Source organism: Streptomyces sp. NPDC093544, assembly GCF_040683495.1.
Taxonomy (GTDB): domain Bacteria; phylum Actinomycetota; class Actinomycetes; order Streptomycetales; family Streptomycetaceae; genus Streptomyces.
Window position 1 is genome coordinate 57,672 of the sequence record NZ_JBFBEA010000016.1, and the last position, 101,677, is coordinate 159,348.

Sequence of the window (101,677 nt, forward strand, 5' to 3'; positions counted from 1 at the left end):
CGGTCGGCGTCGAAGCGAGCTGATCCGCACCCTCCCCGCACGGGGGCGGGCCCTGCCCAGATGTGGGCAGGGCCCGCCCCCGTACAGGATTTGGAGTCAGCGGGTGGTGAGCATTCCTTCCCGCAGACGCGCCAGGGTGCGCGTCAGAAGGCGGGAGACGTGCATCTGGGAGACGCCGAGGCGTTCGCCGATCTGTGACTGGGTGAGCTCGTCGACGAAGCGCAGCTGGAGGATGTGCCGGTCGCGGTCGTCGAGTTCGGCGATGAGCGGCGCGAGGGCGTGGAAGTCCTCCACCAGCTCCATCGCGGGGTCTTCCTCGCCGATGAAGCTGGCCAGGGCGGTCTCACCGTCGTCGCCGTCGCCGTGGATGGCGGCGTCGAGGGAGGTGGAGTTGTAGCCGTTGGAGGCCATGCGGGCTTCGATGACCTCGTCCTCGGTGAGGTCCATCAGAACGGCCAGTTCGCTGACCTTGGGAGCACGCCCCAGCCGGGTGCTGAGTTCTTCGGTGGCCTTGGCGAGTTCGACGCGGGCCTCCTGGAGCCGGCGCGGAACGTGGACAGCCCAGGACGTGTCACGGAAAAAACGCTTGATCTCGCCGACTACGTAGGGCACGGCGAACGTGGCGAACTGGGTCTCGCGGGTGAGTTCGAAGCGGTCGATGGCCTTGATGAGGCCGATCATGCCGACCTGGACGATGTCCTCCATGTCGTCGCCGCGGTGGCGGAAACGGCCCGCCGCGTAGCGGACCAGCGACATGTTCATCTCGATGAGGGTGTTGCGCGCGTACTGGTACTCGGGTGTCCCCTCCTCCAGTACGGCGAGTTGAGCGAAGAAACGCGTCGACAGGTCGCGGGCGTCCTTCGGCGCGACCGTCTGCGGGTCGACGATCTCCGGCAGCCCCGCGAAACCGGCGTCCGTGTGTGTCCGGACTGCCGTCGTCATGGTCGCCATCGTCGTCATCGTTGCCCTCCCTGGTCCGTCGGCCCTCTGCCATCCCCAACAGAAGCGTGTCCGGCGTCTACCCGCGCATCGCCACCTCACTCCCCTCGGCACGTATAAATATGTGAAGCCCTCCCCATGGCCGGTCCTGCGTGACAAGCGGCGACTCAAGGTCTGCTCGGGAGGGCGTTACAGCGCGCGCTTCAGGGGCAGGCGTTCATCCTGAACGGAAGCCACCCCGTACGAGGAGGGCTTATGCGAACGCGACACCCGCGAGCGCACAACAGGCCTTGGGACCACGCGGTATTCGACGCCCGGCCCGAGGCCATCGCGGACGCGCGGGACCTCGCCCACGCCTTCATGAACAGCCTCACGCCGGCGGTGGACGAACTGGCCGCGTCCAGCGTCACCCTCGTGGTGTCCGAACTCGTCACCAACGTCGTACGGCACGCACAGGGCACCTCCTGCTCCCTGCGCCTGTGGGCGCGCCCCGGCACCATCACCGTCGCCGTCACCGACGCGGATCCACGACCCCCGCGGGAACGCGCCCCTGACCTCACAGGCGGAACAGGCGGGTTCGGCTGGCCGATGGTCCAGAGCCTGTCCAGGTCGGTCACCGTGAGCACGGGGCCGGGCGGCAAGACCATACGGGCGGAGCTTCCTCGGTAGGCCGGGCATCGCCCACTCACCCGTAGAAGGGGCGGAAGCCCAGGCGGACGCCGCCCGACTACCGTTGCTCCCCATGACAGCCACCGAGACGGACATCACGGAGGACTTGATCCGGGATCTGCTGTGCGAGCAGCACCCCGATCTCGCGGATCGGCCCTTGAAGCTCGGAGCGTGTGGCTGGGACAACCAGGTGTGGCGGCTCGGCGACGACCTCGCCGTCCGGTTGCCCTGGGCGACGCAGTCCGCGGACGCGCTGCTGCGCAAGGAACACGCCTGGCTGCCCATCCTCGCCCCGCGCCTTCCTCTGCAGATTCCCGTCCCACAGCGCCTTGGTGAGCCCTCCGAACGGTTTCCGCGCCCCTGGCTCGTCACCACCTGGGTACCGGGCGATCCCGCCGACCGCGCCCCCGTTACGCGCGCCGCGGAGGCGGCCGTCACCTTGGCCGGCTTCCTGACCGCCCTCCACCGCCCAGCCCCCGACGGGGCGCCCGCAGGCCGGGACCGCGGTGGCCCGCTGGCCGACACCGCCGAAAACTTCGCCCAAGGGCTCGCCTCGGCCACCGAACTGGGGTTGATCCGCGACCCGGACGCCGTCCGCGCGGTCTGGGAAGACGCCGCCGCCGCACCCGAATGGGCAGGCCCAAGACTCTGGCTCCACGGCGACCTGCACCCAGCCAACATCCTGACCACGAACGGCACCTTCTGCGGCGTGATCGACTTCGGCGACCTCTTCGCCGGCGACCCGGCCTGCGACCTCGCCGCCGCCTGGACCCTGCTGCCGGACGGCGCCGCCGACCTCTTCCACGAGACCTACCGGCCAAGCCCGGACGCCGCGACCCGCCGCCGCGCACGCGGCTGGGCGGTGCTGCGCGCCCTCGCCTGCCTCCACATCGGAGACGCCGGCGTCCACGGCCGCCCCGGCGGCAAGCCCACCTGGGGCCCACCCGCCCAGGCCGCACTGCAACGCCTCACCGCATCGGTCCACCAGTAGCAGACCGCATCCAGTTGTTCACCAACCCGCCGGCGAAGATCGTAATTCTCTCGTCTCGCCTCCGGGCCAGGAACTACCGTCGCGAGCATGGTCGAACACGATGCCCTCAGTGCCACCCGCGAGGGTTACGACGCTGCTGCCACCACCTATGCGGAGCTGTTCCGCGACACGTTGCGAGACAGTCCCCTGGACCGCGCGATCCTGGGTGCCTTCGCCGAGGTCGTACGTGCGGGTGGGGACGGTCAGATCGCGGACCTGGGGTGTGGGCCTGGCCATATCACCGCTCATCTGGACGAGCTGGGGCTGACGGTGTTCGGTGTCGACGCCTCTCCCGCGATGATCGAGTTGGCTCGGCAGGCCTATCCGGGCCTGCGGTTCGACGTGGGCTCGATGGCCGCGCTGAACATCGCTGACGGTGTGCTGGGCGGCGTACTCGCGCGTTGGTCCATCATCCACACGCCACCGCAGGAACTCCTCGTCATCCTGGCGGAGTTCCATCGCGTGCTGGCACCTGGCGGCCACCTTCTCATCTGCTTCTCGGCAAGCGATGGTCCCTCTCACCCGACGCAGGTCTTCGATCACGCGGTTGCGCCGGCCTATCGGTGGTGGCCTGATCACCTCGCCGCGCTGTTGCGCGAGTCCGGGTTGGCCGAGGTGGCCCGGATGGTTCGCGAACCGCAGCCCACCGACCGGCGGCAGTTCCAGGCGGTTCAGCTGTTGGCCCACAAGGCCTAGGCAAGGAGCCGGCCTTCGCGTTCGGCCTCGGCGATGTGGGCGATCAGGCACCCGTTCGGGTGCGTGTGCCCCGTGCTCCTGCGGGCAGCGGAGCGGGATGAGTTACGCCCCCGTAGTACGCCACGTAGGACGAGTAGGACACGTAGGGCGGGCCCGGGCGGTAGCCGCCCGCGTCAGCGCGGCTACCCAGGAGCCTCCCAGGCTGTGCCGGTACGGTCCGAGCCGGGCGGCGCGGCATCCCTGTGAGAGCCGGGGCACCCCTGTGAGAGCCGGCGCGCGATCCCGCCGAGCTGCCGTTCACGCGCCGGGGCGCGGTGCGGGCGAGCCGGATCCGCCGTGCGCCGCGCCGGTATCTCTCGATCATTCGGACGATGGCTCGCCCACGGGCCGGACAGGCGGAATGGACACGTGATACAGGCCGGAAGCGTCGCCGCCGAGCACCGGCGGCAGCAACACCAGCCCCTCGAACACGACCCGCCTCCGTCGGCACGGGAGAAGTCGCCGTCCGCTGCCGGGGGCGCACAACGCAAACCACGGCTGTACGTGATCGACGCACTCCGGCTGGTGGCCGCTCTGATGGTGGCGCTGCACCACTACATCGGCACCTATCGGGCCAACCAGCCGGACAACCAGATCTGGGACCGTCCGGTCTCGGAGATCTTCCCCAGTCTCTTCCCGGTCGCCACCTACGGCTGGATCGGCGTCGAGTTCTTCTTCGTCATCAGCGGCTTCGTCATCTGTATGTCCAGCTGGGGCCGGCGGGCCAGGGACTTCTTCGTCTCGCGGGTCATCCGCCTCTACCCGGCCTACTGGTTCGCGGTGCTGTTCACCACGGCGGTACTCACGCTGTGGCCTGCGGAGTTCACCGCCATCCCCTCCTCGAAGGTCATCCTCAATCTCTCCATGCTCCAGCAGGGCGAGGGAGCGCCGGCGGTGGACGGCGTGTACTGGACGCTCTGGTCCGAACTGCGCTTCTACGTCATCTTCATGCTGGTGGTGGCGACCGGACTGACGTACCGCAAGGTCGTGATGTTCTGCTGCGTCTGGGGCGCGCTCGCGGCGGTCGCGCACAACTCCGGGATTCCGCTGCTGGTGACGGTCGCCAACCCCGATGCCGCGTGGTTCTTCATCGCCGGCCTCGCCCTGTACCTCATGCACCGCTTCGGCCAGGACCTGCTGCTGTGGGGCATCCTGGGCCTGGCCTGGGTGATGTCCCAGAACCAGTTGCTGACCCGGATCAGTGTGGAAAAGGTGTCGAGCTGGTCCGGGTCGCTGATCCTCTACACGCTTTTCCTGCTCCTCATGGTGGGCATCGCACTGGGCCTGACCGACCGGATCCAGTGGAAGTGGCTGGCCACCGCGGGATCGCTCACCTATCCCTTCTACCTCCTGCACTACGGCGTCGGCACCACGCTGATCCACCATCTGCACGACCACATCGACGCCCGACTGCTGGTCCCGGCGGTCATCGTCGCGATGCTCGCCCTGAGTTGGCTCGTCCACCGCTTCGTCGAGGCACCGCTGGCACGGAAGCTCAAGCAGGGCCTGACCAGCGCGTTCAGCAGGCTCGACGCCAAGCACTGAGCCGCGTCTTCCGGCATGATCCGCCGGACAGGCCCTAAGGGTTCCCGGATGGGATCCAGTCCTCGTTGTGCCGATGGCGGCCGAGTCCCACTGCCTGGAATTCGTCCTCGACCGCACCGGCCACCGCGCCGAGCCGGCGAAGAGCCTGGGAGATCGGGCTCCCGGCGGTGGGAAACGGCTGGCCCTCCGAGGTGTGCAGCGGCCCGAGCACCACGGCACCATCGGCCCAGACGACGGCGCGCTGTTCGCCTACGCCGCCGAAGTACTCGGCTTCCGTATAGGCGACGGGTCCGGCCAAGGACCACTGCGTGAGCAGTCCGTCGAAGCCGCCCGGCAGCCGCCAGAAACCCAGCGGCCCGACCGTATTGCCGTCCGTAACGTCTGTAACGTCCGTGACGTCCGTGACGTCCGTGACATCCGCGACGTCCGCGACGTCCGCGACGGCATCGAAGAGCTGGTCCGTCATCGGCATCAGCGACAGGCCCTGCCCAAGAGGCGCCACAGTGGCGCCGGCGAGATCCTGTGAGACAGCTCGCAGCAACTCTTCTCCGGCGATCACCGCCTGGAGTTCATAACCCACTTGTGGCCTCCTGCACCGACTGGAGACCTCATCCTGCCCCACCGGCCCGGGCAGAACCGCACGCCATCCCTCGCTGAACTGCCCCGCGCCTGCCTCCTGGTTGACCTGGTCAAGCCGGCCAACCCGGCCAAGGAGTCATGCAGAGGGCGTGTTGAAGTAGTGACCCTTGTCGAGGTCCTCCAGGAGCCCGGGTTGGGTCGGCTGCCAGCCGAGCAACTCGCGGGTCAGCTCGCTGGATGCCGGACTGTCGGCCCCCAGGAAGCCGGCCAGCCAGCCGAAGTGCTCGCTCGCGTCCTCAGGGGAGACGGAGGCCACCGGGATGTCGAGATGACGTCCGATCACTTCGGCGATGGTGCGGATCGGCACGCCCTCCTCGGCGACGGCGTGCAGCGTCGAGCCCGCCGGGGCCTTCTCCAGTGCCAGGCCGATGAGGCGCGCGGTATCGAGCCGGTGCACGGCGGGCCAGCGGTTGGACCCGTCACCGATGTAGCCGGAGACACCCTTGCCGCGGGCGATGCCGACGATGGCCGTCATGAAACCGTTGTCTCCTTCGCCGTGATTGGTCGGCGAGAGCCGCACAACGGACGAGCGGACGCCGCGGGACGCGAGGGAGAGCACGAACTCGGCGGTGGCCAACCGGGTCCGCGGGCCTTCGCCCCAAGCGGCGTGAGCCGGGTCGGGAACATGCCCGTCCTCCTCGGTCGCCACACGCCCGGGGGCGAGCCCGATCGTCCCGGAAGCGATGAGCAATGGCCGGTCCGAACCCGCGAGCGCCTCGCCGAATGTCTCGACGGCACGGCGATCCGCATCGGCGGCGCCCTGGAAGCCCCCCGAGAAGGCGAGGTCGTGCTTGAACGCGAGGTGGATCACACCGTCCGACGCGGCGGCCGCCTCTCGCAGACCGTCGAGGTCGTCGAGCGTGCCGCGATGCACCTCCACTCCGGCCGCGGTGAGGGCGGCGGCCGAGGCGTCCGAGCGGGCGAGCCCGGTGACCTGGTGGCCCGCGCCGATGAGTTCGGGGACGACGGCGGATCCGATCCAGCCGGACGCACCCGTCATGAAAACGCGCATGGGAAACCTCCTGAGTAGTTTCGACCGCTCGCATTACGGCGAGCGGTCGATGTCAGCGACTGTCATCAACCTACACCTGATGCCAGTCACTGTCATCACATAGAATCTGGGCATGGGTCGATGGGAACCGAACGCGCGCGGCCGGCTGGAACGCGCCGCACTGGAGCTCTACAGCGAACACGGGTTCGAACAGACCACCGTGACCGAGATCGCCAAGCGGGCGGGACTCACGGAGCGAACGTTCTTCCGGCACTACGCCGACAAGCGCGAAGTCCTGTTCGGGAACGCGACCTCACTGGAGGAGCTCCTCGTGGGCGCCCTCAACGGCGCGCCCGAGTCCGCGGCCCCGATCGACGCGGTGGCCGTGGCCCTCGACGCCGCCGCGGCGGTCTTCGAGGATCGCCGCGAACACTCCCAGAAGCGCCAGAAGGTCATTGTCGCGAACGCGGAACTGCGAGAGCGCGAGCTGATCAAGCTCGCGTCACTGTCCGCGGCACTCGCCGACGCGTTGCGCGGACGCGGTGTCGCCGACCCGGCCGCGAGCCTGGCCGCCGAGGCGGGGATCGCCGTCTTCAAGATCGCGTTCGAACGCTGGGGCGGCGAAACCAACCAGCGACCGATCGCACAGCTCATGAGAGAGTCACTCGACGAGCTCAAGGCTGTGACCGCGGGCAAGTAGTCAGCGTTCTTCCCTATCGGTCCGATAGGGAAGAACGGGACGTGACGCTCAGGGCAGAACCTGAGCGCGCACGTACTGCGGAATGAGGACGCTTCACAGACGGAACCCGGCCCTCCGCCGGAGGCTCTCACCTCCCCGGCTACCTCAGCGGGCCCGGTCCGGCTCATCCCCGGGGTGTATCACCCTCCGCTCGCAGGCATATCTGCGGCTACGCCCGGTCGCCGAACCCTCCTCCGGACAGCACCGGTGACCTGCGGTTTCCGTGAAGGGCCTACCGCCCGCCGAGCCTTGTGACCGTCTCGTCGCACACGCTGCCGCAACCGCCGTACGCAGCCCAGTGTCCCTCTGCACGCCGGCCGCCCACTAGGTCGCGGCCGACGATTTCCAGGGGGAGAACACCATGCACAACATCACGCGCGACACCAAGGGCAGCGCATCCACGGCCGGTTCAGGCCACCGCCGCCTCACCGCACTCGGACTCGCGGTGCTGTTCGCCGCGGCCGCCGTCGCCACCACCGGGTGCGGCGGGAACTCCGATGCGGCCGCCCGTACGACCACCGCCAAGCCGGCGTCTCCGACTGCCACCGGGCTGGGCGCGGTGGAGGGCAAGGCCTACGGATACACCCCGTACGTCTGGGCCACCCGCGCGCCGAGCACGATCGGCGTCTACGGGCTCGTCCTGCGCGGCCAGAGCTTCACCGTGGGCGGCCAGGTGAAGATGGCCCTCTTCAAGGACGGCGGCGTGCCGGGCGTTCCCAGCTGGTACAAGACCACCACCGCGCGCTCCGTCTCCGGGCGCCACGGCGGGGCCTTCGACTTCACGACCGGTCTGCTGGACTGCACGGCCTACGGCTACGCGAAGAACTCGACCCTGATGGCCCTCGACGTGACGACCAACACCTGGTCCACCAAAGCCCGCGTCTCCACGGGCTGCGGCAACGACTGAGCACAGTGCCGGTGACGTCAGGGGTTCGGCCGACCCGGCGTGGGTGAGCCGGCGTAGGTGAGCCGGCGTAGGTGAGCCGGATCGGCCGCCAGGACCTGTCCGGCGCATGGCCGCCTTTGCCGCCGCACCGGCCGGCGACCAGGCCGCCACGCCGGACGTCGGTGTGGATTCCCTCCACGAACTCGTACGGAATGGTCTGTGCGGTGGCGATGGCCTCAGCCTTCACCGGTGGGCCGTCGTCCTGCCGGACCGTCGGCTCCAGCAGCGCCCGTACCGTGTAATCCGCCCGCGCCGGGATCCTCATACGACCATTGTGGGACGAATCGCTGTGGACAATGGCCGCACCCGAGCCGCCGCTGTCCAGGGGAGAACCGCATGGTGTTGAGCAGACGTACCTTCAGCGCACTCGCCACAACCACCGCCCTCGGCCTCTCCCTGAGCGGCAGTGGGAGCGGCAGCGCGTACGCCGTCGGTACCGCGCCCACCGGACCCGCGCCCGGGCCGCCGGGTGCCGACGGCGACCGGCACACCGTCGGCTTCGACAGGTACTCGATGCTGATCGACGGCAGGCGCGTCGTCCTGTGGTCCGGCGAGGTCCACCCCTTCCGCCTGCCGAGCCCGTCCCTGTGGCTGGACGTCCTGCAGAAGCTGCGCGCCCACGGCTACAACGCGATCAGCATCTACGTCTCCTGGAACTACCACTCCCCCGCGCCCGGGACGTACGACTTCACCGGCGTCCGCGACCTCGACCTGTTCCTGCGGATGGCCACCGAGACCGGTCTGTACGTGATCCTGCGGCCGGGTCCGTACATCAACGCCGAGGTCGACGCGGGCGGTTTCCCGGGCTGGCTGACCGCCACCGAGGGCACGGCGAGGACCTCGGACCCGACCTATCTGAAGCACGTCGACGAGTGGCTGACCGTCGTCGACCGGATCGTCGCCCGGCACCTCTACACCGACGGCGGCGGCACGGTCGTCCTCTACCAGCTGGAGAACGAGTACGCGGACCACGTCACCAGCCCCCTCGGCCGCGACTACATGGCCCACCTGTACGCCAAGGTCCGCGACGACGGCATCGACGTACCGTTGTTCCACAACGACAAGGGCAGGAACGGGGATTGGGCACCCGGCACCTTCGACACGGGCGGGGAGAGCGGGCGTTACCTGTATGGCTTCGACGGGTATCCCACGCCCTTCAAACCCCCGCCGGACTGGGGCTACTTCGGTATCGGCGGTACGAAGGGGGGCTCGACGGCGAGTCCTCGAACCCCGGGATTCATGCCCGAGTTCGGGGGCGGCTGGTTCGATCCGTGGGGTGGCGTCGAGTTCGACGGCAAGGGGTACGCGGAGTCGGCCAGGACGCGTGACGCGGCGTACGAGCGGCGCTTCTACCTCACCAACCTCGCCAACGGCATCAAGGTCCACAACGTCTACATGACCTTCGGCGGCACCTCCTGGGGCTGGCTGCCCGCGCCGATCGTCTATACGTCGTACGACTACGGTGCCGCCCTGGACGAGGCACGGCAGCCGACCCCCAAGCTGGTCCCGATGCACCAGATCGGGCAGTTGCTGCACTCCGTGCCCGACCTGGCCAAGCTGGACCGCGCGGAGCCGGTCGCCGGGACGGACCCGCAGGTCAAGGTGTATCCGCTGGTCAACCCGGACACCGGCGCGCACTTCTACGTCGTACGCAACGACACCGCGGCGGAGGTGACGACGGCGCTTCCCTTCGCGGACCTTCCGCTCACCGTGCCCGCCCTCGACGCCCGGCTGCTGGCCACCGGGATCGCCCTGGGGCGAAGGAAGTTGGCGTACTCGACCGCGCAGCCGATGCTGTGGCTCGCGGCCGGTCGGCAGGACATCGCCGTGCTCACCGGCCGCTCAGGAGAGACGACCGAGACCGCGCTGGAGTGCGCGAGTGAGCCGACGGTGACCGTGCTGGCGGGGGCCGCGGCATATGAGTACGAGAGTGGTGTGCTCCGGGTCTGGGCTCAACTCGGCGGACTTACGCGAGTGTTGGTGGAGGGCGGCGGTGCCTCGGCGCCGCTTCTGCTGCTTCTCGCGGACGACGAGACCTCCGGGCGGCTGTGGCGGTACGACACCCCGTCGGGACCGGTGCTGGTACGCGGCCCCGCACTCCTGCGCACCGCCGCCCTGCGCGGCTCGACCGTCCATCTCACCGGGGACACGGTGGAGGCGGCCGATCTTGAGGTGTGGGGGCCGCGCGGGGTGAGTGAAGTCGTCTGGAACCAGGGGGCGTTGAGGACGCACGCCACTCCCTCCGGGAGCCTGCGGGCCGAGCAGCGGCTGCCCGGCGTACCGGGTGTCCTGCTCCCCGTGCTGACCGACTGGCGGCGGTCCGACGAAAACCCGGAGTCCGCCGCGGACTTCGACGACTCGGGGTGGACGGTCGCGGACAGGACGTCCTCGTACAGCACCACCCCCGTACCGGCCGGGCGGCCCGTGCTGTTCGCCGACGACTACGGCTTCCATTACGGAGACGTCTGGTACCGGGGGCACTTCGAGGGTGCCACGGAGTCCGTGTCCCTCGACTTCACCACGGGAACGCAGGGTGTGCTGATGGCGTGGCTGGACGGGGAGCCGCTGGGGACGCATCGGATGCCGGTGCCGGACAAGAAGACGGTCAGGCAGGGGACTTGGGCCGACACGGCGGTCTTCCCCCTCTCCTTCGGCGAGGGGCCGCACGTCCTCTCCGTCCTCGTCCGCCGTATGCAGCACGACCAGGACGGGAAGGCGGACGACACCCACAAGGCGGCCCGCGGGCTGACTGCGGTGACCTTCAACGGGGCTTCCCCCGCCGTCACTTGGCGGATCCAGGGTGAGGCGGCCGCCGACCCGGTACGCGGACCGCTCAACCACGGCGGGCTGTACGGGGAACGCGAAGGCTGGCATCTGCCCGGGTTCGCGGACGACGGCTGGAAAGCGGCCGACTTCCCGCGGGCCGAGCGGCGGCAGGGCGTCGTCTGGTACCGCACCGGGTTCCGGCTCTCCATCGACACCGGCGTCGACGCCTCGGTCGGGCTCACGCTCACCGACGACCCGGCCCGCGCCTACCGCGTCCAGATCTTCCTGAACGGCTGGAACATGGGCCAGTACATCAACGACGTAGGCCCCCAGCACACCTTCGTCCTGCCGAACGGGGTGCTGCGCACGCGTGGCGCGAACACACTGGCCCTGGCTGTACTGTCCGACGGGACCACACCCTCGGGTCCGGGCGAGGTGAAGCTGACGCTGCTGGGCAGCGCGGCCGGAGGGGTACCGGTGACGGTGGTGGACTCTCCCGGCCACGCTCGCACGAGCTAGGACGTGTCCGGCCGGATCACGTTCCGCGTCAGCAAGGGGCTCTCTTCGGTCGCGGCTAACCCGCGAACGCCGGCTGCGGGAGCCCCTTCCCGGCGCCCGGCACCACCAGCACCGAGCCCGACAGCGGATGCGGCGCCTCCAGGCCCGTACGAGCTGTGGTGATGTACAGGTCGGTGAGGTCGGCGCCGCCGAACGCGCAGGCGGTGGGGCGGAGTACGGGCAGTTCGAGCACGCGGTCGAGGTTCCCGTCCGGGGTGTAGCGGTGGACCACGCCGCCGTCCCAGAGGGCCACCCAGACGCAGCCGTCGGCGTCGACGGTGAGACCGTCGGGGAAACCCTCGTCCACCGCCGCCAACTGCCGCCTGTTGAGCGGCAGTTGGTCATCGCCGATGTCGAACACGTCGATGCTTCGGGTCGGCGAGTCGATGTAGTACATCAGCCGGCCGTCGGGGCTCCAGCCGATGCCGTTGCTGACGGCGACGGAGTCGAGGATGGTCCGCACGGTGCCGTCGGGGGCGAGCCGGGACAGGGTGCCGCCGCCCGGTGCCTCGTCGTAGCGCATGGTGCCGAACCAGAGGGAGCCGTCGGGTGCGACCGCCGCGTCGTTGCCACGGCGGGCGGGGACGAACTCCCGGTGCAGCCACCGGAAGCCGTCGATGCCGTCGTAAATCGCCACGCCGTCACGGAGGTTGGCCACCAGGCCGCCGCCCGTGCGCGGCTTCGCGGCGCCCACGTGCTGCTCGGTGACCATGACCGTGCGGCGGCCGGTGCCGGGGTCGTACGTGTGGACCCGCGAGCCGAGGATGTCGACCCAGATCAGCCGCTGCTCCCGGGAGTCCCACGTGGGCCCCTCCCCCAGAGTCGCGTGCTCGTGTACGGCGACCTCGATCGCCGTCATCCCACGCTCCGGTGGCCGAGCCGCTCGGACAGCTCGACGGCACCCTTCGCGGCGAGCTGCTCCAGTTCGGCGCGGCGCTCGTCGCTCCAGCGGATCATCGGTACGGAGATGGAGAGGGCGGCGACGACCTGGCCCGTGCGGTCGCGCACCGGGGCGGCGACGCAGCTGACATCCGGATTGGACTCGCGGCTCTCCACGGCGATGCCCCGGCTGCGGATCTCGGCGAGGGCCTCTCGCAGCGCGGCCGGCTCGGTGATGCTGTTGGGCGTCATCGCGACCAGCTCGGCGTCGTCCGGGACGCGGGACGTCAGCTCCTGATCGGGGAGCGAGGCGAGCAGCATCTTGCCGACGGAGGTGCAGTGGGCCGGCAGCCTGCGGCCCGCGGCGGACACCATGCGCACGGCGTGCGTGGAGTCGACCTTCGCGATGTAGATGACGTCGGTGCCCTCCAGGATCGCGACGTGCACCGTCTCGTCGCAGGTCTCGGCGACCGAGCGGGCGACCTGCTGGCCCTCGGCGGCGAGGTCCAGCTGCTCCGCGTACCGGCTGCCCAGCTGGTAGGGCCGCACACCGAGCCGGTAGCGTCCCGGCTGGCTGGGCACCCCCACGATGTACGAGCGGGCGGCGAGCGTGGTGACCAACTCGTGCACGGTCGTGCGGGGCAGCTGGAGCCTGCGCACGATGTCGGGGGCGGAGAGCGTGCCGTCCCCGTCGAGGAAGAGCTCGAGTATGTCCAGAGCTCGGGTCACGGCAGGTACAAGGCGTCCCACAACCGGCCCCCTCCCTTGTGTTCGAAATGCCAACAGCCGATCGGCATGGCGAACATAGGTTACTCATAGTGGTCTTGGGTGGGCAATGGGTGTGCGCTGTGCGTGACCGCAGGGGCATGTGGGGCAGGTGACTACCGCCGGGCTCTCGGATCGCCCAGTTCCCCGCGCAGGCGTTGCGCCCTGAGCACCAGCTCCAGTTCGAAGCGGCGGTCCGGGTCGTCGACCTCGTCGCCCCACAGTTCCCTTATCTGGCGCAGGCGGTAGCGGACGGTCTGCGGGTGAACGCCTAAGCGGGCCGCGACCTCGGGGGCGCCACCGCGTGTTTCCAGCCAGGCGAGCAGGGTCTCGGCGAGGCGGCGGCCGTGGGTGGGGCCGCAGTGGGCGAGGGGCGCGAGGCAGCGCAGGGCGAGGTCGTCGATGAGCTCCTCGGGCTGGAGGAGGACCAGCGCCTCGGTGTGTTCCGTGCAGTGCAGGACCTCACCGGACGGGAGCAGGCGCCGCTCCATGAGGCGTACGGCGGCCTCCGCCCAGCGCAGCGACTTCGCGGCGTCGGCGAGCGGCACCGGGGGGCCGATGGCGCCGGACCAGCCGGTCAGCGCGCGGTGCAGCAGCTCGGGGCGGCCCGCGGCGTCCGGTTCGGGGACGACCATGCGGGGCTGCTCGTACTCCATGTCGAGCAGTACGCCCTGGCTCACGGCGGGCGCGACGGCCTCGCGGGCGGGGCGCAGCAGTACCCCGACGGCGACCTTGTCGGGCAGCTGCCAGCCGATGCGGGCGGCGCGTTCGACGAGCGCCTCGGCCGGGTCGCCCCGGTGGTGGTGCTCGGAGAGCAGGAGCTCCATCAGGCGGCGCTGGAGGCGCAGGCGCTCCCCGGCCTGCCGGGCGGCGGCCTCCGCGTAACCGCGTACGGACTGGTCCACCAGACCGTCCAGGTATTCGTAACCGGCGTCGACGAGTTCGTACATGGCCGGTGGCGGGATCTCGACCCGCTGCCCGATCTCGGCGAACCGGCGCCAGGCCAGCCGGACCCCGAGCCGGTAGATCGCCTGGAGCGAGTCGAGGCTGCGGCCGTTGAGGCCCTCGCCGCGGCCGAACTCCTGGAAGACCTCCGGGTGGACGCGGGGCCGGCCCTCGGCGGTCTCCAGGTGCTGCACGAACACCTCGATGGCGCGGCGAATGCCGATCAGCGCCATGGGCTCGCCGGAGTCGTCGAGGAAGACGGGCAGCGTCGGGTACTCGTGGCGGATCTCCTGGAGGATCTCCTCGGCGAGCACCGGCGCCTCGGCCATCGCGAGCGCCGCGAACTGACGTACCTGGAGGCGGGGCACGTCGCGCCAGGCCGAGCGCGTCGTGACGGTTGCCGGGCGCGGGGTCGCCGTCGGCGCTCCGGTGAGTGACGGGCCGGGAGTGGTCACCGTCGGGGTTCCCGCGCGCGACGGGCGGGGCGGCATGTCAGCGCTCCTGACCGGCGTTCTCGTACGTGATGAGCGGGGTGTTCGGCTGGTCGGGGGTCGCGTCGAGCAGGGCGACGATGCCGAGGGCGGCACCGACCGCGAGTGCGGTGGCGCCAAGGACGGTCAGTGCGGCGGCGAGCAGTCTGGACATCGCGGGTCAGCCTCTCTGTCGGAGGTCGTCCCCACCCCGGCCGCTTCGTCCGCGACCGTGGTCATCCCATGGTCGTGCGGTCGGCGACCCCTGCCCGTTCCCCGTGGTGCGTTCCCGATGTTCGCCGGTCCCGGCCGGCAAGTCCACAGTCTCGACAATGCATTGACACTCCGTCAAGGGTGCGCCTACGGTTCCCGGCCCATACCGCAGGTGCACTTTCCCCACGGTGTCGACCCGCCCGCACGACCCGCGTGTCGAGCCGTCTCACGCCCTCTGGAGTGCCCGGATGCACCGGAAAGCCTCGCCCGTCTCCCTCATCCTTCTGGGCCTCGGGACCTTTCTCCTCGTGCTGGCCCCGCTGCTCGCTTGGTACGTGAAACCACATGCCGCCGTGAATCCGATCGACATCGACCAGACCGCCGTCTACACGGGCACAGGCAGCGTCTTCGACGTCGACAAGGTCGAGACCGTGCCCGACCAGAAGATCACCGTCACGCAGAAGGTACGCGGTGACGTCGCCGCCAGCGAGACCAGCGGAAACGGGGTCTGGGACGTGACGACCACGGTCGACACCGACAAGTCGCTGCCCGCGGCGGACCCGCACGACGCGCTGGAGTTCACCCCGCACCGGTGGGTCATGGACCGGACGACCAACGAGCCGGTGCACTGCTGCCAGGAGAAGCCGTACATCCAGGGCGAGGCGTACCTGAAGTTCCCCTTCGACGTGCAGAAACGCGCGTACCGCTGGTGGGACAACTCCCTTGGGGCAACGGTGACTTTGAGCTACCGGGGTACCAAGAAGATTCAGGGGTACGAGGGTTATCGCTTCACCGGCACGGTCCCGGCGACCAAGACCGGGACGCGGCTCGTACCGGGCGCGATCGTCGGCGAGCCCGAGCGCAGCCAGGTGCTCGCCGAGGAGTGGTACGCCAACCACCTCGTCGAACTCGTCGTCGACCAGCGCACGGGCCGTGTGCTGTACGCGCAGGTCGGACCCCGTAGGACGCTGCGGGCGCCGGGCGGGACGAAGGACGCCGCGGTGCTGCTGGACGCCGAGAAGCTCGCCTTCACCACCGACACCCAGAAGTTCGCGGTGGACCGGGCCAAGGAGGAGAGCGGCCAACTGCGCGCGGTGGGACAGACGTTGCCGATCGGGGCGGGTGCGCTGGGACTGGTACTCGCCGCGGTGGGAGTCGTTTTGGTGGTACGCGGCCGTCCGCATCCCGATACGCCCGAGTCCTCCCAGCCTGCGTCCACGATGTGATGAGGCGTCAGCTCACAAAGCTGAAAAATTGTCACCTAGGTGAGTAGCAGCATCGAACCGCTGGGCGAAAACTGTCCACCCCCACCCGAGCACAGTCCGTTCACACCACCGATACAGCCAACGCCCACAAACCCCACAGACCGGCACATCCGCAGGACCCACCGGACCCCCACATCCGCAGGACCGACCGCCAGTTCCACACCCTGCACCCTGCTAGATGAACCACCGTCCGACCCCCCACGCTGAGTTCCGCACCCTGAGACGAGTTGGAGCACCAATGCCCCAGCACGTGCCGTCCCCGCTGCGCCCCGCGTTCCCGCGCTCCGCGCAGCACCTTCCGGCGCTTCCCCAGCCGCCGCGCCGAATCGTCTTCCTTGCCCGCCGTGATCTCGACAACCCGGCGGCCGGCGGCTCCGAGCTCCTGGTCGACCGCCTCGCCGAGGGGCTGACCCAGCTCGGCCACCAGGTCACCCTGCTGTGCGGTGGGCCGGCGGCCTACCGCGACTACCGGGTCGTCTCGGCGGGCGGCGACCTGGGCCACTATCTGCGCGCCCGCCCCACGTTCCACCGGCAGGTCGGTGACTGCGACCTGCTCGTCGAGGTGTCCAACGGCATGCCGTATCTGGCGCCGCTGTGGCACCACGGCCCCACACTCTGCCTGGTCAACCATGTCCACACCGACCTGTGGCGGATGCGGTTCGGCGGGCCGCTGGCGCCCGCCGCCCGGATCGGCCGAAGACTCGAACACTGGGCGCTGGCGGGCGTCGCACAGCGCCGCAACCTGCTGGTCGCCGTCTCCCCGTCGACGGCACACGCGCTGCACGCGATCGGCGTCGAGCGGGACCGTATCCGGGTCGTGCACAACGGGGTCGAGGAGCCGGGCCTCCAGGGCTCGCGCTCGCCGGAGCCGCTGTTCGTGGCGATGGGGCGGCTCGTCGAGTACAAGCGGATCGATCTGCTGCTGCGGCTCTGGGAGCGGGTACGCCCGGTCACGGGCGGCCGTCTGGTGATCGTCGGGGACGGCCCCGAACGGGAGCGCCTGGAGCAACTCGCGGGCCCCGGCGTGGAGTTCGCCGGCCATGTCTCCGAGGCCGAGAAACACCGGCTGCTGTGCGCCGCGTGGCTGCTGCTGCACCCCTCGGCGGTCGAGGGCTGGGGCCTGGTGGTCACGGAGGCGGCGGTCCGCGAGACCCCGGCGGTCGCCTTCGACGTACCCGGTCTGCGCGACTCGGTGGTGGACGGCGAGACGGGTGTCCTGGCCCGCGGCGAGTCCTCCTTCGCCGCGGCCTGGTGCACCCTCGCCCTGTCCGCCCACCGCCGCACCCTCATGGGCAGGACGGCCCGCGACCGCGCCGCGCAGTACCGCTGGAACCACACGGTCCGCCGGTTCAGAGCGGTGGCCGCGGAGGCGGTGAGGGGCTGGGCACCATGAGTGGCCGCGGAGGCGACGAAAGGGTGGGCGCCAAGAGCGGCCGCGGAGGCGACAAGGGGCTGGGCGCCAAGAGCGGCCGCGGAGGCGACAAGGGGCTGGGCACCGCGAGCGCCCCCACCGCCCGTATGAAGGATCCCTCCATACGCCGGTCCGTCACCCTCTTCCGGGCTTTCCTGCACGAGCAGGACGACCCGGAGGCCTGTTACTCACTCCTTGCCCGTGACGCCGCCGACCAGGTCGAGGCGTACGACGGCGCCGTCGCGGGCCGTACCGTCGTGGACGTCGGCGGGGGCAGCGGGTACTTCACCGAGGAGTTCCGGCGGCGCGGGGCGCACGCGTACCTCTTCGAGCCGGACATGGCGGAGCTGGGGCCGAAGCCGCCCGGCTCGGCGGTCGTGGCGGACGGCTATCTGCTGCCGCTGGCCGACGGGGTCGCGGACGTCTGTTTCTCGTCCAACGTCCTTGAGCACGTGGCCGATCCGCAGACGTTCATCAGCGAGATGGTGCGGGTGACCCGGCCCGACGGGCTGATCTACGTGTCGTTCACCAACTGGCTGTCCCCGTGGGGCGGTCACGAGTGGGCGCCCTGGCACTACTTCGGCGCCGAGCGGGCGCGGGCCCGCTACCTCCGCCGTACCGGAAAACCGGCCAAGCACACGCTCGGCGAGAACCTCTTCGCCGTGCACATCGGAACCACCCTGCGGCAGGTGCGCGCCCGCGACGACGTCCACGTCGTCTCGGCGCGCTCCCGCTACTGGCCGTTCCTCGCGGGAGCCGTCGCGAAGGCGCCGGGGCTGCGCGAGTTCGCCACCTGGAATCTCCTTCTCATCCTCCGGCGGTCCTCACCATGACGAGCACGGTCCAGGCTCCACCTCCGGCAGCCGTCCGCCCCACCGCGGTCACCTCGGGCCCCCCGGAGGGGCCCCGGTCGCGGCGGTGGCTGCTGGGGTTCTGGGCCGTGCTGTTCGTGCTGTTCCTGGTCGTGCACCCGGGGCGCATGACCTTCGACACCAAGCTCGGTGTCGCGCTCGATCCCTGGCAGTTCCTCTCCGATCTGGGCCAGTTGTGGCACGACCGGGGCGGCTTCGGCGGCATCCAGGACCAGTACGTCGGTTACGTCTGGCCGATGCTGCCGTTCTACGGCCTGTGCAAGCTGATCAGCCTGCCGGTGTGGCTGGCGGAGCGGCTGTGGATGTCGCTCATCGTGTCCGTCGCGTTCTGGGGCGCGCTGCGGCTGGCCGAGCGGCTGCGCATCGGCACACCCGCGTCCCGGCTGCTCGCCGCCGCCGCGTACGCGCTGTGGCCGGTGTTCACGATCGTCGTCGGTTCGACCTCGGCGGCCGCGCTCCCCGGCGCGTTCCTGCCCTGGGTCCTGCTCCCGCTCACCAACGAGCGTTACAGCGCCCGCGTCGCGGCCCTCCGCTCGGCGCTGGTCATCCCCTTCATGGGCGGCGTGAACGCGGCCTCGACCCTCGCCGCGCTGCTCCCCGTGGGCCTGTATCTCCTCTCCCGCCCGCGCGGCCCACGGCAGCGCAAGCTGATCGCCTGGTGGGTGCCGGGCGTGATCCTGGCGACCGCCTGGTGGGTGATCCCGCTGCTGATGCTGGGCATTTACGGCGAGAACTTCCTTCCGTACGTGGAGACTTCGCAGACCACGACGGCCACCATGTCGGCGACGGAGACCCTGCGCGGCGCGGGCAACTGGGTCGCGTATCTGCACTTCGGCGAGGCCTGGCTGCCGGCCGGCTGGACGGTCGTGTCCTCGGTGATCGTGGTCGTCTGCTCGGCGCTCGCGGCGGGCCTCGGTCTTGCCGGGCTCGCGCGCCGTGACCTGCCCGAGCGGCGCTGGCTGGTGCTCACCGTGCTGTCGGTCGCGCTCATCACCATGGCCGGGTACGGCGGTTCGTTCGGCGCCCCCTTCCACGGTGTGGTCCAGGACTGGCTGAACGGCGGGCTCGTCCCCTTCCGCAACATCTACAAGTTCCAGGCTGGGCTGGCGCTGGCCCTCGTGTTCGGGCTGGCCCATCTGGTCGGGATCGCCTCGGAGCAGCGGGGGGCCAGACGGGTCCGCGGGCGCCGTTACGCTCCGCTGATCGCGGCGATCCTGGTCCTCCCCGGCCTCGCCTGGCCGTATCTCAACGGCTCGATCCTGAACCCGGGCTCCTTCCAGGAACTCCCCAAGTACTGGCAGACGACGGCCGACTGGCTGGAGAAGTACTCCCCCGACTCCCGCGCCCTCGTCGTCCCCGCCACCGCGCACGGCATCTACACCTGGGGCTCCACCATCGACCAGCCCCTCGATGTCCTCGCCGAATCCCGCTGGGCGCAGCGCGATTACGTCCCGTTCGGCACCGCGGGCAACCGGCGCGCCATGGACGCGGTCGAGCAGTCACTGATGACGGGCTCTGAAGTCCCGGGCCTGGCCGACTACTTGAGCCGGGCCGGCCTCTACTACGTCGTCGTACGCAACGACCTGGACCCCGATCAGTTGGGTTATGTCCCGACCGCGACCGTGAAGCGGACCCTGGAACAGTCGGGGTACCAGCGTGTGACGGGCTTCGGCCCCGAAATGACCGGTGGCCGGATCGCCGAGGACACCCCCTTGCAGGTCGAAGGCCTGTATCCGCGCCAGCGGGCTGTCGAGATCTACGAGCCGGCGAGCGAGGACGTGGCACGGCCGGGGCAGGCCGGGCTCAAGCCGATCGCCGACACCGCCGTCGTCTCCGGCGGCCCCGAGGCGCTCCTGCCGCTCTCCGCCGACCCCTCGATGCGGGACCGCGCCGCCGTGCTCACCGGCGACAACCATCCCGGGCTCGGCACCCCGGCCGTCCAGGTGCTGGGCGACGGGCTGCGGCGCGCCGACACCCGCTTCGGGCTGGTCAACGCCAACACCTCGTACACGTACACGGCCGACCAGCGCAACGACAGCGACAGCGCGCAGGATCCGGGCGAGAAACCGCACCAGATCGTGCCGACGGAGGGCATCGAGCACCAGACGGTCGCCGAACTCCGCGGCGCCCGCTCGGTGACGGCCTCCTCGACCGGCAACTGGCTGTTCTACCTCCCGCAGTACGACCCCGTGAACGCCTTCGACGGCAACCCGGACACCGCTTGGGCGGAGGGCGCGGCCGGCTCGGCGGACGGACAGTGGCTGCGGATCGGCTTCACCGGGTCCGTGGACATGGCCTCGTCGTTCAAGGTGACACCGCTGCCGCAGGACGGCGTACGGTCGGCGGCGACGCGGGTCCGGGTGGAGACGGAGAAGGGCTCCGCCACGAGCTATCTCCAGCCGAACGGCATGACCCAGAGCATCAAGTCACCGTCCGGCTCGACGAGTTGGCTGAAGATCACGATCGTCGACTCCACGGAGCAGCACACCGGCCTCACCGGCGCCGGCTTCTCCGAGATCGACATCCCGGACGTCCAGGTGACCCGCCTCCTGAAGCTCCCGACGGACGCCGCCGACTCGGACGCCACCGCCGAGATCGTCTCCCTGCACCGCTCGGCCGACCCCACCGGGCTGTCCCCGACGGGCACGGAGGCGGGCCTGCACCGCACCTTCTCGACGTCGACGGCGGGGACGTACGAGATCAAGGCGAGCGCGGTCCCGGTCCCGGGCGAGGAACTCGACAAGCTGCTGTATGAGGTGGCGCCCGAGCAGCAGAGCCGGATCGTCGCGACGGCCGACTCGACGGCGCAACTCGGCGCGGGTCTCTCGGCGCGCAATCTCACCGACGGCGACCTGACGACGGCATGGATCGCGGGCGACAACCCGACGATCCATCTGAGCTGGCCGGACAAGCAGCCGGTCTCCTCGATCGTGCTGGCGCCCGCGGGCGGTCTCTCGACCCGCCCGACCAAGATCGCCATCAGCTCCCCGGACGGGGCGGCGATCGTCGGCGTCGACGAGAACGGCTGGGCCCGCTTCGAGCCCATCACCACCGACCGCCTCGACATCACCGTCACCGAGACCGCGCCGCTGACCGTCCACAACCCCGTCGCGGACGCCGACCTGCAACTGCCGGTCGGTCTGACGGAGGCGTACATCCCGGCCCTCGACCAGTACCGCACCAAGCAGCCGTCGGGCACCCGGGAGTTCTCGCTCCCCTGCGGCAAGGGTCCGGCGGTCGCGGTCGACGGGAAGCTGTACGAGACGAGCGCGACCGGGACGGTGGCGGATCTGGTCGAACGCCGGGCCATCGACCTGACGCTCTGCCAGGAAGGCAGCGAAAACGCCGAGTTGGACCTCGGTACCGGCTCGCACCGGGTCGAGGCCGGAAACGCCGGACCACTCACCGTCACCGACGTGACGCTGACCCGCGGGACGGTCACGGAGGCGGCCACCGCCGGACGTGATCTGGGGATACGCGACTGGCTGGGCGACCGCCGCGAGGTGACGGTCGGCTCGGGCGCGGCCTCGTACCTGACGACGTACGAGAACTTCAACGACGGCTGGAAGGCGACGCTCGACGGCAAGGAACTCACGCCGGTACGGCTCGACGGCTGGCAGCAGGGCTGGCAGATCCCGTCCGGCGCGGGCGGCACGGTCAAGCTGTCGTACGAGCCCTCGACGACGTACGAGGCCGGGCTGATCGGTGGCGGGGTCGGCGTGGCCGCTCTCGTGGGCCTCGTCCTGTGGCGCCGCCGCGAGCCCAACGCGGACGAGCCGCAGCCGGTGTCGCCGGGGCCCGGGGTGTGGCTGGGCCTGGTCGCGCTCACGCTGGTCGCGATCGTGATCGCCGGGTTCTTCGCGCTGCTGGTCCCGGCGCTGGCCCTGCTCGCGTGGAAACGGCACGCGCTCCTCGTACCGATCGCGTTCCTCGCGCTCGCCGGGGCGGGGATCGCTGCCGCGACGGGGGCCGGGGAGGCGGTGTCCGCGGATGAGGGGGCGTTCTCCGCGGTGGCTCAACTGCTTGCGTTGATCGGGTTGTTCGCGGCGCTGGTGACTGTCCGGGAAGCTGCTCCCGGCGGTCCGCCGCCGTGGCAGTGGTCGTCGTCACCAGGCTCACCCGGTTCGGAGGCGCCGACGGCGCCGTTGCCGCAGCGGGTGCGGGGGGAGAACCCCGGGCCGGGTGTCGATCCCCGTGCGGGAGCCAAGCCTGCCGGGGAGAAGCCCGGCGCTGAAGCCGAGTCGGCCGGGGAGAAGCCCGGCGCCCGTCCCGAGGCGACGGATCCGCGGTCCGGGTCCGGGCCTGGGACCGACGTTGATTCGCCCCCTCCGCCCCTACCCGTCCCTTCCCGGGGCTCCGCCCCGGACCCCGCTCCTCAAACGCCGGAGGGGCTGAATCCTCCCGAACCTGCGAGCGCCGAGACTCGGCCCGAGTCCGGACCGACGATCTCCGCTCGCGGTCCCGGCTCCGCCCACGCGGGGAGGGACAAGGCCATATGACCGCGGTCGAGCACCCGGCACGGAGCGGCGCGGGCGGGCCGGTCAGGCCCCCCGCGCGTGTCCCCTTTCCCGTCGTCGACGAAGTCGCCCGGCACTGTCTCCAGGAGGCGGAGCCGGAGACGGTCCACATCGAGGTGCACGTGCCCGGCCGGCTGGACCCCGGACGTATGCGGTCGGCCTTCAACGAGGCGCTGCGCCGGCACCCCCGCATCCTGATGCGGGAGGCGTCGGGGCCCTGGTACCGCCTGCGGTACGAGTGGGAGCTCACCGACAGCCCGGACGTGGAGGTCGTGACGTTCCCGCCGTCGGACCGGGACGCCCTCAAGCACGCCCGGGACCGGGCACTGGACGACGCCCCGCCGCTGTCGGCCGCACCGCCGGTGCGCCTGGAAGTCGTCGACGAGGACGGCGCGGCCGACGGCACCGTCCTCTTCCTCACCGTGAACCACACGGCACTCGACGGCCCCGCCTGCCTCCGCATCCTGGCCACGGCGGCGGAACTGTACGGCGGGCGCGACAACTCCCCCACCGCGCCCCCCGTACGCACGCCCGGCGCCGCCGAGGCCGAGCGGGTGGACACCCCCTCCACCTGGGCTCCGCCCGCCCGCGTGGCCCACGGCACCCCCGAACCCTCCCCGGGCAACGGCCTGCTCGTCACCGAGCTCAACGTGCCGCGCCGCCCCAAGGGCTCCCCCTACACGGTGAACGACCAGCTGATGGTCACGACCGCCCTGATGCTCGCCCACTGGAACAGGGAACACGGCGCCCGCAGGCGCCCCCTGCGGATCACCATGCCGGTCGACGACCGGCCCAGGGACATGGGCATGCCCATCGGGAACGGCACGAGACTCGTGGAAGTCACCTTCGCCCCACAGGAGTTGGACGTGGCGAGGATGGGCGAGCTGCTGCGCCGCACCGCGCTCCGCACCCAGGCCCTGAAGTCCCTCGACCGCCCCCAACTCGGCCACGTCGCGGCTCTCCTGACCGCTCCGGTGGTCCCGGTGACCTGGCGCGCCGCCGTCACCCGGGGCCTGCGCCGGGCCGCCGCGCCCTGGACCTCGACCACCCTGCTGAGCAACATCGGCCGGATCCCGTACCCGCTGGACTTCGGCGAGGCGGCGGGCCGCGCCACCGCGGTCTGGTTCTCCGCGCCCGCCCGTATGCCGCGCGGCCTGACCGTCACCACCGCCTCCACCGCGGGCCGCCTGCACGTCGCCCTGCGCTGGTCGCGCAGCCTGCTCAGCCACGGCGACGGCGCCCACCTCCGCGACCTCTTCGAGCACTATCTGCACGCGACGGAGGAGAACGGCCCATGACGTCAAAGGCTCCCGCGGCCGCCGGGACAACAGGCGTCGTACGCCGGGGACTTCGCGACTTCTACGAGGATCCGGCCGTCCCCGTCGCGTCGGGCAGCGCCCGCAGCCTGCGCCAGGCCCGGATGCTGGCCGCCGCGCTCGGCCCGGCCACGGCCGGCGCGAAGACCGTCCTGGACATCGGCTGCGGTGACGGCTCCGCCGCCGCGACCGCGGCGCCCCTCCTCGCCGGGCACCGCCTGGTCGGCGTCGACTGGTCGCAGGACGCCCTGCGACGGGCCCACGCCCGTGTGCCGTACGCGATCCGCGGTGAACTCAGCGACGGCGGGCTGCCGTTCGCGGCGGGAGCGGCAGACGCGGTGCTGTTCAGCGAGGTGATCGAGCACCTCGTCGACCCGGACGCCGCGCTCGACGAGATCCGCCGGGTCCTGCGCCCCGGAGGCCACTTGATGCTCTCCACCCCGAACCTCGCCGCCTGGTACAACCGCGCCCTGCTGCTGGCCGGCGTGCAGCCGGTGTTCTCGGAGGTCAGTCTGCGCGCGATCCACGGCCGCCCCGGCAAGGAGGTGGTGGGCCATCTGCGGCTCTACACGGCTCGTGCGCTACGGGAGTTCGTGGCCGCGTCCGGGTTCGAGGTCGTCCGCCTGAAGGGGGCGCCCTTCCACGGCGTACCGCGTCCCCTGCGTCCGTTGGACCGGCTGGCCTGCGCGGTCCCGTCGGCGTCCTCCATCCTGCTCCTGCACGCCCGAAGGACGTAGACCATGTGGTGGGGGGTGGCTGCGGCCCTGCTGGCGAACGTCCTGTACAGCACCGGATTCGTGCTGGAGAAACGCGCGTTGGCGGCCATGCCGGAGGTCGACATCCGCCGCCCCGCCCGGCTGTTGCGGCTGGTCCTCGGCAGCCCCCTGTGGATCGGCGGCTCGCTGTCCCTGGCCGCCGGGTTCGGCGCCCAGCTCGCCGTCTACCGCACCCTTCCCATCGCCGCCGCCCAGGGCATCTTCGTCTCCGGGCTCGTCATCCTCGTACTGCTCTCCTCGCGGCTGCTCGGCGAGGAGACGACGGGCCGCGAGCGCTACGCGCTCGGCGCGATCCTCGCCGCCCTGCTGATGGTGGTGCTCTCGCTGAGCGAGGACTCGGACACGGTCAGCCGCAGCGCTCCGGCACCGCTGATCCTCACCGTCTGCCTGCCGTCCCTCGCACTGGGCATCTGGCTGTACGGGGCCGCCGAGCGCCGCTCCCGGCACCGGCACCGGATGCCGTCCACCGGCGTCGAATACGGCGTGGCGGTGGGCCTGTTGTACGGGGTGAGCTCGCTCGCCATCAAGGGTGTGTCCAGCTATCTGACGACAAGTGGACTCGGCGGCGCGGTGGTTGACCTGCTGCGCTCCCCGTACCCCTATCTCCTGCTCTTCACCGGCGCGTTCGGCCTGGTCATGTCGCAGGCGGCGTTGCAGCGCTGCCGGGCCTCGCTGATCGTGCCGGTCTGCACGACGGTGACGAGTCTGTTCACAGCGGTGCTCGGCACGCTCGCGTTCGGCGAGGCGCTGCCGCACGACCCGGTGCGGCTCGCGCTGCGCCTGGCGGGCACCGCCCTCGCGGTATCCGTCCTGCTCGTCATGCCCAAACACGACACGGCACCCCAACCCCCCGTTGCCACCAAGGAGTTGACTCCCCCGTGAACCCCGACGACCCGTTGCTGAAGATCCTGGCCTGCCCGCTGGACAAGGGCCCGCTCCATCTGCTCGTACCCGATGAGTCCGTGGGGTCGGAAGCGGCGCTGTACAACCCACGCCTGCAACGCCGTTACCCGATCACGGACGGCATTCCGCAACTGCTGCCGTCCTCGGGAGAGCAGGTCGACGCGGACGAACACGAGGAACTCCTCAAGCGGATGGCCCCATGAGCAGCCCGCCGCCGATGACTCTGACCGCCCGCCTGGCCCGCTTCCTCCCGACGCGCCTGGTCGCCGCGACCGCCCGCCTTGTCTATCCGCGCTTCGAACCCGAACTGGCCCGGCTGTCCGACCTCTGCCCGCCCGGCTGCGGCACGGCGGTGGACGTGGGCGGCTGGTACGGCCCCTGGACGCGCCGCCTCGCCACCCGGGCCGACCGCGTGGTGACCGTCGAGCCGGTCCCGCACCTGGCCCGGCTCCTCTCCTCCGTGACCCCCGCGAACGTCCGCGTGATCCACGCCGCCGCCTCCGACCACCAGGGCACGGCCCACCTGTGGCTCCCCCCGGACGACGCCGGCGACCGAGGCGTGTCCTCCCTCGTGCGCAGGGACATCCACGCCCGCGCCCTGGACGTGCGGTGCCTGACCCTGGACAGCCTGGATCTCCACGACGTCGACTTCATCAAGATCGACGTGGACGGCAACGAACTGGCGGTCCTGCGTGGCGCGAGCGCCCTCATCGCCCGCGACCGTCCGGCCCTCTTCATCGAACTGGAGTCCCGTATCCAGCCCGTCGCTCCCGTCGTCGCGCACCTCGCCCAGCAGGGTTACCAGGGCTGGGTGCTGCCCGGCGACACCTGGCTGCCCCTCGCGTCCTTCCCTCTGGAAGCCCACCAGGCCCGTACGTCACACGTCGTCTCGCAGGGACTGCTGCGCAGGGTGCTTCCCCCGCGAGGCCCCCGCTATGTGAACTCCGTCCTCTTCCTCCCGGACGGCGGTCGTCCGGGCGACGCGCGCATACGCGACGATGGGTCCCATGCCGCCAGCAAAACGCCCCACGACCCCTTTCACGCCTCTCGACTTCCAGCTGGTCCTGCTGCGCCGCATGGCGGACCACAACCCTGACCTCGTCGAGGACGCCCGCCACGAGCTGGGCGTCTCCATCGCCGACATGCGCGAGGCCAACCGCCGCTGGCAGGCGATGCGGCACGCCCCGCGCTCCCGGGCGGCCATCTCCCGCTACCGCTCGATCCTCGGCGCCCCGGAGTCCGTCGTCCCCCGCCAGATCGGCGACCTGGCCTGCGAGGCCCTGCTCTGGCCCGTCCCCCTCTGGCCCGACCTCCGCTTCGAGGTCCTGGTCGCCCCGAACGGCATCGCCTGGAACGAGTGGCTGGTCCGCGCCCCAGGAGCCCCGGGCCCGGTCCTCGATACCCTCGACGACCTCACCCCCTGGTCCTGCACGGTCGACGAGGCGGCCCGCGCCTTCGCCCCCGCCCGGCCGCTGGAGGGCACGGCGCCGACCCGCTGGGGTCTGGCGTTCACGGCCCCGGACGCGGCAGGCGTACGACACGACTGCGCGGCGGAGTTCACCTGGGGGCTGTTGCAACGGGTGGGCGTCAAGGGGCAGCCGTAGTGTTTGTTGCAGCGGGTGGGCGTCAAGGGCCAGCCGTAACCGCTACTGGAGCGAGCGGCGTCAAAGGGCAGCCGTGATGATCGCCTCCGCGACCGCGGGCACCGACTCCGGGTGCAGCCAGAGGAAGAGATTGGGCTCGATCAGCTCCAGCTCCATGACGCACGGCTCCCCGTCATCGCCGTCCACCAGGTCCACGCGGGCGTAGAGCACCTCACCCGCATCCGGTACGGCGGCCAACGCGCGCTCCGCGACTGAGAGTTCGGCCGGAGTCGGCTCCCAGGGCTCCAGCTGGGGATGCGCGATCTTGTCCACGTCGTACGACGTCCCGGGCTCAAGGACGGCGCCCTTCCGGCTGGCATGCAGCAGCCGCCCGCCGAAGAACTGGAGCGCTCGCTCTCCACCGGCGTCGATGTTCTTCACATACGGCTGCACCATCGCGGTGAGCCCTTCCGCGTGCATCCGCGCGAGATGCCGTACGGCCGTCTCCCGCTCCTCGGGGGCGTACCGGGCGGCGTACCGCGCGCCCGCGCCGGCCGTGGGCTTCACGACGAACTCGCGGTCCTCGGGAAGGTCGACGGGATCCCCCGGCGCGACATACCGGGTCGGTACCACCGGAACCCTCGCCTGCGCCAGGTCCCCGACATACCTCTTGTCGGCGTTCCACCGCACCACACCCACCGGGTTGACCAACCGCGTCGCCCGCCCGCAGCGCTCCGCCCACGCCACGAACTCCGCGACCCGCCAGCTGTAGTCCCAGGTGGACCGGATCACCACAAGATCGAACCCGGCCCAGTCGACCTCCGGGTCGTCCCAGTACGCGACACCGACCTCGGCACCCGCCCCCTCCAGCGCCGCCGCAAGGACGGGCAGGTCCCGGTCCTTGCTGGGCCCCGCGCCCGGGTCGTAGGTGGCGAGCGCGATACGGGCACGTGCGGCACTGCGGGCCACGGTGGACTCCATCCTCGTACGGCAGACAACTCCTGGTGATCTTGCCGCAGGCTAACAACCGTTCCTAAGGACTGAGTGGGAGTGAGTCCTGTTGCCAGGTCTCACGCTCAGCCGCGTGTCCCGAACGGTGTTGGGCACGCTGGTCTCCCGCGTTCGCTCCGCGTCCGGGCGGCACGCATCGTGTGCGTGGTCCGGGAATGCGGGGGCGGGGTCCCTCACGCCCAAGGACATCCGGTGGGGCCTGGACGGTCCGATGCCCACGACGATCACTCCGGTCGTCGCGGGGCGGTGCCGTCCGTCGCCGGATCGGATATCCCTGAGCGCGCCTGCCGATCGCGATGCTCGCGGCGTCGTGTCGGCTGGTCCTGCGGGTGGTGCTGCTGGTCGGGCGCTGCCAGTGCTCGGCGCCCCACTTGGATGTGTAAGCGGGATCGACAGCGATGACCGTGATACCGGTCGCATCCGCCATCGACGTGAGGCGGGCGCGGAGTCGGCCGGTGGGCATGCCGGAGATCAGCTGCCTAAACCGCTTCTTGCGGCCGTGTTTCTCGCGGGTCTTCTCGGCGGTGAAGTCGAGGTCCTCGACGGCTATGGCTTTGACGCCGCAGGTTTTCGCCCAGTTCAGCAGGCGGGTCAGGGCGTGGCGGATCTGGGCGTCGCGGTGGGTAGCGGTGCCGGTCAGGTCGTAGAAGAAGCGGCGCGACTGGCCGGTGGGGTTGCCGTGATGGTCGAGGCGCCAGGCGGCAAGGTGGTCGGCATTGGTGTCCACCCCGATCACCCCGTGCGCAAGGGCCGCAGCCAGCGGAATAGCAGGGGTGGGCGCGTACTGCCAGGAAGCAGTCAGGTACCAGCGAGCACGCGTCACGTCGTAGTGGATGCGGTAGGCGACGGCCCGGTCGGCTTCCACGCGGTCGGCCCACTCGGGGCCCCGGTCCGGGAAGGTGACCCGGGCGGCGAGTACATACCGGCCGTGCGGGGCGTTTGCCAGGGCGGCCAGCGGGGCGGGGAGCTTGATCGAGACTTGGCCGTCGGGGGTGACGCGGATGGTCTCGTTCCCGTACCGCTTCCCGGACTCGCCGTCCGCGGCGAGGAACCAGCGCTCCGCCTCCCAACGCTCCCGCCACTGCACCTCGGTGAGGTCGGCCTCGGTGAGATGGTGCCGGGTGTTCGCCAGCCGCTTCCCGCCGCGTACGACGCGCACACGTCCGGCCTGCCAGTCCTCCACAGCCGCCGCAAGCCGCACCTCCAACGCGGCCAGCCGACGGGACTTGGCATGCCACTCCCGCACCGACCGGTAACCACCCGGCACCCGTTTCGAGCCGCGCTCCCCGACGGGCAGCGACAGACGGTGCCGGATCGCCCGGATCCCGGCCTCCAGACTGTGGATGTGCGCCGCCAGGCAACGCCGCGACAACGCCCACTGATCATGCGACGCCTTGGTGACCGCCCCGGCCCAGCGGGACGACGACAACGGCGTCAACTCCCGCTTCCGCGCCGCCCATGCGTTCGCGGAATGCTCCAGCCCGTCAGCACAGCGTGCCTTGAGATCCCGCGGCGAGCGCGCCCAGGTGCCCGCCGACCAGCCGCAGCACCCGCTCGTCCTCGACGGTGAGGTGCTTGAGCCGGTCCCGCACCGCCACACCCGACGGTCCCACAGCGACAAACGGCGAGACTGGCACGCGCAGACCCGAAACCGACCGCTCCCCATCCCCACGCACCACACCCACCCCCGACCCGCCATCTGATCCGCTTGTCGCACAGATCAACGAACCACCCCGGGAAAGTCACACATTCCCACCCCGAACATCCAGTCAAGCCGTCTACCGCAACCGAACAGAGCGGGACACGCACACTCATACACGTTTCTATGCAGTAACACATAGACAAACAGCCGCAGTTGAGTACCCCTCGCGAAGCCGGGCCAGGCGTTTTCACCTGAAAGGGCCGCAGGGAGAGGACTCACCTGAGAGGGACGGCGGCCTTCCACTCCTCGGCCGTGAGTGGCGGGCCGGTGAGCTGCGGCTTGAGCGGGCCGGCCACGGCGGCGAGGAGCACGCTTGGGGCGAGCAGGACGTGCGCGCCGCGCTCCAGGGACGACACGTCGGTGAAGCGGCGGGCTATACGGCCGTTGCCGGTGGCGGTGAGCAGGAGGCGGTCGACGTACGCGGCCAGGATCCTGTCCCTGAGCGTGGGGCCGTTCTCCGTCGCGCCCGGGTAGAAAACGTCCTGGCCGGTGGCGAGGTCCCACGCCGCGTTGACCGGCCGAGCCACCGCCTTCTGGAGGGCGCGGGCCAGCCCCGGGGTGCCCCAGCCCCGGCTCCGGATCGTGTCGCGCAGCGCCACGGCACTCTGCGCCGCGACCGACATACCGTGCCCGTAGATCGGGTTGTACGCGGCGAGCGCGTCGCCGATCACCGTGAAACCGTCGGGCCAGGAACGTGAACGCTCGTAGTAGTAGCGGCGGTTCGCGGTGGACCGGGTGAAGGCGACACCGGACAGCGGCTCGGCGCCCGCGATGAACTCACCGATGACGGGGTGCCGCAGCTCCTCGGTGGCGAAGCGTTCGAAGTCGCTCTCGTCGGGGGTGGGTTCGCCGCCGCGGGTGCCGGTGAGCGTGACCAGCCAGCGCCCCTCCTCGATGGGCACCAGTACGCCCGACCTGCCGGGACCCCCGCCGCGCGGGGCAGCCTGCACATTGAGGACGGGGAAGCCGCGCCGCGCCGCCTCCGGGGCACGGTAGAGGCGACTGGCGTACGCGAGGCCCGAGTTGACCTGCCGCTGCTCCGGTGCGGGAAGGCCGAGGGCCGCGAGCCACTCCGACGCGCGGGAGGCTCGTCCGGTGGCGTCGACGACCAGGTCGGCGGGGAGCGTGCGCTGTGCGCCGTCGTGGCCACGGACGCGGACTCCGGTGACGGCGGTGCCTTCGAGGCCTTCGGTGCCTTCGAGGCCGAGCACCTCGGTGCGTTCGACGAGCTTGATCCGTTCGTCGTCGAGGACCCGCGCACGGAGGGTCGCGTCGAGAAGGTCGCGGCTGCTGAGAATCACGTGGTGGGACTCGCTCCAGCGGCGGTACCAGCCCCGGGGCGACAGCGCGACCATGTCCGTGGTCAACGGAAGGCGGTTCGCGCCGGCGTCCCTGAGCAGTGCGGTGATGCCGGGGACGAGCTCCTCCATCGCCAAGGCGCCGCCGGACCAGAGCAGATGGACGTGCTGGGCCTGGGGCAGGTTCTTGCGGCGCTCGGGCCCCGCGGGCAGGACGTCCCGCTCGACGACCGTGACGATGTCCGCGAACTCGGCCAGGGCGCGCGCCGCGAGCATTCCGGCCAGGCTGCCGCCGAGGACGACGGCGGATCTCATGGGCCGTGCGCTGGAAGGTCGTTCGCTCCGGGGACGGGCACTCCGGGAACTGGCACTCATGCGGCGGGCACACTCTCTGCTGCTGCGGCCGCGAGCTCGCGGACCGCCCTGATGTCGTCCGTGTGGCGGAGGGCTCGGGACACGGCCTCGATCTCCTCCAGCAGGTTCTCGATGTCCGGGCTGTTGAGGGGTGCTGTGGCGCCGTCCTTCCGGGCTCGTCCCTTGGTCTCGATGGCGTCCTGGATCGTCACGACATGGGCGATCGACTTGGCCCGGTCGGCCTCGTGTCCCAGACCGACCGCGGTGTCGTACGCCCGTCGGCTCAGGTCCTCGTCGATGAATCGCGCGAGGTGGAGCAGTTCGTCCCGGATGAACGTCTCGCGGCGTGTCAGGCGCAGTTCGGGCGTGGCCCTCAGCTCGAAGGGGACGCGGTCGCCGCCGACGGCCCGCGTCAGCAGGTACAGGGACCGCAGGCGCCAGTGGCTGAGCCGGGTGCGGGCACGGCGGCGCAGGTACTGGCCGCCGTGGGGAAGGATGAAGCCCACCGCGATCAGGATGGCGGAGAGACAGGCGACGGGTGGCGCGAGATTGGTGCTCAGCCAGTCGAGGTCGTGGCCGGTCCACCGGGCGACGACGGCCGTGAGCTTCGCGGCGTCGAAGACCAGGTTCATCGCGTATCCGACGCCCAGGCACTTCAGGCCGCCGCGCAGCCATACGTCGAGACCGTCGGTGCGGACCCAGTTCCAGATCAGCTTGGCGGTGATCAGACACGCCACGGTGTGCGCGAGCAGATAGAGCAGGATCTCCTCGCGTATGAAGGCGGTGGTGGCGTAGTACGTGTCGAGGTCCTGCCGCCGCTCTTCGTGGACGTCGGCGAGCGCGAACAGCACCCAGAGCGCGATGATCACGCCCGAGTAGACGATGACAACCCACCGGGTGACGCGGCGGGTTGCCGCGGACCGGTCGGAGATGCCGTTTCGCCAGGCGGCGATCAACAGCAGGCAGGATCCGCAGAACGCGGTGAGGAGGCTGTAGACCAAGGGGGCCGAGATGTTCGGTACGCCGGTGACCCGGTTGGTCCAGGCGATGGTCGGCGGCGCCGCGAAGACGAAGACGCCACAGGCAAGGACGAGCAGACCACCGACGGCTCTGAGCAGCGGGTCCTTCCAGAGCTTCACGATGCTGGGCAGTTTGATCGCAAGGGCGACGGTCAGGACCGCGGCCGGTATCCAGAAGGAGATGTAGAGGTCGTTGAGCAAGCCGGAAGGACTCATCGCCGATCAGTCCTGCGGTCCGCGATAGCCAAGTGACGCCTGGATGGCCCGTTCAACCGGGTCGACCGGCCCCCGTCTCGTACCGGAACCGGTCACCCAGGAGCGGAAGACACTGGCCAGCCGCAGCCCGAAATCCTCGGCCTCGGCCTCGTCGGCCGCATGGGACCCGTGGCGGGCGGCGACAGTGAGGGCGATCTCCTGCCAGCCGGTGCCGTCCGACAGGGTGCGTGCCGCGGCGGCCGCTCCGTCGACATGATGGTTGTGGTGTCCCTGCCTCATGTGCCACAACTCGTGGCCGAGTATGACGAGTTGCTGCACGGCCTCGGCGCGCTCCTCAATGACGACGAGGTCGAAGTCGTGGAACTCCAGCCACAGGCCGGTGACCTCGAACTCGTCGGGGAAGCGCTCGAAGCGGAGCCGTACGGGCCGGCCTTCTCGGCGCCCGCTCATCTCCTCGCACAGGGCACGGGCCAACTCCCGTACGTCGACGGGGGTGTCGATGCGCTTGCGCAGCGCGCGGCCGAACTCCACCGCGAGTCGCCGCATCTCGGAATCGGCTCTGGTCGGCCGCAGCCCCGCCACGAGCTCGCGCGCTCTACGGGCAAGCCTCATCGCCGCTCCCCGTGGGGGAACTCGGCGGGCGGCTTCCCGCTCGCCCCGAGATACGCCACGGGCAGCGCCCGTACGCCGAGCACTTCGCCTCGGTCCAGGCTCTTCTCGGCGATCCGCACATCGAGACGCACGAGTGTCTCGACAAGAGTCGGGGACTCACTCACCCAGGGGCTCCCGGCAGTTGACGCATCAAGTTCTGACCTTGCCGCCGAGACTACGGGGCCGGGTCGGGCCGCGCCATGGCTTTCGAGTTCGCCCGAAGCTAACTCCTGTTCAGCGTCCGCGTCACGCCCGCGAGCACGGCCGTGGTGAGTATCCAGCCCGCGGCGACCAGCGCGTACGCAAGCCACTGCGAGCCGCCGTCCGCCCAGTACCAGTTCGTACGCTGGCCCAGACCGCCGATGGGAATCAGCAGGTCGAGGGTGTAGACGAAGGGCTGGAACGGGGCTCCTTCGCCCTCCTTGACCGGGGTCGGGTCATGAGCCGTGAAGACCAGCGTGCCGAGCAGGATCAGCGCGAGGAGCCAGACGCCGGCCAGCCACGGCCGGTATCCGTATCCGACGGTGGCGTCCAGCACGTGTCCCCACGCGCGTCCGGCCGGGCCCTGCGTGCGGCGTCGATGCCGCTGCTTCGCCAGCAGCACCCGGCGGGCGTCGTCGTCGTGGCCCACCTTTCGGTAGCAGCTCGCCAGTTGCTCGTACGGCTGAGGGCTGTAGTCAGGGCTTCGCCGAATCCATCCCACACGGCGAACCACGCCTTCCCGCCGGCCCACCGCCTCGCGCCGCCGTCCCGCTGCGACCATCTGGATGGATCCATAGACGAATCCATCCAGTTCCACCACGCCCGGCCAACTGTGCTCGCCCTCATTGAGGAACGAGACCTGAGCGCCGCGCAGGTCGACGGCCCCGTTGGGCGTCTCGGCAACGGTGAAGTCGAAGTCGGTGGCCTGCATGTGGAGGCAGACCACGGCGGGACCCTCTCCGTCCCGCGCGCCCTTCAGGGTCGCTCCCTCGAAGGTCAGGTTGTCCGAGATCCGGGCGCCCCGCAGTCGCACGGTCCCCTCCGCGTCAAATCCCCCTGACAGGTCGAGCCTCGTGGTGGTCACGTTGTCCGCCGCCAGTGCCACACCATCGGCACTGCTGAGTCGCGCCCCCTGCATGAACAGACCACCGGGCAACTGCGCGCCCAGCAGCCGTACTCCACCCCGCGTGGTGAGGTTCTTGCAGAAGAGACCGCCTTCCAAGACCAGGCCGCCCGCGAACACGGCCCACTCCCCGGAGGCGAATATCCGAGCCCCGTTCAGGTTCAACTCCCCGGCCACATGGGCGTTGACGAGCGAAAGACGTTCCCCTTCCATCACCGAACGCTTCAGGTCGAGACGCCCTTGGATCCGAGCCTGCCCGGCCTCCACCCCGGGCACCCGGCTGTCCATGATGCGGACCGTCCGCGTGGACGCCCCGTAGAGACTCACCGCCTCCTCCAGCCAACAGTGCTCAAGCGAGAGCACATGGCCGATATCCGCACCGTCGAGGTCGAGCCGCCCGGTGATCCGCGCCCCGACGAGGCGCAGCGAGGCGACAACACCGGACGCCTCGCTGTTACCGCCCAACAGCAACGCGACCAGTACGGCCGCCCGAACCGTACGATCCGGCCCCCACTCCCCAGCCCGCCCCGGATCATCGGCCGCAGCCTCACCACTCCGCAGATCCACCCGCCGCCCTTCGGGAAAGGCGTCCCATACCCGGCGCTCCGGCGGCGTCAACTCGATGTCAGGCAGCACACCGGCACAGTAACGATCAAATTCGCGGGGCGGTGAACTCGTAAGCCAGCTCATGCAGATGACCGCCTCCGGCCAGTACCGAGGCTTCGACGGACCGGCCGTCATCAGCCGGTCTGAGTACCCGTACTCAATCCGTCCCGGGTCGGATCGCTCAGGTGCACCAGCTCCGCCGAAACCACACTGAGGGCCCTGACCCCAAGTCGAAGAGGTGTTCTGTGGCTCCTGCCCTGCAGTTGCGACGTGCGATCCCTGACGATCTCGACTGGATCCACGAACTGCGCCACCGGGTGTACTCGAAGGAGTTGGGGCAGCACGCACCGGATCCCACCGGGCGGCTGCGTGACGCACTGGACGGCGACAACGTCTACCTGGTCGTGGCGCGCGGCGCGGACAGGCTGGGCTTCGTCAGCATCACGCCGCCCTGGGCGGGCCGGTACGGACTCGAGCGCTATCTGACGCGCGACGAACTGCCGTTGCTGACCGAGGACGCCCTGTTCGAGGTGCGCATCCTCACGGTCGAGCCGCGCTGGCGGTCCACCATGGCGGCTCCGCTGCTGATGTTCGCCGCACTGCGCTGGATCGCCTCCCGGGGCGGCCGCCGGGTGGTGGTGATGGGCCGCACCGAACTGCTCGACATGTACCGGGCCGTCGGGCTGCGGCCGACCGGTCACTCCGTTCACTCCGGCGCGCTGTCGTTCGAGGTGCTCACCGGCGCCGTCATCGAGCTGATGAAGACGGCTATGGGCCAGTACGCCGGCGCGGTGGAACGTCTGCGAGCCGGTCTTGACTGGCAGTTGGACATGCCGTTCCTCCCGCGAGCGGACGGCTGCGAGCATGGCGGTGCTTCGTTCGCCGCCATCGGTACGGACTTCCGCAGCCTGCACCGGCGCCGTCAGGTGGTCGCGGCCGATGTGCTGGACGCGTGGTTCCCGCCGGCCCCCGAGGTGACGGCGGTACTCGCGGAAGACCCGGCCTGGACGGCCCGCACATCGCCACCGACCGGCGCCGAGGGCCTGTTGGCCGAGATCGCCACGGCGCGGGCGCTTCCGGTGGAGGCACTGTCCGTCGGCGCCGGTTCGTCCGACCTGATCTTTCGGGCCTTCGGACGGTGGCTGACCCCGGAGAGCCGCGTACTTCTGCTCGACCCGAGCTACGGCGAGTACGCCCATGTCACTCAGGAGGTGATCGGGTGCCGGGTGGACCGGCTCCCGCTGCGCCGTGCGGACGGCTGGCGTATCGACCCGGCGCGGCTGGCGGCTGCCACTCGGTCCGGCCGCTATGACCTCGTGGTCGTGGTCAACCCCAACAACCCGACCGGCCGCCAACTGCCGGGTGCGGAGCTGCGATCGGTGATCGCGGACTCACCAAAAGCGACGCGATGGTGGATCGACGAGGCCTACCTGGGCTACGTCGGCCTGTCCGAGTCTCTGGCCGACCTCGCCGCCGTTGATCCTCGGGTAGTGGTCTGCAGCTCACTCTCCAAGATGTACGCGCTGTCCGGCGTACGGGCCGCGTACCTGGTGGCCGAACCGACCGTCACCGAACAACTGCGCCGGTGGACCCCTCCCTGGGCCGTCAGCCTGCCCGCCCAGCTGGCAGCGGTGGCTGCGCTGCGCGATCCGTCGTACTACGCCGACCGCTGGGCCCAGACACACACGCTGCGCCATCAACTGGCCGGCGACCTGGCCGCGGTGGACGGCTCTGCCACCATCGATGAGGCGGTGGGGAACTTCCTCACCGTGACGTTGCCGCCCGACGGACCGAGCGCCGCCACGCTCGTGCACGAATGCCGCCGCAGCGACGTCTACCTGCGCGACCTGTCACCGATGTCGACGGCATACGAAGGACGCACCCTGCGCATCGCCGTCAGGGGCAGTACGGAGAACGCGCGCATCGTGGCCGCGTACCGCACCGCCCTTGATGTGCTGCGATCCGGCGGGTCCGCTCTCGGGCCGGTGTCGCCACGCATGCACACCGACATGATCACCCGGTGACCACCGTTGCGGCACTGGTGCCCTACCTCGGTGGGGCGCTGGTACTGGGAGGAGTCGCCGCGGCGGCCTCCCGTCAGCGTGAGCTGATGGTGCGGTGGTGTGCCTGGGCGCTCGGGATGCCCGTGGTCGTCGGGGCGTTCTGGCTGGGCCGCCCGGGCACTGCTGCCATCGCTGCCGCGGTCGGGGTCATCGGGGTGCTGGAGTACGGCGGGATGCTGCGGCTGGCGTGGCCGGACCGGGCGATGCTGGCCACGGCGGTCGTCGCCGTGGTGGGGGCCGCCTGGCTGGCGCCCGGGCAGGTGCCCCGGGTGATCGCGGTCGGGGCGCTCGCGGTGGCCGCCGTGCCGCTGCTGTCCGGCGACGCCGAACACGGTCTGCGCCGAGTCGGCGCCGGTCTGTCGGGGCTTGCCTGGCTCAGTCTGCCCGCCGCGTTGGTGCCGCTGGGGGCGACCGCACTCGCCCTGTTCGTGGCCATCTCGGTCGCCGACATCGTGGCGTACTTCGCCGGCCAGAGGCTGGGCGGCCCGCGGCTGTCCCCCCTCTCACCGGCCAAGCGGTGGAGCGGAACCGTCATCGGCGGCGCGGCCGGCCTCGGCACACTCGCGGTGCTCTCCGTACCGACCTGGCCGCTGGCGGTCGCAGTGGCAGTCGGCGGCCCGGTCGGCGACCTGCTCGAATCGATGATCAAGCGTGGCGCAGGGACCAAGGACGCCGCCGGCTGGCTACCCGGTTCGGGAGGCCTGCTGGACCGAATCGATTCACTGCTGATCGCGCTGGCCGTGTTGCTGGTGCTGAGCTGACCGACCCCGACAGGCACCACCGGCTTGCCGCGTGGGCGCAGAGTCGCCGGGGCCCGGACTCCCCCTGAACACCGCGCCCACCCGCAGGACCATGTCCACCTGGGCCTGCCGCCCGCACTGGCGGTCCACGTCCTGGACACCGACGGTCGACTCACCACCCACTTCAGAGGCGTCATCGTGTAGGAACAGTCCAGACGGCACCCCGCAGAAATCCCTACGCCGTCCCTCTGACAAGGAGTACGTGTGTCTCACCTCTTTCCCGCCCTGGTGGGCGGCTCGGTCGTGGAGCGGCCTGCGGTGCGGTTCGGTGATCGGTCGCTGACGTACGGGGAGCTCGCCGACGCGGCGGGGGGTCTTGCGGGGCGGCTCGGCGGGGCCGGGAGGGTCGCCGTGTGGGCGACGCCGAGCCTGGAGACGGCCGTCGGGGTGACGGCCGCGCTGCTCGCCGGGGTGCCGGCCGTGCCGCTCAACCCGAAGTCGGGGGACGGCGAGCTCGGGCACATTCTGGCCGACAGCCGGCCATCGGTGGTGCTGGCGGAGGCAGGGGCGGAACTCCCCGGCTCCCTGCGGGAGTTGGAGCGGATCGACGTCGATGTGCGCCCAGGAGGAGGTGGCGGTGCGTGCGTCGCGGAAGCCCCGGACGACGCCCCCGCCCTCGTCGTCTACACCTCCGGCACCACCGGCCCGCCCAAGGGCGCCGTCATCCCGCGCCGGGCGATCGCCGCGACCCTCGACGCGCTGGCCGACGCCTGGCAGTGGACCGGCGACGACGTCCTCGTGCACGGGCTGCCGCTGTTCCATGTGCACGGGCTGATCCTGGGGGTGCTGGGGCCGCTGCGGCGCGGTGGGTCGCTGCGGCATCTGGGGCGGTTCAGCGCGGAGGGCGTGGCCCGGGAGCTGAACGACGGCGCCACGATGTTGTTCGGGGTGCCGACGATGTACCACCGGCTCGCCGAAGCCCTGGACGAGGACGTGGAGCTGGCCGAGGCGCTCGGCCGGGCGCGGCTCCTGGTGTCCGGTTCCGCCGCGCTGCCCGTGCACGACCACCAGCGGATCACGGCAGCCACCGGGCGCCGGGTCATCGAGCGGTACGGCATGACGGAGACCCTGATGAACACGAGTGTCCGGGTGGACGGTGAACCCCGCCCCGGGACCGTCGGCGTGCCGCTGCCCGGCGTCGACCTGCGGCTCGTCGAGGAGGACGGGTCGACGATCGCCGCGTACGACGCCGACGGCGCGCCCACCGGCTCGCACGATGGAGCGAGCGTGGGCGAGATCCAGGTCCGCGGGCCGAACCTCTTCACCGAGTACCTGAACCGGCCCGACGCCACCGCCGCCGCGTTCACCGAGGACGGCTGGTTCCGCACCGGCGACATGGCGATCCTCGACGCCGACGGCTGTGTACGCATCGTCGGCCGCAAGGCCACCGACCTGATCAAGAGCGGCGGTTACAAGATCGGCGCCGGTGAGATCGAGAACGCGTTGCTGGAACACCCCGCCGTGCGGGAGGCGGCCGTCACGGGTGAACCCGACGACGATCTCGGCGAGCGGATCGTGGCCTGGGTGGTGCCGATCAGCGCCCCCGCCCCCGCCCCCGCTCCCCTCGGCCCGGAACTCTCCGACCACGTGGCCCGCCGCCTCGCCCCGCACAAGCGCCCGCGCGTCGTCCACTTCCTGGACGCCCTGCCCCGCAACGACATGGGCAAGATCCTCAAGCGGGCTCTGATGAAGGATGCGGAATGACTGAGCGGCTCACCGCCCGCGAGGCCATCGCCCTCGTCACGGACGACGAATTCAGTGAACTGACCTTCCCCGTAAGGGACTTCAAGCCCGACGGCCCACTGTCCTGGCAGGGTTACGACAACTCCCGCGCCCGCGCCGCCACCCGCACCGGCGAGGACGAGTCCGTCGTCTGCGGCCGCGCCACCATCGGCTCCACCCCCGCCGTACTGATCGCCTTCGAGTTCGGCTTCCTCGGCGGTTCGCTCGGCGAGCGCACCGGCGACCGGCTGGAGGCGGCGTACACCTATGCGCGCGAGCAGCGCCTCCCGCTCGTCTCCCTCGTCGCGACCGGCGGCAGCCGGATGCAGGAGGGCATGCTCGCGCTCACTCAACTCCAGCGCGTGGCGCGGCAGTCGGCGCTCACTCGGGAAGCGGGGACAGCGCAGATCGCCGTACTGCGGGATCCGACGACGGGCGGCGGCTGGGCCACGCTGGGCGCGGGCGCCGACGTGACGCTGGCGCTGCCCGGCGCCCAGGTGGGCTTCGCGGGCTCCCGGGTGCGCCCGCCCGACGCGGATCCGGCGGCGTACACCGCCGAGGCCCAGGTGTCGGCGGGCGCGGTGGACGCCGTCGTACGGCCACAGGAGCTGCGGCGGACGCTGGCGCTGTGGCTGGAGCTGCTCACCAGCCCCTCGACGGAGGCCGCGGCCCCTCCGGCCGCCCTGAGCACGGTCGACCACCCAGCCACCAACCCCTCACCGAAGCCCGCAGACCCTCCACCCACCCTCAGCACAGTCGACCACCCCGCCACCGGTTGGGAAGCCGTCCAACGCGCCCGCTCCCCGCAACGCCCGCGCGCCTCCGCCTACTTGGACGCCTACTTCACCCGCCGCACCACCATCAGCGGCGACCGCTGCGGCGGCACCGACGCCGGCATGCTGTGCGGCTTCGGCTCGCACGGCGGGCGGACCATCGCGTACGCCGCCCAGTGCGGGACGGCCACCCGCCCCGCCGGTTATCGCACCGCCGCCCGCCTGATCCGCCTCGCGGGTCGACTAGGCATCCCCGTGCTGACGTTGGTGGACACTCCGGGCGCCGCGAACGACGCCGACGCGGAGCGGCAGGGCGCCGGCTCGGCGATCGCGGACCTGTTCGCCGCGGTGGCGACCGCCCGTACGCCCGTCACCACTCTGGTGATCGGCGAGGGCGGCTCGGGCGGCGCCCTCGCGCTGACCGCGCCCGGCAACACCTGGGCCACGCCGGACAGTTACTTCTCGGTCATCGCGCCGGAGCTCGCGGCCGCGATCCTCAAGCGCCCGGCCCAAGAGGTGCGGGCCACGGCCGATCAACTTCGCCTCCGGCCACAGGACTTGCTGGATCTCGGGGTCGTCCGGGGCATCGTGAGCGAATAGGCGGTGTCGGCTCCCCCCTCCCAAGGGGAGCCGACACCGCCGGCACAAAGGAGCCTTCAGCCCGCCGGGCCGGCTACCGCACCCCCACCGCCCGAATGACCTCCTGCTTCACCGACCCACCCCGGTCGTCCCTCGCGGACGCCCGCAGCGACACGAACTCGGCGTCCCGCGGCACGCTCAGCGTCCCCTTCCAGGACGCGCCCCCACCGGACAGCGGCACCGCACGCCACGTCTTCCCGTCGTCGTACGACACTTCGAGCTTCCCGCCCCCGATGGCGCCGGTGTCCGCCGCGCCCTTCACATACTCGGCGTAGACCCCAACCCGCACCCGGCTGCCGCCGCGCACATCGCCCGCGAGGTCGGTGTCGACGTCGTAGCCGAGGTTGATGAGCGGCAGGAAGGTCCAGCGGTCCTCCGGCGTGGCCGCCGACTTGAACGTCCACTCCGAGTGGCCCTCGGTGGACAGCTTCCAGCGGTCCGGGTCCAGCGTCGTGTCCGTGACGACCTTGTACGTGTGCTCGTCGGCGGGCGCGTCCCACACGTACGCGCCCGAGCCCATCCGCCGGTCGACCAGCGAACCGTCCTGGTACACCTCCGTGAACTGGGTCATCCCCTTGTCCCCGCTCCACACATCGCCGAAGCCGGTGTGGTCGGGCCCGGAGTCGCCCCAGCCGGGGGTGTTCAACTGGATCTGGTTTCCCTGGCGTTGCTGTCCCCAGCCGAGCCCGGTGCCGAGCCAGGGATGCCAGACGGGCTTGAACCAGTCGAGGTCCGGGTGCGTGCCCCCGCGGTACCGGACCAGCCCGCTGCGCTCCTCCAGCGCACTGTCCCCGAGGTCGACGGACTCGTGCCACAACTGCCCGGCGCCGGTGGAGACATAGTCGGTCCGCTCGGCCGGGTAGTCGATCCGTTCCTTGAAGCCGATCCCGATGGGGAAGGTGTCGGTGATCGAGTAGCGGAACTCGCCGCCCGAGGCTGGCTTGTCGCCGTGGAACTTGGTGTCCAGCACGGCGAGTTCGCGGTTGCCCGGCTCATACGTCAGATCCCCGCGAGGGATGGCCCCCGCGTGCCCCTCCGAAAGGTCGTACACATACGGCGTGTTGAGTGTCCCCGTCATGTCGACGCTCCGGGCCGCCCGCAGCCTCGCCGCGTCCGCCGCGTTGACCGTGGCGATCTGCAACGGCCGGTCGGCGTTGTCGTCCGTCCCGAACCAGGCGTTGAGGCGTCCCGCCGTGTCGTCGGTCACGAACAGTGCCTTGGCGCCCGCGTCCTGGGCCGCCTGGGCGAGCGCGGCGGGTTCGACCCCGTCGCCGAGCCGCGCGAGGACGGCCTTGCCCCGGACTCCGCTCAATGAGCCACTCACGAAGGATCCGACATCGACCAGCGGCAGTCTGCTGCGCCCCTCGATCAGCGTGGCGCCCGGCTGGGCAACCGCTTCACCGACTCCCTTGACCTCAAGGAGCGGCTTGCCGAGCCGCCACACGGTCCGGTACTCGAAGGTGCCCTTCGTGACCTCGGCGGTGGGCGCGGCGAAGATGCTGTCGTACTTCACCGGCACCTGGACGGCACCGAACAAGTCGGCCCCGCCCGCGTTCCGGTCGTACTCCATCAGCAGCTGCCGGGTCTCGGTCCGTCGGTCGACCTTTGCCTCGACCTCCCTCAACTTCGTTCCGTCGAGGGTGACTTCGCGGTCCTGGTCGAGTGTGACCTCGGGTGCCGCGAGAAAACCGAGCCCGAGCGAGTCCGCGCCGTTGCTGCCGCGCACGTCGAGGAAGGTGTCCAGGCTGTACGTCCCCGGCCTCAGCCGGAGCTTCACGGTGCCCGAGTCCCCGACCGGCTCCCAGGAGGGGTCGACGCCCTGCGTGAGCTGCTGGACCTCGAGATCGGCGGCCGTCGCGGCTCCGTCCCTGTCCTTGACGTGCACAGTGAGCGTGTACCGCTCCTCCTCCTTGACCAGCCCGAACACGGTGTGCGCGACGGGGGCGCCGGCCACGGACGCGACGATCTGCCCGGAGGTGTTGCCCACGGCCGCCTTCGCGCCGTCACCCGTGACCGTCGTGGCCGCGGTCCCGTGCGCGGGCACGGTGAGCGTGGAGTCGGCGAGGGTCGCGACACCGTCAGGAACACCCTGCACCGAGAGGCTCAACTCGACAGCCGCATCGGATGAGTTGGTGTACGTCAACGTCTTCGTGACGGGCTCGTTCTCCTCGTACGGCCAGCTGTAGGAACCGAGGTCCGCGCTGCCGGTGGCGGTGACCGCCGAGCCGATCGCGTCCGGCACGCTCACGCGTCCGGAGCCCAGCACATAGGCGGACGCGTCGAGTTGCTCGGACGTGGACATCAGCGCGTCCTTGAGTTGCGCGCCGGTCCAGTCGGGGTGCTTCTCGGCGAGCAGGGCGGCCACCCCCGCGACATGGGGCGTCGCCATCGACGTACCACTCATGCTCGTGTAGTAGCCGTCACCATCGACGAGTTGGGAGCGTGCGGCGAGGATGTCGACGCCCGGCGCGGAGAGGTCGGGCTTGAGCGCGTTGTCGCCGTGGCGCGGGCCCGCACTGGTGAAGTAGGCGGCCTCGTCGGCGGAGTCCACCGCGCCGATGGTCAGCGCGGAGTCGGCGGCGCCGGGTGAGCCGATGGAGTACGGGGCGCCGGTGTTGCCGGCGGCGATGACGAAGAGCGCTCCGGTCTCCTGGGAAAGGGTGTTGACGGCCTCAGCCATGGGGTCGGTGCCGTCGCTGGCCTCGGTCGAGCCGAGGCTCATGGAGATCACCTGGGCCCCCACGTCACGCGCGGCCCACTCCATGCCTGCGATGATCTGCGACTCGCTCCCCGACCCCTGGTCGCTGAGCACCTTGCCGACGGCGAGCGTGGCTCCGGGGGCGACGCCCTTCTCCTGCCCCTCCGAGGCGGCGCCGCTCCCGCCCACGGTCGAAGTGACGTGCGTGCCATGACCGTTGCGGTCGGCGACCTCCTCACCCTCGATGAAGCTCCTGGTCGTCGAGACCCGTCCGGCGAGGTCGGGATGCCCGGCGTCGACCCCCGTGTCGAGGACGGCGACCGTGACCCCCTTCCCAGTCAGCCCGGCCTCCCACGCCGCCGCCGTACCGATCTGCGCGTTGCTCTCGGCCATGTCCGCCGTGACCCGCCCGTCGAGCCACACCTCGTCGATGCCGTCCTGGGCGGTCAGCGCCTGCCAGAAGGTCCGCCCCTTGTCCGCGTCGACGGCGGCGCCCCGGATGCTCGGCAGCGCACGCGTCCGCTCGGCGCCGCGCGGCGTGAGAGACCGCGCCTTCTTCTCGTACGTCACGATCAGCGGCAGCTCGTCCGTCTTCTGGTCGGTCAGCCCCTGCCGTATCAGCTCACTCACGTCGAACAGCCGCCGGTCCAGGGTGCCCGCCCGCAGATACGGCAGCGCCTCGTCCGGTACGACGGTGACGACGCCGTTCACCACCTGTGTGCGCACGGCACCGGTGGCACCCTCGGGCCGCTCGACGGTGACCGTCTTCTTCCCGCCGCCGAGGTCGGTGACGGTCACCTTGTCGCCGGTGACAAGGGTGACGGTGCGGGTGGCGCTCGCGGCCCGGGGCGTGGTGTCCGGTGCGGCCGCCGTCGACTGCCCCGCGGGCAGCAGGGCGATCACGAGGCCGGCCGACAACAGCGCCGCCCCACGTCTCGCTGGTCCTCTGGTCATCATCGCCCTCTCTTCGTCGGCGGCATGCCCTGGTGCTGCGAAGAGTGTCGGGGGCCTTGTGTCGCACCGGAGTTGACAGAGCCTGGCGGGAAGGTGCCCTGGCGGCTTCCCGCCAGCACAGACAGGTACGAGCCAGGGAAACCGGGACAGTCAAAGCAGGTCTGTTCGGTGTCAGACCCGACACCTGGACTGCTGCGTCCGGTGGGGAGCCGGAGCCGACGGAGTCGGTGGATGAGGGGGAGTTCGTATGAGCAACGAACAACTGCGACGTGTGTACCGAAGATCCGGACTACCGGCGGGCTTCATCGTCGGACGGGGTTCCTGGGGGTCGTCGCCCCGCTCCTGCCTCTGATGAACGAGGACATACCGACTTGGGTGAAGGTGCTGATCTGGGTCCTCGTCGTCCCCTTCTTCGGCTGGTTGTACCTGGCGGTCAAGCGGATCGGGACCCTCGTCGACGTTCGCGGCATCCAGGTACGTGCCTTCGTCCGAAAGAAGCGGCTGGACTGGGCGGAGGTCCAGGACATCCGGGCCGAGCCCAATATCGTCGGGTACATGCAGAGCGGGGCGCCGACCCTCATTACCGCTGTCCTGGAACCGGTTCCTGGTCGAGGTGTCCGCGTACGACGACCGGCACCGCCAGGTGGTCAGCTCACGCGCCCAGCCCGCCGACCGGGGCGGAGCCGACGCGGTCCCTGACCGCTCCACCGCCAAGACCACCCGTCCAGCGGCACCCCACCCGGCCCCCCACAAAAGGCGACACCCCGTCAGGGACCGCACGATGCGAGAGAGGACCGCCGTCCGGCGGAGCCCCTCGGCCTGCGCTCTCGGGAGGATCTGCCATGACCGACAGTCTGGAGCAGTTGCGCCGCTGCCATTTCGCCGTCGATCTGGGGGCGGCGAGGACCCGTGTGTATGTGAAGGGCGCGGGGCTGGTCGTCGACCAGCCGAGTGTCGCCGCGATCAACACGAAGACGGGTGCGCTGATCGCGGTCGGCGAGTTCGCGGAGAAGATGACGGGGCGTACGCCCGACTACATCCGGGTCGTACGGCCGGTGTCCGGCGGCACGGTCGTCGACATCGAGATGGCGCAGCGGATGCTGCGGCAGCTGCTCGGTGACAAGGTCCGCCGCACGCTGCGCCGCAAGCCGCGGCTGCGGGCGGCCGCCTGCACACCGCACGACGCGGACCCGCTGGCCCAGCGTGCCGCGATCGAGACGCTCGTCGGGCTCGGAGCGCGCCGGGTCGAACTGGTCGACACGCTGATCGCCGCCGCCGTCGGGTGCGGACTGCCCGTGGAGCGGCCCGAGGCCACCATGATCATGGTGTGCGGGGCCGCCGCGACCCAGCTCGCCGTGTTGTCCCTGGGCTCGATCGTCACCGCCGAGCGCATCCCGGTGGGCGGCGAGGCCGTCGACCACGCGATCGTGCAGCACCTGCGCCACCAGCACGAGCTGATGCTGCCGAGTCAGGCGGTACGACCCCTACAGCTCGCCCTCTCCGGGAACGGGCTCACCCCGCACGGCCCGGCGTCGACGGAGATCCACGGGCGAGACGTGGCGACCGGCCTCGCGCGTTCCGTGCAGGTCGACACCGCCGCCGTACGCGATGCCATCCAGACCCCGCTGACCGCCGTACTCGACGGCATCGGCAAGGTGCTGCGCGCCTGCCCGCCCGATCTGGTGGCCGACCTCGCCGACCGCGGGATCATGATGGTCGGCGGCAGCGCCCTGCTCCCCGGGCTCGATCAGATGCTGCGGCAGGCGACGGGCATGCCGGTGCACATCGCGGAACGCCCCGACGTCTGTGCCGTCCAGGGCCTCGGCTACATGCTGGAGGGCAGGATCGAACCGCTGGTCCTGGACCCGCTGGCGGACTGACGTCCGGGCGTCGGAGGGGACCCCGTATGACCGATGCAGTCTCCCGCCTCCCACCCCTCCTGGAAGCCGTCCTCAGTGTCGGCACCGATCTCGAACTGCGGGTCACGCTCCAGCACATCGTGGACGGTGCCGCCGAGCTGACGGGTGCCCGGTACGCGGCCCTTGGCATGGCCGAGCCGGGGCACGACGGGCTCGTGGAGATCCGTACGGCGGGTCCGTCCACCGGCGGGACCGGGCTGCCCGGCAGCTCCCTCGGCGTTCCCATCCGCGTCGACGAGGAGGTGTTCGGCACGCTGCATCTCGCCGACAAGGAGGGAGGCGCGTTCACCGCCGAGGACGAGCAACTGCTGCACCTGCTGGCCACCCAGGCCGGCATCGCGATCGGCAACTCCCGGCTGTACGAGACCGCGCGGCAGCGCGAGCGCTGGATCGAGGGCGCGGCGGCCGTCACGACCGCGCTGCTCACGGGGGAGAGTGCCGCCGAGGCCCTGATGACCGTCGCCGAGCGGGCCCGGGTCCTCGCCGACGCCGCGGCGGGCGTCATCCTCCAGGCCACACCGGAGGGCGGCATGGAGATCGTGACCGCCTCCACACTCGACGACCCCGGGGACATCGTCGGCACGGTCATCGAGCCGGGCAGCCCCGTCCTCGAACAACTCCTCGGCGGGGAGCCGGTGTTCATCGACGACTCGGCGACCGACCCGAGGATGACCACGCATGTACGGGCCCGGTTCGGCCCGAGCATGATGCTCCCCCTCCAGGCCGACGGCCGCCTCATCGGCACGCTCGCCCTTCCCCGCCGCCGCGGCGACCGGGCGTACACCCCGGCGGAGCGGCTGCTCGCCACGCAGTTCGCCTCGCAGGCCGCGCTGGCGCTGGTCCTCGCGGACGCCCAGCACAGCCGCGAGCGGCTCGCGGTCTACGAGGACCGCGACCGGATCGCCCGCGACCTGCACGACCTGGTCGTCCAACGGCTCTTCGCCACCGGCATGATGCTGGAGTCCACCCAGCGCCGCAGCACCGGCGCCGAGGGCGACGACGTGCACGCCACCCTCGGCCGGGCCGTCGACGAGCTCCAGTCCACCATCCAGGAGGTCCGCACCGCGATCTTCGCCCTCCAGCAGCCGCCCGCCGACGCTCCCACCACCTTCCGCGGCAAGGTGCTCCGCGAGACGGCGAGCGTGGCGGCCGCCCTGGGCTTCCAGCCGTCCGTCCACTTCACCGGCCCCGTGGAGAACCGCGTCACGGACCCCGTCGCCGGCCATCTGCTCACCGCCCTGCGCCGCAAGCTGACCGCCGCCGCACGCCGCACCGAGGTCTCCCGCATCGAGGTCACGGTCGACGCGACGGCCACCCTCCCGGACGGCCGCGCCGGCCTCCGCCTGACGGTGTACGACGACGGCACCAGGGACGACAGCGAGGGCACCGGCACGACAGCCACCTGGCGGTCACCGTTGTGAACAACCGGCACCCACCGAACACAAGTCTCGCTGGCCATACCGCCCCACATGGTGCAGGAAACGGATTCAGCCGGTTGGCCGCGCTCCGATTGCGAAAGCCCGACACGGGCCGAAACCTGAATTCCAGGAAGGGCCAACTCACGCCTAGATCAACTGCTACTCTCGGCCTCCTCTGAGCTTACCCATCAACGAAAGCCATCAAATGAACCTCTCGGTGACGCCGGCGACGCAACACTCCGCCGCCCCTCGGTCCATGCGCCGGTCGCACACTCCCCTGTCGGCCATCGACCCGCTCGGGACCGCCGCCGTCAGGTCCGCCGGACGCGTGACGGACATCCCCGGGCGTCGTCCGGTCAAGCCGATCACTTTCGACTCGGCGCTGTAGGATCCACAGACTTCGGCAAGGGCACATCCGACGGTACGACTGACGTCGACTGTGCCCTTGCTGTGCGCCGGAGCCGTCAACTACCTTGAGTGATCAAGGAGTTAGTGGTACGTGCACCCCTCCGTTGGCACTATTCTTCGCCAAGTGGAGCTGCAACAACTCGTCCTCAAGATCCATAGCAGATGCGACCTCGCCTGCGACCACTGCTATGTGTACGAGCATGCCGATCAGAGCTGGCAAGGGCGCCCCACCTTCATTTCCGAGGAAACGCTCGGGAAAGTCGCCCAGCGTTTCGCGGCATATGCCGAATCGCATAAACTGCCTTCTGTTTCCGTGATCCTTCACGGTGGTGAACCTCTTCTTGTGGGCCCCGCCCGCATGAGAAGCATTTGCGCGGAGTTGACGCGCGTCATCACCCCGGTCACCAAGCTGAATCTTCATATCCACACCAATGCGGTACAGCTCAACACCCGCCATCTCGAGGTGTTCAAAGAATTCGGCGTCAAGGTAAGCATCTCGCTCGACGGCGACCGCGTCGCCAACGACCGGCACCGACGCGACCGAAGGCGGCGAAGCAGCTACGACCGGGTGGTACGCGCGATCAACCTGTTGCGCACCCCGGAGTACCGGCACCTCTACAGCGGTCTGCTGTGCACGGTGGACGTGGCCAACGATCCCGTCGCGGTGCACGACGCCCTGGTGGCCCTGCGACCGCCTCGCATCGACTACCTGCTTCCGCACTCCACCTGGGACAACCCACCGCCCAGACCTGCGGATTCACCCGCCGCGTACGCCGCTTGGCTGCTCAAGATCTTCGACCGGTGGGACCGGCAGGGCCGTACCGTGTCGGTGCGGACCTTCGAGTCGGTCCTGAGCACCCTGCGGGGCGGCCCGAGCCTGACGGAGGCGATGGGGCTCGCGCCGAGCGATCTCGCGGTCGTGGAGACCGACGGCACCTTCGAGCAGGCGGATTCGCTGAAGACGGCGTACGACGGCGCCCCCGCGACCGGTTACGACGCCTTCCACCACAGCTTCGAGGAGTTCGCGCAGCATCCCGGCGTACGCGCGCGCCAGCTGGGCCTCGCGGGTGTCAGCGATACCTGTCGCAGCTGCCCGGTGATCGAGTCGTGCGGCGGAGGGCTCTACGCGCACCGCTACAGCACTGGCCGCGGCTTCGACAATCCGTCCGCCTTCTGCTCGGACCTGCGGGCCTTCGTCGACGGCGTCGCCGAGCGGATCACGGAGCACGCGCTCAGCCCGGCCGTGCACAGTGACGAGGAACTCCGGTTCGCCCAGGGCGAGTCGGTCCGGCGTCTGCTCGCCCGCGTCGCGGCCCTGCATGCCGGCGACCCGGACTGGGACGAGGTGTGGCGGGCCTTCCTGGACCTGGACGGCATGGCGGATGTCACGCCGTACGTCGACGAGATCCTCGCCCATCCCTACCTGTACACCACACTGAAGAACTGTCTGCACGACCGCGTCACCACCCCGGCGCCGCTCGGCTCGGCGATCACCGCAGTCGCCGTCCGCGCAGGAGCCGACGTCAAGCTCGCCTGGGACCAGACCGACCCCGCGCTGCACCTACCGACCCTGGGAACCCTGACCCTCCCCACGCCCGGCCGGGTCGAGGTCACCGTCAACTCGGGCCGCCTGCACGTGCGCACCGAGAACGGCACGGAGTACTCGATCGAGGAGACCCCGGCCACCTGGCGCCCCCGGCGATCAGTGCACCTCGGTGACAGCGCCCCCTTGCTCCTCGACGACGCCGACCCCCTCCGCGACTGCTACCCCGTCCCCGTCGCCGCTCCGCTGAGCCCCGGCGATCTCGCCCTGTTCTCCGAACGGCTACGGACGGCACATGAGTTGATGGACGAACGCGAGCCCGCCTGGCGCGACGACATCAACGCTCTCCTCACCACCACGGTCACCCCGCTCGTGGCGGGCTCAGGAGTGCGGCTCGGCGCCCACGGCCTGGGCGCACTGGGGGTGGCCGTCGACTTCGAGCCCGAGGAGTTGGTACGTGAGCTGCCGCGCACCGGGCGCCTGGCCAGGCTCACCGCGCTGCGCGAGACGGCGGATCTGAACGTGCCGGGCAACCAGGCAGGGCGGCTGCTCGACGAGGCGAGCCGTGGGCTCGGCGACGCCACTTATCACCAGGGCGAGCCGGAGGCGCGGGGCGCCGCGCTGGCACGGGCGGGCCGCGCCCTGGACCGGCTGGCCGCCCTCCCCCAGCGTGAACTCACCGAAACCGGCGTGGTGTTGGCGGACGAACTGCGAGCCGAGTGGGCCGGGCAGGCCGGACAGACCGTGCAGCGAAGCTGATCGGGGCCCGGCTGCCGCGTGATCTCGTGACGGAACGGGAAATGGCGGGGAAAGCGGTGCTGCACTTCGGGATACGGGGGGCTGTCGACCCGGCGGCGGTCCAGATGTCTGGATATCGCCAGGGATTGACGTGAAAGAGGCGACCCGTTCAGGCCGACGGTCGGGAAGATTGTGGGCTCCGGTCGGCTGACGTCCCGTAGGGGCCGCCCGTCCACAGGCAGGGGGGCGCGTGGAGATTCCTGATCGGGACCTGGAACGGGAACGGGTTTCGGACAACAGGCCTTATTTCTTTCTCAGTTACGCCCACACACCGCCCTGGGGGCCGGGCGGCGGCGACCCCGATCACTGGGTGCAGGTGCTCTTCACGGATCTCTGCGACCACATCATGGCGCTCACGGACCTGCCGGCCGGCGCACCCGCCGGATTCATGGACCGGGAGATGCGCTCGGGGGACGGGTGGCCGGAAAAACTCAGCGAGAATCTCGCGAACTGCCGGGTGTTCGTACCGCTGTTCTCGCCGCGCTACTTCACGAGCGAGAGTTGCGGACGGGAATGGTTCGCCTTCAACGAACGTATTCTGCGCGCGCGAGCGACCGGTTCCGGTGCCGTACCCACCATCGTGCCCGCGCTGTGGACGTATATCGATTACGCCCAACTCCCTGATTCCGTACGGCATATACACGTGGACCACGCCCAGTTCGGGGACCGGTACGCGGCCCACGGGATCTACGGGCTGATCAAGCTCAACCGGCTGCGCGACGAGTACGAGGAGACCGTGCTGGGGCTGGCTCAACGGATCGTGCGGGTCGCCCACGAGTCGCCGCTGCCGTCCAGCAGGCCCCGCCCCTACGAGCGGACGCCGAGCGCGTTCAAACCGCGCGGCGAGGGGCCCCGGCACATCCATCTGACTGTGGCGGCGCCCACCCGGCACAGCATCCCCGAGCACCGCGACGAACGCCCGTACGGCGATGACGCCCAGGACTGGAACCCGTACCACTCGGAGTCGACCCGGCCGCTGCCCGCGCTCGCCGAGGAGCTGATCCGCTCGCTCGACTACCGGATCACGGTGTCGTCCTTCGACGACGAGGACCCCGGCGAGGAGCTGGTGGTGAACGACCCCGACAAGGCGGCGCCGAGCCACCCCGGGATCCTACTCATCGACCGCTGGGCGCTCAGCGACGAGGAACGGCGGCGCAGGCTCAAGGCGTTCGACGCGAACGCCCGTCCCTGGGTCAGCGCGATCGTCCCCTGGAACCGTGCCGACATCCAGTGCCACGGCGAGGAGGGCCGGCAACTGACGGAGGAGCTGGAGCGGACGCTGCCGGTGATCCTGGACCGGGGCCGGCGCACCGACTCCCGGGTCGCCGTCAACGGCGTACCGACGCTCAAGTCCTTCACCGACGTGCTGCCGTCCGTCGTCGCGCACGCGACCCGGCAGTACCTCAAGCACGCCGAGGCCCATCCGCCCCCCGGCCCGCCGCTGCGCAGGCCCCGTCTGACGGGCCCCACCCACCCGCCGCAGTTCGACAGCGGATCCGATCACGGAGGAGAAGCATGACGGCCGTGCAGGACGGACGCATCATCACCTTCTACTCGTACAAAGGGGGCACGGGCCGCACGATGGCCCTGGCCAACACCGCGTGGATCCTCGCCGCCAACGGCAAACGCGTCCTGACCGTCGACTGGGACCTGGAAGCTCCGGGGCTGCACCGCTTCTTCCACCCCTTCCTCCCCAACGCGCTCGCGGCCACCACCGGTGTCATCGACATCATCAGCGAGTACGCCTGGGCCGCGACCACCCGGACTCAGCGCTCCGGCCCCTGGCACCTGGACTACGCGCATGTGGAACAGCACGCCATCTCGCTGACGCCCGAGCGGCTCGGACTGCGTTTCCAGGACGGCGGTTCGCTCGACTTCCTCTCCGCCGGACGCCAGGACCGCTCGTACTCCGCGACGGTGTCGTCCTTCGAGTGGGACAACTTCTACGAAAGGCTCGGCGGGGGGCTGTTCTTCGACGCGCTGCGCGACGACATGAAGGCGTCGTACGACTATGTCCTGATCGACTCGCGTACCGGTCTTTCCGACAGCGCCGACATCTGCACCATCCAGATGCCGGACGTGCTCGTGGACTGCTTCACGCTCAGCGACCAGTCGCTGGACGGCGCGGCGGCCGTGGCCCGCAGCGTCGAGGCCGGATACGGCAAGCGCAAGATCCGGGTGCTGCCCGTGCCGATGCGCATCGACGAGGGCGAGAAGGAGAAGGTCGACGCCGGACGGGCGCTTGCCCGGCTGAAGTTCGACGGGCTGCCCAAGGGGCTCGGCGGTGAGGAGCTCGGCTCCGAGGACCTGACCACGTACTGGGGCAACGTCGAGATCCCCTACCGGCCTTACTACGCGTACGAGGAGACGCTCGCGACCGTCGGCGACGAGAGCGGGCTCGCCAACTCGCTGCTGTCCGCCTTCGAACGGCTCACCGCGGTCATCTCGGACGGCGAGGTCACCTCGCTGCCTGCGGTGCCGGAGCCGGTGCGGCTGCGCTGCCGTGACGCGTTCCTGCGGCGGCGTCCGCTGACGACCGCCGCCGATGTCGTCATCGTCTACGCGGCGGAGAACCGTATGTGGGCCGACTGGGTCGAGTCGCTCCTGGTGCGCGCCGGCTGCCATGTCACCCCGCACGACATCGCCTCCGGGCCCGTCGAGCAGCTGGACACGGCCACGCGCACCCTCGTGCTGCTGTCGAACTCCTTCAGGAAGTCCCGGAACGCCGATGCCGTCTGGCGCACGCTCATCGAGTCCGGCGCCGGCTCCCCGGGAGTCCTGGGCGCCCCCTTGGTCCAGCTGGTCCCGCTGCGGGTCGACGAGGTCCGGCTGCCCGAGAGCTACCTCAACCACAACCCCGTAGACCTGCACCGGCTCGACGAGGCCCAGTGCGTCACCGCACTGCTGAGCACCCTGGAACTGCCGGGTCTGCTCACCGACGTCGGCGAGTCCGGCCCGCGCTTCCCCGGTACCGCCCCGGCGATCTGGAACGCGCCCCAGCGCAACAACACCTTCACCGGCCGCAACGCCATCCTGGACCGGGTCCGCGACCAGATCGGCGGTGGCATGTCCATCGTGCTGCCGCAGCCGCAGGCGCTGTTCGGGCTGGGCGGCGTCGGCAAGACGCAGGTGGCGCTGGAGTACGTGCACCGGTTCATGGCCGACTACGACCTGGTGTGGTGGATCTCAGCCGAGGACACCGGCAACGTCGTCGCCTCGCTCGCCGACCTCGGGGCCCGTATCGGCGCACCCAGCCGCGAGGACATCAACCTGGCCAGCCAGGAAGCCGTCCAGATGCTGGCGCGCGGGGCGCCGACCAAGCGCTGGATCCTGGTCTTCGACAACGCCGACGACCCGGCGCAGCTCACCCGCTACTTTCCCAAGGGCGGCGGCGGCCACATCCTCGTCACCTCGCGCAACCAGGCCTGGGCGCAACAGGGAGTGTCCCTGCCCATCGACGTGTTCCTGCGCGAGGAGAGCGTGGAGCACCTCACCGGGCGCGCCTCGGGACTCAGCGCCGAGGAGGCCGACCAGGTGGCGAGCGCGGTCGGCGATCTGCCGCTCGCGGTGGAGCAGGCGGCGGCGTGGCTGGCCGAGACGGCGACGCCCATCAAGGACTATCTGCGGCAGCTGGCCGAGCAGACCACCGAGGTACTGGACCTCAACCAGCCCCCGGACTACCCCGAGACGGTGGCCGCGACCTGGAACATCTCCATAGCGCGCCTGAAGGAACGTTCCCCGGCCTCCGTGCGACTGCTGCAACTGTGCGCGTTCCTGGCCGCCGAGCCGATCTCCTCGGACCTGCTCTACAGCAAGGAGATGATCGACGCCCTCAGGCCGTACGATCCCGCCCTCCAGGAGAGTCTGCTGCTCGGCCGGGTGATCCGCGAGATCGGCCGGTTCGCGCTCGCCAAGGTCGACCAGGTCAGCAACAGCATCCAGGTCCACCGCCTGGTGCAGGCCGTGATCCGCTCGCAGCTGACCGAGGAGGAACAGCGGGAGGCCCGGCATGTGGTGCACACGGTGCTCGCGGGATGCCGGCCCGACGGGGACGAGCCCATCGACGACCCGGAGAACTGGCCGAAGTTCGCGGTCATCTGGCCGCACCTGACGGCCTCCGACGCCCGTAACTGCACCGATGCCGGCACCCGTCGCCTCCTCATCGACCGCGTCCGCTACTTCTGGAAGCGCGGCGATTTCCCCGGTGCCCAGCAGCGCGCCGAGGACCTCCTCGCGCACTGGAAGCCGCTGCTCGGCGAGGACGACGTGCAGTACCTGTATCTGCGCTGCCAGCTCGGCAACGTACTGCGCTCCCAAGGTCTTTACGTCGAGGCCCGGGCGATCAACACCGAACTCCTGGAGCGCCAGCAGCGGGTGCTCGGGCGCTCGCATCCGCACACGTACGTCACCATGTCCAGTCTCGCCAGTGACCTGGCGGCACTCGGCGTGTACGGGTCGGCGGTGGACTTCGCCCGCGAGGCGCACGAGGGTTTCAGCCAGATCTTCCACGAGTCCCATCGCCGGACACTGAGCGCGGCCAACAACCTCGCGCTCGCGCTGCGCATGGTGGGCCGCTACGGCGAGGCACGCGTCCTCGACCAGGAGACCTTCGACCGGCGTACGGAGGTCCTCGGCAGCGACCATCCGTACACCCTGGCCTCGGCGGGGCGGCTGGGGCGCGACCTGCGGGAGGTCGGCCGGTACGCGGAGTCCGTGTCGCTCCTCGCGCGTGCGTACGAGTCCCACAAACGCATCCTCGGCAAGGAGTTCCCCGGCACGCTGAGCTGTGCCAAGTCCCTCGCGGTGTCGCTGCGCAGGGCGGGCCAGTTCGAGGACGCCCGCCGCCTCACGACGGCGACGCGGGCGCAGTACCGGGCCCAGTACGACGCGCACACACCCGACTCCCTCGCCTGCGACCTGAACATGGCCGCCGACCTGTTCGCCGCCGATGAGCGGGAGGCCGCGCGCGAGGTGGCCAAGGAGGCGCTCGCCGAGTACATGAAGGTCCCGGGCGAGGCTCACCCCTACACCCAGGCCGCGCTCAACAACCTCGGGATCTTCCACTGGGGCTGCGGAGACTCGGAGGAGGCGGAAGCGGTCTTCCGTCAGGTCCTTCTCCGCATGGGCGATGTGCTCGGCGAACAGCACCCGCACACCCTCTTCACGGGCATCAACTACGCCAACGTCCTCGCCGACCAGGGGCGCTTCGACGAGGCACGGGAGCTGGAGAAGAAGGCGGTGGACACCCTCGGTACCGTCCTCGGCCAGCACCACCCCGAGACCCTGGCCATCGTCACCAACTCCGCCCTGACCCTCTCCGCGCTGGGCCGCAAGGACGAGGCGCGCCGCCTGGGCGAGGAGGCCCTGGGCGAGCTGCGCACGCTCCTGGGTGACGAGAACGGGATGACGCGGATCGCGGCCGCCGGGCGACGCATCTACCGGGACCTGGAGCCGCTGGCGGTGTGACGGCCGGGGCGACCGCGACCATGAGCGGTCCGCCCCGGACCCCGCTCAGTCAGGCGTGTCCGCGAGCAGCCAACGAAACACCTTCGGCAGCGCCGCCAGCGCGGCGAAGTGAGCGCCGGTCGGTTCGAGAACAGCCGTCGCCCGGGGAATCCGCGCGGCCAGCCAGGACGAGTGGGACGCCGGTGAGAAGACGTCCTTCGCCCCGTGCCACAGCATCACCGGCACCTGAATGTCCGCCGGATCGAACCCCCAGTCCCCGGTCAGCGCGAGCGCGTCGTCGATCCACCCGTACGGCGAAGTCCGCAACGCCTCACGGTAGTTGCGCACCAGCATCGACCGAATGGTGTTGTCCGAGACGATCTGGCGATCGTCGTCGGTGAGTTCCCGGCGCAGTTCCTCAAGGAGCCGCGCGGGATCGCTGCGGATCGCGGCGGACCGCGGAATCAGCCGGGCCACGAACCGCTCGGGGTCGGTGAACGCGGTCTTGAACTCGTTGACGTTCGACGGCGCCATCCCGGCGAACCAGTCGAGCCCCTCCGCGTTCCGCGGCGCGAGTCCGACCAGCGCGGCGGCCCGGGTCACCCGCTCCGGCAGCAACGCGGCGCAGGCCAGCGCGTGCGGAGCGCCCCCGGAGCGGCCGGCCACCGCGAACCGGTCGAGGCCGAGCGCGTCGGCGACGGTGGCCACGTCCTGTGCGACATCGACGACGCGACGCCCCGGATTGCGGTCGGAACCGCCGTACCCGGGACGGTCGTAGCTGATCAGTCGTGTACCGCAGTGGTAGAGGAACATGGGCCGCGGCCGGGGCCCGACCCGGCTGCCGGGCATGCCGTGCAGCAGGAACACCGGGCGCCCGCGCGGGTCGCCCGAGATCTCGACCCGCAGAAGCCGGCCATCCGGCGTCCGCACATGGTCATGCACCGCGCTCCCCCCTCCCTCGGTCCGGACGGACCGGGACAAACGCTGCCCGACCCCTGCCCACACGCCCACACCGTAAAACGAATCCGCAGGTCAACAGAGCTTCATATCAAGCCACTTGAAGCCGTCCCGCACCCTCCGCACCCCCGCACCGCCCCTGGACGTGCCCGCTCGCCACGAGGACGGCACCCTTCGCCCGCGCGGGAGCCGGGCGCAGAGCTGCTCCACCCAGTCGCGCATGAACGCACGGAGGACATCGTCGACGGATTGGGCTGGACGGAGGACACCGTCGACGGATTGGGCTGGACGGAGGACACCGTCGACGGATTGGACTGGCCGGTGGACATATCTCCACCTGGAACAGGGCTGCTGCCGCCACTGCCCGGGCCGCGCCTGCCGCCTAGCTTCAAGGCATGAACACCTCACGACGTCAGTTCCTGGCCCGCACGGCCGTCGGCGTAGCGGTGGTCGCCGGTGGCTCCTTCGGCGCCGACCCGGCCTCCGCGCTCATCAGTTCCCCGGCCGGGGCCGCCGCCGGGACCACCCGGACCACCACCCTCACCGACGTCACCGTGATCGACGTCGCGACCGGCCGCCGGAACAGGCGGCAGACGGTGCTGATCAGCGGCGAACGGATCGTCGCCGTCGGCCGGAACCTGCCGGTCCCCCGCGGCGCGACCACCATCGATCTGACCGGCAAGTTCGTCATCCCGGGCCTGGCCGACATGCACGTGCACGCCCTCGACACCGACGAGGTCGACCCGCCACTGCACCTGGCGAACGGCGTCACCACCCTCCGGGTCATGTCCGGCGACCCGAGGACCTACGAGTGGCGTGACCGGATCGACGCCGGCACCCTGCTCGGACCGCGGATGGTGGTCGCCAGTCAGATCTGACGGCGACCCGACTTTGTGGGATCCGAACCTGTTGTCCGTCCTGGTGGTACGGGACGAGGCCACCGCCCGGGCCGCCGTACGGCAGGTCAAGGCCGAGGGCGCCGACTTCGTGAAGGTCTACTCGCGCCTCGGCCCCACGGCCTACCGGGCGATCCTCGATGAGGCGCGGCGGCAGGGACTGACCGTAGCCGGGCACGCGCCCGACCAGGTTTCGATCCCCGCCGTCACCGCGGCCGGGCAGCGCAGCATCGAACACATCCACGCCGTCGCCCTGTCGGTGTCCAGCCAGGAGGCGGAGGTACGTCGTCAGTTGCGGGCCATCAGCCTGAGGACGGGCGACTACAACGGCTCGTTCCGGCAGCTGCACCCGATCGAATGGCTCGCGGCCCGCACCTTCAGCAGCGACCGCGCGGCCGATGTCCTGGGCCGGCTGAGGCACCGGAACACTCGGGTCACGCCCACCCTGGTGATGCACCGCGTGCTGGACATGCCCGACTACACCGCGCCGGATCCGGCGACGCTGAAGTACCTCAGGGAAGACTCGCTCGGCACCTTCGACTACGTACTGGAGAACCTCTACAAGGCCAACCGCCCGGCCGAGGAAATCGCCCGCCAGCGCCAGATGTGGGACTACCGGCAGCGCTTCGTCCGCGAACTGCTCGCCCACGACGTGCCGATCCTGGCAGGAACCGACACCGGTACGCCTTACTCGGTGCAAGGATTCACGCTGCACGACGAGTTGGAGCTGCTCGTCGGAGCCGGCGCGCCGCCTCAGCAGGCTCTGAAGGCGGCGACCGTGGAACCCGCACGATTCCTCGGCCTCGGCGATGTCCTGGGCTCGGTCGAACCACGCAGGATCGCCGATCTGGTGGTCCTGGACGCCGACCCGCTGAACGACATCCGCAACACCCGGCGGATCCATTCGGTCGTCACCCGCGGCCGGGTGATCTCCCCGCAGGCGCGGCGGAGGATGCTGGCCGATGTCGAGACAGCCGTCAGGAACCCGGCCTCCGCGGCAGCGATTGCACCCAGCGGATGCTGTGGAATGGGACGTTGAGGAACCTCCACAACACCTGGCGGCTGGCACCTGACACCTGACAGCCGGGCGCACCCGCCACCTGCCACTCGCCGCTCGCGAGCCGCCAGCAACCGTCCGCCCCCTCCAGAAAGCCGATGCCATGGCCGTCGACGTCGCCGCTCTACGCGACCACTTCCCGTCCCTCACCCACGGTCTGGCCCACTTCGACGGCCCGGGCGGGACGCAGACGCCCCGTCCCGTCGCCGATGCCATCGTCGCGACGCTGACCGGTCCCCTTTCCAACCGGGGAAGCAGCAGCGTGTCCGAGCTCAACGCCGAGAAGGCGGTCACGGACTTCCGCGCCGCTTACGCCGACCTGCTCAACGTATCGGCGAGCGGCATCGTCTACGGCCGCAGCGCCACGCAGCTCACCTACGACTTCTCACGCCACCTGGCCAAGAGCTGGAAAGTGGGCGACGAGATCATCCTCAGCCGCCTGGACCACGACTCGAACGTCCGTCCCTGGATCCAGGCGGCCCAGCGCGGAGGGGTGACGGTCCGCTGGATCGAGATCGACAGCGAGACCTCGGAACTGGACCTCGGTTCGTTCGAGCGGGCCCTCACGTCCCGGACGCGGCTGGTCGCGGTCACGGCCGCGTCGAACGTACTCGGCACCAAGCCGCCCATCCGCCGCATCGCGGACCAGGCTCACAGCGTCGGCGCCCTGGTGTACGTGGACGGAGTGCACTACACCGCGCACTCCCTGGTGGACGTGCCCGCGCTGGGGGCGGACCTGTTCACCTGTTCGCCGTACAAGTTCCTCGGACCGCACTGCGGCGTGCTCGCGGGAGTGCCCGAGCTGCTCGAATCCCTTGATCCGGACAAGCTGCTGCCGTCTCCCGACACCGTTCCGGAGCGCTTCGAATTCGGCACGCTGCCCTACGAGATCATGGCGGGCGCCACCGCCGCGGTGGACTTCCTTGCCGGGATCGACCCCGGGGCAGGGGATTCGCGGAGGGAGCGGCTGACGCATTCTCTGCACTTTGTTCATGACCACGAGAGCGTGTTGCGCAGCAGGATGGAAGAGGGTCTGCGCGCGCTGGGCGACGCCTTCACCGTGCACTCGAAGGCGAACGACCGCACCCCGACACTGCTGTTGACCCTCGACGGGCGCGACGCGCGCGAGGCACAGTTGCATCTGGCCGCACGGAACGTCGTGGCCCCTGCCGGGTCGTTCTACGCCTACGAGACCTTCGCCGCGCTGAAGTTGGACGACCCTGCCCTTCGGGTCGGACTGGCGCCCTACAACAACGCCGATGACGTGGACAGGCTCCTGGAAGGCATCGCCACCTTCCTCTGACGGTCAACACGCCCATGGCTGGCGCCACTTCACTCACCAGCAGTTCGTACGCGTACGCGACAGCCACCGGACAGTCCCGTCCGACGGCCGTCGCGCACGAGTACGAGCACGAGCACGCGCACGCGCACGACGGGACGGGACGCGTCACGCCTTCGCGCCACGCTCCTTGAGCATGTCGGCCATGAGCTGTATCTCGGCCTGTTGGCCCGCCACCATGCTCTGGGCCAATCGCCGCACCTCAGCGGTCTTCGCCATCTCGACCGCCGCCTCGGACATCGCGATACCGCCCTTGTGGTGCGCGGTGAGCAGTTGGAGGTAGCGGATCTCCGCGGCCTTGCCCTTGGCCTGGCGCAGTTGGTCCAGCTGCCGGTTGGTGGCCATGCCGGGCATCAGGGAGCCGTCGTGCGCCTTGTAGTCCACGCCGTCCATGCCGTCCATGCCCTCCATGCCGCTCATGTCGCGGTCCATCCAGGACATGTACGGCTGCTGCGAGGACTTCGGCAGTCCCCACACGTCCAGCCAGCCCAGCAGCATCCCGCGCTGGTTGGCCTGGGTGTTGATGACGTCGTACGCGAGGCGCCGTACCTCCTCGTCATCGGTGCGGTCACGCACGATGAACGACAGCTCCACCGCCTGCTGGTGATGCACCGCCATGTCCCGTGCGAAGCCCGCGTCCACGGAGTCCTTGCGTGGTACGGCGGCGGCGCTGCCGCTCGTCGGCCACACCAGCACCGCGAACACCGTGACGGCCGCGAACACGGCGGCGAGCGACCCGCCGATCAACAGCCGCGACAGCCTCCGTACGTGCCGACCAGCGGTGTCCTCCGCCTGCTCCCGCATCTCGTCTTCACTCACGAGGACTTACCCCCCGTGCAGGCGGCACCCGGCTCCGGGCTCTGCGGGCCCTGCACGTACTTCTCGAGGAACTCTGCGACCCGCGCGTCGGACTCCTTCGTCACGTTCAGCTGGTGGCCCCAGGCCGTCAGCGAGATCGGAGAGGACTGCGTCTTGTACGGGCTCATCAGCGTGTACGGCGTCTTGGCCACCTTGTCGGCGAGCGCCTCGACGTCGGCGTCGGCGGCCTTGTCGTTGTAGGTGACCCAGACGGCGCCGTGCTCCAGGGAGTGCACGGCGTTCTCGTCGCGCAGTTCGCCGGTGTAGACGTCGCCGTTGCAGTTCTGCCAGACGGAGTCGTGGTCGCCGCCGGCGGGCGGTGTCATGGGGTAGGTCACGTCCTTGTCGACGTGGTTCTGGGTCAGCTTCGACCAGGTCTTCTCGCCGGAGACGGGTGCGGCCTGTGCCTGCTCCTTCTCGTTGGCGGCATCGACCAGGTACCAGCCACCGCCCACCACCCCGACGAGGATGGCTGTGGACACGGCGATGGTGATGATCCGGCTGCGGCGCTCGCGGGCTTTTTCGGCGCGGCGCTGCTCTTCTATTCGGGCGCGGCGGGCCGCGGCCTTGGTCTTGGAGTTGGCGGAACCCATGGTGAAGTCCTTTTCGTGCAGCGGAAGTTGACGGATGCCGGTGAATGGGGTGGGACGGGCATCCGGTCTAGGTCCGCAGGACTTGAAGAACGTGCAGGTTCGGCGGGCGCGGGGCGACCCCGTACGCCGTGGTCCGTGCCGGGACGCGGGCCGGCCCGGCGTCCACCTGGACGGGCAGGCTCTGAGGTTGCGGGTGCGGTCCGGGGCCGGTCGTGGGCGTGTCCATCGCCCACTGGGCGCCGCACTGGTCCTGGGCGGGAGCAGTGCAGACGTGCTCACGGTCGTCGCCGGCCGGCCCCTGGTACGCGGACGACATGGCGGCGACGGACTGCACGGCGGGCCCGTGCGTACACAGGCACGCCACACCCAGCACCGTGGCCAGGGCCACCAACAGGCCCAGCACCACGGAGCCGGTACGGCGCCGCACAGTCATCGTCAGTCGCCTGCTTCTTCCGGGTAGTTGAAGGAACGTCCGGGGTCGCCCTGCCCTGCGTATACGGCTCGGAGTCTACGAAGTGGTCGCCGGACGAACGGAGGCGGCTCCGCCCCTTGGCGAACCAACGCCGTGCGGCACTAGAACGGGCGGTCGTACGGGCGGTCGTGCAGCCGGTCGTAGATGCTGCGCAACCATGGCTGCCGGACGGCTGGAAGCCGTGCCAGATTGTCGAGGAAGACCTCCCAATCCGGCCGGAACAGCCTCCCTGGACGCATCGGCAACGGGTCGTCACGCAGGACGTCGTCAGGCAGCCCGCCTGTCGCGGGGACCGGCATCCGTTCGCCGGGGAAGGCCAGGTGCGCCCACACATCGGCGGGCAGGGGTACGGTCTGCGCGGTGCTGGAGGGCTGCCACGGGTCCCCCGTCCGCGGATGCCGCGGCACCAGGAAGATGTCAGGGGCAGGGTCCGTGCGGGGCAGACCCGGTCCGGCCAGCCATGCGGTCTTCACCGGCGTACCGGTCGACGCCGCGGCCTTCACCGCCGTACCGGCCGACGCCCCCGTCTTCACCGACGTACCGGCCGGGAGCAGCGTGTCGAGCGCGCGGCCGAACATGTCCGTGGGGAGACCGTCCGGGACGGCCACGGGCATCCCCGATGAGGCGGCCAGCAGGTGAGCCAGTCCGGCGCCCGCAGCCGCCTCCCACCGCGGGCTCCACATTCCGGACTGATCGACCGGCGGCGTACCCGGCCGCTCCCGCATCGCCGCCTCCCAGCCGACCGTCCGACCGGCGGGCTCGTCGGCGTCGGTGGGCAGGCCGCGTACGGCGTCCGGGGCGAACCGCACCGACTGCCAGAGCGAGCAGTCGTCGACACGGGACGCCACCGCCCGTCCGCACTGCTCACACGCGAGGTTCGGGCCGTCGCTGCCGTCCAGTCCACAGCAGTAGCCGCCGCGTCGTCCCGGGATCAGGACGGTGCCGCGGGTGTCACCGGGTGCGACGACGATGGCTCCCGGGGCGCCGAAGGACAGGGCGTACACCGGCGCGAACACACCGCGGGCCGCCGCTTCGTCCACTCCGACCTCGCTCCACCGCCGCCGTGGCGGCCCCCAAGGGGCAGGATCCACGGCGTACGTACCCGAATCCATGAGCACCGGGAGCAGCACTCCGTTTCCCCACTTCTGGTGGGTGTGGACGGGAAGCGCAACCTGCGACACCGGAGCACTCAACACGGTGTCGCAACCCACACATATGAACACCGTCATTGACCCTCCGCGCTCCCGGCATCCGGATTCTCCCGGGTCCGTGGTCCTGGGCCAACAGCTTTTGTGCAGTGCCGCGGTGACCGACCGGACAGCTCTTGGAAATGGCCGGCGTGCCTGGTGGGTCAGTCGCGGCGGGTCTGCGGCCGCCGGGGCTGTGTGGCGGCGAGATAAACGCCGGTGCCGACGGTGCAGGCCGTGGCCAGGCCGGCCAAAGGGACCGCCCAATGTCCGGCGAAGCTGGTAGCAAGGACCAGCAGGGCTCCGATCGGAAGGACCAGTTGCTGAGCGAGGCCCTGTTTGAATTGGCGTGCGTGCACCAGCCACACCGTGATCATGAAGAGCGCGGTGGGCACGGTGACGGCGAAGGAGGCCGCGAGCGTGGAGATGTGGGCGTGGTGCGTGACTTGCTCGACGGCGACTTCGATGCCGGCGCCGATCGCCGCGGCGGATCCCAGGATCAGGTAGTGGCCGTAGCCCCACACGAAAGCCTGCCGGTTGGAGGCGAGGTACAGGTGGATCGGCACGGAGAAGTAGATCCAGAAGGCGGCGAAGACGATGACGAGCCCTCCCGCGGCGATCGGCAGCAGTTCGTCCAAGGCCGCTGATTCGTCCAGAGCCGATTGCACGGCCACTGTGGCGGCGGCGATGGTCTCGCCGAGCACGATGATCGTGAACAGGCCGTAGCGTTCGGCGATGTGGTGCGGGTGCCAGGGAGTCCGGTGGCGATGCTCGGCGAAAGCCGGCACGGCGAGCTCGGCGGCCACCATCGGGATGACTCCCCAGGCCCAGGCAGCGTCGGGCAGCAACAGCAGCACGACCCAGCCGACCTGTACCACCACCAGCCCGGCGGCATAGCGCAGGGCGGCTGTTCTCGCCGCCCCGGTCTCGCCGTGTGCTGCCCGCAGCCACTGCAGGGTGAGCGCCACGCGCATGATCAGGTAGCCGGTGATCGCGACACCGTACTGCGCCTCGTCGAAGGCGCGCGGGACTCCGGCGGCCAGGACCAGGACGCCGGCCATCTGCACCAGGGTGGCGAGCCGGTAGGGGACATCGTCGGTGTCGTAGGCGGAGGCGAACCAGGTGAAGTTCACCCACGCCCACCAGATGGCGAAGAACACGAACAGATAGCCGGCGATGCCGTGCCCGGGATCGCCCTCGGCCAGGGCGTGGACGAGGCGCGCTCCGGCCTGTGCCACCGCAACGACGAAGGACAGGTCGAAGAGAAGTTCCAGTGGGGTGGCGGCCCGGTGCGGTTCGTCACGGCTGCGAGCTGTCATGCGGACCACGGGGACGACGGTCCGGCCGTGTCCTGCTCCCGGCGGGGTGTCCTCGGTCATCAGCAGGGCGCCCTTCGCTCACACCGCACCGGGCGGCTCACATCCACGATGCCCCGAGTGAGGCCGGCCCGCAGCCTACTTCCGGGGCCCGGGCACGCGTGTGCTGTCGACCGGACACTCGCGGCAAGTCCCCTTTTGGCCTGCCGGTTTGTGCCGGCCCGGGAGACGATCCAGGGCCCCTCAGCGACTCGACGGTGTGAGCTGCGGTGGCACGAGTACTGGCTCTCCGCGCGTCGAAAGCCGCATCTTTCCGCCGTCTGTCGCTCGGCCGGCGCGCCGCCACAATCGCTCCAAGGACCTGTAGAAGCGGTCCGGCAGGAACACGGCGTCCGCGATGATCATCGCGCCGGAGAACAGCGGAAGCCCCATGAGTACGGCGATGCCCAGGTGCATGCCGAGCAGCATGGTCAGGACAGGGTATTTGAGCCGTCCGAACAGGACGAACGGGAACGCGACCTGCAACAGCACTGTCAGATAGCAGGCGATGGCGATCAGCGCGTCGTGCTCGTCCGCCATCAGGGAGAGCTCCGGCCAGGGGCGGAACAGATCGAGATTCAGGACGTAGTGGAGGGCGGTCCCGTTCCCCCACGAGCCGCCCTGCACCTTGTAGAGACCCGCCGCCCCGTAGAGGAAGCAGACCTGGGCCGCGATGACGAACATGCCGCAGTTGTGCAGCACCGCCGTCAAGGTGTGGCGGGAACGGCGGAGTTCGGCCGCTCCCTGACCCATCGGCGTGTGGACCGGTCTGACCTCGGAGGACCTGAGACGGGTTCTGCGCGCGTCCAGGGACCAGCGGCGGCCGCATGCGGTGAAGACGAGGTACACGCCCATGAGGAGGATGAGGTTGTCCCCTCCGTCGGTCATGAAGATCGCCCTGGCGTGGAACGACGCGACCACCACCGCGAACACCACGGACACCACTCTGGTGCGCCAGCCCAGCAGGAACAGCACGGAGGTGATGAGGGCCAGCACGTAACAGGCCTCGAAATAGGCCCGGTTGTCGGACAGGGTCAGGATGCTTGCCCACCCCGTCTGGTCGAACAGTTGCCTCGCCAGCTCGGGCGTCCACGGTGATCCAGGACCCCAGATCTCATCGCGGTTCGGGAACTCGCGCAGCAGAAAGACGAGATAGAGAAATCCGTATCCGATACGAAGGACCGCCGCGGCGTAGAGGGAGACAGGCCGCTCCGTCAGGACGGTGAGAACCGCGCCGATCCGCTCCGGCACCCGGTGCAGCACGCCTGCGTCCGCCCCTTCGGGAGTACGCCGCTGCGGTGCCAGTGGCTGCTCAGTTTCCATGGGATTCCACCTTCCACCAGGGCAGATACCACGTTTCCGCAGGCTTCGGTGCCGCGGCGGCCGGGTCGGCACCACTCGTCGAGGCGGGTGCGGCGGGTGCGGCGATGGGCACGGTGATCACCCGCAGCTGGACGGACTCGAAGGTGCCGTGTCGGCGGCCGGCGATGCGATCCGCCGCGATGTTGGTCAGGTATTGCTGCATCATCAGCGCCCGTTGCGAGCGTGGCCGGTCGTCACCCACGTGGGTTTCCAGGTAGGAGCTCCAGGCCCGTCGCAGCATGTTCTGAGTCGTATGACTCGGGAAGGCGTTGTGCTTCACCGCGGAGTTGTCGACGGCGGTGAGATCGACCCAGCCGCTCACTTGGGTGCTGCCGTCGGGAGCGGTGTGCAGGGTCCTTGCCGAGATCTGCCGGTTGACCGACTCCGGATCCGGCGCGAAGAGCCGCCAGTTCTGCTCGAACAGGGGGAAGACCCATGCGTCGACCTGCCGGCTGTACTGCTGGGAGAGGGGATTCGGGGGCGCCACGTGCAGGAACACCAGGAGCACATGGACCAGGGCGGTCGCCAGACACACGACCACGGTGGCGCTCGTTCCCGCCTTCAGGAGGATGGGCGGAGGCTTCGAAGGCCCTTGGAACGCAAGGGCCTTCCCCCTTCGGTCTCTCTGCCATGCTCGGTCTCTCTGCCTTGCCGGCGCCTCACCGATCCGGTCCGGTTCGTCGACACCCACCGTTTCAACGCCGCCCTGCACGGCCCCACCCGGCCTTTCGGTCCTGGCTTCTCTCATTGCGTCTCCTGAGATTTCGCCAACAGCGCGCGACGGAATCGACAACGATCCGTCGCGCGCCGCTCGTCCTGCTCACTCAGATGGAGCTAGGCGGACTTCTTGTGGTCACCTTCGTGATTGCTGCCGTAGTCCTCGGGCTTGTCGGGCTTGCCTTGATGCCCGCCATACCCGCCGTGCTCGGGCTTCTCACCGTGGCCGTGATTGTCGGGCTTCTCACCGTGGCCATGGTTGTCGGGCTTCTCACCGTGGTCGCCGTGGCCGTTTCCGCCCGTCGAGCCACCTGTCGAGCCACCTGTCGTCGCGCCACCGGTCGCACCGCCGTTGACACCGCCGGTGGTAGCACCCGTAGTGCCGCTCGTAGTAGCCCCGGCGACGAGGCCGCCCAGGGCCCCGCCGGTGGTTCCGCCCGATGTCAGGACGCCGCCGAGAAGACCGCCCAGGACACCGCCGGTTCCGCCGCCCGTCGGCACCCCGCCGATGGCGCCGACCGTGGTGCTGCCCGTGGTGCCCTCAGTCGCGCCACCTGACGTGGCACCGGCGACCACACCACCCGTGATCAGCCCACCGGTGGTTCCGCCGGAGGCACATGTACCCCGGTTGATCGTGTTGTTGTCCAACGTCACGGCGCCGGTGCGGGCCAGCGCCCGGCCGGCGATGGTCGTTCCCGTGGTGACGGTGATCGACTCCTGGGCCATGATGGTGCCCACGAAAGCGGAGTTGGTACCGAGAGTGGCCGAGCTGCCGATCTGCCAGTACACGTTGCACGGCGAGGCACCGTTGACGAGAGACACGTTGCTGCCGGACGCCGTCGTCAGAGTCGAACCGACCTGGAAGACCCATACGGCACTGGGGTCCCCATGTGCGTCGAGAGTGAGCGTGCCGGTGATGCCCGCGGAGATCGGCGCCTTGTAGACCCCCGGATCCAGCGTCCTGCCACCGAGCTCCACGGGATCGGGAGCGGTGGGATACGTGACGTCGGGCGCTTGACCGGCCGCGTTGTTGTACGCGGTGACCAGGTCACTCTTGGCCTGGAGCGACACGGCGTCCGCGGAGTGCTGGGCCCCGAACACCGTTCCGGGCGGGAATCCGATCATGGCCGTGCCCGGATGCACTCCAAGGTCTCCGGTGATCGACGAGGGCCCGGTGTTGGTGACTTGTGAACCGGCCAGGACGGCGAAGCTGCTCGCCGTACCCAGAGGTACGGGTGTGGCAACGGCGTTGGCGCGTGTCGGCGTCAACGCGATTACGACGGCGGCGATCACCACGGCCGCAACCGCCGCGAACCAGACCGACATGGCGCGCCGTAGCGGCGCATCAGGGATATTCAGCGTCATCGAGGGGCCAACTCCTGTGAGGGGTCAGTGCATTGGCGGCGGTTCTCGGTCGCAGGGAATCGCCTGTTTTGTGTCGTTGGCATATTACGCAGGAAGAAACGGGGCGGGATTCACTCCAGCGACTCCGCCGGAATCGACGAGCCAACTGCGAAGTGCATAGGAATACTTAATGGGCCGGATGGCTTCGATTTACCACCCGGGCAGTCACTGGGGATATCCGCCGGAGAGCAATTCCCGTCACGAGACAGTCGGTCACCGCTGACGGGAGGGAAGGCGTACCGCAGGAAGCCCGCGCAGCCACCTGCACGAGGGCAGCGGAGGCGACCGCCCCATGGCTGTCACCAGGAGCGAGTCGCTCGAAGCTCTCGTGAGCGGCTTGAGCCGGCGACCGCTGCAGGACACATCCAGCTGCCATGATCACGCCGCCGTACCAAAGCAATCGGCACATGGAGGCCGCAGGAGACCGGGCGGGTTGATGCCACACGTGAGCAATCCCAAGCCGCGCCCGCCGCAGTAATATTGAATTGGGGGTTGATTCACTCTCACGTGCAGTAGCCCCGTAGGATCACTCCGGCGTGTTTATGCCGGAGCCGTTGCCTCAAAAGCCGGAGCACCAACGAGTACGTGAGAACTTCGTTCTCGACCCGCATCGCCGTCACACGTACGACTGCCGCACCAGAAAGCGGACCAGCCCGAGCGGGAAACTGCGGTCAATGCACATGGCCCGCCAACACCCCGGTCGCGGAACCGAGTTCACTTCCCTGTTACGCCAGACAGGTGGACTCCGCCAGACGATCGCGTACGGCCCCTCCAGGGCGGTACACAATGCGCTCACCGAATCTGATCATGGCAGGCTGCCGACCGGCAGAAGGCCCTGAAGCCGGAGGCACACAGCCCGTGGCGGCGAACGTCAGTCCCACCGTCAGAAAACGCCGCCTGGGAGCCGAGCTCCGCATGCTGCGGAAAGCCAGCGGCCTGACGAGTACACAGGTGGCGGAGCGACTCCTGGTCTCCCAGCCCAAGATCAGTCGGCTGGAGAACGGCCAGCGCGCCATCAGCCCCCGCGATGTGCGCGACCTCTGCACGATCTACGGAGTGACGGACCAGCAGGTCGTCGACTCACTGATGCGGATGGCCAAGGAATCCGGGCAGCAGGGCTGGTGGAACGCCTACGGCGACATCCCCTACAGCACCTATATCGGCCTGGAGGCGGACGCCGTCCGCATCCACGCCTACGAGCCCACAGTGATCCCGGGCCTGCTGCAGACGCCCGCCTACGCCCACGCGGTCATCGAGAACACGATCCCGCCGGTCACCGCCGACCAGGCCACCACGCGCCTCAGGGTGCGGTTGCGCCGTCAGCACCGGATCTACCACCCGGCCCGCCCGCTGCGGCTGTGGGTCGTGCTGGACGAATCGGTACTGCACCGCGTCGTGGGCGGTCCGGACATCATGCGCGAACAACTGGAGCACCTGAACGCACTGGGCGCCGAGCCGCACATCACCGTGCAGGTCCTCCCCTACGACGTGGGGGCCCACCCTGGCCTTTCAGGGCAGTTCTCCATCCTGAGGTTCGCCGACAGTCCCGAGGCAGGGGTGGTGTACCTGGAAGGATCCACCAGCGACCTCTACCTGGAGAAACGATCCGTCCTGGAGCACTACGACCTCACATACGCCCACCTGCAGGCCCTGGCCCTCGATCCGGACAACACCCGCCACTTCATCGCCGACGCCATCAAGACCTACGTCAACGCAGACGCTTCCTCGCTCCGTGACGTGAGCGTCGATCGATGAGGTGGAGGGCTTCGCCCTGGCGAGGGCAGTCAGCGATGATTTTCAGCTTGCCGCCGAGCACCTTGGCTTAAGCCGCCAAGGTCCATTGGGGGATCTTGGCGGGCCTTGCTGATCCACGCCTATCCTTGACGTCTTTGTTGGTCGGACTGGGTGCAGAGGCTCCACCCGGGATGGGCAGAGCCTCTGCGGCCGTTTTCGCGGGCCAGGACGTCTGGGGACAGGTCACCGACCGGTGGCTGACCACGCCGGCGCGGAGCCGCCCCCGGGAGTCATTCGTGGTGATGGTGATCGACCTGACAGCTGCTGGATCACGCGGCCCACGGCGTCGAGCACCGCATGACCATCCGTACTCTGTGGCGCCCCACTCGTCGAGCCTCTGCGGGCCGAGGAGGCACAGGCCTCTGGTCGGCTGCCACTGAAGGCGGTGCTCAGTCCGCCTGTCCCTGCTCCGTGCCGGTTGTCGGCGGGACCACTCGGAGGTTCGCGTCAGGCTGTACCCAGGACAGGTCCGCGCCTTCGAGATCGACGACGGCGTGCCAGGCGGGGGACAGTTCGGAGAACTCTCCGAACGGCGGCCGGTGCATCTGGACCACCCGGGCCGGGGGAGCCCCGGCATCCACTGGGCTGTCTGCCGGGAGCACCGAATCGCCGGGGAAGATGCTCCGCCCCACACTGACGCAGCGGGCGTGGCAGACCACCCTGTTCGCCGAGGGCCGCTCGTACACGATGTCCACTTGCAGCAGGCCGACAGGCTCGGTACCGCTCATTGCGAGGATGCCTCCATCCAGGGTCAGAACCAATTCATGACTTTGTCGGCCACATCGGACGCCGCACCGCTGCCGAGGATGCCTCCGGCGACACCGCCGACGACGGTACCCGCTCCGGGTATGGCCGAGCCGATCGAGGCACCCACCTCCACGCCGTAGGCGGCACCCGCGAGGCCCGCGGCGTCCCGCGTCGCGGTGTGAAGCTTCTGGGCCGGCGGTGCCTTGGCGAGATCGGCGGCGGAGGGGCAATCCGTAGTCCGCTGTCATCCGACCAGCTGAACGAGGCCCGTCGGCAACCGCCCGGCTACCTGCCCAACCGAAACCGTGAGGCCCTAAACCAGGAAGTCAGCTACTCCACGGGCCGTTTCCTCTTGGGGCAGTTCCTTGACGCCTACCCGCCATCGCCAGACGCGCTCCTTACGAGACCACAGGCCCAGATGATCTCCACTTCGAACCCGGAGACCCACGCAGACGGCTGGTCACAGGTCACCCCACTCCCGGACGTTTTCGCGATACCGGCGGCCTCAAGACCGCCTCAAGCCATGGCGCCGTCGCAGCAAAGCCGACCAGAACCGGGCTCGCCAGGGGTGCGTTGGCGTGCATCCACGCAGGTCAGGGGAGCAACAGCCGACGGAGGCCACATCGGCTCGCGAAGACGCGAGCAGCGGATTCAGTCCGTTCAGGCAAAGTTGACGCCCCGACACCCAAAAAGAACGTTTCCGCAGGTCAGACCACGTTTCAAGTGGGGCGGGTGGGACTCGAACCCACGGCCGACGGATTATGAGTCCTTCGAGGATCTTGGCGGTCCTTGCCGATCAGTGCCGATTCAAGGCGTTCTTGCAGGTCAGGCATGCGTGCCTGTGTTGGCTATGCGCAGTCTTTGTCGGTTGGTTCCTGTCCTTGCGGTCCCTCCGTGGTCCCTGCCGCTGCCTGAGGGGACTTACCCGATAAGGAATCCCGACTGTCGCTCCAGCTCAGCAGTCGCGGTCGAACCTGCCGAGCAGCGGATTCCCCTTCCAACGCGCAGAGGCTCCGCCCCTCTACTCGGGGCGAAGCCGCCGCAATCATCACTGTCAGTCCTTGCGCAGGGGTGCCCTGACCACGAGGAAGTAGCGGCCCGGATACAGGACGTCTCCGCCCAGTTCTGCGAGGAGACTGGACGGGGTGAACCGCCGCCGGAAGATCGGGTAGGGGACGCCGTCCACCTCGCGGTGTTCCAGCCCTTCCATGTGCGTGCGGCCGTCGCTGCGCAGGTCGAGGATGACGAGTCCGCGCGCCACGCGGCTCGCCTCGGCGAGGAACGCGTCGCGCTCGTCCGCTACGAGCAACCCGTAGAAGTTGGCGGCGAATACGAGGTCGAACGCATCGTCCGGAAAGGGCAGCGGAGGAAAGGCGGCCCGGACCAGTTGGGCGCGAGGAGCCCGGGTCCGGGCGATGTCGAGCATCCCCTGGCTCTGGTCCATGGCGGTGACCCGGCCGGGCAGGAACTGTGTCCACACTCCGGTTCCACAGCCGACCTCCAGGATCCGGCTGTCCGGAGGCAGAGAACGGGGAAGCAGGTCTCCGATCTCGGCCGTCTCCAGGTCGAGACCCGCGTCTGTCTCGGGGTTGCCCCGATAGCTCGTCGCGTCGTAGACCGGGGCCCGATGCTCGTAGTACTGCGCACGGACTGAGTCAGGCATGGCGTGGCCTCTCCCGTCGGACCGAATTCCGTCAGAGCGTCACAGCGCCAGATCTCGGCTTCGAGGACGAGCAGGGGCGACTGCCCGGGCCGGTCCGAGTCGTCGGGCAGCGCGTACATCCGCAACCGGTCACCAGAGACCTCCAGGTGGGTGGCATTGAAAGTGGCGCCCCGGCCGGACCGCGACAGTGCGGTCACCGGAACTTCATTCCGAAAGTATCCAGTGTTCATATCGATGTTGGCCAGACCGCCTAAGGCCTGTGTGATGTTGTGATCAATCTTCGGGTTCCGTCTCCGTGCGGGGAGGGAACCCGGTAGGACGGTGGGCGTGACGCGCAGGCAACTCACCGACGACCAGTGGAAGTTCATCGAGTCCTGCCTGCCGATGGGCGGGTTCGGCCCGTACCCAGAGCGGCTGCGGGAGCGACCTCGTCACCCTTCACCTGGTCCTGCGGGACTCCGACCCCAGCCAGCGGGCCGAGCTACTGGCCGCGCACCGGGCATGGCGTGTCGAGTCGAGCGCGCCAGCGCCCCAGTTGCCGTACACCGCGACGCTGCAGCAGTTCGCGGCGCTGGCTGCTTACGTGGCGGCGGGCGACGACACCACTGCTGCGCCTCTACGTCGGGGGTCAGCGCACAGTGCCGTTCAACGTTCACGTGGGCGAACCTGAAGGCCAGGCCGTCTGGGAATCTAGCCCCGGACGGCCCGCCCTTGGCTCAGGGTCGGTCGAGGATCGCGCGGCGTAGACTTCGTCGCCGATCCCGCGACCCCGTTCCCGCAGTCAACGTGCTGCTTTCGGAGATCGCATTCGCCCAGTGGCCGGTCACGGAGTACCGAGATCGGCCACTCCGCCGTCGTCTCAAGCCCACGGCATCGCCATGACGGCGCCGCAGTCCAAGTCGCATCCGGCGGAACACCTCCGCTCGCGCTGAGGGCAATAAGCACACCAGGACATGCGCAAGGACGAAGACCCGCTTGTCCGCGCGAGCGGAGGTCTTCCGCCGTACAGCATGATGACCCGGTCTCTGCACGACCGTAGGGTTCCGGTTCGGTCGCCGACCGTGATCCGAGTGACCCGCAGGGCCGTTTTCAGTTCGGGCGGTCTCCTGACGGCCCAGCGCACTCCCTGGCGCCGTGCTCGCGCGGAACGGGGCGGGCACCACGGACCCCTCCCGCACATCGAACCAGCCACGACCGAGGTCGCCGATCAGCACTACAGCCAGCAGTACCGCACCGATCTCATCACTGGTGGCAGCACGAGCAGCACCCACTCCGCTTAAGGTGCGCGCGGTATCCGACCGGACCCCTGCGGACGACGGCCTACAGCCAGCGAATTGAGAAGTGCCCCGGCCCGGGATCCCACACAGGCGGCGCAGCGGCGGCGTCTTGGTCCCTGTCTGATCCCTGGACCTTGGCTTCGAGCCCCAGGGCAGCGGTCCCGGAGGCCGACAACAATCTTGATTTCCTGTTCCATCGCAGGTCAAAGCCGTCAAGGTACTTCCGAACAGCACGAGACACACGAGATTCCGAACTCGCGCGCAGCGGATTCAGTCCGTTCAGGCGGAGTTGACGCCCCAACACCTCACAAGGAACGTTTCCGCAGGTCAGGAACCGCGCATGGTGGGGCGGGTGGGACTCGAACCCACGGCCGACGGATTATGAGTCCGCTGCTCTAACCGGCTGAGCTACCGCCCCATCTACGGCGCGTCGCGCACATTTGTGCGCGCCGTCTGCCGCAGCATAGCCGCTCATACGATCTCCTGCTTCGGATGGTCGGCAACGCATGACCATGAGGACTTCGGCGCGCCGCGCGTGGTTCCGGCGGACATGAAAAAGGACCCCTGAGGGGTCCTCTTCCGCTGCTCTCCCGACTGGACTCGAACCAGTAACCTGCCGGTTAACAGCCGGCTGCTCTGCCAATTGAGCTACAGGAGATCGAGCTCCCCCGACTGGACTCGAACCAGTAACCTGCCGGTTAACAGCCGGCTGCTCTGCCAATTGAGCTACAGGGGATCGCTTCGTTGCATCGAACGCACCTACCTGGGTATTCGCCAGGGGGCGTGCGCTCGCTGCGACACATACATTAGCGCAAGCAGGGGGGTGCTCCGCCAATCGGTTCCGCCCCCACACCGATGCCGACGCAAGGGAAGGGTGGCCGTCATGCGCTACCGGCTCACATTCGTCGCCGGACTGGCTCTGGGTTACGTGCTGGGCACACGTGCCGGGCGCGAGCGCTACGAGCAGTTGAAGAAGTCCGCGCAACGGATCTCGCAGAATCCGGCGGTGCGCAACACCGCCGAGACCGCCGCCCAGCAGGGCCGTGAGTTCGCGGGCAAGGCGTACCACTCGGTGAGCGAGAAGGTGGGCGACCGTGTCCCCACCTCCGTGACCGACCGGGTGCGCTCCCTGCGTGAGCGGAACACGAACGGCCGTGGCGAGGACGACTGGGGCACCTCCAACACGTAGCGATCGGGCATGGACGCAGCCGGTCCGGCGCCGTCTCCTCACTTAGTACGGCAGAATTTGCGCCATGGGGATAGTCGCCGGGTTGGACAGTTCGCCCGATTTCACTCGTATCGTCGTCTGCGACGCGGACACGGGCACCGTGCTCAAGCAGGGCTATGCGGCGCATCCGGTCGAGCCCGCCGAGGGCGGCGGGCGTCCTTCCGATGTCGATCCGCAGGCCTGGCTGCTGTCCCTGGGAGAGGCGGCCGGCGGCGGGCTCCTCGAAGGTGTGCAGGCCATCGGCGTGTCCGCGCAGCAGAACGGACTCGTTCCGCTGGACGCGCAGGGGAACACGGTGCGGCCCGCGCTCGTCGGCAGTGACAAGCGGGCGCAGGTCGCGGCAGCCGACATCGTCGACGCGCTCGGCGGGCGCGAGGCCTGGGCCCAGGCCGTGGGCTGCGTGCCGCAGGCCGGCCAGCCGGTGACCAAGCTCCGCTGGCTGAACAGGGCCGAACCCGACGCCGCGCGACGCACCGCGTTCCTGATGCAGGCGCACGACTGGCTGGTGTGGCAGCTGCTCGGGCGGCCGGTGCGCAGGACCACCGACCGGGGCGGGGCCTCGGGGACCGGGTACTGGTCGGCGGCGACCGGCGGCTACCGGCCGGATCTCGTCGAACTGGCGCTCGGGCACCAGGTCGGGCTGCCCGAGGTGCTCGGCCCGTCCGACGCAGCGGGTACCACCCCGGAGGGGCTCCTCATCTCCGCCGGGACCGGCGAGACCATGGCGGCGGCGTTCGGTCTCGGCATCGGGCTCGGCGACGCGGTCGTGTCACTGGGAGCCTCCGGGTCCGTGATGGCCGTACACCGCGAGGCGCTGATCGACTCCTCCGGCATGATCACCTCGCTGGCCGACGCGACCGGGATGCATCTGCCGGTCGTCAGCACGCTCAATGCCGTACGAGTCCTGCGCGGCGCCGCCGAACTTCTCGGGCTGCCCGACCTGGAGAGCCTGTCCGACCTGGCGATGAAGTCGACGCCTGGTTCACACGGGCTCGTGATGCTGCCCTATCTGGAGGGCGAGCGGACGCCGAACCTGCCGCACACGGCGGGAATGCTGGCCGGGCTGCGGCGCGAGTCGATGCGGCCCGAGCATCTGGCGCGGGCCGCGTTCGAGGGCATGCTGTGCGGGCTCGCGGACGCGCTCGACGTGCTGCGCGGCCGGGGTGTCGACGTACGCCGGATCTTCCTGCTGGGACAGGCCGCCGAGCTGCCCGCCGTACAGGCCGTGGCGCCCGCGCTGTTCGGCGTGCAGGTCGTGGTGCCGCAGCCCGCGGACTACGCGGCCTTCGGCGCGGCCCGGCAGGCGGCCTGGGCGCTCGGCGCCTCACAGGGCACGCTCGACCCGCGCACACCGCCCGCCTGGCAGGGCCCGGTCGCCCAGGTGCTGGAGCCCGGCGAGGAGCTGGCCATGGGGCAGGCCGTACGACAGCAGTACGTGTCCGTACGGGAGCAGACGCATCCGGGAGCGTTCCGGGGCTAGCAAAGAAATTCGGACAACCGGCTCCGAAGGCCTGGAAGTAGGCCCGAAGTCCGAGGACGGGTCGGTTTTTGGCCTGCACTTGGGTTAATCGGTTGAGGTAACACGGGTGGAGTGTTCGACGATAGGGGGTGGGGCACCACCGACCGCCCAAGCGGTCACGCCCAAGTGGTCACCCACCGCCCGCCCGCCGATCCTCCTGCCGCCGACGATCCGAGAGACCCGCGTGCTCATACGACTGCTTCGTACGTACCTCAGTCCGTACAAGAAACCCATCGCTCTGTTGGTGCTGCTGCAGTTCCTGCAGACCTGCGCCACGCTCTATCTGCCCACACTCAACGCGCACATCATCGACAACGGTGTCGTGAAGGGCGACACGGGCTACATCCTGTCCCTCGGTGGCGTGATGATCGCGATCTCGCTGGCGCAGGTCGTCTGTAACATCGGGGCCGTCTACTACGGAGCCCGTACGGCGTCGGCGGTCGGCCGGGACATCCGGGCCGCCGTCTTCGATCGCGTCCAGTCGTTCTCGGCGCGCGAGGTCGGCCAGTTCGGTGCGCCCTCGCTGATCACCCGCACCACCAATGACGTCCAGCAGGTGCAGATGCTCACCCTGATGACGTTCACCATGCTGGTGTCGGCGCCCATCATGTGCGTGGGCGGCATCATCCTGGCCCTCGGCCTGGACGTGCCGCTGTCCGGGGTGCTGGTCGCCGTGGTGCCGGTCCTCGGCATCTCCGTGACGCTGATCATCCGGCGGCTGCGGCCGCTGTTCCGCACCATGCAGGTCCGCCTGGACACCGTGAACCGGGTGCTGCGCGAGCAGATCACCGGCAACCGCGTGATCCGCGCCTTCGTACGCGATGACTACGAGAAGGAGCGCTTCCAGAAGGCGAACGCCAGTCTGACCGAGGTGTCGCTGGGCACCGGACGGCTGCTGGCGCTGATGTTCCCGATCGTCATGACCGTCGTGAACCTGTCGTCGATCGCCGTGGTGTGGTTCGGTGCGCACCGGATCGACAGCGGGGGCATGCAGATCGGCGATCTGACCGCGTTCCTCGCCTACCTCATGCAGATCGTGATGTCCGTGATGATGGCCACCTTCATGTTCATGATGGTGCCGCGCGCGGAGGTCTGTGCCGAGCGCATCGAGGAAGTACTGGACACCGCCAGCAGTGTGGTGCCGCCGACCGCGCCCGTCCTGGAACTGCGGCGCCACGGCCACCTGGAGATCCGGGGCGGCGGGTTCCGCTACCCGGGTGCCGAGGAGCCGGTGCTGAGGGCCGTCGACCTGGTGGCGCGACCGGGAGAGACGACCGCCGTGATCGGGTCGACCGGCAGTGGCAAGTCGACGCTTCTCGGGCTCGTCCCCCGGCTGTTCGACGCCACCGACGGCGAGGTCCTCGTCGACGGCGTGGACGTGGCGACCATCGAGCCGAAGCTGCTGGCCAAGACGGTCGGGCTCGTCCCGCAGAAGCCGTACCTCTTCGCGGGCACGGTGGCGACGAACCTGCGGTACGGCAATCCGGACGCCACCGACGAGGAGCTGTGGCACGCGCTGGAGGTGGCCCAGGCCAAGGGCTTCGTGGAGGGTCTTGAGAACGGGCTCGACTCCCCCATCGCACAGGGCGGCACCAATGTGTCCGGTGGTCAGCGGCAGCGTCTCGCGATCGCCCGCACCCTCGTGCAGCGGCCGGAGATCTACCTCTTCGACGACTCGTTCTCGGCGCTCGACTACAAGACCGACGCCATGCTGCGCGCGGCGCTCGCCGACGAGACCGCCGAGGCGACCGTGGTGATCGTCGCCCAGCGGGTGTCGACCATCCGGGACGCCGACCGGATCGTGGTCCTCGACGAGGGCCGGGTCGTGGGCACCGGGCGGCACCATGAACTGATGGCAGGCAACGAGACCTACCGGGAGATCGTGCTCTCCCAGCTCACGGAAGCGGAGGCTGCCTGATGGCCGGGCCTATGGGGCGGATGATGGCCGGGGGCGGCCCCGATCAGCGCTCGATGGATTTCAAGGGGTCGGGCAAACGGCTCCTGGCACAGTTCAAGCCCGAGCGCACCACCATGTACGGGATGCTCGTCGCCGTGGTGCTGAGCGTGGGCTTCTCGGTGGTGGGCCCGAAGATCCTGGGCCGCGCCACCGACCTGGTCTTCTCCGGCATCATCGGGCGGGAGATGCCCGCCGGCGAAACGAAGGCCGAGGTCCTCGCGGCCATGCGGGCGCGCGGCGAGGGCGGCACGGCCGACATGCTCTCCGGGACCGACTTCACTCCCGGCAAGGGCATCGACTTCAACGCGGTCGGCGAGGTGCTGGGGCTCGCGCTCGTGGTGTTCCTGCTGGCAGGCGTACTGATGGCCGTGGCGACGCGGCTGGTCAACCGGTCGGTCAACCGGACCGTGTACCGGATGCGCGAGGACCTCCAGGCGAAACTGTCGCGGCTTCCGCTGTCGTACTTCGACAAGCGGCAGCGCGGTGAGGTGCTCAGCCGGGCGACCAACGACCTCGACAACCTCGGGCAGACGCTCCAGCAGTCGATGGGGCAGCTCATCAACTCACTGCTGACCATCATCGGTGTGCTGGCGATGATGTTCTGGGTCTCGCCGCTGCTGGCCCTGGTGGCACTGGTCACCGTGCCGCTGTCCTTCGTCATCGCCACCCGCGTCGGCAAGCGCTCGCAGCCGCACTTCGTCCAGCAGTGGCGGACCACCGGCAAGCTCAACGCGCACATCGAGGAGATGTACACCGGGCACAACCTGGTGAAGGTGTTCGGGCGGCAGGAGGAGTCGGCGGCGCAGTTCGCCGAGCAGAACGAGAAGCTGTACGAGGCCGGGTTCAAGGCGCAGTTCAACAGCGGGGTCATGCAGCCGCTGATGATGTTCGTGTCCAACCTGAACTATGTGCTGGTGGCCGTGGTGGGTGGGCTGCGGGTCGCTTCCGGCTCGCTGTCCATCGGTGACGTGCAGGCCTTCATCCAGTACTCGCGGCAGTTCTCGATGCCGCTGACGCAGGTCGCCTCGATGGCCAACCTGGTGCAGTCCGGCGTCGCCTCCGCCGAGCGGATCTTCGAGCTGCTCGACGCGGAGGAGCAGGAAGCCGATCCGGTACCCGCGATCCGTCCCGACGAGCTGCGCGGGCGGGTGGCACTGGAGAACGTGTCCTTCCGCTACGACCCCGACAAGCCGCTCATCGAGGATCTGTCGCTGAAGGTGGAGCCGGGCCACACGGTCGCGATCGTGGGACCGACGGGAGCGGGCAAGACCACGCTGGTCAACCTGCTCATGCGGTTCTACGAGGTCACCGGTGGGCGGATCACTCTCGACGGGGTCGACATCGCCGCCATGTCCCGGGACGAACTCCGGGACGGGATCGGCATGGTGCTCCAGGACACCTGGCTGTTCGGGGGGACGATCGCGGAGAACATCGCGTACGGGGCTGGAGTAGAAGGGGCGGCGCGAAGCGCCTCTGGCAAGGGTGGTGGTGGGCGACGGGTGGGTGTCACCCGTGGCGAGATCGAGGAGGCCGCGCGAGCCGCGCACGCGGATCGGTTCATTCGTACGCTGCCGGACGGGTACGACACCGTGATCGACGACGAGGGGTCGGGGGTGAGCGCGGGTGAGAAGCAGCTCATCACCATCGCCCGGGCGTTCCTGTCGGAACCGGTGATCCTGGTGCTGGACGAGGCGACGAGTTCGGTGGACACCCGGACGGAGGTCCTGATCCAGAAGGCGATGGCGAAGCTCGCGCACGGGCGTACGTCGTTCGTCATCGCGCACCGTCTGTCGACGATTCGGGATGCGGACACCATTTTGGTGATGGAGAACGGGGACATTGTCGAGCAGGGCGCGCATGCGGAACTGCTTGCAGCGGATGGGGCGTACGCGCGGCTGTACAAGGCCCAGTTCGCGCAGGCGGTGGCTGAGGTCGACTGACGGGTGGCGGGGGTGGGTGGGGGGAGTGGTTTTTCGCCCTCTCCGCCCCTACCCGTCCCTTCCTCCTGGGGCTCCGCCCCAGACCCCGCTCCTCGAACGCCGGAGGGGCTAAAGATCTTTAGCCCCTCCGGCGCCGAAGATTCCGGCCTCAGTCCAAGTAACCCCGTAGCTGATCCGCGAACGCGTGGTCCCGGAGCTTGTTGAGGGTCTTGGACTCGATCTGGCGGATGCGCTCGCGCGTGACGCCGAAGATGCGGCCGATCTCCTCCAGGGTGCGGGGACGCCCGTCGGCCAGCCCGTACCGGAGCTGGACGACCTTCCGCTCCCGCTCCCCGAGCGTGGAGAGAACCGCCTCCAGATGCTCACGGAGCAACAGGAACGCGGCGGACTCCACGGGAGACGTCGCGTCGCCGTCCTCGATCAGGTCGCCGAGCGCGACATCGTCCTCCTCGCCCACGGGGGCGTGCAGGGACACCGGTTCCTGGGCCAGCCGCAGGACTTCGCTGACCCGCTCGCTCGGCAGGTCGAGGTGCGCGGCGACCTCCTCGGGAGTCGGTTCGTAGCCGCGCTCCTGGAGCATGCGCCGCTGCACACGCACCACCCGGTTGATCAACTCGACGACATGGACCGGGACTCGGATGGTTCGGGCCTGGTCGGCGAGGGCCCGGGACATGGCCTGACGGATCCACCAGGTCGCGTACGTCGAGAACTTGTACCCACGGGCGTAGTCGAACTTCTCAACAGCCCTGATCAGGCCCAGGTTTCCCTCCTGGACCAGGTCGAGCATGGTCAGGCCCCGGCCCACGTACCGCTTGGCGACGGAGACGACGAGCCGCAGGTTCGCCTCGATGAGGCGGCGCTTGGCCATGCGGCCCATGACGACCAGTTTGTCCAGGTCGAGGGCGAGCTGGCTGTCCAGATCGGACGCGAGCCGGAGCTTCTCCTCGGCGAAGAGGCCGGCCTCGACACGGCAGGCGAGTTCGACTTCCTCGGCCGCGGTGAGCAGGGGGATCCGGCCGATCTCGCGCAGGTACTGGCGGAACAGGTCGGAGGAGGGGCCACCGGTGTCGGCGGCACGGCCTCGGGGCGGTACGGGCTCGGGAACCTCGGACTCGGCCTCCACCTCGGTGCTCTCGGCGGCGCCCGCGGGCTCCTCGTCCAGCTCGGGCGGGCTCTCCGGCTCCGTTTCGGGGTGATGCGCGGCACGGCTCTGCGGGGGTACCGCCGCGACGGCGTCGGTCTCGGCGTCCGCGTCCGTATCCGTGGTGTTGTCGGTCTGTGCGAGGGTCTGGGTCTGCACGGGGGCGACCTCCAGGAATGTCGCTGCGTAGGCATGCGGCAGCGTTACGTCGGAGATGGGGTCGACGGCCTCGCCGCTGTCCATCCCGTAGTCGTTTGGCGGAACCGCGGGGATCGGGGACCCGTCGCGTGCGGGTCGGCCGCGCTTCGAGGACTCAGGCACCGCAACCCAGTGTGGAGTACGACACATCGCCGCCACGAGGGGCGTGCGGTGACTTTTTGCGTCCGGTCCGTGACCGCGCGGTTACTTTCATGCACGAGTGCGCGTTTTAGGGGGCTCGAAACCAGTTGAAAGGCGCACTTGAGGGACGAACGCGCCGGGGTGGAGCCCGCAGAAGTCCGGCGGGCGAGCGAACGCACCGCCCGTGCCACCCTCAGAGCGCCTCCGCGCCCCGCTCCCGCAGCGCCTGCTCGTACTGCTGGAGCACCCACAACTCGTTCTGTACGGCGGCCAGCTGGGCCGGGTCGCCGTGGGCGCTCTGGCGCGCCAGGCTGCCCTGGACGTCACGGATCCGGCGGTCGACGGCGCGCCGTCGGACCATGACGAGCTGGTCGCCCGCGTAGGTCTCGTCGACCGTCTTGCGCATGATCGCCTCGACGGCCAGCTCGGTGACCATGGCGCGAGCCGCGTCGTCCGGGGCGGCTTCACGGACTCGGATCAGGTACTCCTGGGGGTCCTGGACGCCGTACTCCGCGCCGCCCGCTTCCATGATCACCTGGCGTACGGCGGCGTACGGTGCGGCGGTGAACTCGTCGATCCCGTACGCGTCGAAGGCCGGGGAGACCAACTCCGGGCGCTGGAGGGCGAGTTTGAGGAGCTCGCGCTCGGTGGCGAAGACTGGGTTGCGGAGGGTCAGGGCGGGGCCGCCGGTGGGCGCCTGGGCCCCGGCGGCGTACGTCTGCTGGGGGCGCTGCCGGTCCGGCGCGGGGCCCTTGCCGCCGCGGTCGCGGGACCAACGGGCCAGCTGGGCCACCCGCTTGACGACGAACTGGGTGTCGAGGATGCCGAGCATGCCCGCGAGCTGCACGGCGACCTCGTGCTGGGCGCCGGTGTTTTTGATTCGGGCGACGATGGGCGCCGCCTCGTCGAGCGCGCCGGCGCGGCCCGCGGGCGTTTCGAGGTCGTACCTGAGGACGATCTGGCGGAGCGCGAACTCGAAGAGCGGGGTGCGTGGTTCGGCGAGGTCGGCGACCGCCGCGTCGCCCTTCGCGAGGCGCAGCTCGCACGGGTCCATGCCGTCCGGGGCGATCGCGATGTAGGTCTCGGCGGCGAACTTCTGGTCGTCCTCGAAGGCGCGCAGGGCGGCCTTCTGGCCCGCCGCGTCGCCGTCGAAGGTGAAGATCACGCGCGCCGAGCCGTTGTCCATGAGCAACCGGCGGAGGATCTTGATGTGGTCGGTGCCGAACGCCGTGCCGCAGGTCGCGATCGCCGTCGTGACGCCGGCCAGGTGGCAGGCCATGACGTCCGTGTAACCCTCGACGACGACGGCCCGGCTGGCCTTGGCGATGTCCTTCTTGGCGAGGTCGATGCCGTACAGGACCTGGGACTTACGGTAGATCGCCGTGTCGGGCGTGTTCAGGTACTTCGGGCCGTTGTCCGACTCGTACAGCTTCCTCGCGCCGAAGCCGACGACCTCGCCGCCGATGTCGCGGATCGGCCACATCAGGCGGCCGCGGAAGCGGTCGATGGGGCCGCGGCGGCCTTCCTGGGAGAGGCCGGAGAGGAGCAGTTCCTTGTCGGTGAAGCCCTTGCCGCGGAGGTAGCGGGTGAGGTGGTCCCAGCCCTGGGGGCTGTAGCCGACGCCGAAGTGCGCGGCGGCCGACTGGTCGAAGCCGCGCTCGGCGAGGAACTTGCGGCCCGTGTCGGCCTCGGAGCTGGTGTCGAGCTGCTCGATGTAGAACTGCGCGGCCGCCTTGTGCGCCTCGACCAGACGGATGCGCTCGCCGCGCTGGTGGGAGGGGTTGTATCCGCCCTCCTCGTAGCGCAGCGTGATGCCGGCTTGGGCGGCGAGGCGCTCGACCACCTCGGAGAAGGTGAGGTGGTCGACCTTCATCACGAACGCGATGGTGTCGCCGCCTTCCTGGCAGCCGAAGCAGTGGAAGAGCCCCTTGCTCGGGCTGACCTGGAAGGACGGGGACTTCTCGTCGTGGAAGGGGCAGAGACCTTTCAGGTTTCCGCCGCCCGCGTTGCGCAGCTGGAGGTACTCGGACACCACGGCGTCGATCGGGACCGCGTCCCGAACCGCCTTCACGTCCTCGTCGTTGATCCTTCCGGCCACGGATGGATTCTACGGTGAGGGTGTGACAGTCGAGCGCCGCCGTCGGTCACGGGACCAGACTGTCCAGCGGAACGTGCGGGTCGGCGAGCGCCTCGGTGTCCACCTGGGCCCGGGATCGGATCAGCTGCTGGATCGGCTCCGTGACGTCCCACACATTCACGTTCATCCCGGCCAGCACCCGTTCCTCCTTCACCCAGAAGGCGATGAACTCCCGCTTGCCCGCGTCTCCACGGATCACCACTTGGTCGTACGTCCCAGGGGGCGCCCAGCCCGAGTACTCCAGCCCGATGTCGTACTGGTCGGAGAAGAAATAGGGCACACGGTCGTACGTCACCTCGCGGCCCAGCATCGCGCGGGCCGCCGCCGGGCCGCCGTTGAGGGCGTTGGCCCAGTGCTCGACGCGCAGCCGGGTGTCGAAGAGCGTGTGGTGGAAGGAGGCGACATCGCCGGCCGCGTGGATGTCGGGGTCGGAGGTGCGCAGCCGCTCGTCGACCGCGATGCCGCCGCCGTGCGCGCGGTCGGCGATCTCCAGGCCCGCGGCCTCGGCGAGGCCGGTGCGGGGGGCCGCGCCGATCGCGGCGAGCACGTCGTGCGCGGGGTGTTCCTCGCCGTCGTCGGTGCGGGCCGCGAGTACCAGGCCGTCCTGGCCGACGATCTCGGTGAGGCGGGCGCCGAAGTGGAAACGGACGCCGTGCTCGCGGTGCAGTTCGGTGAAGATCTGGCCGAGCTCGGGGCCGAGGACCGAGTGCAGCGGGGTCGCCTCCGGTTCGACGACGGTGACCTCGGCGCCGTACTCCCGGGCCGCCGCCGCGACCTCCAGGCCGATCCAGCCGGCACCCGCGATCACGATGTGTCCGTTGTCGCGGCCCAGCGCGGTGAGGACGCCCTTGAGGCGTTCGGCGTGGGCGAGGCGGCGCAGGTGGTGGACGCCGGTGAGATCCGTGCCCGGGACGTCCAGCCGGCGGGGTTCGGCGCCGGTCGCGATGAGCAGCTTGTCGTAGTGCACGAGCGTGCCGTCGTCGCCGAAGCGGACGGTCTTGGCGCTCCGGTCGATCGCGTCGACGGTCTGGCCGAGGTGCAGCTCGATGTCGTTGCGCGCGTACCAGGCGGGTTCGTGTACGAAGACGCTGTCGCGCTCCTCCTTGCCGAGGAGGTAGCCCTTGGAGAGCGGCGGGCGTTCGTAGGGGTGGTCGCGCTCGTCACAGATCAGTATCACCCGCCCGGTGAACCCCTCCGCTCGGAGCGTCTCGGCCGCTTTCGCGCCGGCCAGGCCGCCTCCGACGATGACGAATGTCTGATCCGCGTCGACCACTTGATGCCTCCTCGTAAGGATGTCGCCATATGCCAGAGTCCCGCACGCAGCGTGATGCGGGAAGAGGGTGAGGCCCGATCCGGCCACGCAGGGTCACCCTCTGCGGGCCCCATGGGACCGCGTGGTGAGCCTGAGGTGCAGGGAACGCGCCGAGGCGTCGGTGAGTGAGGCGATGTGGTCGACGATCACGCGCTTGCGTGCCCTGTCGTCCGGGGCCTCGTCGAACAGGGCACGGAACTGCGGGTCCAGGCCGTCCGGGGCGCGGTCGGTGAGCGCCTGGGCCAGCTCGGCGACGACGATCCGCTGATCGGCGCGGAGCAGCTCCTGCTCGGCGCGCTGCATGACGTACCGGTCGGCGACCGCCTTGAGGACGGCGCACTCGTGCCGTGCGGCGCGTGGGACGACCAGCTCCGCGGCGTACCGCGTGAGCCGCCCGGTGCCGTACCTCGCGCGCGTGGCGGCCTCCGCCGCGAGACAGAAACGCCCGATGAGCTGACTCGTCGCGTCCTTCAGCCGGGCCTGCGCGACGGCCGATCCGTCGTACCCGTGCGGCCACCACTCCTGGTCCAGGAGCCGGTCGAGGGCTTCGGCGAGCTCTTCGGGGTCGGTGTCGGCGGGCACGTACCGCCCGATGGCCACCGCGAAGATCGCCTGCCGTTCCGGCTCGGCGTGCAGGCAGTTGGGGTCGATGTGGCCCGCGTGCAGCCCGTCCTCGACGTCGTGCACCGAGTACGCCACGTCGTCCGCCCAGTCCATGACCTGGGCCTCGAAGCAGGTACGGGTGCCGGGAGCGCCCTCGCGGATCCAGTCGAAGACCGGCCGGTCGTCGTCGTAGACCCCGAACTTCCGCGACTTCGGGTCGGCCGGGTGAGCGCCGCGCGGCCAGGGGTACTTGGTGGCGGCGTCGAGGGCGGCGCGGGTGAGGTTGAGGCCGACGCTGACGAGTTCGCCGGTGTCGGTGCTTCTGACGAAGCGCTTCGGCTCGATGCGGGTGAGCAGGCGCAGTGACTGGGCATTGCCCTCGAAACCGCCGCAGTCCTCGGCGAATTCGTTGAGCGCCTGTTCGCCGTTGTGCCCGAAGGGCGGATGGCCCAGGTCGTGGGAGAGGCAGGACGCCTCGACGAGGTCGGGGTCGCAGCCGAGGGCGGCGCCCAGTTCGCGGCCGACCTGGGCGCACTCCAGGGAGTGGGTCAGGCGGGTGCGGGGGCTGGCGTCCCAGATCTGGCTGCTGGTGCCGGGCGTGACGACCTGGGTCTTGCCCGCGAGGCGGCGCAGGGAGGCCGAGTGCAGTACGCGTGCGCGGTCGCGCTGGAAGGCGGTGCGGCCGGGACGTTTGTCGGGCTCGAGCGCCCAGCGCTCGGTGGAGGTGTCGTCGTACGCGTACCCCTCCTGTCCGTCGGGCGTGGCGTGGTCGTCGTATGCCTTCGGGTAGGTGCTTTCGGTCTTCGGTGCAGTGCCTTCCATGCCCCGACAGTAAACGCAGCCAGTGACAAACGGGGCATGGCGGTCCGCTCGGGACTGTGCTTCAGGCGGTGGCCAGCGCGCGTTCCGGGGCGGGCTCGGGGGTCGCGAGGGCCTGGTCGTAGCGGTGCAGGACCAGGCGGGCCATCGCAGGGTGGTCGCCCAGGGGCTCGGCGGCGATCCAGGGGGCGGCCGCGGCGCACTCGGTGGCGAAGCGGCCGGGGGCGGTGAAGTACGAGGCGACGGCGATCCGGTGGCGGCCACGGGCGGCCATCGCGCGCAGAGCGACGGGGACGGTGGGCGCGGCGGCGGACGCGTACGCCGGGATGACGGGAACGCCCAGGCGCTCGGCGAGCAGGCGGGCGGTGCGGCGGGTGTCGACGATGGCGTCGGGGTCGCGGGACCCGGCGGCGGCGAGGACGATGCCGCTCGCGCGGCGCGCCGAGTCACTCATGGGCGTCCGCCAGCCGGCCTCGACGAGCCGCGCGTACAGCGTCTCCACGAGCAGGGGGTGCGGGCCGAGCGGGGCGGCGACGCGGGTGCGGAGCGGCGCGGGGGCGCTGGCCGCGGCTTCGGGGATGTCCCGCTTGACGTGGTAGCCGCGGCTGAGGAGCAGAGGCACGAGGACTGCCTCGCCGCCCTGGCCGTCCTTGAGTGACGCGAGCGTGTCGGGCAGCGGGGGCTCGTTCTGTTCGATGTGTCCGAGGTGGACGGACAGGTGGGGGCGGAGTTCTCGGACCCGCTCGATCAGGATGCGTACGGTGCTCAGCGCGCGCGGGTCGCGGCTGCCGTGCGCGACGAGGACGAGCGCGGGTGGTGCGGGGCGGCGTGCGCCGTTGAGCGAGACGCGGCTGAGCTGGCTGCCGAGTTGGCTGGTGATCGCGTTCATGAGTTGCGCCGTACTGTCGAGGTGGGCGCCGAAGAGCGGCCGTGGGCCACTGAGCCTGGGCGAGGACTCGTCGTGTGAGGGGTTCGACGGCGTCATGGCGCCGATCCTGACGGTACGAGGTTGCCGCACCGTTGCGCGGGCATGACGGGTGTTTTCCGGGGGATCACTACGGGGCGCCGAGGTGTGTGAGCCGCCGTGACCTGCGCCTGCGGCGCCCCGAGTGAAGCTGGTCACTCCACGGAAACGAACCGGATCACTGTTCGACGCGTCCTCCTGGTCGAGGCCACCTGGGGAGGGGACCGTCCGATGCGCCACCTGAAGCTGCCGAAGCTGGGCAGACCGCGCATGCCGCGGATGCCGGGTCTTCCACGCCTGCCACGCCTGCCACGCACCCGTACCGGGCAACGGCGGGCCGTACAGGGGTTCGTGCTGGTGTGCGTGCTGGCGCTGCTTCCGTCGACATGGATGTACGTCGTGACGGGCGACCGGCTGCGCACGACGGCGGACGCCCCGCACGCCGAGGTGGCCGTGGTCTTCGGCGCCGGGCTGTGGAACGGTGAGCCGTCCCCGTACCTCGCCAACCGCCTGGACGCGGCGGCCGAGCTGTACCGGGCAGGGCGCGTCGAGGTCGTCCTCGTCACCGGCGACAACAGCCGCGAGGACTACGACGAACCGGACGCGATGAGGACGTATCTGAGCGAGCACGGTGTACCGGACGGACACATCGTGAGCGACTACGCGGGCTTCGACACCTGGGACTCCTGCGTGCGGGCCAAGAAGATCTTCGGTGTCGACCGGGCCGTGCTGATCAGCCAGGGCTTCCACATCCGCCGCGCCGTCGCGCTGTGCCAGGAGGCAGGCGTCGAGTCGTACGGCGTCGGGGTCGACGCCAAGCATGACGTGACCTGGTACTACGGGGGCGCACGGGAGATCCTGGCGGCGGGTAAGGCCGCGCTGGACGCGGTGTTCCAGCCCGATCCGCGGTTCCTGGGGCCCAAGGAGCCGGGGGTGGCCCGGGCGTTGGAGGCGGGGCGCTAGGGAGTGGAGATGGGGGTGGAGGTGGGGTTGAGGGTGGCGCGGTTCAGGCGTGCCAGTCGCCGCCCTCGATGAGCTTGCCGCCGGCCCGCAGCCGGGCGGCTACGGCGGGGGCGGCCACGTACACCCAGGCCCGCCCCACGGTCGTCCCGTCCCCGCGCGTCACGTCCCGTACGACGCGCTCGTACAGGTTGCGGGGGTCGCCCGGCGCGTACTCCTCCAACTGGTCCAGTACGGCGAGCAGTTCGTCGTACGCCGAAGGAAGCGCGGCCACGATTTCCCCGCTCACCACTCCCCCGGGTTCCTCGACGGCGTACGGGTAGCCGGGGCCCTCGTACAGCACGATCCCCCGCATCCGTCCCGGCTCCTCGGACGCCGTACGGCCCCGGAGGAAGAGGTCGTGGTTGTGCTCGCCGGGGCGCAGGGTGCCGTAGACGAAGAAGGGGTGCTTCACGCGTCCGTCTCCCTTCCCGAGGGACAGCGGCCCGGAGGTCACCCCGGCCGCACGACCGGCGGGGCGACGTCCAGGCACCTGAGGCGGTGGATGAACACGGCCTGTATCAGGACGGTGTCCGCGTCACCATCAGGACGGTGTCCGCGTCACCATCAGGACGGTGTCCGCGTCACCATCAGGACGGTGTCCGTGTCACCGTCACGGAGAGATCATTGTCGACCGTGTAGTAGAGACGCAGGGTGACGTCGCCGACGGTGGCGGCCGGATAGACGAAGATCTCCTTGCGGTCCGCCAGATCATCGAGCAGGCGGCCGACCCGGATTCGTGGCGCTCCCGCGGCGGGCTGGAGGAACACGTCCCAGATGCCGTTACCGGTACCGCCCGCAGCGGCCAACTCCTGGTGGTCGACGGTGAAGGAGAAGTCCCGGCCGTCACCCCCGGCGCGGGGTTCGAGGGTCTGTACGACGCCGGCCTCGCCCCGCCGACGCAGCAGTACGGCGGCTCCCTCCCCGAGGGAGGCACCGTGCAGCCGGGCCGCGACCGTCGTCGAGCGGTCCGTGACGTCGATGGCGCCGGCCTCCGAGTGGGCGGGCCGCAGCCAGGCCCGTACGGCGAGATAGCCGTCCTTGGTGGCGTACGGAATCCGGACGGCGACCGGCGACGACCGGTCACGGGTGTGCCCGTCGACGAGGGTCCGCTGATCCCGCAGCCCCGGGCGCAGCCGCAGCCGCTCCTCACCCGGCTCCGGCAGGAGATACGCGTCCCACCGGCCCTCCGCGAGGGCGAGCTCCGGATCGAGGACGGCGCGTCGGCGGCCGTCCTCGGCGGGCTCCTCCAGGTCGATCAGGTGAACGACCTTTTCCGGCTGCCCCTTCTTGGGACGGAGCCGCAGCAGTAGTTGGGGACGGAGGTCCGAGTCCAGCCGCAGACCGAAGGTGATCCGGCCGTGCGCGTCGACCGTGCAGTCCGCGCGGAGTTCCAGAGCGTGTGCCGTGCTCATCGCTGTCCCTTCCGTACCGTGCGCAGCACACTGCTGGCCGCGGTGTAGGCAACGTCGCGTGCGGCGAAACTCTTGCCTGCCAGGACCTGGCGCAGTCGGCCGCGTTCCGGCACAACCGGCCGCCCCGACCCCCTGGCCGAGATCACCTCGTCGAACAGCCGCTCGGCCTGCGCCACCACAGGTCCCGGGGCGAACCGGCGCCCGTTCTCCAGGGCCGCACGGCCCATACGGCGGCGCAGCGCGTCGTCGCGGACGAGTTCCAGCAGCGCGGCGCTCAGGGCGTCGCGGTCGTGCACGGGCACCAGCCTGCCGTCGACCCCGTCCTCGATGATCTCGCCCGGCCCGTAGGGGCAGTCGGTGCTCACCACCGGCAGCCCGCAGCGCATCGCCTCGACGATCGTCATGCCGAACGGCTCGAAGTTGGACGCGGCCGCGCCGATGGAGCCCTTGACCCACTCCGCCTCCATGGGGGACGTCGCACCCATCAGGAACACGTTGTCCCACAGGCCGAGGTCCTCGATGAGCCGCCGGAGCCGGTCGTACTCCTCGCCCCTGCCGTAGATGCGCAGCCGCCAGTCCGGGTATGCGGCCGCGACCGGGGCGAACGCCTCGATGAGCAGGTCGTAGCGTTTCACCGGCACCAGCCGGCCCGCCGCGACCACCACCTTCGCGGTGCCGTCCGCGGCCGCCAGCGCAGGGTCGGGAACGCTGTTGGGGAGCGCCTCCACCCGGACCCCGGGCAGCAACATTCTGCGCCGGTAGTCGGCGGCGTCCGCCTTCGTGACCGTGGTGAGAGCATCGAGCCGCGGGTAGGCCCGGCGCAGTGCGGTGCGCAGCCGCGGCGGATGGTTCTCCAGGGTGAGGTGCTCCTGCCCGATGCGTACGACGCGGCGCGGAGCCTCCAGCGCGAGATGGACGTTGATCCCCGGCCGGGTGCCGATGACCACGTCGGCTTCGATCGACTCCAGGTGCTCGCCGATCCGCTGGTCGGTCAGCTCGCTGTACTGGTCGTACCGGTACTCGGCGGAGGGGAACACCTTGGCCGGTCTCCCATGCAGCGGATGGTCCTTCTCGTGCCGTAGGTCCACCAGCGCCCGCAGCGCCACTCTCGGATCCGGGGTGAAGTTCGGGCGCTCGCGATGCCGCAGCACGGAGACGATCTCCACGTCGTGCCGCTCGGCCAAGGCGTGGGCCAGATTGAAGGTGGTGGTGATCGTGCCTCCGATTCCGTAGGCATTGTGGATCAGGAATGAGATCTTCATGATCGGAAGACTCCATCAATCCGCTGAAGGTTGCACCCCGTTACCACATTGTTTACCGTGCCGCCGTTCAGGAGCGGAGACCGACCGTGACGCTCACGCCCCGCGTTGGTGGAGGGATTCCAGGACGGCCAGTTCGTCCTCGGAGAGACGCAGTGCTCCGACGGCGACGTTCGCGGCCAGGTGGTCCGGGTTGCCGGTACCGGGGATGGCCAGCACATGCGGCCCGCGGCACAGCGTCCATGCCAGCCGGATCTGTGCGGGGCTCGCCCCATGGGCGCGCGCGACGGCCAGCACCTCGTCGCTGTCAGTGCCGCGCGAGCCCGCCTCGCGCCCGGCGGCGGCGATCGCGTAGAACGGCACGAACGCGACACCCCGCTCGCCACAGGTACGCAGCAACTCGTCGTGATCGGGCCGTACGCCGATGCCGTACGGGTTCTGCACGCAGACCACCGGCGCAATGGCCTGGGCCTCGTCGAGGTGTTCAGGGCGGACATTGGAGAGGCCCAGGTGGCGGATGAGCCCGGCGTCCCGCAGCTCGGCAAGTGCGCCGAATCGTTCGGCGATCGAACCGGTGCCGACGATGCGCAGGTTCACCACGTCGAGGTGGTCACGGCCGAGCTGACGGAGGTTCTCCTCGACCTGACCGCGCAGTTGCTCCGGGGTGGCGTGCGGCAGCCAAGCGCCCGATGGGTCCCGGCCCGGCCCGACCTTGGTGGTGATGACGAGACCGTCCGGGTAGGGGGCCAGCGCCTGGTTGATCAGCTCGTTGGCGGAGCGGAGCGGTGAGAAGTAGAACGCGGCGGTGTCGATGTGGTTCACGCCGAGCTCAACAGCGCGGCGCAGCACGCCGATTGCTCGGTCACGGTCACTCGGGGCGGCGTCGGCCGCGAACGCCTTGCCCTGCTGTGTCAGGCGCATCGCGCCGAACCCGATCCGGTTGATCTCCAGGTCACCGCCGAGCTTCCAGGAGCCCGATTCAGCCGCGTTGATCGTCTTAGAGGAGGTCATGCCTGGGATGCTCTCCCCCTCGGTAGGCTGACCGCCATCGATTCAATCATGTGTGAATCCTTGGGGTGGTCATGCAGGAGGAGCTGGCATTCTCGGCGAGTGATCTGGCACAGATGCGGTTCGCCGTCTCGCCGATGTGGGAGGTCGGCACCAGCTTCAAGCTGCTGAATTCCGGCTTTGCGCATCCCGTGCACCGGCCCTGGGCCGAGCAGGTACGGCCCCGGATGGCGGCCGCCGGTCTCGACCGGGGCTGGCTCGCCGAGCTGATCCCACCCTCGGGTTACGTGCCCGACTTCCTCAACCCGGCACCCGCCGGCCCGTCCCCCACCCTGACGGTGGAGTTGGCCGGGATCCTGGCCACTCCCGCTTCCCGGGTACGCCGGGAACTCGACCGCCTGGGACACGAGCAGGGGCGTCTCGGTCCCCGGTCGCGGACCCTGTACGCCGAGCCGCGGGCCCGGCTGGTCCGGATCGCGGAAGAGATCGAAACCTACTGGGAGTTGGCGCTCGCCCCCTACTGGGCACGGATCCGGACCGTACTCGACGCCGACATCTTCCACCGCGCCCGGCAGGTCGCCGAGCACGGCACGGGCCACCTCTTCAACGATCTTCACCCGTCGTTGAGTTGGGACGACAACGCGCTACGGCTCGCCCGCCGACAGGGGACCCTGTCCCGGCAGACCGCGGGCGCGGGGCTGTTGCTGATCCCCTCTGCCTTCACCGGACCGGGCCCGCTCACCCGGGTGACACCACCGGAGCCGCCCCAACTGGCCTACCCCGCGCGTGGAGTCGGTGCGCTGTGGGAACCCCGGCCCCTCACCGGGACCGACGCCGTCGCCGCCGTACTCGGCCGCTCGCGGACCATGCTGCTGAACGAACTGGAGACTCCGGCCTCCACCACCGAGTTGGCCCACCGTACGGGGCTCTCGCCGGCCGGGGTCTCCCAGAACCTCACCGCGCTGCGCGACGCGGGTCTGGTCAGCGCCCATCGCGTCGGCCGCTCCGTGCTCTACGCCCGCACCTCCGTCGCCGAATCCGTCCTCGCAGCCGGCGAGTGTCCCGGCAACAGCTCACGCAACCAGGTTGCCATTGCAAGTAAGATGCAACAAGCTTGACTGGTCCTTACCGTGCACCTTGGACTGGACGCGGAGCCACGTCATGCCCAACTTGCTGCCGGATGCCGGGCCTCAGCGCGTCATCGCCGCCTCGAACTTCGTCTACACCATCGGCAGCGGCCTCTACCTGACCGCCGGGGTCCTGTACTTCACCCAGGCGGTTCACCTTCCGGCGGCCCAGGTCGGACTGGGGCTCGGCATCGCCGGATTCGTCTCGCTCGCGCTGGGCATCGGCGCGGGCCACCTCGCGGACAGCCACGGGGCGCGCGGCGTGTACGCGGCCACGCTCGTCGTCCGGGCGGCGGCGACGGCCTGCTTCGTACTGGCGGACAGTTTCTGGCCGTTCGTGCTGGCGGTCTGCGCGGCCACCGGGGCGCAGGCCGCCGGAGTGGCCGCGCGCAGTCCGCTCATCAGGCACTACGGCGGCGACCGGCCGCAGCAGTTCCGCTCCTATCTCCGCGCCGTGACCAACGTCGGCATCTCCCTCGGCGCCCTGCTGGCGGGCTGGGCCGTCCAGGTCGGCACCCACACCGCCTACCAGCTTCTCGTCATCGGCATCGCGATCTCCACCGCGGCCTCGGCGGTCGTCCTGGTCTTCCTGCCCCCGGTCGCGCCCACCCCCGCCACCGCCGACGGCGGCCCACGCTGGATCGCGCTACGGGACCGCCCCTACCTCCTGCTCACCGCCCTCGACGGCGTCATGGCCATCCAGTTCAAGGTGCTCACCGTGGCCCTGCCGCTCTGGCTGGTCATGGCCACCAGCGCCCCGAACTGGCTCATCTCGGGCACCATGCTCGTCAACACCGTCATCGTCATCGCGTTCCAGGTACGAGCCAGCCACAGCATCGATTCCCCCAAGGCCGGCGGAAGCGCCTACCGTCGCTCAGGCGTGGCCTTCCTCGCCTCCTGCTCACTGATCTCACTGTCCGCGGGGATCCCGGCATGGGCTGCCGTCGCGCTGCTCATGTCCGCGGTGGTCGTCCACGCGATCGGCGAACTGTGGCACTCCGCCGCGGGCTTCGAGGTCTCCTTCGCCCTCGCCCCGGAGCACGCCACCGGCCAGTACCTGGGCGTCTTCGGCCTGGGCGCCGGCCTGGCCGAAGCCCTCGGTCCGGGCCTGCTCATCTCCCTCTGCATCACCTGGGGTCGCCCCGGCTGGTACGTCGTAGGAGCACTGTTCGCCCTCACGGGCCTGGCGGCACCACTCGCCGTCCGCCTGGCGGAGCGCCGACAGCACGCAGGGCAGGTCCAACAGGCCCAACTGGCAGCTGTTGCGAAGGCGTTGGACGGAGACCGTACGAGCGCCGGACTGGCCCCATGATCCTCCCGGTCACGGCAGGGATCGCAGCGGCGGTTTCTGCCCCGTCATCCCCGGCGGCTGGAGCAGCGGGGAGGGCTCGGGGCCGGGATCCTCGGTTTCGATGACGCCGGCGGCCAGGTGGTCGAAGTCGGTTGGCCAGTGGGTGTGTTCACTGGCCAGGGCGCCCGTCAGGCGTGTTTCGGCAAGGTCGGCCGTGCTCAGGTCGGTGCCACGGAGGTCGGCCAGGCGCAGGTCGGCACGGCGGAATACGGCGCTCCGGGCATCGGCCTTGCGCAGATTCGCCGCGCGCAGATCGCCCTCGGTGAAGTCGGCGTCGCGCAGGTCGGCTTCGACCATCCGCGCGCCCCGCAGGTCGGCCAGCACGCAGCGGGCCCGGCGGAGAATCGCCGTCTTGAGCTCGGCGTGCCGCAGGTTCACCGAGACCAGGGACGCCTGGGTCAGATTGGCGTGGTAGAAGCCCGCCGCCTCCATGCAGGCACGGTCAAGGTTCACCTCGGGCAGCCACAGCCCGTCGCAATCTGCCCGTCGCAGGTCGGTGGCGCCGACGTTGACCCAGGACTGCTCCCGGTGCCGGCACAGCACGCCGAGCGCGGTCAGTGCCACCTGGGCGTCGGCGGCGCGGTTTTCGAGGGGGGGCCACGTCGTTGATGGATACGTCCGCCGCTGGTGACTCCGGTCCGGTGGGCGGCCAGGGCAGATGCGTACGGAGATAGGCGGCCTGGATCGAGATGATGGCCTCACGGTCCCGGGCCGACTGCTCCGCGATCCGCCACAGCGCGTGCAGCCCGCCGATGCGCACATCCAGCTTGTCGCTGCCGAGTTGGTCGACCGCCCGGGTGAACCGGTCGGTGACGTAACCCTCCTGCGTGGCACGCAACCCGTCCTGGCTCACCCGCAGTTGCCGCCACGTGGCAAACGCCCCGAAGAGCACGACAAGGCCGCCGACGACCTGCAGAAGCGTCGTACGGACGGCGTTCACCGCACTCAGCCGGTCCCTCGGGTCGACGCTCGCCCCGGCGAGATCATGGTCGACCACCACACCCGGAAGGAACACGAATCCCGCACCCAGGAGGGCCAGTCCGGCCGCCCCGGCGACGAGGAACACAGCCGTACGATGCCTGCCCAGCCGGTCGCGGTCCGGATCCCCCGTATCCGTCTCCATGGGAACGGGAGCCTAGGCGCGACCCAGGAGATGATCAAGACGTACTCCATGGAGCGGCTGTCCGTCTCCGACTCCGTGAAGCGGCTGTCCGTGACAACGAATCCCGCGAGTCAGCGCACAACGGAACGCGCGACGCGGAACCCCACGTCGTCGACCTGGAAGGTCGGGTGGCTGCGGCGTCGTACGGAGGACCGGCAGCTCCAGTGCTCGTCGAACCAGCCGCCGCCACGCAGCACCCGGTAGGTGCCGTAGACCTCGGGGTCGTAAGTGTCCCAGCACCACTCCCAGACGTTGCCGAGCATGTCGTGGAGGCCCCACGGGTTGGGATGCTTGCCGCCGACGTGGTGGATACGGTCGTGCGAGTTGTCGCGGTACCAGGCGATCTCGTCGAGCGGTCCGTAACGGGGTCCGGTCGTACCGGCACGGCAGGCGTGTTCCCACTCGGCTTCGGTCGGCAGTCGGTAGCCGTCGGCGGAGGTGTCCCACTCGATGTCCTCGCCGTTGGCGTGGAGTTCATAGGCGGGCGCCAAGCCGTCACGCCGGGACAGGGCGTTGCAGAACCGGACGGCGTCCCACCAGGAGACGCTCTCGACGGGGAAGCGGTCCTCATCGGCGGCGCTCGGCCGCAGGCCGGTGATCTGCGCGTACAGCACCCGCGTCACCGGGAACGCCCCGATCCGGTACGGCGCGAGCTCGACCGACCAGACGCGCTGCGTACGCCGGTCCGACAGCTCGACCTCCCCCGGCGGGATGGCGATCGTCTCGTGCACTGTGCTCGCGTCCATAGGCAGGTGATCCTACTGACCCGCGGGCACAGGCTCGGACGATGGCACCGGCTCTTCAGACGGGGCGGATCAACTCCCACGTATCAACGGCGAAGTCGAGGCTCATACCGTGGCGTTCGTAGAGTGCGAGCGCGCCGCTGCTGTTGTCCGTGTCCACGCCGAGGCCGATCCGGTCGCGGCCCAACGCCGCGTAGTGCCCGAAGGCGTGGCGCAGGAGGTAGCTGCCGAGGCCCTGGCCGCGGGCCTGGCGCAGGACACCGAGGTTGCCGATCCAGGCCATCGAGGCGCGGTCGTTGTGGCTTCGCAGTACCGCCGCGTCCCCGAGGCCGTGGACGTGTGCGATCCAGGTCAGTGACCAGTCGGCACGCTCGGCGTCGATGTCCTCCAACCACTGTTCGTACGTACGGGGCTGGAAGTCGAAGTGGTCGGCGAAGGACTCCTGGAGCAGTGCGTGGGCACGTCGGCGGTCCGGCTCGGCCTGGCATGGGCGCAGCGTCACTCCCGGCGGCGGCTTCGGCGAACGGTCTGCGGTGCCTGACAAGTGACGTGCCATCACGTTGTAGCGGCGGACGGGGCGCCAGCCTCGCTCACGCAGCTCGCCGAGGTTCAGGGTGGGGTCGATGTTGAGGTGGAGGTGCACCACCGCTCGCTCCGCCCCGTTGGCGGCCGCTCGCTGCGTCGCCCGGGCCTCCATCAGGTCGAACAAGTACTGGGCGCCCTGCGGCTGATCGGGCAGCACGTAGTGGTCGATATCGATCCGCTCGCCGCCGGAATCGTCCCACAGTAGGCCGTAGCCGATCAGCCGGGCGCCCTCGCGCTCGCCCTCGAAGAGCAGCCAGGAGTCGCGCTCCAGCTCGACCTCGGGATGTTTCAAGTCTGCCTGGATCTCCGACAGTTCGGTGTCTGCGCGGCCGATCTCCAGCAGGTCGATCTCATTGAGCAGCGCACACACCGCAGGGGCGTCATCGAGCGTCGCCGGACGCACGGTCAGGCCGGGCGGTTGAGTGGTGAACGTGGTCATCGACCCACTGTCCGGCGACAGGACCCGGCCCGCAACGGATTTTCAGGCCCACGGGGAAGGAGTGGTTGTACTCGGACACGAGGACGACGAACGAAGCGACCCTCGCGGTTGCCGGCTACGGCGACCGCGACCCGTACCGAAAGATCGAGCTCCCGAAGGGGGACTGATACGGGAAGGGCGGGAGTGCCCGGAGTGGCGGCGGCGGAGGTAGTGGGGGTGGTGTCGGCGGGGGTAGTGGGGGTGGTGTCGGCGGGGGTAGTGGGGGTGGTGTCGGTGGAATCTGCCGTGGCTGTCTTCATGGCTCACAGCCCCACACCTCACACCTCAACCTTTGTCGAGGTCAGGGCGCCATCAGGGGCGGCGTAGACAGCACGGGCGCGATAGGCGGCACGGGCGGCACCCGACGGACGGCAACCACCGGCCCTCGGCGCGCGCGGCGGACACTCCCGGGTCACCCGTTCACACCCCCGCCCCACCCCCTTCGAGTTCTTTTCCGCGGCGCCTCACCCGCACCCCGGTGACCTGCCGGAATGCCTTGGATCCAACCCTTCCGGGCCCCTCGTCTGACACCCGTTCAACTCATTTCTGACGCTTCATCAAGAAGCGCGCCCGGCCATGTGCCACTTACCTCGGTAGGGCAGGGGCACGACCGACGCAGCGACACTTGGGGGTGTCGCCGGCCGCGCCCCCTCGGAGGAGCAAGCAACGATGCGACGCACAGTCCGTCTGGTGACCGGTACCGCGCTCGCCGTCGCCGCCGCGGGACTCGCCGCCGCGCCCGCGTACGGCGGGGACTCGGGCGGCCTGGAGATCTATCCGTCCACCGTCGTACCGGGCCGTGACGTCACGGTGAACACGGCGGCGTGCGGCGCGGACGGCACGGCGGCGGGCGACGCCAGCGCGGTGGGCGCGGGCACGTTCACGCTGGCGCCCAGCGCGCACGAGCAGGACGCGATCGGGCAGTTCCGGGTACCGCCGAGCGCGCAGCCGGGGACGTACGAGATCGTCGCGAAGTGCCCCGGCGGCCGGCAGGTCACCGGCGACCTGATGGTGACCCTGACCTCCACGCGCGAACAGGTCTATCCGCGTGGACATGTGAAGACGGGGGTCGGCGGCGCACTCGGCCCCGACCCCGTGCAGACCACGGCGGGAGTGGCGGCCCTGGCCGTCGCCGCCGCGGGCGGTACCTGGCTCCTGCATCGCCGGGCGAGAGGCGACGGGATCTGACGGACACCCTCCGCTGTCCGTTCACCGGTACCGCAGTCCCCTCCCCCTCCGTGGCCCGACGCCCCTCGCGGCCCGGAGGGGAAGGGGACCAACCCCGACACCTGCCGGGGTCCAACGCCGACACCAGCCGGGGTCCAAAGCCCACCCCAGCCGGGGTCCAACGCCCACCCCAGCCGGGGTCCAACCCCGACACCTACCGAGTTCCAACCCCGACACCAGCCCCTGGAGAGGACCCCGAGAGGAGGCTCCCGTGCGCCGCCGGGTCAGCAACATCGCGATAGCTTCCGTCACCACGGTCGCCCTCTGCTCCGGCGCCTGGCTGCTGCGCAGCGGCGCCGAGACGCACGCGCCGCCCCAGCCGTCGGCCGCGCAGGCGGGCACGAAGGAGCCGGCCGGGAGATCACCCGCGGCGCGGGCGCTGCCCCACTCCCCGCCCGACCGCATCCGCATCCCCTCGATCCACGTGAACGCCCCCCTGATGGGCCTCGGCCTCACCCCGCAGGGCAGCCTGGACGTCCCGCCCGCCGCGAAGAAGAACCTCGCCGGCTGGTACGAGGCGGGCACCACCCCCGGCGAGACGGGCACCGCCATCGTCGCCGGACATGTCGACAACGCCGAGGGTCCCGCCGTCTTCTACGACCTCGGCGCCCTCAAGAAGGGCAGCCGCATCGACGTGGAGCGCCGCGACAGCAGTACGGCCGTCTTCACCGTCGACGCCATCGAGGTGTACGACGCCGACGACTTCCCCGACGAGAAGGTCTACGGCGCCGCACACCGCCCCGAGCTGCGCGTCATCACCTGCGGCGGCGGGTACTCGAAGTCGACGGGATACCAGGGGAACGTGGTCGTCTTCGCCCATCTGACGGGCAGCCGCTGAGTCGGCTCACGTTCACGCTCACGCGATCCACTGCTCGTACGCCATGTTGGTCACCAGCGCGAACACCACCGTCAGCAGCACGACGCGTACGAACCCGCTCCCCTTCTTGAGCGCGGTGTGTGCCCCGACCATCCCGCCCACCAGGTTGAACACGGCCATCAGCGCGGCCAGCTGCCAGAACACCGTGCCCTTCCAGGCGAAGGTCGCGAGAGCGCCGGCGTTGGTGCAGCAGTTGACGATCTTGGCGGTGGCGGAGGCGGTCACCAGGTCGAGGTGGAGGAGCGCGGTGAGGGCGAGCACGAGGAACGTACCCGTGCCGGGGCCGATGAGCCCGTCGTAGAAGCCGATGCCCAGGCCCGCGAGTCCGATTGCGGCGACGACGCGGCGCGGCGAGACCGGGGCGGTCGAGGGCGCCTTACCGAAGGCGGGCTTGAAGATGACGAAGGCTCCGACGCCGAGCAGGACGACCATGACCACGGGCTTCAGCACGTCGGTACTCAGGCCCGCCGCGACGAACGCCCCAGCCGTCGAACCCGCCAGCGCCGCGAGCCCGATCCGTACGGCCATGCGCACGTCCACCGGCGCCTTGCGCGCGTACGTCACCGCCGCGCCCGTCGTCCCGACGATCGCCACCGCCTTGTTCGTACCCAGCGCGTACGCGGCCGAGGTGCCGCCCGGCAGCCCGAGCAGCATCGCCGGGAGCAGAAGCAGCCCGCCGCCGCCGACCACCGCGTCGATCCAGCCGGCCGCGAGCGCGGCGAGGCAGAGGACAACGACCGTGGTCAGCGATATGTCGGGCATGATCGCGACCCTATGGACGAGATAGATGTGCCGTCCACGGGTCCCGGGAAGCTTGAGGGACTTCTGAGGTTCGGCAGGGTGGGGCCGCGGCGCGGCCGCATCATCCGAGGTCCGGCAGACTGAACCCGCCGCACGGCCGGGGCTTCCGAGGTCCGGCGGGCTGAGCCCGCCCTGCGGCTCGGTCCTCTGAGGTCCAGCAGATTGAGCCCGCCGTACGGCCGGATCTGCTGCGGTCCAGCAGACTCGACCCGCCGCACGGCCCGGTCGTCCGAGGTCCGGCAGGCTGACCCCGCCATGCGACCGGATCATCCGAGGTCCGGCAGATTGAACCCGCCATGCGGCCGGGGCTTCCGAGGTCCGGCGGGCTGAGCCCGCCCTGCGGCTCGGTCCTCTGAGGTCCAGCAGATTGAGCCCGCCGTACGGCCGGATCTGC

84 protein-coding genes, 3 tRNA genes and 1 pseudogene (1 of these 88 running past the window's edge) are annotated in these 101,677 nt (G+C 70.0%); 43 read left to right on the forward strand and 45 right to left on the reverse strand.

What is annotated here, in order from left to right; all coding sequences use genetic code 11:
- Positions 1–23, forward strand: partial view of an intradiol ring-cleavage dioxygenase gene (locus AB0N66_RS24405; protein ID WP_365438742.1) — the 3' end only. 760 nt of this gene lie to the left of the window's left edge; only the last 23 of its 783 coding nucleotides appear in the window; its start codon lies off the left edge, out of view; it ends in the stop codon at positions 21–23.
- Between the two features lie 73 nt (positions 24–96).
- Here the strand turns inward: AB0N66_RS24405 and AB0N66_RS24410 are convergent, their stop codons facing one another.
- Entirely contained in the window at positions 97–942 is an 846-nt protein-coding gene (locus tag AB0N66_RS24410) for an RNA polymerase sigma factor SigF (RefSeq protein WP_365438744.1), read from the reverse strand.
- Between the two features lie 252 nt (positions 943–1,194).
- On the opposite strand from AB0N66_RS24410, the gene AB0N66_RS24415 reads away from it, so the two are divergent.
- The 4 genes from AB0N66_RS24415 to AB0N66_RS24430 all read left to right on the forward strand — a co-directional run bounded on the left by AB0N66_RS24415 (position 1,195) and on the right by AB0N66_RS24430 (position 4,918).
- On the forward strand, positions 1,195–1,608 hold the full coding sequence (locus tag AB0N66_RS24415) for an ATP-binding protein (RefSeq protein WP_365438746.1): 414 nt from the start codon (positions 1,195–1,197) through the stop codon (positions 1,606–1,608).
- Between the two features lie 73 nt (positions 1,609–1,681).
- Positions 1,682–2,599 (forward strand): aminoglycoside phosphotransferase family protein, encoded by a 918-nt coding sequence (locus AB0N66_RS24420; protein ID WP_365438748.1) that lies wholly within the window; start codon positions 1,682–1,684, stop codon positions 2,597–2,599.
- Positions 2,600–2,686: 87 nt separating this feature from the next.
- Positions 2,687–3,334 (forward strand): methyltransferase domain-containing protein, encoded by a 648-nt coding sequence (locus AB0N66_RS24425; RefSeq protein ID WP_365438750.1) that lies wholly within the window; start codon positions 2,687–2,689, stop codon positions 3,332–3,334.
- A gap of 408 nt (positions 3,335–3,742) precedes the next feature.
- Positions 3,743–4,918, forward strand: coding sequence for an acyltransferase (locus AB0N66_RS24430; protein WP_365438752.1), 1,176 nt, complete (start codon positions 3,743–3,745; stop codon positions 4,916–4,918).
- Between the two features lie 34 nt (positions 4,919–4,952).
- Here AB0N66_RS24430 and AB0N66_RS24435 read toward each other — a convergent pair whose 3' ends face one another.
- Positions 4,953–5,498: a hypothetical protein gene (locus AB0N66_RS24435; protein ID WP_365438754.1), complete on the reverse strand. Its 546-nt coding sequence runs from the start codon at positions 5,496–5,498 to the stop codon at positions 4,953–4,955.
- A 135-nt stretch (positions 5,499–5,633) separates the two neighbouring features.
- A complete protein-coding gene (locus tag AB0N66_RS24440; RefSeq protein WP_365438756.1) occupies positions 5,634–6,569 on the reverse strand; it encodes an SDR family oxidoreductase in 936 nt (311 codons plus the stop codon).
- A 112-nt stretch (positions 6,570–6,681) separates the two neighbouring features.
- On the opposite strand from AB0N66_RS24440, the gene AB0N66_RS24445 reads away from it, so the two are divergent.
- A complete protein-coding gene (locus AB0N66_RS24445; RefSeq protein ID WP_365438758.1) occupies positions 6,682–7,248 on the forward strand; it encodes a helix-turn-helix domain-containing protein in 567 nt (188 codons plus the stop codon).
- An 818-nt stretch (positions 7,249–8,066) separates the two neighbouring features.
- On the opposite strand, the gene AB0N66_RS24450 is transcribed toward AB0N66_RS24445, so the two are convergent.
- Entirely contained in the window at positions 8,067–8,498 is a 432-nt protein-coding gene (locus AB0N66_RS24450; protein WP_365438760.1) for an Rrf2 family transcriptional regulator, read from the reverse strand.
- 71 nt (positions 8,499–8,569) lie between these two features.
- Between AB0N66_RS24450 and AB0N66_RS24455 the strand changes: the two genes are divergently transcribed.
- Complete coding sequence (locus tag AB0N66_RS24455; protein WP_365438762.1) at positions 8,570–11,518, forward strand: beta-galactosidase; 2,949 nt, start codon at positions 8,570–8,572, stop codon at positions 11,516–11,518.
- 55 nt (positions 11,519–11,573) lie between these two features.
- On the opposite strand, the gene AB0N66_RS24460 is transcribed toward AB0N66_RS24455, so the two are convergent.
- The 4 genes from AB0N66_RS24460 to AB0N66_RS24475 all read right to left on the reverse strand — a co-directional run bounded on the left by AB0N66_RS24460 (position 11,574) and on the right by AB0N66_RS24475 (position 14,791).
- Positions 11,574–12,416, reverse strand: a complete 843-nt coding sequence (locus tag AB0N66_RS24460) for an SMP-30/gluconolactonase/LRE family protein (protein WP_365438764.1) — start codon at positions 12,414–12,416, stop codon at positions 11,574–11,576.
- Positions 12,413–13,186: an IclR family transcriptional regulator gene (locus AB0N66_RS24465; protein ID WP_365438766.1), complete on the reverse strand. Its 774-nt coding sequence runs from the start codon at positions 13,184–13,186 to the stop codon at positions 12,413–12,415. The genes AB0N66_RS24460 and AB0N66_RS24465 overlap by 4 nt, the downstream gene beginning before the upstream one ends.
- A 131-nt stretch (positions 13,187–13,317) precedes the next feature.
- Positions 13,318–14,637 (reverse strand): helix-turn-helix domain-containing protein, encoded by a 1,320-nt coding sequence (locus AB0N66_RS24470; protein WP_365438768.1) that lies wholly within the window; start codon positions 14,635–14,637, stop codon positions 13,318–13,320.
- Between the two features lies 1 nt (position 14,638).
- Positions 14,639–14,791 (reverse strand): hypothetical protein, encoded by a 153-nt coding sequence (locus tag AB0N66_RS24475; RefSeq protein ID WP_365438770.1) that lies wholly within the window; start codon positions 14,789–14,791, stop codon positions 14,639–14,641.
- A 286-nt stretch (positions 14,792–15,077) separates the two neighbouring features.
- Here AB0N66_RS24475 and AB0N66_RS24480 point away from each other — a divergent pair, with 286 nt between their 5' ends.
- The 10 genes from AB0N66_RS24480 (at position 15,078) to AB0N66_RS24525 (ending at position 27,493) form a co-directional block, all read left to right on the forward strand.
- Positions 15,078–16,055 (forward strand): DUF3068 domain-containing protein, encoded by a 978-nt coding sequence (locus AB0N66_RS24480; protein WP_365438772.1) that lies wholly within the window; start codon positions 15,078–15,080, stop codon positions 16,053–16,055.
- Positions 16,056–16,332: 277 nt separating this feature from the next.
- Positions 16,333–17,487, forward strand: coding sequence for a glycosyltransferase family 4 protein (locus tag AB0N66_RS24485; RefSeq protein ID WP_365438774.1), 1,155 nt, complete (start codon positions 16,333–16,335; stop codon positions 17,485–17,487).
- 125 nt (positions 17,488–17,612) lie between these two features.
- On the forward strand, positions 17,613–18,338 hold the full coding sequence (locus AB0N66_RS24490) for a class I SAM-dependent methyltransferase (protein WP_365439052.1): 726 nt from the start codon (positions 17,613–17,615) through the stop codon (positions 18,336–18,338).
- The gene (locus AB0N66_RS24495; RefSeq protein WP_365438776.1) at positions 18,335–22,876 is read left to right on the forward strand and encodes an alpha-(1->3)-arabinofuranosyltransferase family protein; all 4,542 of its coding nucleotides are present in this window, start codon (positions 18,335–18,337) and stop codon (positions 22,874–22,876) included. The genes AB0N66_RS24490 and AB0N66_RS24495 overlap by 4 nt, the downstream gene beginning before the upstream one ends.
- On the forward strand, positions 22,873–24,192 hold the full coding sequence (locus AB0N66_RS24500; protein WP_365438778.1) for a condensation protein: 1,320 nt from the start codon (positions 22,873–22,875) through the stop codon (positions 24,190–24,192). The genes AB0N66_RS24495 and AB0N66_RS24500 overlap by 4 nt, the downstream gene beginning before the upstream one ends.
- Complete coding sequence (locus tag AB0N66_RS24505) at positions 24,189–24,947, forward strand: class I SAM-dependent methyltransferase (RefSeq protein ID WP_365438780.1); 759 nt, start codon at positions 24,189–24,191, stop codon at positions 24,945–24,947. Before AB0N66_RS24500 ends, AB0N66_RS24505 begins: the two co-directional genes overlap by 4 nt.
- Positions 24,948–24,962: 15 nt before the next feature.
- Positions 24,963–25,868 carry a DMT family transporter gene (locus AB0N66_RS24510; RefSeq protein WP_365438782.1) on the forward strand — a complete coding sequence of 302 codons (906 nt, stop codon included), beginning with the start codon at positions 24,963–24,965 and terminating at the stop codon, positions 25,866–25,868.
- Entirely contained in the window at positions 25,865–26,092 is a 228-nt protein-coding gene (locus AB0N66_RS24515; protein WP_365438784.1) for a Trm112 family protein, read from the forward strand. The genes AB0N66_RS24510 and AB0N66_RS24515 overlap by 4 nt, the downstream gene beginning before the upstream one ends.
- Positions 26,089–26,985 (forward strand): FkbM family methyltransferase, encoded by an 897-nt coding sequence (locus tag AB0N66_RS24520; protein ID WP_365438786.1) that lies wholly within the window; start codon positions 26,089–26,091, stop codon positions 26,983–26,985. The genes AB0N66_RS24515 and AB0N66_RS24520 overlap by 4 nt, the downstream gene beginning before the upstream one ends.
- A complete protein-coding gene (locus tag AB0N66_RS24525) occupies positions 26,888–27,493 on the forward strand; it encodes a hypothetical protein (protein WP_365438788.1) in 606 nt (201 codons plus the stop codon). The genes AB0N66_RS24520 and AB0N66_RS24525 overlap by 98 nt, the downstream gene beginning before the upstream one ends.
- A gap of 60 nt (positions 27,494–27,553) precedes the next feature.
- Here the strand turns inward: AB0N66_RS24525 and AB0N66_RS24530 are convergent, their stop codons facing one another.
- The 7 genes and pseudogenes from AB0N66_RS24530 to AB0N66_RS24560 form a co-directional block, all read right to left on the reverse strand.
- Positions 27,554–28,453 (reverse strand): hypothetical protein, encoded by a 900-nt coding sequence (locus AB0N66_RS24530; protein WP_365438790.1) that lies wholly within the window; start codon positions 28,451–28,453, stop codon positions 27,554–27,556.
- A gap of 52 nt (positions 28,454–28,505) precedes the next feature.
- Positions 28,506–30,162, reverse strand: a pseudogene (locus AB0N66_RS24535) (IS200/IS605 family accessory protein TnpB-related protein).
- Between the two features lie 238 nt (positions 30,163–30,400).
- Entirely contained in the window at positions 30,401–31,798 is a 1,398-nt protein-coding gene (locus AB0N66_RS24540) for an FAD-dependent monooxygenase (RefSeq protein WP_365438792.1), read from the reverse strand.
- Positions 31,799–31,854: 56 nt separating this feature from the next.
- Complete coding sequence (locus AB0N66_RS24545) at positions 31,855–33,072, reverse strand: MAB_1171c family putative transporter (RefSeq protein WP_365438794.1); 1,218 nt, start codon at positions 33,070–33,072, stop codon at positions 31,855–31,857.
- A gap of 6 nt (positions 33,073–33,078) precedes the next feature.
- Positions 33,079–33,684: a toxin-antitoxin system, toxin component family protein gene (locus tag AB0N66_RS24550; protein WP_365438796.1), complete on the reverse strand. Its 606-nt coding sequence runs from the start codon at positions 33,682–33,684 to the stop codon at positions 33,079–33,081.
- Positions 33,681–33,848 carry a hypothetical protein gene (locus tag AB0N66_RS24555; protein ID WP_365438798.1) on the reverse strand — a complete coding sequence of 56 codons (168 nt, stop codon included), beginning with the start codon at positions 33,846–33,848 and terminating at the stop codon, positions 33,681–33,683. The genes AB0N66_RS24550 and AB0N66_RS24555 overlap by 4 nt, the downstream gene beginning before the upstream one ends.
- A gap of 98 nt (positions 33,849–33,946) precedes the next feature.
- The gene (locus AB0N66_RS24560; RefSeq protein WP_365438800.1) at positions 33,947–35,464 is read right to left on the reverse strand and encodes an oxidoreductase; all 1,518 of its coding nucleotides are present in this window, start codon (positions 35,462–35,464) and stop codon (positions 33,947–33,949) included.
- 215 nt (positions 35,465–35,679) lie between these two features.
- Here AB0N66_RS24560 and AB0N66_RS24565 point away from each other — a divergent pair, with 215 nt between their 5' ends.
- The 4 genes from AB0N66_RS24565 (at position 35,680) to AB0N66_RS24580 (ending at position 41,392) form a co-directional block, all read left to right on the forward strand.
- The gene (locus AB0N66_RS24565) at positions 35,680–37,458 is read left to right on the forward strand and encodes an aminotransferase class I/II-fold pyridoxal phosphate-dependent enzyme (protein ID WP_365438802.1); all 1,779 of its coding nucleotides are present in this window, start codon (positions 35,680–35,682) and stop codon (positions 37,456–37,458) included.
- Positions 37,455–38,258: a phosphatidate cytidylyltransferase gene (locus AB0N66_RS24570; RefSeq protein ID WP_365438804.1), complete on the forward strand. Its 804-nt coding sequence runs from the start codon at positions 37,455–37,457 to the stop codon at positions 38,256–38,258. Before AB0N66_RS24565 ends, AB0N66_RS24570 begins: the two co-directional genes overlap by 4 nt.
- Positions 38,259–38,501: 243 nt before the next feature.
- On the forward strand, positions 38,502–40,001 hold the full coding sequence (locus tag AB0N66_RS24575; protein WP_365438806.1) for an acyl-CoA synthetase: 1,500 nt from the start codon (positions 38,502–38,504) through the stop codon (positions 39,999–40,001).
- Positions 39,998–41,392, forward strand: a complete 1,395-nt coding sequence (locus AB0N66_RS24580; protein ID WP_365438808.1) for a carboxyl transferase domain-containing protein — start codon at positions 39,998–40,000, stop codon at positions 41,390–41,392. The genes AB0N66_RS24575 and AB0N66_RS24580 overlap by 4 nt, the downstream gene beginning before the upstream one ends.
- A 73-nt stretch (positions 41,393–41,465) precedes the next feature.
- On the opposite strand, the gene AB0N66_RS24585 is transcribed toward AB0N66_RS24580, so the two are convergent.
- Positions 41,466–45,083, reverse strand: coding sequence for a S8 family serine peptidase (locus tag AB0N66_RS24585; protein ID WP_365438810.1), 3,618 nt, complete (start codon positions 45,081–45,083; stop codon positions 41,466–41,468).
- Between the two features lie 351 nt (positions 45,084–45,434).
- Here AB0N66_RS24585 and AB0N66_RS24590 point away from each other — a divergent pair, with 351 nt between their 5' ends.
- From AB0N66_RS24590 to fxsT, 7 genes are all read left to right on the forward strand, one after another.
- Entirely contained in the window at positions 45,435–45,782 is a 348-nt protein-coding gene (locus AB0N66_RS24590) for a hypothetical protein (protein ID WP_365438812.1), read from the forward strand.
- A 143-nt stretch (positions 45,783–45,925) separates the two neighbouring features.
- Positions 45,926–46,963 carry a rod shape-determining protein gene (locus AB0N66_RS24595; RefSeq protein ID WP_365438814.1) on the forward strand — a complete coding sequence of 346 codons (1,038 nt, stop codon included), beginning with the start codon at positions 45,926–45,928 and terminating at the stop codon, positions 46,961–46,963.
- Positions 46,964–46,989: 26 nt separating this feature from the next.
- A complete protein-coding gene (locus AB0N66_RS24600) occupies positions 46,990–48,423 on the forward strand; it encodes a GAF domain-containing protein (RefSeq protein ID WP_365438816.1) in 1,434 nt (477 codons plus the stop codon).
- A gap of 253 nt (positions 48,424–48,676) precedes the next feature.
- The gene (locus AB0N66_RS24605) at positions 48,677–48,808 is read left to right on the forward strand and encodes a hypothetical protein (RefSeq protein WP_365438818.1); all 132 of its coding nucleotides are present in this window, start codon (positions 48,677–48,679) and stop codon (positions 48,806–48,808) included.
- A 111-nt stretch (positions 48,809–48,919) separates the two neighbouring features.
- Positions 48,920–51,130: a radical SAM/SPASM protein FxsB, inactivated metallohydrolase extension form gene (gene fxsB, locus AB0N66_RS24610; RefSeq protein ID WP_365438820.1), complete on the forward strand. Its 2,211-nt coding sequence runs from the start codon at positions 48,920–48,922 to the stop codon at positions 51,128–51,130.
- 229 nt (positions 51,131–51,359) lie between these two features.
- Positions 51,360–52,688 (forward strand): TIR-like protein FxsC, encoded by a 1,329-nt coding sequence (locus AB0N66_RS24615; RefSeq protein WP_365438822.1) that lies wholly within the window; start codon positions 51,360–51,362, stop codon positions 52,686–52,688.
- A complete protein-coding gene (gene fxsT, locus AB0N66_RS24620; RefSeq protein WP_365438824.1) occupies positions 52,685–56,635 on the forward strand; it encodes an FxSxx-COOH system tetratricopeptide repeat protein in 3,951 nt (1,316 codons plus the stop codon). The genes AB0N66_RS24615 and fxsT overlap by 4 nt, the downstream gene beginning before the upstream one ends.
- Before the next feature lie 45 nt (positions 56,636–56,680).
- Here the strand turns inward: fxsT and AB0N66_RS24625 are convergent, their stop codons facing one another.
- Complete coding sequence (locus tag AB0N66_RS24625; RefSeq protein ID WP_365438826.1) at positions 56,681–57,556, reverse strand: alpha/beta hydrolase; 876 nt, start codon at positions 57,554–57,556, stop codon at positions 56,681–56,683.
- Positions 57,557–57,966: 410 nt separating this feature from the next.
- Here AB0N66_RS24625 and AB0N66_RS24630 point away from each other — a divergent pair, with 410 nt between their 5' ends.
- The 4 genes from AB0N66_RS24630 (at position 57,967) to AB0N66_RS24645 (ending at position 60,997) form a co-directional block, all read left to right on the forward strand.
- Positions 57,967–58,449, forward strand: a complete 483-nt coding sequence (locus tag AB0N66_RS24630; protein WP_365438828.1) for a twin-arginine translocation signal domain-containing protein — start codon at positions 57,967–57,969, stop codon at positions 58,447–58,449.
- A 31-nt stretch (positions 58,450–58,480) separates the two neighbouring features.
- The gene (locus AB0N66_RS24635) at positions 58,481–59,506 is read left to right on the forward strand and encodes an amidohydrolase family protein (protein WP_365438830.1); all 1,026 of its coding nucleotides are present in this window, start codon (positions 58,481–58,483) and stop codon (positions 59,504–59,506) included.
- Between the two features lie 121 nt (positions 59,507–59,627).
- Entirely contained in the window at positions 59,628–60,827 is a 1,200-nt protein-coding gene (locus AB0N66_RS24640) for a cysteine desulfurase-like protein (protein ID WP_365438832.1), read from the forward strand.
- Positions 60,828–60,841: 14 nt separating this feature from the next.
- The gene (locus AB0N66_RS24645; RefSeq protein WP_365438834.1) at positions 60,842–60,997 is read left to right on the forward strand and encodes a hypothetical protein; all 156 of its coding nucleotides are present in this window, start codon (positions 60,842–60,844) and stop codon (positions 60,995–60,997) included.
- On the opposite strand, the gene AB0N66_RS24650 is transcribed toward AB0N66_RS24645, so the two are convergent.
- The 8 genes from AB0N66_RS24650 to AB0N66_RS24685 all read right to left on the reverse strand — a co-directional run bounded on the left by AB0N66_RS24650 (position 60,972) and on the right by AB0N66_RS24685 (position 68,772).
- Positions 60,972–61,667: a DUF305 domain-containing protein gene (locus tag AB0N66_RS24650; RefSeq protein ID WP_365439054.1), complete on the reverse strand. Its 696-nt coding sequence runs from the start codon at positions 61,665–61,667 to the stop codon at positions 60,972–60,974. The two genes, AB0N66_RS24645 and AB0N66_RS24650, sit on opposite strands and share 26 nt — an antisense overlap.
- Positions 61,668–61,678: 11 nt before the next feature.
- Complete coding sequence (locus AB0N66_RS24655; protein ID WP_365438836.1) at positions 61,679–62,314, reverse strand: DUF3105 domain-containing protein; 636 nt, start codon at positions 62,312–62,314, stop codon at positions 61,679–61,681.
- 67 nt (positions 62,315–62,381) lie between these two features.
- Positions 62,382–62,747, reverse strand: coding sequence for a hypothetical protein (locus AB0N66_RS24660; RefSeq protein ID WP_365438838.1), 366 nt, complete (start codon positions 62,745–62,747; stop codon positions 62,382–62,384).
- A gap of 140 nt (positions 62,748–62,887) precedes the next feature.
- Positions 62,888–64,015, reverse strand: a complete 1,128-nt coding sequence (locus tag AB0N66_RS24665; RefSeq protein ID WP_365438840.1) for a hypothetical protein — start codon at positions 64,013–64,015, stop codon at positions 62,888–62,890.
- 122 nt (positions 64,016–64,137) lie between these two features.
- Positions 64,138–65,352 (reverse strand): low temperature requirement protein A, encoded by a 1,215-nt coding sequence (locus AB0N66_RS24670; protein ID WP_365438842.1) that lies wholly within the window; start codon positions 65,350–65,352, stop codon positions 64,138–64,140.
- A 180-nt stretch (positions 65,353–65,532) separates the two neighbouring features.
- Complete coding sequence (locus AB0N66_RS24675; RefSeq protein WP_365438844.1) at positions 65,533–66,651, reverse strand: HTTM domain-containing protein; 1,119 nt, start codon at positions 66,649–66,651, stop codon at positions 65,533–65,535.
- Positions 66,641–67,231 (reverse strand): DUF5819 family protein, encoded by a 591-nt coding sequence (locus tag AB0N66_RS24680; RefSeq protein WP_365438846.1) that lies wholly within the window; start codon positions 67,229–67,231, stop codon positions 66,641–66,643. The genes AB0N66_RS24675 and AB0N66_RS24680 overlap by 11 nt, the downstream gene beginning before the upstream one ends.
- A 293-nt stretch (positions 67,232–67,524) precedes the next feature.
- On the reverse strand, positions 67,525–68,772 hold the full coding sequence (locus tag AB0N66_RS24685) for an ice-binding family protein (RefSeq protein WP_365438848.1): 1,248 nt from the start codon (positions 68,770–68,772) through the stop codon (positions 67,525–67,527).
- An 897-nt stretch (positions 68,773–69,669) separates the two neighbouring features.
- On the opposite strand from AB0N66_RS24685, the gene AB0N66_RS24690 reads away from it, so the two are divergent.
- Positions 69,670–70,566 (forward strand): helix-turn-helix transcriptional regulator, encoded by an 897-nt coding sequence (locus AB0N66_RS24690; protein WP_365438850.1) that lies wholly within the window; start codon positions 69,670–69,672, stop codon positions 70,564–70,566.
- A gap of 428 nt (positions 70,567–70,994) precedes the next feature.
- Here AB0N66_RS24690 and AB0N66_RS24695 read toward each other — a convergent pair whose 3' ends face one another.
- The 3 genes from AB0N66_RS24695 to AB0N66_RS24705 all read right to left on the reverse strand — a co-directional run bounded on the left by AB0N66_RS24695 (position 70,995) and on the right by AB0N66_RS24705 (position 73,015).
- Positions 70,995–71,333 carry a hypothetical protein gene (locus tag AB0N66_RS24695; protein ID WP_365438852.1) on the reverse strand — a complete coding sequence of 113 codons (339 nt, stop codon included), beginning with the start codon at positions 71,331–71,333 and terminating at the stop codon, positions 70,995–70,997.
- A 23-nt stretch (positions 71,334–71,356) separates the two neighbouring features.
- On the reverse strand, positions 71,357–71,479 hold the full coding sequence (locus tag AB0N66_RS24700; protein ID WP_365438854.1) for a hypothetical protein: 123 nt from the start codon (positions 71,477–71,479) through the stop codon (positions 71,357–71,359).
- A 927-nt stretch (positions 71,480–72,406) separates the two neighbouring features.
- Positions 72,407–73,015, reverse strand: coding sequence for a class I SAM-dependent methyltransferase (locus AB0N66_RS24705; RefSeq protein ID WP_365438856.1), 609 nt, complete (start codon positions 73,013–73,015; stop codon positions 72,407–72,409).
- 1,070 nt (positions 73,016–74,085) lie between these two features.
- Here AB0N66_RS24705 and AB0N66_RS24710 point away from each other — a divergent pair.
- Positions 74,086–74,295, forward strand: coding sequence for a hypothetical protein (locus AB0N66_RS24710; protein WP_365438858.1), 210 nt, complete (start codon positions 74,086–74,088; stop codon positions 74,293–74,295).
- 338 nt (positions 74,296–74,633) lie between these two features.
- Here the strand turns inward: AB0N66_RS24710 and AB0N66_RS24715 are convergent.
- The 3 genes from AB0N66_RS24715 to AB0N66_RS24725 form a co-directional block, all read right to left on the reverse strand.
- Positions 74,634–74,710: transfer RNA gene (locus tag AB0N66_RS24715), tRNA-Ile, on the reverse strand.
- A gap of 167 nt (positions 74,711–74,877) precedes the next feature.
- A tRNA-Asn gene (locus AB0N66_RS24720) sits at positions 74,878–74,950 on the reverse strand.
- 5 nt (positions 74,951–74,955) lie between these two features.
- Positions 74,956–75,028 (reverse strand) — tRNA-Asn (locus tag AB0N66_RS24725).
- Between the two features lie 147 nt (positions 75,029–75,175).
- Here AB0N66_RS24725 and AB0N66_RS24730 point away from each other — a divergent pair.
- The 4 genes from AB0N66_RS24730 to AB0N66_RS24745 all read left to right on the forward strand — a co-directional run bounded on the left by AB0N66_RS24730 (position 75,176) and on the right by AB0N66_RS24745 (position 80,936).
- Positions 75,176–75,481: a YtxH domain-containing protein gene (locus tag AB0N66_RS24730; protein WP_365438859.1), complete on the forward strand. Its 306-nt coding sequence runs from the start codon at positions 75,176–75,178 to the stop codon at positions 75,479–75,481.
- Between the two features lie 64 nt (positions 75,482–75,545).
- The gene (locus AB0N66_RS24735; RefSeq protein WP_365438861.1) at positions 75,546–77,000 is read left to right on the forward strand and encodes an FGGY family carbohydrate kinase; all 1,455 of its coding nucleotides are present in this window, start codon (positions 75,546–75,548) and stop codon (positions 76,998–77,000) included.
- Between the two features lie 223 nt (positions 77,001–77,223).
- A complete protein-coding gene (locus AB0N66_RS24740; RefSeq protein WP_365438863.1) occupies positions 77,224–78,957 on the forward strand; it encodes an ABC transporter ATP-binding protein in 1,734 nt (577 codons plus the stop codon).
- Positions 78,957–80,936, forward strand: coding sequence for an ABC transporter ATP-binding protein (locus AB0N66_RS24745; RefSeq protein WP_365438865.1), 1,980 nt, complete (start codon positions 78,957–78,959; stop codon positions 80,934–80,936). The genes AB0N66_RS24740 and AB0N66_RS24745 overlap by 1 nt, the downstream gene beginning before the upstream one ends.
- Positions 80,937–81,084: 148 nt before the next feature.
- Here the strand turns inward: AB0N66_RS24745 and AB0N66_RS24750 are convergent, their stop codons facing one another.
- The 5 genes from AB0N66_RS24750 to AB0N66_RS24770 all read right to left on the reverse strand — a co-directional run bounded on the left by AB0N66_RS24750 (position 81,085) and on the right by AB0N66_RS24770 (position 88,176).
- Positions 81,085–82,398 carry an RNA polymerase sigma factor gene (locus AB0N66_RS24750; RefSeq protein ID WP_365438867.1) on the reverse strand — a complete coding sequence of 438 codons (1,314 nt, stop codon included), beginning with the start codon at positions 82,396–82,398 and terminating at the stop codon, positions 81,085–81,087.
- Positions 82,399–82,609: 211 nt separating this feature from the next.
- The gene (gene dnaG, locus AB0N66_RS24755; protein ID WP_365438869.1) at positions 82,610–84,514 is read right to left on the reverse strand and encodes a DNA primase; all 1,905 of its coding nucleotides are present in this window, start codon (positions 84,512–84,514) and stop codon (positions 82,610–82,612) included.
- A gap of 46 nt (positions 84,515–84,560) precedes the next feature.
- Complete coding sequence (locus AB0N66_RS24760) at positions 84,561–85,826, reverse strand: FAD-dependent oxidoreductase (protein ID WP_365438871.1); 1,266 nt, start codon at positions 85,824–85,826, stop codon at positions 84,561–84,563.
- A 93-nt stretch (positions 85,827–85,919) separates the two neighbouring features.
- Complete coding sequence (locus tag AB0N66_RS24765; protein WP_365438873.1) at positions 85,920–87,290, reverse strand: deoxyguanosinetriphosphate triphosphohydrolase; 1,371 nt, start codon at positions 87,288–87,290, stop codon at positions 85,920–85,922.
- A gap of 61 nt (positions 87,291–87,351) precedes the next feature.
- A complete protein-coding gene (locus AB0N66_RS24770) occupies positions 87,352–88,176 on the reverse strand; it encodes a sirohydrochlorin chelatase (protein ID WP_365439056.1) in 825 nt (274 codons plus the stop codon).
- 345 nt (positions 88,177–88,521) lie between these two features.
- Between AB0N66_RS24770 and AB0N66_RS24775 the strand changes: the two genes are divergently transcribed.
- On the forward strand, positions 88,522–89,214 hold the full coding sequence (locus tag AB0N66_RS24775; RefSeq protein ID WP_365439058.1) for an ElyC/SanA/YdcF family protein: 693 nt from the start codon (positions 88,522–88,524) through the stop codon (positions 89,212–89,214).
- A gap of 43 nt (positions 89,215–89,257) precedes the next feature.
- Here AB0N66_RS24775 and AB0N66_RS24780 read toward each other — a convergent pair whose 3' ends face one another.
- From AB0N66_RS24780 to AB0N66_RS24795, 4 genes are all read right to left on the reverse strand, one after another.
- Positions 89,258–89,665: a gamma-glutamylcyclotransferase family protein gene (locus tag AB0N66_RS24780; protein WP_365438875.1), complete on the reverse strand. Its 408-nt coding sequence runs from the start codon at positions 89,663–89,665 to the stop codon at positions 89,258–89,260.
- Positions 89,666–89,840: 175 nt separating this feature from the next.
- Complete coding sequence (locus AB0N66_RS24785; protein ID WP_365438877.1) at positions 89,841–90,665, reverse strand: transferase; 825 nt, start codon at positions 90,663–90,665, stop codon at positions 89,841–89,843.
- Positions 90,662–91,927 (reverse strand): glycosyltransferase family 4 protein, encoded by a 1,266-nt coding sequence (locus AB0N66_RS24790; protein WP_365438879.1) that lies wholly within the window; start codon positions 91,925–91,927, stop codon positions 90,662–90,664. Before AB0N66_RS24790 ends, AB0N66_RS24785 begins: the two co-directional genes overlap by 4 nt.
- Positions 91,928–92,020: 93 nt before the next feature.
- Complete coding sequence (locus AB0N66_RS24795; protein WP_365438881.1) at positions 92,021–92,935, reverse strand: aldo/keto reductase; 915 nt, start codon at positions 92,933–92,935, stop codon at positions 92,021–92,023.
- A 71-nt stretch (positions 92,936–93,006) separates the two neighbouring features.
- Between AB0N66_RS24795 and AB0N66_RS24800 the strand changes: the two genes are divergently transcribed.
- Together AB0N66_RS24800 and AB0N66_RS24805 are read left to right on the forward strand one after the other, a co-directional pair.
- Positions 93,007–94,050, forward strand: coding sequence for an ArsR family transcriptional regulator (locus tag AB0N66_RS24800; RefSeq protein ID WP_365438883.1), 1,044 nt, complete (start codon positions 93,007–93,009; stop codon positions 94,048–94,050).
- Between the two features lie 43 nt (positions 94,051–94,093).
- Positions 94,094–95,371 (forward strand): MFS transporter, encoded by a 1,278-nt coding sequence (locus tag AB0N66_RS24805; RefSeq protein WP_365438885.1) that lies wholly within the window; start codon positions 94,094–94,096, stop codon positions 95,369–95,371.
- 9 nt (positions 95,372–95,380) lie between these two features.
- Here the strand turns inward: AB0N66_RS24805 and AB0N66_RS24810 are convergent, their stop codons facing one another.
- The 4 genes from AB0N66_RS24810 to AB0N66_RS24825 all read right to left on the reverse strand — a co-directional run bounded on the left by AB0N66_RS24810 (position 95,381) and on the right by AB0N66_RS24825 (position 98,339).
- Positions 95,381–95,953: a pentapeptide repeat-containing protein gene (locus AB0N66_RS24810; RefSeq protein ID WP_365439060.1), complete on the reverse strand. Its 573-nt coding sequence runs from the start codon at positions 95,951–95,953 to the stop codon at positions 95,381–95,383.
- On the reverse strand, positions 95,853–96,533 hold the full coding sequence (locus tag AB0N66_RS24815) for a hypothetical protein (protein WP_365439069.1): 681 nt from the start codon (positions 96,531–96,533) through the stop codon (positions 95,853–95,855). The genes AB0N66_RS24810 and AB0N66_RS24815 overlap by 101 nt, the downstream gene beginning before the upstream one ends.
- Positions 96,534–96,643: 110 nt before the next feature.
- Complete coding sequence (locus AB0N66_RS24820) at positions 96,644–97,318, reverse strand: SUMF1/EgtB/PvdO family nonheme iron enzyme (RefSeq protein WP_365438887.1); 675 nt, start codon at positions 97,316–97,318, stop codon at positions 96,644–96,646.
- Positions 97,319–97,373: 55 nt separating this feature from the next.
- A complete protein-coding gene (locus AB0N66_RS24825) occupies positions 97,374–98,339 on the reverse strand; it encodes a GNAT family N-acetyltransferase (protein WP_365438889.1) in 966 nt (321 codons plus the stop codon).
- Between the two features lie 708 nt (positions 98,340–99,047).
- On the opposite strand from AB0N66_RS24825, the gene AB0N66_RS24830 reads away from it, so the two are divergent.
- Both AB0N66_RS24830 and AB0N66_RS24835 read left to right on the forward strand, forming a co-directional pair.
- Positions 99,048–99,566 carry a hypothetical protein gene (locus tag AB0N66_RS24830; RefSeq protein WP_365438891.1) on the forward strand — a complete coding sequence of 173 codons (519 nt, stop codon included), beginning with the start codon at positions 99,048–99,050 and terminating at the stop codon, positions 99,564–99,566.
- A 250-nt stretch (positions 99,567–99,816) separates the two neighbouring features.
- Positions 99,817–100,443, forward strand: coding sequence for a class F sortase (locus tag AB0N66_RS24835; RefSeq protein ID WP_365438893.1), 627 nt, complete (start codon positions 99,817–99,819; stop codon positions 100,441–100,443).
- Positions 100,444–100,461: 18 nt separating this feature from the next.
- Here the strand turns inward: AB0N66_RS24835 and AB0N66_RS24840 are convergent, their stop codons facing one another.
- Positions 100,462–101,244, reverse strand: coding sequence for a TSUP family transporter (locus tag AB0N66_RS24840; protein ID WP_365438895.1), 783 nt, complete (start codon positions 101,242–101,244; stop codon positions 100,462–100,464).
- Positions 101,245–101,677 lie beyond the last annotated feature (433 nt).

What these genes read in the sequence shown, in the direction of transcription:
- AB0N66_RS24505 (WP_365438780.1), top strand. Translation starts at nt 24,189, where the DNA reads ATGACGTCAAAGGCTCCCGCGGCCGCCGGGACAACAGGCGTCGTACGC.
- AB0N66_RS24475 (WP_365438770.1), bottom strand. Translation starts at nt 14,791, where the DNA reads ATGTCCAGACTGCTCGCCGCCGCACTGACCGTCCTTGGCGCCACCGCA.
- AB0N66_RS24540 (WP_365438792.1), bottom strand. Translation starts at nt 31,798, where the DNA reads ATGAGATCCGCCGTCGTCCTCGGCGGCAGCCTGGCCGGAATGCTCGCG.
- AB0N66_RS24445 (WP_365438758.1), top strand. Translation starts at nt 6,682, where the DNA reads ATGGGTCGATGGGAACCGAACGCGCGCGGCCGGCTGGAACGCGCCGCA.
- AB0N66_RS24605 (WP_365438818.1), top strand. Translation starts at nt 48,677, where the DNA reads ATGCGCCGGTCGCACACTCCCCTGTCGGCCATCGACCCGCTCGGGACC.
- AB0N66_RS24775 (WP_365439058.1), top strand. Translation starts at nt 88,522, where the DNA reads ATGCCGCGGATGCCGGGTCTTCCACGCCTGCCACGCCTGCCACGCACC.
- AB0N66_RS24470 (WP_365438768.1), bottom strand. Translation starts at nt 14,637, where the DNA reads ATGCCGCCCCGCCCGTCGCGCGCGGGAACCCCGACGGTGACCACTCCC.
- AB0N66_RS24410 (WP_365438744.1), bottom strand. Translation starts at nt 942, where the DNA reads ATGACGACGGCAGTCCGGACACACACGGACGCCGGTTTCGCGGGGCTG.
- AB0N66_RS24545 (WP_365438794.1), bottom strand. Translation starts at nt 33,072, where the DNA reads ATGAGTCCTTCCGGCTTGCTCAACGACCTCTACATCTCCTTCTGGATA.
- AB0N66_RS24420 (WP_365438748.1), top strand. Translation starts at nt 1,682, where the DNA reads ATGACAGCCACCGAGACGGACATCACGGAGGACTTGATCCGGGATCTG.
- AB0N66_RS24480 (WP_365438772.1), top strand. Translation starts at nt 15,078, where the DNA reads ATGCACCGGAAAGCCTCGCCCGTCTCCCTCATCCTTCTGGGCCTCGGG.
- AB0N66_RS24670 (WP_365438842.1), bottom strand. Translation starts at nt 65,352, where the DNA reads ATGACCGAGGACACCCCGCCGGGAGCAGGACACGGCCGGACCGTCGTC.
- AB0N66_RS24490 (WP_365439052.1), top strand. Translation starts at nt 17,613, where the DNA reads ATGAAGGATCCCTCCATACGCCGGTCCGTCACCCTCTTCCGGGCTTTC.
- AB0N66_RS24550 (WP_365438796.1), bottom strand. Translation starts at nt 33,684, where the DNA reads ATGAGGCTTGCCCGTAGAGCGCGCGAGCTCGTGGCGGGGCTGCGGCCG.
- AB0N66_RS24685 (WP_365438848.1), bottom strand. Translation starts at nt 68,772, where the DNA reads ATGACGCTGAATATCCCTGATGCGCCGCTACGGCGCGCCATGTCGGTC.
- AB0N66_RS24455 (WP_365438762.1), top strand. Translation starts at nt 8,570, where the DNA reads ATGGTGTTGAGCAGACGTACCTTCAGCGCACTCGCCACAACCACCGCC.
- AB0N66_RS24790 (WP_365438879.1), bottom strand. Translation starts at nt 91,927, where the DNA reads ATGAAGATCTCATTCCTGATCCACAATGCCTACGGAATCGGAGGCACG.
- AB0N66_RS24830 (WP_365438891.1), top strand. Translation starts at nt 99,048, where the DNA reads ATGCGACGCACAGTCCGTCTGGTGACCGGTACCGCGCTCGCCGTCGCC.
- AB0N66_RS24530 (WP_365438790.1), bottom strand. Translation starts at nt 28,453, where the DNA reads ATGGAGTCCACCGTGGCCCGCAGTGCCGCACGTGCCCGTATCGCGCTC.
- AB0N66_RS24765 (WP_365438873.1), bottom strand. Translation starts at nt 87,290, where the DNA reads ATGGAAGGCACTGCACCGAAGACCGAAAGCACCTACCCGAAGGCATAC.
- AB0N66_RS24580 (WP_365438808.1), top strand. Translation starts at nt 39,998, where the DNA reads ATGACTGAGCGGCTCACCGCCCGCGAGGCCATCGCCCTCGTCACGGAC.
- AB0N66_RS24440 (WP_365438756.1), bottom strand. Translation starts at nt 6,569, where the DNA reads ATGCGCGTTTTCATGACGGGTGCGTCCGGCTGGATCGGATCCGCCGTC.
- AB0N66_RS24525 (WP_365438788.1), top strand. Translation starts at nt 26,888, where the DNA reads ATGGGTCCCATGCCGCCAGCAAAACGCCCCACGACCCCTTTCACGCCT.
- AB0N66_RS24415 (WP_365438746.1), top strand. Translation starts at nt 1,195, where the DNA reads ATGCGAACGCGACACCCGCGAGCGCACAACAGGCCTTGGGACCACGCG.
- AB0N66_RS24585 (WP_365438810.1), bottom strand. Translation starts at nt 45,083, where the DNA reads ATGACCAGAGGACCAGCGAGACGTGGGGCGGCGCTGTTGTCGGCCGGC.
- fxsT (WP_365438824.1), top strand. Translation starts at nt 52,685, where the DNA reads ATGACGGCCGTGCAGGACGGACGCATCATCACCTTCTACTCGTACAAA.
- AB0N66_RS24495 (WP_365438776.1), top strand. Translation starts at nt 18,335, where the DNA reads ATGACGAGCACGGTCCAGGCTCCACCTCCGGCAGCCGTCCGCCCCACC.
- AB0N66_RS24590 (WP_365438812.1), top strand. Translation starts at nt 45,435, where the DNA reads ATGAACGAGGACATACCGACTTGGGTGAAGGTGCTGATCTGGGTCCTC.
- AB0N66_RS24770 (WP_365439056.1), bottom strand. Translation starts at nt 88,176, where the DNA reads ATGAACGCGATCACCAGCCAACTCGGCAGCCAGCTCAGCCGCGTCTCG.
- AB0N66_RS24645 (WP_365438834.1), top strand. Translation starts at nt 60,842, where the DNA reads ATGGCTGGCGCCACTTCACTCACCAGCAGTTCGTACGCGTACGCGACA.
- AB0N66_RS24595 (WP_365438814.1), top strand. Translation starts at nt 45,926, where the DNA reads ATGACCGACAGTCTGGAGCAGTTGCGCCGCTGCCATTTCGCCGTCGAT.
- AB0N66_RS24735 (WP_365438861.1), top strand. Translation starts at nt 75,546, where the DNA reads ATGGGGATAGTCGCCGGGTTGGACAGTTCGCCCGATTTCACTCGTATC.
- AB0N66_RS24630 (WP_365438828.1), top strand. Translation starts at nt 57,967, where the DNA reads ATGAACACCTCACGACGTCAGTTCCTGGCCCGCACGGCCGTCGGCGTA.
- AB0N66_RS24805 (WP_365438885.1), top strand. Translation starts at nt 94,094, where the DNA reads ATGCCCAACTTGCTGCCGGATGCCGGGCCTCAGCGCGTCATCGCCGCC.
- AB0N66_RS24745 (WP_365438865.1), top strand. Translation starts at nt 78,957, where the DNA reads ATGGCCGGGCCTATGGGGCGGATGATGGCCGGGGGCGGCCCCGATCAG.
- AB0N66_RS24815 (WP_365439069.1), bottom strand. Translation starts at nt 96,533, where the DNA reads ATGGAGACGGATACGGGGGATCCGGACCGCGACCGGCTGGGCAGGCAT.
- AB0N66_RS24840 (WP_365438895.1), bottom strand. Translation starts at nt 101,244, where the DNA reads ATGCCCGACATATCGCTGACCACGGTCGTTGTCCTCTGCCTCGCCGCG.
- AB0N66_RS24785 (WP_365438877.1), bottom strand. Translation starts at nt 90,665, where the DNA reads ATGAGCACGGCACACGCTCTGGAACTCCGCGCGGACTGCACGGTCGAC.
- AB0N66_RS24665 (WP_365438840.1), bottom strand. Translation starts at nt 64,015, where the DNA reads ATGACGGTGTTCATATGTGTGGGTTGCGACACCGTGTTGAGTGCTCCG.
- AB0N66_RS24795 (WP_365438881.1), bottom strand. Translation starts at nt 92,935, where the DNA reads ATGACCTCCTCTAAGACGATCAACGCGGCTGAATCGGGCTCCTGGAAG.
- AB0N66_RS24650 (WP_365439054.1), bottom strand. Translation starts at nt 61,667, where the DNA reads ATGCGGGAGCAGGCGGAGGACACCGCTGGTCGGCACGTACGGAGGCTG.
- AB0N66_RS24825 (WP_365438889.1), bottom strand. Translation starts at nt 98,339, where the DNA reads ATGACCACGTTCACCACTCAACCGCCCGGCCTGACCGTGCGTCCGGCG.
- AB0N66_RS24705 (WP_365438856.1), bottom strand. Translation starts at nt 73,015, where the DNA reads ATGCCTGACTCAGTCCGTGCGCAGTACTACGAGCATCGGGCCCCGGTC.
- AB0N66_RS24450 (WP_365438760.1), bottom strand. Translation starts at nt 8,498, where the DNA reads ATGAGGATCCCGGCGCGGGCGGATTACACGGTACGGGCGCTGCTGGAG.
- AB0N66_RS24695 (WP_365438852.1), bottom strand. Translation starts at nt 71,333, where the DNA reads ATGAGCGGTACCGAGCCTGTCGGCCTGCTGCAAGTGGACATCGTGTAC.
- AB0N66_RS24425 (WP_365438750.1), top strand. Translation starts at nt 2,687, where the DNA reads ATGGTCGAACACGATGCCCTCAGTGCCACCCGCGAGGGTTACGACGCT.
- AB0N66_RS24730 (WP_365438859.1), top strand. Translation starts at nt 75,176, where the DNA reads ATGCGCTACCGGCTCACATTCGTCGCCGGACTGGCTCTGGGTTACGTG.
- AB0N66_RS24520 (WP_365438786.1), top strand. Translation starts at nt 26,089, where the DNA reads ATGAGCAGCCCGCCGCCGATGACTCTGACCGCCCGCCTGGCCCGCTTC.
- AB0N66_RS24675 (WP_365438844.1), bottom strand. Translation starts at nt 66,651, where the DNA reads ATGGAAACTGAGCAGCCACTGGCACCGCAGCGGCGTACTCCCGAAGGG.
- AB0N66_RS24655 (WP_365438836.1), bottom strand. Translation starts at nt 62,314, where the DNA reads ATGGGTTCCGCCAACTCCAAGACCAAGGCCGCGGCCCGCCGCGCCCGA.
- AB0N66_RS24660 (WP_365438838.1), bottom strand. Translation starts at nt 62,747, where the DNA reads ATGACTGTGCGGCGCCGTACCGGCTCCGTGGTGCTGGGCCTGTTGGTG.
- AB0N66_RS24485 (WP_365438774.1), top strand. Translation starts at nt 16,333, where the DNA reads ATGCCCCAGCACGTGCCGTCCCCGCTGCGCCCCGCGTTCCCGCGCTCC.
- AB0N66_RS24640 (WP_365438832.1), top strand. Translation starts at nt 59,628, where the DNA reads ATGGCCGTCGACGTCGCCGCTCTACGCGACCACTTCCCGTCCCTCACC.
- AB0N66_RS24600 (WP_365438816.1), top strand. Translation starts at nt 46,990, where the DNA reads ATGACCGATGCAGTCTCCCGCCTCCCACCCCTCCTGGAAGCCGTCCTC.
- AB0N66_RS24500 (WP_365438778.1), top strand. Translation starts at nt 22,873, where the DNA reads ATGACCGCGGTCGAGCACCCGGCACGGAGCGGCGCGGGCGGGCCGGTC.
- AB0N66_RS24820 (WP_365438887.1), bottom strand. Translation starts at nt 97,318, where the DNA reads ATGGACGCGAGCACAGTGCACGAGACGATCGCCATCCCGCCGGGGGAG.
- AB0N66_RS24460 (WP_365438764.1), bottom strand. Translation starts at nt 12,416, where the DNA reads ATGACGGCGATCGAGGTCGCCGTACACGAGCACGCGACTCTGGGGGAG.
- AB0N66_RS24800 (WP_365438883.1), top strand. Translation starts at nt 93,007, where the DNA reads ATGCAGGAGGAGCTGGCATTCTCGGCGAGTGATCTGGCACAGATGCGG.